The organism is Lutimonas vermicola, from assembly GCF_038433205.1.
In the GTDB taxonomy this organism is placed as follows: domain Bacteria; phylum Bacteroidota; class Bacteroidia; order Flavobacteriales; family Flavobacteriaceae; genus Lutimonas; species Lutimonas vermicola.
The window spans coordinates 1,095,760-1,211,102 of the sequence record NZ_JBCDNA010000001.1; the positions used below are offsets into that span (position 1 = coordinate 1,095,760).

The following is a 115,343-nucleotide window of genomic DNA, read 5'->3' on the forward strand; positions in this document are numbered from 1 at the left end:
TAATTTGCAAATCGTTATGATTTCTTCAAGACGCATACCGAATCGTTCAGGCGAGAGCCGTACCCCGATAAGAAAATCAGATCCGCATGCTGATCGAATCCCTTTTATAATTTCAAAGAGCAAACGAGAACGGTTCTCCAGGGACCCTCCATACGCATCCTTGCGTTTATTATGTGTTGAACTTAAAAACTGGCAGAGTATATAGCCATGTGCCCCGTGGATCTCCACTCCGTTATAGCCGCATAACTGAGCTCGTTTAGCCGAGGCAATAAAATCATCTCGGAGTTGATAAACTTCATCCAGCGTTAAAGCACGTGAATTAGACTTCTTATGATCTGAAGGCCCAACCGGATCACCCTCCACCAAGTCTCTTGGAGACCTTATTCCGGCATGGTGTAGCTGTATCACAGCAAGACTTCCTTCATTTTGAATAGCCTTGGCTAATCTGCTGTGGCCCTCAATATGGGTATCACTGTATATGCCAAGTTGCCCTGGAAATCCTTTTCCATTGGCCTGAACATGACTCGCACAGGTCATTGTAAGTCCGAAGCCCCCCTCTGCACGCATTGTTAACCAATGGAATTCCTCCTCAGACAAGGTACCATCCTCATGACTTTGGGTATTGGTCATCGGTGCAAGCATAAATCGGTTTTTCATGACTTCTCCACAACGAAAACCCACTTTGTCAAATAAATCCTTTTTCATAAATAATCAATTTAAATTCTTTGAATGTCTATCCGTTCAACTTCGTTGTAGTCCCATTTCTTGTTTTATCTATTTACTCATAAAGTTACAGATTGTAATCTTTCTTCAATCATGGTTATGATTCTTTTATTAGCATCTGTAGCTATTGTTTGATATACACTGTATTCTTCCAAAGTAAAATGACCCAGGACCAAGGCCCTGATTTCAGTTTTAAACAAGTTGTCCTTCTTAAAAGCTTTTGATATGACCTCATGCTTTTCCAATTCACTCAACCCGGAGAAATCAATCTTTCTTTTTTTGAGGTAATTTTCGAAAAATGCAACCAATAATTCATGCTGAAGCTTAATGATGGGCCGCAGGGTGAGATTTTGAAATCTCTCGGCCGGGCTTTTGTTTTCGATCGTACCAATTTTCCTGATCACCGGTCTTATGCTTGTTTTGTCTTTAATCATTTTAGTCATTTTAGTCATCATGCGCTGCATGATCAATCTTTATCAAGTTCTTTTAGCATCCATATGTTACAACCAGTGTGCCCTGATTCTCCCATAGGGTTCTTAAGCATATAAAACCCTTGTTTTTCATAGATGCTTACAGCCTTTGAAAACTCAGGCATGCTTTCGATATAGATGTTTGAATATCCGAATTCCCTGGCGGAATCAATACTTTTTTCCATTAAAATTTTTCCAAGGCCTTTTCCTCTTGATTCTTTTGGAAGGTAGAACTTAACCAATTCCGCAACATCCTCAGGAAGTCCCTTTGTGGGGTAAATTCCACAACAACCGAGCATATTTTTGTTTTCTTCGGCAACCCATAAAACAGCCTTTTTAATTTGAAATAATTCATACAGCTCATCAGTTGTTGGATCTGAGTAAACCGTACCGGCTATTGGGGCATTAAATTCCTCAAACACAGCTCTTATCATGCGCGCCAAAGCCGGATTATCTTCTTTTTGCACTTGCCTTATCGTCATCATTTTTATTTTTTGCAGCTCATGTTTAAAATCGTTTCGGTTAAGTTCAACATCAAAATTATATTTTTAAAACAGTTTGTACAGCGTATCATGGATTTTCCGGAACTGAATTTCCATGTTTTTCTGCTTTTTATTTCCCTGTAAAGTTCTGGATCTGACAATTTGCCCACAATTCCAAAATCAAATACATTCGCCATAAAGCAACTTGACCGATTCAAGTTTATAGGTTCAATTCTCCTCCATTTCCATGATTAAATTAGCAATTAGTGCAGTCCATCCCGTTTGATGAGAGGCTCCAAGGCCTTTGCCATTGTCACCATCAAAAAATTCATAAAAGAAGTGCTGGTTCTTAAAGTGTTTATCTTTTGAGAAAAGCTTGTTGGCGTCATCAGCGTGGTATTGAAATCTTCCTTCTGCATTGGGTTCAAAAAGCTTGATCAACCTCTTGGACAGTTCATTGGCAATTTGGTTTAAATTAATTTTGTTCCCCGATCCGGTTGGAAATTCATACAGGTATTGATCACCGTAAAAAGCATAATACTTGCGTAAAGACTGAATGATCATATAATTCAAGGGCATCCAAATAGGCCCGCGCCAGTTGGAATTACCACCAAACATATTCGAACGGCTTTCGCCAGGCTCATATTGAATCTCATGGTGTCCGTGGTGCTCAAATACAAAAGGGTGTTTTTCATGATACTTTGAGAGGGAGCGAATCCCGTAATCGGATAAAAACTCATTTTCATCCAGCAAGCGTTTGAGCACATGTTCTAATCTAAATCCCCGCATCAGCGAAAACAAATAATTCCCATCCTTATTGACCTCTTCAATTCGTGAAATAAGCGAAGCAAGATCAGGTCTTGTCCTCACGATTTCCTTCGCTCTAATTTTAAACTCCTTTAATTCTTCAAACAGATCCTTATGAAGGATCTCAACGGCAAATAACGGAATGATACCTACTAATGACCTGACCCTTAAACGATCGGTCACACCACTTGACATTTCGACAACATCGTAGTAAAAATTGTCAACATCGTCCCATAGTGAAATATCTCTTTTCCCTATGTGGTGCATGGCCCAGGCGATGTTTAAAAAATGCCTGAAGAACTTAGCTGCCGCCTCTTCATAGAAACTGTCGGTCTTTGACAATTCAAGTGACATACGCAGCATATTAAGGGTAAACATTGCCATCCAGCTGGTGGCGTCGGCCTGTTGCATTCTTTTGATACCCTGAGGCATGTGATTCCGATCGAAAACACCAATATTATCAAGGCCTAAAAACCCTCCTTCAAAAAGGTCTGTGCCGCTTTTGTCCTTTTGATTGACCCACCAGGTAAAATTAATAAGGAGTTTTTGAAAGGCTTTTTTCAAAAAATTGATATCCCCTTTGCCACTTTGCTTTTTATCTTTTTCATAGACGGTCCAAACAGCCCATGAATGAACCGGTGGATTTACATCACTAAAATTCCATTCGTATGCCGGAATCTGGCCATTGGGATGCATATAACTCTCACGTAACACAAGTAGTAACTGTTCTTTAGCAAAATAAGGATCGATTTCTACAAATGACGCCATGTGAAATGCAAGGTCCCAGGCCGCATACCAGGGGTATTCCCATTTGTCAGGCATTGATATGACATGTCTGTTGGTAAGGTGCTGCCAACTAAAATTTCTTGGATTATGACGATTTGGCTTTACTTCACCCGGTCCGCCAAAAAGCCATTTGAACACATCGTAATAATAGAATTGTTTTGTCCATAACAATCCTGAAAATGCACTTTTTACTATTGACTGGTGAGCTATCGGCAGGTCATTCTTGATATGGTCAGCGTAAAATTCTTCGCATTCGGTGATCCTCTGGGTAAATACAGTATCAAAATCAATCCATGGGTTTTTTAATTTCTTTTTACTGAGTCTCAGCCTTATGGTCCTTTCCTCACCTGCCTTTAATTTGAACTTATGCCAAATAGCCATCTTTGAGCCATTCTTTTTAGGATTTACACTCGATTTGCCATTCACCACATGGTCATTGATACCATCTTTTACATAATCGACCAGGTTTGGGACATTGTAAATTCTTTTATTATTTGTCTCGTTTTCGCAGAATAACTGCTTGCCGTTTTCATGGTATAAAAAATACCTCCCATTTCTAATATTTTTCGATTCAACACAGTCTTTGCTGATACTTTTCATGTTCGGGCGCGTAAACCTCTTGTTGTGCTTCCAAAAATTCCTGAACCAAAGATGAGGAAGCACATGTAAAACTGCAGTTTTGGAACCCCTGTTCACCACAGTGATTTTCATTAAAATATCATCAATACCGGCTTTTGCATATTCAATAAAACAATCAAAATAAGCACTGTTTTTAAAGGCATCTGTATCAAGTAACTCATATTCCGGTTCCTCGCGGCTACGCCTGTTGTTTTTAACCAGATCGCTATATGGAAATTCCATATGAGGATATTTATAGAGGTACTTGCAATAAGAGTGGGTTGGTGAAGATACCTGGTGAAAATACAGTTCTTTAACATCTTCTCCATGATTTCCCTGATTGTTGGTAAGGCCAAACAGGCGTTCTTTTAAAATAGCATCCTTGCCATTCCAAAATGCAGGCGCAAGACATAGTATTTCGCGAGAATCGCAAAAGCCAGCTATCCCCTCTTCTCCCCATCTATAGGCATTACTTCGTGCTTTTTCATGATCTACAAAATCCCAGGCATGGCCATGTTCACTATAATCTTCCCTAACCGTTCCCCATTGCCGTTCGGCCAAATACGGGCCCCATTTTTTCCAGTTTTTATAGGTCTCGGCAACTGCCAGGCGTTTTGCCTCAGATTTTTTTTGAGTCATCTAGGATTGGTTTAATCTAATAAACATGATGAAATTTTATGCTATAAATGAGCAAAACTAAATCTCATTCAATGTAAAAAACGCTAAAGATCATGGTTTTTTTGATAATTTGAAACTAAAAATAAGACTTATTGAATTAAAGAGATCGTATTATTCAGTCATCGAGCTTATTTTAGATAATTTAGAGGAGATAAAAGCTGTTTTTCGAATTCATTTCAAGGGCAAAACTGCCTCGAACTTATTAATCATTAAACATTTATACATTATTGTCATATAATTTTTCAGTTGTGCTTTTTAGGTCTGATTCAGGTAAAAACTGATCCGAAATGGTTAAAATGGAATACAGGTTATCCCGCAATTTGTCTAATTCAATTTCGCCGGGTTTGATTGAGGTCTGTAAAAGATGTAAGGCCATATCTGCAAGAAGGATTCGCTGTTTCTCCAGCCATTCATCATCACCTCTCCTGGCAGGGTGATCCAGGTAAGCATTCTCTACCTCATCGTGCAGTCGCCAACTTGCCTTTACTATATTTAATCGATCATCTTTGTTCATCACGCACAGCCTTATAAAATTTATACTTAAAGTTAGTTATCATTATTCCCACTCCGGAAATTGTGTCTTGTTCAAATCCAGTTTAGCTATAGTTTGCATATCCGATTTACTCAGTTCAAAGTCAAAAATATTTAAATTTTCAATCATATGTTCCTTTTGGGACGATCGGGGGATAGCAATAACACCTCTCTGGAAATGCCATCTTAGGATGACCTGAGCGTTGCTCTTGTTATGTTCTTTTCCAATATCAGCCAGGACCCTGTTCTTAAACATTTCATTACGGCCTGCTGCAAACGGAGACCAGGCCTCCATTTGAACATCAGACTTCTTCAAATAGTCATAAGAAACGTTTTATTGAAAGAAAACATGCGTTTCGATTTGATTGATTGCCGGTTTAATAATGGAAATTAATTATTATAAAGCTTATTAATACGGCTTTTATATGTTTGACCAATCGGTATTTTATGCTCATTTATTAAAATTCTATTTCCTTCTATGAATTTTATTTTATCAATAGCAATAATAAATGACTTGTGAACGCGCAAAAAATCAGCAGCATTTAATAAATCTTCATAGTGAGATATTTTTTCATGACTCACAATCATTTCATCTTTCAAAAACAGCTTGGTGTAATTTCCATAAGCTTCTATATATAACAAATCGTTCAAATCAATTTGATGGTGTTTTTTATCACCTTTTACAAAAAAGCGAGTAATGTTATCTGTTGAACCAACAACCTCTTTTACGATGGTTTTTGATGTCTGTGTTTCTGAAACTTTATTTACAGCTTTTACCAAACGATCAAAGCTAAAAGGCTTTAAGATATAATCAACAACGTTTAATTCAAAACCTTCCAGGGCGTGTTCTTTATAAGCCGTTGTAATAATGGTTTTTGGTGGATATGTGAGGGTTTTTAAAAAGTCCAAACCTCTTAATTTTGGCATGTTTATATCTAAAAACATAAAATCCACAGTGTTTTCATTCAAATACTGCATGGCTTCAATAGCATTATAACAATTCTTCTCTAATTGTAAATGAGGCAACATACTGCAAAATTCTTCAATAACTTCATGTGCCAAAGGCTCATCATCTATGATTATATATTTAAGCATGTTTAGAAATTTTTAACGTTGCTTTATAAATATTATTGGTTTTGTCAACAGTTAGTTCGTGTTTTTTCGGATAAATTAAAGCCAATCTACGTTTTAGATTTGTAAGCCCAATACCTTTGGCTTCACTTATTTCTTTCGGATCAAAATTATTCTCTATTTTAAAATAGATGAAATCTTTATCTTCATATAAATTGATATGAATATATGCATTTTCTGTAAGGGTTTCAATCCCATGCTTAACTGCATTTTCCAACAGAATGATGTACAAAAGTGGCGCTATGGATAAACTGGCATCTATTTCGTGTTTAAAAGTAATCTCTACGGCCTTTTTATAACGAATTTTATGTAGTTCTATATAGTTGTTTAAATAATCAATTTCATCTCCGAGCTTTACCATTTCTTTTTCACCTTCGTAAATGGTATAGCGCATCATATCAGATAATTTTAAAATAACATCTGGTGCTTGTTTTGAGTTTTTAATTGTTAGAGCATATAAATTATTCAGTGTATTAAAGAAAAAATGAGGGTTTATTTGTGATTTTAATAATGACAATTCTGTTTTAGATTTTTCGGCTTTTAAATTTTTTACCCATTTCCATTGTTCAAAAATCCAAATAAGAAATAATACCGGAATTGGTAAAAAGAAAATAATAAAATAGGAATCTACTTTAATTTTTAAATAGGCTTCTAAATCTCCTGAAAACAATCTTAAATAAAGAAAATATAAAAGCAGTGGACCATAAATAAGTGCAATTAACTTCCAATATTTTTTAATAAAAGTGGGAACTAACATATAGGTTAAACCAATCCAAAATCCCATTATAAGAATAAAGGTTATTGGGTTGTCAGGCAATTTCATTATTGAATCAATTACAAGAGTAATAATGAGCAGCAAAAGTAAACTAACTCCTTTAATTACAGTTTTCTTATTCTTTTTAGAATGATTGAAATAGTGAATTGGTAAAGCAATTACTAATCCCCAAAATATTGCATAAGGAATAATATTTAACATTCTACCCTCCGGAATTATTATTAAACCAACATATTCTAACAAATAGAAAATTGGAATTATAATTAGTCCAATAAAAAACGCCTTGTATTTTTTTAAAAATGAAATCATGCTTCAAAAGTAACATTGTTAAACAGTCTTGTCAAGAAAATTGATACACGCTATCATAATTAGTACAAACAACGTTCTTTTTTAGTTAAACCATAGTTTGTTTCATTTAAAGTTGTGTGTGAAGTGATTATTCCTTGATTCATCATCTATTATTTTTATAATTAGCCTTTGATATGTTATTTGCTTCATAATCAATTTAAATATATAATGATGAGAAAAATAATTGTTACAGCATTACTAACACTTTGTATTGGACTAATTTATGGGCAACGAATGGGAATGCAATCAGGACCCATAGAGCCAAAACCTATTGAGCTGAACGAAGTTCATAAAATGGTAAAAGACCTAGCGGACTCAATTGCTGTGAATTATATTATTGGAGAGAAAGCACCTATGCTAAAGAAAAATTTATTGAAAGAATTGAGAAAAGGAAATTTCGACCGTTTTAAAGAGAAAAATGCGCTTGCCAATCACCTTTCTGACCTTTTAGTAACTTGGAGCAATGACAAACATTTTAGAATTATGGCAGCAGAACCAGCCGGAAAACGCCTTATGATGCCTTCATCTTATGACCACATCGCTAAAGATAATTATTCTTTTAAAAAAATGGAACACCTAAATGGTAATATAGCTTACATAAAGTTCAACCGCTTTATTCCTCCATCATATTCAGGAGGTTTAATTACTTCTGCAATGCTTTTCGCTGCAAATTCGGATGCTGTCATTATTGACTTACGCAATAACATAGGTGGCTCTCCAGACACGGTTGCTATGTTGGCCGGTTTTTTTATGAAAGAGCCTATGTTATTAACTGTTAATTATACTCGTGCTACAGATACCAAACGAGAAGCTTGGTCGACTATAGCAGATGTGAGAATTAATTCAACTGACCCAAGTAATTTTATTATTCCTACAACTACTTTAGAAAGACTTAAAAACATCCCTCTTTATATTTTAACGGGTGATCACACGTTCTCAGCAGCAGAAATGTTTAGTTTTTCTTTACAAGGACATAAACGCGCTACAATAGTTGGAAAAAACACCTACGGAGGTGGACACGGAATCCGCCCGTTTGAAATGGCACAAGGGTTTACAGCTTTTATTCCTTTTACCCGTTATTATCATCCTGTTTCCAATGAATCTTGGGAGGTAGTAGGAGTTAAGCCAGACATTCCTTGTGATGCTGCTGATGCCAAAAGAGTTGCTCAAATTAGCATTTTAAAAGAGTTACAGAAAAAACCAAAACACGACTCTAAAATTCCTGATTATTTAAAAGAATTGGAAGCACAATCACCTAAATAAATGTATCAAATTGAGAATTAGAACAGTTCCTCCATAATTACTTTTATGACAAATGTTGAATGTAATATTACTGGTTTAAAAATTGCTTTAGAGCAAACATTAGATCCTATAGTTTTTAATAGAGCCCCTTCAGCAACAATAACTATTAAGTAAGAGTAATCATCGTAAAAAAAAGAATGCTATATCGTCAGATTAAAATAACCTTAAATACAACTAATGAAAAAAAGGAATATATTATTATTGATTATTCTCGTTTTAACAATAGGAGTTACTTGGATTATTGAACCCCTGTCATTCAACCCGTTCAGTCAAGTCGAAATTCCTGAAGTCCAAAGCGAAATTGATTTCAAATGTAAAGATTCTTCGTTGACTTTAAATGATGAATTGGAAAGTAAGGCGAATAAAATTATCAATGAACATATGGCTTCTAACCATTTTTTGGGAGTTACTACCGGCCTATATATAGATAATTGTGGAACTTATATGAGTGGAGCAGGTTTTACTAATAAAGCTGACCAAAAAGGAACAAATAGCAACATGCTGGGAAGGATAGCTTCTATTACTAAACCCATGACTGCAATTGCAATGATGCAACTGTACGAAAAAGGACTGATTGAGTTAGATACACCTATTCAAACATATTTAAAAGAATTTCCAAAAAAAGCTAAAGGCGATATCACTATAAGGCAATTGCTAAAACACTTCAGGGATTTCTCATTATGCATCAAAATGGGATGCACTTTCATTCACTCATTATCCAACATTAGTAAATACACTGGATGCATTTAAGGATAAAGAGCTATTCTTTGAACCGGGTACTCAATACATGTATTCTTCGTATGGATATACGGTCTTAGGCGCAATAATTGAAAAAGTATCCCAAATGAGTTATGGGGACTATATGAGAAAAAACATATGGGATAAAGCAGGAATGTTAAATACAAGTATAGAAGAATCTAAACAAAAATATAATAACAAATCACGACTGAATATTAAAGTAGGATCTACATATATAAAAAGTCCAAATACCGATTTAAGTATTATATATCCAGCAGGAGGTGTTCAATCCACTGTCAAAGATTTACTTAAATTCGGAGAGGCTGTTCTTAATCACAAGCTCATTGAAAGTACTACTTTAGAAATGATGATAAATGCAACTGATGACATGGCACCAGCAATAGGTGATGACCCTTATGGTTTTGGATGGGCTGTATATGATGATCCAAAATATGGGAAAATTATCCAGCATGGAGGAACTCAACCCGGAACAAGTTCTTTTTTCTCTATTTTTTTAGACCGAAAAATTGTATCCGTTGCATTGTCTAATAGTTTTGGAACGCGCCAAAATGCTTTTAATCTTTCCAGAGATATAGCAAATTTAAGTTTGGAAAAATAAAGTACTTAACAATGTTTAAAAATAATGACTCGATTTTGGTATTAACCAGAAGACTTCAAAAGTATACAGCGTGTAATCTTCCTGGAAAAACCCTCGCCCCCTTAACTCGAAACTATAGTTATAGAAAAGGTTAGGTGCAAATTGAACATTTAATTCAAAATAAATGAAATTGCTATTATCAATATTTGCAATACTCTATCTAGGGAATTTTAGCTATTGCCAAAAAGCCGATGTCGACAAATGGATTACTGATATTGATTTTTATCATAAAACACTAGAAGATAGTCATATTGATCTCTATCATTTGATTAGCAAAGAAGAATTTATATTAGAAATTCAAAAAATAAAAGAACAACTCCCTCAATTGAATCACTTTCAGGTGATTTTAGCGTTAATGAAATTGACACATAAAATAGGCGGAGGAAAAGGTGATGGTCATACTGCCATTCCTTTATGGCCAATGAAACTTCATAGGTATCCTATTACTTTATTTGATTTTGGTGATGTGTTAAGAGTAATAAAAGTTAAGAAAGAGTATGATTATCTACTTGGTAAAAAACTTATACGAATTGATGGAATGCCTATTTCAGAGATTTACAAAAAGGTATCCAAGCTCACTCCATTTACCGAAAACCGTCAATCTTCTATGGACAAGACATGTAATAGCCTAATTATCTCAGAAATTTTGTTTGGATTAGACATCGTGAAACAAAAAGATAAAGCCACTTTTACTTTTGCGGATGATGCAGGCAATTACGAATCAATTATTTTAGAAGCTCTGACTAAAGAAGAAAACGAAGAATCTGAATATAAAGAGATCGTTTTTCAATACCCAAATCTTACTCGACCAGAATCGTATAAGACAAAAAAACTGTGGTACACGTCATTAAGAGATTCTTTAACTGTTTATGTCAATTTTAAAGGATATCCAAACGAAGTGGAAATGAATAGCTTTACAGAAGACTTGTTGGAAAACATAAAGAAACATAACTTACAAAATGTAATAATTGATCTACGCGATAATTACGGAGGTAATTTTTTTATAGGGCTGATACTGGCAAGGAGGTTAAATGTTGCCGATTGCATCGACTGGAAATCTGGGGTTTATGTTCTGACTAATAGAGAAACCTATTCGGCTGCAATGGTTAACGCTTTACAATTTAGGCAGCTACTTAATGCTAAAATTGTAGGTGAACCTACTGGGGCTAATCCAAATGGTTATCAAGATTTAGGTCAATTTAATCTACCTAATTCTAATCTTATAATTACATATACTAAACGACTATTTCGCCTACAAGAAGTCAATACCGAAGGAGTTCAGCCCGATATCCTAATTATTCCAAAATGGGAAAAACATGAAAAAGGTGTAGATGAAGTACTCGAATGGGTAATTAAAGACATTGAAGAAAAGTAGCATCTAACAAAGAATAAAGACCATTAAAAATGCTTCTCTTTTTTTTAAAGGGACACATACTTCAAAATTAGCCGTGTTTAATTCTCTGGATAAGACAGTTGATAAACACTAACATAATTAGTCCAAACACCAACCTTTTACGGAGGAACGCGATTGATGCTATTTTTTTCTATGAATGGCATCATAAAAATACTGTATATCATATTAATTAGAATGCCCTAGCCCTTCACTTTATGTTTGTATCAAATTTAAACTAAAAATCATGAGCACCTTAAACAATAGAAACATCAGGATTAAACTAAATGCCTCTAACGGCAATGTGTGGAACAACAAAAGACGTTTCAGATAAACTATAAAACGAACAACAATATAAAATTAGATATTATGAAAATTTTAAAAATATTCTGTTTAGCCTTATTATGCTTAACAAATGTAATTGCCCAATCAAATGATGAAGCTCTTAATAATAAAATCAAATCTCTTGAAGAGAACTTTGAAAAGGTATTGAACGTTTCTAAAGCGGCTGGTTTTTCGGTTGCAATTGTTAAGGGCAATGATATCATTTATGCTAACGGATTTGGATTTAGTGACATTGAAAATAAAACTCCCGTAACCAGCAACACGATTTTTGCCATCGGCTCATCCACTAAAGCTTTTACGGCGTCTTTAATGGGACTATTACGAGACCAAGGAAAAATCGATTTTGAAACCTCTCCAAGAACATATATTCCTGAATTGAAATTCTTTAATTCTGAAATGAACACTCAAATAACCATCAAAGATTTAATGACCCATCGGACAGGACTTCCGCGCCATTCAGCAGCCTGGAAAATGTTTCCAACCGAATCACAAGATGAGTTTTTGGCTCGAATAGCCTATCAGGAACCTGTTTATGACCTAAGATCAAAATTTCGATACAACAACTTCATGTATTTTGTTCAAGGTGTTGTAGCGGAAAGACTTACAAGTAATAGTTGGGAATACAACATCAAAGAGAACCTGTTCAAACCCTTGCAAATGGAAAATTCCAGTGCCAAGATTGAAGGATTAAAAAACAACAAAGAAGCAGCTGTTGGTTATTATTTTGAAAATGGTATAACCACTGAAATTGACTACAAAGATATTGGGATGATGAATCCGGCCGGAGGAATTAACAGCTCGGCGAACGACATGTCTAAATGGATGATTGCATGGTTAAATAACGGACAATACAACGGGAAGCAAATACTACCGGCGGCATATGTTAAAGAGGCAATGAGTTCACAAATGGTGATATCAGGAAGATTGCCAAGAGACTCCAATCCTGGCAGCTTTATGGCTAATTATGGCTACGGTTGGTTCCTTTCATCTTACAAAGGACATTATCGTGCAGATCATGGAGGAAATATTGATGGGTTCACGGCTAATGTAGCATTTTATCCTGCAGATGATTTAGGCATTGTGGTATTGAGCAACCAGAACAGATCAGGTGTACCCCAGATCATCACAAATATTATTGCTGATCAATTTTTGGATATACCTCAAACTGATTGGATCGGAAAGTTGGAAAAGCTAATCGAAAAACAAATGAAGACTGAAGAAGTCAAACCAATCGTTACCGCAGCAACTGCCCATAGTTTATCTGAGTATAAAGGCTTGTACAGCCATAAAGGCTATGGAACTTATGAGGTTATTGTCAGGAATGATTCTTTGTTTGCCAATTTCCCCGCTTATACACAATGGTTGAATCCTATCCACCCCAATGTATTTGAAACCTTTTATGTGCTTGATGATCAGGTTGATCCTCAGAGCAAAGGTAAGAGCATCAAGTTTGTGACAAATTTCGAAGATAAAATTTCCGGCTCAGAAATTAAACTGGAAAGTACTTTAGATCCGATTGCCTTTGATCGAAGACCATTAGAGAGAAAATTAGCTTCAAAGAATCAGAAGCATTCCAAGGTGCATCCCAATCAATCAGACGGAATAGTCACAGCAAAAAGAAAATAACAACCCTAAAAACAAACAGCCATGAATACGTTGACTATAGAAAATCTAACAAAAACCTATCCTAATGGTGTAAAAGCTTTAAATGGGATCAACCTGAAAATCACCAACGGTATGTTTGGGTTATTGGGCGCCAATGGAGCAGGGAAATCCTCTTTGATGAGAACAATTGCTTCCTTACAAGAACCCAGTGAAGGAAGCATTATTTTTAACGAGGTTGATATAATTGCAAAACCTCAATACGTAAGGGAGAACCTGGGATATTTACCTCAGGAATTTGGGGTGTATCCCAAAATATCCGCCGAAAAATTATTGAATCATCTGGCAGTACTTAAAGGAATTTTAAACAAAAAGGATCGCAAAGAGCAGGTCTGTGCCTTATTACAACAGGTTAATTTATATCAGCACCGAAAAAAATCGGTGTATACTTTCTCAGGAGGAATGCGTCAGCGTTTTGGAATTGCACAAGCCCTATTGGCAAATCCACAAATTATAATTGTAGATGAACCAACTGCAGGGTTAGATCCTGAAGAGAGTAACCGATTTTTAAACTTATTAAGTGAGATAGGCGAAAATGTGATTGTCATTTTATCAACACACATTGTAGAAGATGTAAGAAACTTATGCCCTAAAATGGCCATACTTTCTGAAGGAGAAATTATTTCTCAAGGAAATCCCAAAAATCTGGTAGCAAATATCGAAGGGAAAATCTGGACCAAAATCATCCCTAAAGGAGATATTGATTTGTTTAAAAAGGCCTTCAACGTAATTTCTACAAAATTGGTTTCCGGAGAAACTCAGATTAGAGTGTTGTCAGACCATAAACCTGAATCTGGTTTTGATATGATCAACCCAAATTTAGAAGATTTTTATTTTACAACATTATTCAATCATAATTCCAAAGCCTAAATTATGTTTAAAAATTTATTACAATTCGAAGTTTTCTATCAGCTCAAGCAACGGGCCTTCCCAATATTTTCACTGCTATTTTTGGCATTAGGAGTATTTGTCGGCAGACAAGGGTACGTTCCACGAGGAATCAACTTTAACTCCGTATATCAAATATATTTTTACACCAGCCTTTTTACATTAGGCAGTGTGTTTATCATCATGTTTTTTGCCATTAGCGCAATGCTTAGAGATAAACAACACGATATGGAAGGATTAATTTACAGTTCTTCCATAACAAAGTCAGATTATTTCTGGAGTCGGTTTTTAGGGACATTTATATTTAGTGTACTGGCTTTTTCACCTTATCTATTGGGATATATATTGGGTAATCATTTTTCCGATTTAGATCCAGAGCGCATTGCAGAATTTCGATTAATGACCTACCTGCAACCATGGTTATATATTGTACTTCCAAACATTTTCATATGTGCTTCAATTATATTCTCTGTAAGTACATTAACTAAAAACAGCACAGCTACTTATGTAAGTGCGGTATTTGTTTATATGCTGTATTTTGTGAGTTCAATCTTTTTAAATTCACCATTGTTGGCACAAGCAGTTCCAGCTTCGCCTGAAAGTATGGCCATTGCTGCTATTGCAGATCCATTTGGAATTGCTGCATTTTTTGAGCAGACGCAATATTGGACCCCTTTTCAAAAAAACACACAATTATTATCATTTTCCGGACTGTTTTTGATCAATAGGGTTATTTGGATTGCTATTGCTTTGGGGCTATTATTGATTACCTATTCAGTCTTCTCATTTAGAAAGATTACTAAAAAAGCAAAAAAAGAATCAAAACAGCGAACTGAAAAGTTTCAACCATTAACATATCGTCCCAAAAAGAGTGTGCACAATTTTAATGCACAAGTATTAGCATTCTTTTCACTTTTAAAATTAGAATTAAAAAATATTTTTAAAAGCCTTCCATTTGTTGCTGTTTTATTAATGTGGTTGTTTATTGTGTTCTCAAAGTTGTATTCAACGGTAATTAGTGGTGGAGAATATGGCGTAAGTGTTTATCCTTTTACAAATCAACTAATAGACTTAATTGTTGATCCTCTGACCCTATTCAGCCTGATTTTGATCATTTTTTACAGTTCAGAAATCATATGGAAAGAGCGCAGTTTAAATTTCAACTTAATCGTAGATGCGACTCCGGTAAAAAACTGGGTGTTTTTTGTTTCGAAATTTACGGCATTGATTTTATTGCCAATGATATTAATTACTATTGGTGTCATGTTGTGCATGATTTTTCAAATTAGCTTAAACTACACAAACTTCGAATTTAATTTGTATGCTTCCTTATATTATCACTATGGGGTACAACTGATTGTGTTTTCTATGATTGCCTTATTTGTAAATAGTTTTGTGAAAAGCAAATATATGGGAATGGGGATTTTCGGGATGATTGTTTTTTTAAGTTTGAAATCCAATATGCTTGGATTGGAACATCCACTAACAAGTCTTGGATTCATTCCAAGAGTTCAATACAATAATATGGATGGATTTAATGGGCTTTCAAACCTATATGATCATCTAGCCTTGTATTGGTTGGCTTTTGGTTTCTTATTGGCCCTTATCTCTTTTAAGATTTGGAATAGAGGTACAACTACCAAGTTATCTGTAAAGTTAAAGCAATTGAAATATGGTTGGACACCTCTTCAGAAAGTAACTTTCGCAAGTTGTATCTTACTCTTTGTTGGCGCAGGAAGTTTGGTTTTTTATAATATAAATATCGTTTCTGTGTATGAAACCTCTAATGATCATCTTGATTTCAAAGAAAATTATGAACGAAAATTCAAGAAATATGAGCGCTTAGACCGACCATCTCGTATATCGGTAAAAACCGAAGTGGCCCTCTTTCCAAAAGAGAGACTATATACGGTTATTGCCAATGTAATTTTAAAAAATAATAGTGAGCAACCGCTGGCTGAAATTTTTATAACAGAAAGAGTTCCTCTGGAGAATGTCACTATGGAAAAGACTCGTTTACCGATCTACGATTCCATTTATGGAACGTATTTATTTAAATTTGATAAGCCTTTGCAACCCAATGATTCCGTAAGTTTTACGTATGAATTAAAAAAGGATTTAAAAGGCTATGAAGAAGATGTCTCAATTATAAGTAATGGCACTTATATCAATCGATTTAGTAGTTTTCAGCCAATTTTAGGTTATGCTGCAGGGCTAGAGATTTCAAATAAAACCAAGCGTAAAAAAAGAAATTTACCAAAACGTAAAGATGATAATAATTCAGATGCTCATATTGTATTAGAAGATTTTAAATTTGAAAAAGTGAGATTCGAAACTATTATCTCCACAGATAGTGATCAAATTGCCATTAGCTCTGGTAGTTTAATAAAAGAATGGTCTGAGAATAACAGAAACTATTTTCACTATAAGTCTACTGATAAAATTATGCCTGTAGCCGGTTATTTTTCTGCAAAATATAAAACAAAGAAAACGAATTACAAAGGAATTTCAATAGAGCAATATTATGTTGAAGAACACGATTTTAATATCGAAAAAATTGAAAATAGTATAAAGCAAACATTGGATTACTGTCAGGATAATTTTGGGACATATCAATTTGACCATGTTCGAATAGCAGAAGTTCCGGCTCATTGGCCATTTGGAGGTTTTGCTCACCCTGGAGTTATAAGTATGACGGAGGACAGAATGTATTTATCAGATGTCAGTGATGATGAGACTTTTGATTTAGTAGCAAAGAGAACCATACATGAAGTCGCACATCAGTGGTGGGGACATACATTGTCGGCAAAACCTGTTGCAGGTGGTTCATTGTTTATAGAAGGATTTGCAAAATATACAGAAGCCGTTGTTTTAGAAAAAATGTATGGGAAAAGGGCATTATACACATTGAGTGAGAATGCTCGGAGCAGGTATTTTACGGGAAGAACATTTGAGGGAGATACAGAACCTCCGGTTTATAAAGTATTTGGACAGAGTTATATTTCATACGGAAAAGCATTAACTGTAATGCTTGCCTTAAGAGATTTAATAGGTGAAGACAAAGTAAACAGAGCCCTAAAAACAATAACAGACAGACATCGTTCTGTCAATAAATTAGAGGCCAATTCAATTGAGTTATTGGACGAAATTTATAAAGTAACTACTCAAAAACAACAGGGCCTTGTTGATGATTGGTTTAAAAAAGTAATTACATATGATTTAGGAATTGAAGAAAGTTCCTATAAAAAATTGACAAATGGAACTTTTGAAATTACTTCAAAAATAAAGGCTAAACGCTTTGAAACATTGGAGAGTGGAGAGATCAAACAAATATCAATCAATGAACCCATTAGAATCGGAGTATTTACTGTACATCCTTCCACAGTAAAAGATGACAATACTATGTTGTATTATGAATCGAACACTATTGACCAAGAAGAAACAATCATTAGGATCATTGTAAAAGAGTTGCCGGCATATATCGCCATAGACCCCTATGGTACAAGATCAGATGAGAATTTAGTTGATAATATAAGAAGTCTGTAACATACTATAAACCTGGCCCACATATAGTCCAACAATGGGGTCAGGTTATTTTAATGATACCTTACATTGTATTAGTCCAGGACTTCAATCTACTGAGACAAATCTTAGGTCCATGTTTGCAAAGGCCCTTCCCCACTACCAGTATAAATCCATTTCCTTTTGAAGGACATATTTGCATTTCTGAAGCAATTTCCTCTTATACTGCCCTATTCCAAATGTTTCCAAACAGCTCCCTGTACATCTTAAAATCAACTGATCCCTTTTGACATCTTATCCTTAGCCGGGAGACACTAAATGGCGGCTACTTAAGTTTAAAGTTTCCTAAGATGCAGCCCGCTTCTTTATAAATTTCATTGTAACATAGACAATACATATTACAGCAATAAAAATAATAGATGATATGACTTCCAATTTGCTTAAACTGGTTAGTAACCAGGTGATCGAGGCAATACCTATAAAGGGAATGATCATACCACCAGGCACTTTAAACACCTTCTCATTGGTGTTTTTTTCTTTCAATCTTAATTTGATCATTGCTAAAACAACGACTAAATAAATAAGAAGTATGGCAGCACTTGCAAGTACGGCGAGTTGTTTAAAGCCACCGGATATCGAAAAAACAAAAATTAATCCCGAAAAGCAAATAATAGACCAGTACGGCGTGGCAAATTTTGGATGAAGTTTACCAAGGAACTTTGGAAACAGGCCATCGTTGGCACCGGCAAATAATATCCGCGGTGTATTCAATACATCCGAACTTACAGCGCCAAAACACGAAACTGCGGCGGCAAGCAGTAATATGGTACCACCCACTGGCCCAACAATTCTTTCGGCTACTGCTGCTAAGGGAGCATCCTTAAATAAATCCATATCGGCTCCTAAAATACCTTGAGTTACTGTTTGCAACAATAAATAAAGGATCAATACCAACCCTCCGCCAATCATGATACCAAAAGGGATGGTGCGTTTAGGGTTTTTGATCTCTCCACTTACCCCAAGTGCTGTTTCAAAACCGGCAAATGCAAAAAACAAAACAAGTGTGGCATTGCTAAAGGTATTGAGCGATGGTAAATGATCCCAGTGAAGGTTGCTTGAATTTATCAAGCTAAAGCCAAAGATGGCAATCGCAAATAACGGCAATAGTTTCATCAATGTGATTACTTTTATAAAAGCTACGCCTTCCCTGGCCCCGCGTACATTTGTCAAAACCAAAAAACCGATCAGTACAAAAAATAATAAGCCACGTATCCATGGATTTGAAAATACAGGAAAAACCACTGACAGAGAGTCGGCAATAATATTCATCAATGCGGCACTTCCTAAAATACTCCAGCCAAAAACTGCCAGCCATGTCACGGTAAAACCTGCAAAATCACCAAAGGCAGCCTCAACATAGGCATAACTTCCGCCGGTACTTGTAATTCGGGTGCCTATTTCGGCATAACAAAGCATAATGGCCGCCATCATGATACCGCAAAACAGATAGGCATAAATACTGAACGCTCCTAATTCAACACCAACAATAGCCGGCAGCACAAAAATACCTGCGCCTACCGTTAAGTTGACAATATTAAGTGACAAACCGGTGATACCGACTACACGTTTTAATCCTTCATCCTTATTTGTAACGGCCATGGTAGTTTTAGTTTAGCACTGTAAGATATAAAAGTTAAATAGAAAAGGTGATTATTTATCGATCAGTTGATTTTAATGCAGCCTTGCCTTGCGGTTTTCCAGGTTGATGAGGCAACAATTTTTAACATCAGAACTTTTAACGTTGTTCAGATAAAAAACCTGCTCCAATTTGAGAAACAAAACAACTTGTTTTGCCCCCTGATCTTTAGGTTTTATTTTTTTTACTCATCTTGTTCATCCTTTTCGTCGCCTTTAAGTGATTCTCAGGATTTAAACAATAATCCAGCAAATATTGTATGGCCTGCTCCTGGATCTCCTCATCAGTAGATTGCTTAATTGGTTCTTCAAGAACCGTTTTGGCCAAAGCTGAAAAGTATATCGTCAGAAGATCTTTATCATTTCCTGTCAGTAGAACTACTTCCTCGTCAAGAGAAAAAGTGTGTTCGGGAGTGCCTTCTATCCATTTGAACAGGTAGGTAAAGGTAGTTTTTCGAATCAGATCCTCCTCATCGATCGGATTGGTTAAAAGATAATTCGCGCATGAGAGTACTCTTTCTTCAGCATTTTTATAATCCTGTGCGGTCTTCAGGTTTTCAGGATTTAAGCCGAATAAATCCTGCGCATAACAACTAACTGAAGATAAAATAAAGCTAAAGAAAATGAGAAAATAATGTATTGATTTCATAGGGTAACTAAATTCTTTTAAATTGATTTTTGTTCTGTTTTATTAAGGTCAGTATGTTTATCGGTAGGGTTGTCAAGTAAATAAATATTTTTGGAATATTAGCTATGATCCTTTTTTTTAATCATTTTTTGTATAAAAATAATACCTGGAAGGGTGATCCTTTCGAATTCCTGTATTTTGAGAATTACAAAGAAAACAAAACTCAAACTGCCAGAGTTTCGATAATTTTAACTTTGTATTGTTCCATACTTATAATATTTTCTCCTAAAATTGTCTTACGTTGTTGCTATAAGAAGCCGGTTTACTGGTTACGATATGCGCTTTATATGATTGCTAAAAATACATAAAGCCCAATGATTACTGTTCTATTTCATGATGATCCGGTAATTTTCATTTACCATGGAAGCTTGAGCTGTTTCACTTCATTTTGATAGAAATTTTCCAACTTTTTAACAAGTTCCTTTGACATTGGTGTATCGGCACTTTCCACATTGCTTTTCAGCTGGGCAATAGTCGAATTACCGGGAATTACAGTTGAGACAGCATCATAGGCCAAACAAAATGATATGGCCGATTGTGACAGGCTTTGGTCATGGTCAATAATATGCCTTACTTTCTCTATCAAATTACTCCTTGTTATGATATCCATTTTTGACCAGCGTTTTCTAATATCATTAAAGCTGCTATCAGCATTGTATTTTCCTGAAAGCCAACCCGAATCAAGCGGGATTTTAACAATAATCCCTACACCCTCTTTTTGTGCGATATTAAAGGCTGAAGCCGCATCCTGATGAAGAATATTGAAAAATGCCTCAATAACACCACAGTTTGTTGTTTCCAGAAAAACTTTCATTTCCTGGTAGGTGTCCAAAGAAGCTCCGTAAGCCTTTATTTTACCCTCATCAAGCAAACGATCCAATACCTCATAATGCGGATTGTTAGTGCCATCAAGAATTTCAAAAGGAGGGTTGTGAAAAATCAGGGAATCTATATAATCTACCTGTAATCTTTTTAAACTGCCTTCTAAAGATTTTCGGATGTGGTTAGCGTTGTAGTTGGTTTCTCCTGTTTCGGTATGGCCAAATTTTGTATTAATTACAATCTTAGTCCTGTCAACATTTTTCAGGGCCTTTCCGAGTCTTAATTCACTGGATCCGAGCCCGTAATTTGGAGCCGTATCAAAAAAATTGATTCCTAATTCAATCGATGTACGGATCATGGCAAGAGCCTCTTTTTCTGACATACTTTTCCAACCGGAATCTTCTCCCAATTGCCAGCCACCAAGGCCAATTTCAGAAACAAATGGTGATTCCCCTGTGTATTTTCTATAGTTCATTTGCAGTTAAGGTGTTTTATTTTTGAAACGATTTGCTGAAAAGCAGTTTTAACATTGTGACATAAAACAATTAGTCTTTTTTAAACTGTATTGATCTTACATGAATTGTTCTTCCAAGGGGGCCTTCAAAAACAAAGCCTAAAGGAACCATTATTAATTGCATATCAGCTGTTTTGAATTGGTTTGTTTGAATTTCATAAATCTTCCATTGATCAGTTAGCTCAATCTGAACCCTGGATTCAGAACCATCGGGTGGATCATGTTTATCCTTCATCGTTATTTCAAATTGCTCCCCACCGATTTCACCTTTCATCTCTATAAAAATTTTCGTGTAATTTGAAAAGTCCATTTCATTTACCCTCCCGCCAAGGGCATTAATCTCAAAATATGGCGAACCCCAATCATATGTATTTTCAGGGTATTCTATGACAAAATAGTCTTCTTTGTATGAAAAATGATCTCGATATATGACCGATGCCGCATATTTTGGCTCAAACCCGGTAGGTATTTCACCATTAATTAAAATGCTTATTAAATCTGCATCTGCAAATGAGTATAAAATACCACTAAAGTCAAGTTTTGTTTGTTCATCAAAAGTGGTATTTGAACTTTTTATCATTTCAATCAACTTATTACCCATCAAAATTTGCTCTTCGTAAGTTTGAATTATGTTCGGTTCGTAATAGGCATGACCAAATATATTTTTTGTGCTATTATCCCGTAAAATCTCACGAAAACGAGGCGTAAATGAAGAAAGGTCATCATAAAAAAGCCATGGCCTTAAAAAAATATCCTGACCATTATCCCTGAATTTAGCAAGCCAGGCCGCATGATAAGCTCCCAGGCTTTCATTATACTTTTCTTCAATGCTTTTAATTTTGTCTGCAGTTGTATAATAAGCGCTTAGCAATAATGCCAGATCAGTGCCTTGAAGCTTGCCAAAATAAGTTGAATTTTTTAATGATTCAAATGCGCTTAAGTTAGACTTGAAATAGACGAAGTTTAAAACATTTTGAAAAGCCGTATTTATATAGGCAGTTTCTTCCAGACTAATTGCTTTTACATCGTCTAAAATGTAGTAACTAAAAATAGAATCACCCTTTTTCCCCATGTTTGACCGTGCCGTTGCCAACAGGTTTAAATCCCTTATATCCGATTGTACACCTCCGGCAATACTTTGCAATAAGCCTTCTAATTCTTGTTTTTGAATTCTTTCTTCATTCCAGTTGTTTATTTGCAGCGCAATTAAAATTCCTATAACTACTAACACAATTTCGCCAATGGCATATCGCATATATTTTACCGGTCTGTTATCGTCTGCCATTTTTTTTCGAATTTTTCTGAAGAATGGTATCATTCAATTATTGATTTTTTATTGTCTGATGCTGGTTGCGAATACAAAAGTAGCGTATTTAGGTACTGGTTTTAATATTAAATAGAGGCCATCACACAAGCATAAACTCCAGATTCAACTTGCTTTAGGAGGCTCCTTTTAGATTTTGTTTCAACTATGATTCATTTTTTCAATTTACTATATACTTCCAAATCGGTATAGACATTTCCAGTGAGAAGTTCTCCGTCACGTTCTATACCCTCAAATTTAAATCCAAGTCTTTTGGGTATATTTATACTTGGTGTATTCTCAACGGCACATTTTATTTGTACAGTTGTAAACCCCGGTTCCCCGAAAGCAAAATCACAAAGTTTCGCTACAGATTTTGTTACAATTCCCTCTTTCTGAAACTTTTGGGAAATCCAATACCCAATTTCTGTCTTTCTTATCGTTTTGTCTGAATCTTTGAATCCAATCAAACCAACAAATTCACCCTGTTTCCTTATCGTAAAAGTAATTTCAAACGGTTCTTCAGGAGCATTTACCATCGATGTGACAAAACTTTCAGTGTCTTCAATCTTTTGCGTAAAAGCTACAAATGGCAACCATTTCCCTAAATAGCTTCTCTGGTTGTCGATGGTATTAAAAATATCTAATGAATCCGATAATTTTAATTGCCTCAATTCTAAATCTGAATCTATTTTAATCGTCATTTTTTTTATTTTACATATAGCAGTTATCAGTTTTACAACGAAAAATATAGTTAATCAATTCCATTTAATTGCCGGTTATAATCTTCGGCATTGAATTGACCTTTAGATTCTTGTACCAATCCATTTTCATTAAAAGTCCATTCTTCAAAGCCACTGATTTTAACTTTATTGCCCGTTCCTCCGGGAGCATTATTTGTGCCGGTTAAGGTCCAGTAAAACCTTGTTGTATTTGATTTTGTCGTTAAACTATCCATCGAAACCATCATATCGGGAAATGCATCCATAAATCCTTTTGCAACCTGCGTAATTGCCTTGGTCCCCATTGCTGGTTCTCCATCATTAACTTTTAACATGCCGTCTGAGGCAAAAAATTCAGCAACTTTTTCGGGTTTTTGACTACTCCATGCACTTGAGTATTTATTTCCGAAGTCTGTTAGTTTATTTTGTTCCATATTCTTTTCTGTTTGATGATCCTTTTTTATTGAATTTGATATCGATTTTTCAGTGCTTTTTTTACAACTAATCGTTAGGCATATCAAGATGATGATCGCTAAATATTTTATTTTCATCGGTTAGTATTTTTATCATTTCAAGATAACATTTTTTTGAGTATGATTAACCCATGGGGCAATATACCCTGCTCCAATTTGTCCCGTTGTTTAAACCTGGTTTTAGTCGTTGGTATTTTTATTGAAATACATCCATGATGTCTGACAAAGAAAAAAACCTATCCGTCAATTTGACATTTTTTAGACGCAAATATGTCAAATTGTTCCTGGTTGCTTTGTTTTACATGCAAATTCACAGTAAAAATTCATAGAAAAACCCGTTTTAGCCATTTTGGTATTTTCTTTGCTAAAAAAAGATTGAAATCAATTTGAGATTTCAAATTTGAAATAATGTTTAATTTAAAATTTTGTAATTATGAGCAATTTAATTCATGTTCCTAAAAGCGGAAGTTTAGCAAACACTAGTTCAAACGTAAACTTCCAAAGTTGGTCAAATTGGTTAGATGACATCTTTAACAGAGACCTTCCATCTGTGTTTATGTCAAATTTTAATACCGGAATTACTTTACCAAAAGTGAATATTAAAGAAACTGCCGATGCATTTATGGTAGAAATGGCTGTCCCTGGTTTTAAGAAATCAGATTTTCACCTTGACCTCGACAATCAAGTATTATCTATATCAACAGAGATAAAGGATGAAAACGAATCTCAAGAAGAAAACTATACACGCAGGGAGTTCGGTTACTCCTCTTTCAGAAGAACCTTTTCTTTGCCAGAAAGTGTAAATGATGATAAGATTCATGCCAACTATAAAGATGGTATTTTAAGTATTCTTTTGCCAAAGAAAGAAGAGGCCAGGCAAAAGCCCGTCAGAACGATTAAAATTTCATGATGATTTAGTTAAATGATTAGACTGAAATTAAAGAAGGAGGCAGAAAAATATGCCTCCTTCTTTATTTCAATGCTTCTATAAGTGATATGATATTTGTTATGTCAGGACATGTAAACCAAAAGGTTTGTTCACATGAATAGATAAAACTTTGGCCCATTAATGGAAGTATTTAAAAATTGCCTACGCTTTCATCTTTCTGAATCACGCATCAATGTTCCGAATCTCAACACAAATCCTTCCAGAATCTTACTTATTAATGATTGAACTGGCCATCTCTACATATTCATCTTCCTGGTCTATGATTTTAATAAGACTATTATTTACTCTATAGTCTATTGGAAATGGGCGACACAAGGTAAAACCTGTTACTGATGTTTCAAATGTTACTCTTGGAGCATTCAGCTCAATTCCTGTATTGGGCAATGAAAACTGCATACTAAAATCATTACATCTGAATGTGCTCCCAGGTTCTTCACCAATAAAAACTGCATTTGTGTTAAATTTAAGCAAAGAAATCAAATGGCCGGTGGTTGAAAGGCATCCTCCATTGACTAAAACATACATTGTGCCCCTAAAATTATTTTTATTTGGCTGCATTACATTATAAAGGGGCTCAAAATCTTTGACTTCGGCATTGCGCTTGAAATATATAAAGTCTTTTTTGGTGAGATATGAAAATAGCTGAGCTGCAAAAATCGGATGGCCACCCTTATTACCCCTTAGGTCTAGTATCAGATGCTGGATATTGGCCTTTTTTAAATCGTTGAATATACTATCTAACTGTTTAAAATAATGATCCATATCCGGCATTGCAAAAGTTGGTATTTTCAGCACTGCAATGTTCATGTTATCCATATAATGAAAAGAAACCTGGCGATCATTTTTAATTTTGCCATATAGCGACTGTATATGTTTTAATCTGCATGAAGAGGCCGTTATGGAATCAACAGATGATCCCTTTCGGTATTTTATAATGAACTTCTCTGAATCATCAAGAAAATAGAAAAGAGCATTAAATCTTTTGTTTAGTTCATGATACTTTGTCGTTACGTTGCACCCTTCTGAAGGGATCATGAAAAATAACTTTTCAATTATTTCCTTAACAGCAAGGTTATTGATACTCAGGATCTCGGTCCCGGGCAATATCAGCTGTTTGCTTTCAAAATTCCCTGAAACAAGAAAGGCCTTGCCATTTTTAAAATACAATCGGAATGGAAAATAATGACCAAATTCATTCACTGAATCCTGATAGCTGTTAGGAAGCCTCACCCCTGTATGGCTGCATTTTACCGCATCTGTTAACTGTGACAAAATTAAATACGACTTTTCCAGGGTAACTTCCTCCCTGAGCTCGTCCTGTAACCTTTCAAGTATCAATTCCATGGAATCCTTTGGAGTAAAGGCATACAGTTGAGGATGCTGTTCTTTCAAACTTGAGTAAAGAAACAACAGGTCATTACGCACATCCTCCGCCCTGAATTTATTTTCTTTAGCTGTTTTAAATGCTGCCAACGGGTTGGCGGCCTGCATTTTTCTTTTCAGCTGAATAGTGTGCTTTTTACCATCAGGAAATATAAATTCCCCTGTAAGTTCGGTGAACAAGTCATTAAAATTACCTGTAAAGGGTGTTTGCTTATCAGGTATATAAAAGGTGAATTCATTATTCGTCAATTTAATGTCGGTTAATTTATCATTTTGAATAATATTACCACCGGACATCATCTTAATGTTGCCTTGGTTGTTGCCATCAAAACTGATCAGCACTTCAAAATCATTCATGAATACACCTTCCCATGTTCCTTCGAAATTCTCCTGGCCATAAGCCTCCGGCACAGGAAAAAGAAACGATGAAATAATAATCACATAACAGAACAAAAAAGAAGCATACTTTTTCATATGATTATATTTTTGGACGTAATACGATCTCATTAAGGCTGTTTAAATTGACTGCAAAGGTTCATATAAACGGATAAAGTTTAAAACAACGCCTCAGTTTGCAAAGTACATACCTTTCTTAAAGATACGAATTTTTGATGTTTCCATCCCAAAGCCGATGACACAAAAATCAATGATGTTAAACCAAAAAAGATATAAAAATGGATAAGGCTCTTGTGCTCATAAAAAAACAGAAAATTACTTCTGAATTTTCTGAAGTATCAAAAATAACTCAACCACCATTTTCCCTTGTGGCTGAGTTTATATAGACTAAATTTTCTGCAAAATGGATACAAAATAATAATTATGCCAATCCAGATTACATAGACAAACCAAAGATTAACTCCATAACCTACCAGCTGACTTTGACCTGAAACGAACCCGTCGAGAATCATGGCTTGCCAACCATATCCCGTTATCTCTGCCAGTATCATGGCAAAAAAATGAATAACATAAATATGAATGATGTAAAAGAAAAAAGGAACTTTTCCAAAAGTGCTGATAAAATCTGTTACCCGGCCCTTTACATTTTCAGAAACCCCAAGCAATAAAAAAGATGGGCCAATGGTCATAAGCAGATATGACAGGGATGGAGGATATTTTAATGGATCCAAAAACGAATATAATGTCTGTAATAAAGTTCCATAATCTTCCCAATGTTTTGGGTTGCCGTAAAGATTAATATATCTGACAATTACAAAAAGCAGGATAGCAGAAACACCTATTATTGCAAATAATTGCTGTCTTTTTTTTGCTTCTATGGTTTTATCATAAAATTTACCCATATAATATCCCAAAGACATGACTCCAATCCATGGCACTATAGGGTAAATAACCCTTATTTTAATACCGCCAAAAATGTTAAAATATGCCCTTTCATGAATTATAGACCATAATATGCTGTGATCAAAGGAAATATTGTCCAATAGATTATGACCAAAAATAAGTATCAAGCTAAACAAGAGGATATATTTCATGGGCAAATAAATTATACCAGCCAGAAAAATCATACTGATACCCAATGACCAAATCACAAGCAAACCAAATGAATTGAAATCTGCATTAAAACTCCAACCGAAAATCACAATGGTAAATTCAATAAACACTAACCATAGACCTCTTTTTAATAGAAAGGATGATAGTTCAAGCTTTGATTTCCGCCTTCCGATCAGATAGGCTGAAGTGCCTGCCAATAAACTAAAAGCAGGAGCGCAAAAGTGAGTAACCCACCTGGTGAAAAACAGGACAAAATTAGTTTTTTCCGGATCCGTGGGGTCGAATAAAAAGCTGCTGAAATGAAAATAATCCCTTGTATGATCCAGGGCCATAAAAATAATGACTAATCCTTTAAGTAAATCAAGGGATTTAATCCTTTGTGCTTTTATCTGACTCATCTGTAATGCTAATTGCTGCCAATAGTAGTTTAAGGTAGTAACTCTCCCTGACTGTCCATTTTATTTTAAATGTACTTTTCTTCCTTTAATTTAATGCTTATTCTATTGCGAAAACTATTCACGGCTTTTTTGTTCTAAACCAGGAATATCCAAGAAAGTATAATCCAGCGACTACTTATCCCATGCTATTTTTTTACATCGAATGAAAAAACATCAGGCCTCGAATAATGTCCGACGACATCAAACATACGTTTTGCTTTTATGATTTGATCTAGATCAATATCTGCATATAAAATACCTTCCTCTGCCTCAAGCGGGCCTGCTAAAAATTGTCCATTTGGGGCAATTATCGCACTATTACCCACATTAATCCATTCCCTTCCTTCAGGGTACAGTTTCTTAAACTCATATTCATCGGGAATATCATCCATTTTTAATGCCATACAAGTACTAATGACAAATAACCCGCCTTCGCGCGCTATATGCTGAACTGTCTGTATCCAGTTTGGGCTTTTGTCCCAGGTTGGAGCGGCCAGAATTTGAGTTCCCAATTCGTAAATTGCATTTCTTGCTAATGGCATAAAGTTTTCCCAACAAATCAATCCTGCGATTTTTCCTGCAGAAGTGTCATAAGAACACAAAGTACTGCCATCTCCTGCCTGGGACCATATGAGGCGTTCTCCTCCGGTTGGGATCAACTTCCTGTGTTTACCTAAAATATTGCCTTTATCATCAATAAAAAGTAAGCTATTGAATAAACTTGCATTGCTTGATTCAGAATTTCTCTCATGCATGCCGATCACGACATTTATATTTGCTTTTTTTGCAGCCTGACAAAGCTTTCCCGTGCTCAGATCCGGAACGGAAACAGCATTTTTGACAAGTTTTACATAAAGCTCATTTAAATCAGCGCCTTTACTGTTCGGAATAAGCCATACCCAATCAGGATATCCGGAGATAAAAGCCTCAGGAAAGACAATTAGGTTTGCTCCATTTTCTCCAGCTTCTAATATCGCCTCACAGGCTTTTTTAACAGTTTTTTCTTTATTCAGGAATATTGGTGAAAGTTGTGCGGATGCTACCTTTATATGATGAGTCATTTCAGTTATTATTAATTAGCCACGATAATGTAGAGGTGGAAGGTTGTGGTTTTGCAACTCCAATTTTCCGATGTTAAAATTTGCTCTTTACCAGGTCTAGAAACATTTTGTCCATAAAAGTTCGCATTTTCCACCCTTAGGGCTGCTCAGTTTTTCAGGATACAACATCTTATTTAGATTTCTTCAATCTCTTTTCTGCCTTTTTTTCTTTTGGGGTTTTAACAGGTTCCTTTTTAACGTTCTTTTTAGCGTCTTTTCCTTTTGCCATGATATTTTCTTTTAAATGTTAATTCGTTTAAATGTAAGCATAAATTTATTGAGGTTTTGTGCACATAACCTTTTACTCATTTTGAATTAAAAGATCCGGTGCACAAAACGATTATGCTTTAAGCAGAGGTAGTTTAACTTAGTATTTGATTGGCTCTGTGTTCTTGCAAAGGCATTGCAAAACGATGAACTGCTAAGTCTTGTAAACCCTTTTGTGTTTTATTCAGGTTTATGCACTTCCAGTTCAATTTCTATCATAAACTCTGGTACAGCCAATTCTTTGACGCCAAGCCAGGACCCTGCCGGAAAATGCTTGGTGTAAATTGAATTTCGGTAACCTGCGTTTTCTAAAAACAAGGGCATATTGGTAGTGAAAATATTTTCCACAACCACATCATTAAATGTACAGCCATAATGTTTTAATATTTTTTCTAAATCAGCATAACAATTTTTCATTTGCTCCCCCAAATCACCTACTGCGGTTGGATTCCCTTCGTCATCCATACTTACTGCTCCCGAAATTGTAATGTTATTCCCAATTTTTACAGCATGTGAATATCCGTATGCCTTTTCAACTTCAGGCCTAAGCAGGAAAAATTCAGGCTTTTCTGATGCTGCAATTATTTCTTCTTGAGGCTCTTTCTCCGATTCTTTTTCCTTTTGTTCACAACCTATAATTGTAAAATTCAGTGCAAAAAGTATCAAAATTAATGCGAGTTGATTATACTGCTTGGTTAGTTTTTTCATAATGATAGTTGCTTGGTTAATTTTTATTTTATTGAATCCTGTGTTTAATGAACAGGAAATATAAAAAATTATGCCTAAAAATCATCTGATGATCGTTAAAAAGTCTATATAAAAGTCTATATAAAAGTCAAAAAAAAACTTCAGTACCTAAATTGTTGTATTTCTCTTTTGTATTAATACTTATGAGTCATATAAAGACTGCTGGTTGTTTGTCTCATGTTGGTTTGATTTAAACGAGTTTCAATTCATAACGCTAAAATCATATTTTCTAATGCGTGGATTATTATCAATTATTTTTCTGTTTTTTATTACGTTATCGGGAATTGCATATGCCATGAATAAGCAAAGCAATTTTTACCTCACCTATGCAAAAGGGTTCCGTGCCGGAGGCTTAACCCCTATTTCTCCAGATCCTTCTCACCTCCCCCTGTATGCTTATAAACCTGAATACAGTAACAATCTGAAAGGTGGTATGAAAAACATGTTGCATGAAAATCGTTTAAAGATTAATGATTCTGTTTTTCACATAATTTCAACAGATGTACAGGTACCTACCTTGCTCCTTCCGGAGGCATTTATTGTTACTTATAATGCGGTGAATTAAAAAGTACAGGGCCTGAATTAGAACTATCGGCTGCCATTGCCAATAAATTTAAACTTGAATACAGTTTCGGTTATACGCATGCCACCTTCACCGATCTTGTCGTTCCGAACGAGGGTAAAGAGCTGGACTTAAGTGGAAACCATCAATTGTTTTCACCCGAGGCTACCTCAATGTTAGCTGCACAATACAGCTTTGGTTTGGGGAAAACTTCAGCTATACAATTTGTAGCCAGGGCTGAATGGCAATACCTGGGCCGTCAGTATTTTGACCTCGCCAACACAATTGAACAAAGCCCTTACAGCCTGTTGAATACCCGGTTTGGAGTAGTGGGAAAAAGTTTTGAAATTATGTTATGGGGAAGAAACCTTACAGATCAGGAGTAAATTTCTTATGCCTACAACTTTGGCGCAACGCGTTTAGGCGATCCAATGAATTGGGGTATCACCTTTAGGAAAAGCTTTTGACAAAATACAAAAGTCAGGAAATAACATATGTTACAATGCAGGATGACCATTGAAGCGGCTATCACTAAATTCGATCAACATGGAAAGGTTAAAACAACTTCTGCCTGCTTTAATTCCTGCGCTGATCATCGAGGTCATAGCTCCCCTTCCTGTCAGGCACTTTTCCTGTTTCTCTCTACATGTCTTAAAATCGCTTTTTTGAGTTCCTCATAGTTTGTCTGAATTAACCAATGTCCGGAATCCAATTCTATATACTCATAATCATTCTTCATATATTGATGACTGTTGTTGACAGCGTAAGGTCCTATGGCTATGTCTTTATTTCCCCAAATAAATAAAGTCGGGACGTTGATATCACCCAATATTTGATCTTTATCGGCCCGCTTTAATAGTTTAAAATTACTGCGGTAATAATTTATAGAGGCAGTAAGTTGTTTTGGATTTCGGAAAACAGTCAAATAATCATCTATTTCTTTTGAATCACAATGCTTCCATAATTTTCTAAAGATCTTAAAGTCATCCTTTCTAATCCCCATTTCGGGAAGATAAGGCAGTTGGAAGTTTTTTATATACTGACTCATTTTTTTCTGCTCTTTATCCATTACAATTGCTTTACCAAAAGCTTGTAAATGAGGTACGGATATTCCTGTCCAACTTAAAATGACATCTTGATAATCATGAACTACTTTCCATCCTATAGCCGCTCCCCAATCATGACCGACAAGATGAAATTTTGATTTATTAAAAAACTTGGAAATGCTTAAAACATCGGCGGCTAACTGATCTAATGCATAGTGCTTCTTGCCCTCGGGACAAGCACCTGCACTATATCCCCTGAGATTAGGCGCCACACAATAGAATCCGTTTTTTGAAACAGAAGACATCAATTTTTTCCACATATATGAGGTCTCAGGAAAGCCATGAAGAAAAATTATTAATTCACGCTCTTTATTGCCTTCAGTTCGGCAGTCGAATATAAGGTTGCCGCTTTTTACTTTAATAGTTTTTTGCATGCTTTTGAATTATAAGTACATCCCTGGAATTCAGCAATTTTAAATATGCCATATGCATTGTTGATCACAGTTATTTCCTGTAAACAGAAACGCCTTCCTTAATGGTCTCCAGTACAATAATCTCTTTTATTTCACTCTCCGGAACCTTAAAAGGATTTTTATCCAAAATAACCAAGTCTGCTAATTTCCCTGCTTCCAAAGTCCCTTTTTTATTTTCCTCAAAATGTTGAAAAGCAGACCAATCAGTTATCGCTTTGAGAGCTTCAAATACTGTTAATTTCTCATGCTCCCCAATGATTTGCCCCGAGCGTGATTTGCGTTCAACGGTAATACCGGCCATACGCATCAAATTCGGCAATGCCACAGGGGCATCAGTGTGAATCGTAATCTTTAAGCCTTTGTTCAAAGCTGTTCTTACAGGGCTGATTTTGTTGCCTAAACTATCTCCGATAATCTGTTTATGCCAATCTCCCCAGTAAAATGTATGCAAAGGAAATAAAGATGCTATTACATCTAAATCTTTGAATGAATCCAATTGATCTTCTCTTATATACTGTCCATGAACAAGTACATTTCTTCTGTCTTTATTACCGTATTTGCCGGCTACCGGCCTTATTGTTCTGATCATTTGATCCATAGCGGCATCTCCGTTGGCATGGGTTAAAATTTGCCAATTGTTTTTAAACCCTTTTTCATATATCGAAATAACCACACTATCGCCTGGAATCGCAGGATATCCGCTATACCCCTCTTGAGCACCATCGGGAAGGATTAAATAAGGTTGTGTTCTCCAAGCTGTCCTCCCCTGAGGAGAGCCATCAAGTGTTAATTTCATTCCCCCAATACGATAATGATTATTATAGGTTCTGCTATTCCATTTAGAACCCATGTACTTGTCAACAAACGTATAATCTACATAACTCACAACGTCTAATTTTAGTTTGTTAGCTTCAGCTGCGTTCACCAACATTTCATGATTTCCCATTGTTCTCCCGTCCTGGGCAGTGGTATAACCAAAAGAGAGTGCCATATGCTGGCCTGCATCAAAAAATTCGTCAGCTGCTTCTTTACTTGCCGGATTTAAAACCTGAAGCATATGCGGAATTGCGGCTAACTCTTCAAGTACTCCATTGGGCTCATTCCCCTTTTCCCTTCTTATAATACCACCTTCGGGATTTTTAGTGTCTGAATCAATCTTTAATACTTCTAAACCTTTGGTATTTACAACTGCGAAATGCCCCGAGATGTGAATAATCATTATCGGAAATTCTGTTGTCACAAGGTCCAAATCATGCTTTGTTGGGAAACGTTTTTCTTCTAAAACAGAATCATCAAATCCCAGTCCGAAAATCCAGCCTGTTAAGGCTCTGTTTTCAGGGGTATTCCATTTCTTTAAAATATTTATGAGCGAGGGAATGTCTTTTGCTCCCGCATCCGGCGGTGGCAATATCTGTGCCCCGATTGCTTGAGCTGAAAAAGAAGAAAAATGGGCATGACCATCAATAAATCCGGGCAATAAGACCTTGCCTTCCAGATCTTTGTATTCATGGCTTTCACCTGCCTCTGCTTTTGCTTCTGATAATGAGCCAACAAACGAAATTAATCCATCCTTCACAACAAGCGCCTCTGCATATTGCGGTAAATCACCGTTCATGGTAACGATATCTCCACCACTATAAACCATCACAGGAGCAGAACCATTATCTTTTTGTGTATCCTTACAGGATATGAGCACGATTGTTGCAAAAATAAATGACAATAAATTTAATGACTTCATAAATTAAGTTTTAATTGTTTCCTTGTCCCGGCAGGTGATGACAAACCGACCTTTGGGAAGTATTGTGCTCTCGTTTTGTCTTGCTTAAGCTTAACTGCTTTATTTATAATCATTGAACTCCTCCAACAAAACCCAGTACTTTTTTCGCTGCGAAAGCGCCTTTTCTCAGGGCTTTTTTAACATGACCCGACCTATGCCATTCCAATGTAAAAGCCGCCTGAAAAGCATCGCCGCAGCCCGTGGTATCAACTATTTCATCAACTTCAATCGCTTCTTGAAAACAGGACTCATTGCCATAGAAAGCGACACTTCCTTTTGAACCCAGTGTGGCTACAATCATTTTACCCGATTTCATGGCCAAAGCATTTAAGCCGTCCAGCATTTGATCATTTGCACTGATAAATGTGATATCGACATCATCAATCATTTGTTCAATAAAATCGAGGGTGAAGTAGTCGAGGAAATCAATGACAACCAATTGATCTTTTCGTCTTTTAAGCAGCTCCTGTAAATTAGGATCGCCGGCAGGCATGGCTATTATATCTGAACTTTCCAACAACCGCCAGTCATTTTCTGACAAACGGAAAACATCAAATGCTCCACCATTCCAACTATCTTCTTTAAAATACCGGTCGCCCTGCTGATTGATATACATCTTATTGGAAGCTGTGGCTGCATCGACCCGGTATAAATGTGTTCTCTGTATTCGACAATAATCAAGATACTGCTCAATGCATTCTCCATATTTGTCGTTACCCACAGCTCCAATGATCGATACATTACTTATTCCTGAAAGTTTGCACTGAGCAGCAAAATTCAGTGAGTTACCACCCACATAAACCTTGTCGAGTTCAGGATATATATCAACACAGCAAGAAGTCAGGGCTGTAATTTTCATTTTGGACAGTTGGTTAAAAAAAGGTCACTAAGTTAAATCAATTAGTTTTTCTCTCGTGAATCTCTTATTTCTTTTTTATTGATAAAATTTATTTTCATCCACCACAATTGTTGTCAATTCAACTGTATGTCCGTCTGGGTCTTTTGTGTAGATAGAATGAAAATAATAATGGTCTTTAATATTATATTCCAGATTCAAATCAGCATATTTTTTTTTTGCTTTTTCAAAATTCTCATTTGTCACATTGAATGCAAAGTGGTCTATTTTCACGTTTTTTGAGTTCAATTCAAGTTTCTTGTCTTCAGGGTTAGCAGGAAACAAAGCTACTCCTGATTTTCCGGAAAGCAAAAAAATTGGAAACTCTCCCCATTCAGGCAGTTGATATTTTTTTAGACCAAGAACATTCTGATACCATTCAGCAGATCTGTTCAAGTCATGAACCCGAATAGCAACGTGGTCTAAAAATTCAAGTGCTATTTCATTATTTTTCATATCATTTTTCAATTATGCCGAACGTTTTTAGTTTGAATATTAACACTATACGACTGTTGATTTAATTAGTTAATGGCTTTTCCAGATAGCTATCGGGATGAAACACAGTAATCTCGGCATGAGTAACTGCCCGGGATTATCTATGATTTTCGAGCCTGTATCCTTGCAGGCAAGTTTTATACCTTGCAGCAAACTGTTTTACATTTATGAAAGAATTAAGGATTTGTAGACCATAAAGATGCACTTTTAAGCATTGCCCTTCTTGGCAGATTTAATCCAGCAACTATTAATTCTGCAAAATCCTCAGGCTGTAAAACACGGTCTTGAGAATCTTTAGTTGCAATACCTAAATCAATCGACATATCAGATGCTATGGTACTTGGTGTTAATGTGCAAACTCTAATGTTATTCTTACGGACTTCTTTCATTAAGGATTCAGACATTCCAATAACGGCGAATTTTGACGCTGAATAGGCAGATGTGTTTGCATTTCCGTTTAATCCTGCTGTAGACGCGACATTAATAATGTCACCCTCATTCTGATTTATCAAATAGGGTAAAACTTCTTTTGTCACATAATACATACCCATAAGATTGGTTTGAATAATTTGACTCCATTGGCTAACTTCCATATCATTAAAAGTTCCAAAAGCCGCAATTCCTGCGTTGTTGACTAAAATATCAATCCCCCCGAGCTTTTTTACAATACTTTTAACACCACTTTTAACTTCCTCATGGTGACCTATATCAAACACTGAATAAACAGCCTTGATTCCAAACGCCTCCAATTCAGAAACTGTTTCTTTTAAAGTGGCTTTATTTCTACCTGTTATAGCTACGTCAATTCCTTCTTTTGCGAATGCAATAGCAGTCGCTTTTCCCAGTCCTCTGCTGCCTCCGGTAATGATTGCTTTTTTGTTTTTTAAATTGTTCATATTAGTTTTTGTTTAATTTTTTTACCTGTTTTGAGCCAATCATGATTAAGCCTAAAGATCTTGGATATGAGTAGTTACGTGTTTCAGAGACTAATTTAGCAAATACAAACCAAATAAAATCCCGATAGCTATCAGGATGGGTAAATTTTTATAAGCAGGTTCAAACCAGCTACTTATTTTACACCTTGTTTTATGCTTGGTTATTCTGCATTGAGTTACTCAAAATATTCGTTTATTTTGGAGTAGAAATATATTCCTCTGTTGATATAATCCCAGGGGCAAAAATTTCAGGGTTTAGACCCGGTGGGGTTTGTCCAAAATATAATTTATCAGAGATAAACTGTTTTCTTGTGTAAAGGAAGTAACAGCGCTCAAGAAAAGAGCAATTAGTAAATACTGTTTTATCTTCATTTTTCCCTTTTTATGTTTGTTAACTATTCAAATACGGCGCGTTTGTCATTTAACCACCTGCTTGTCAAGCCGCTCTTTAATTCATTACATATACTCATTTTAAAATTTGTCACTATCCCCCATAATGACCCATGTTTATTGTTTAACCAGTTACTAATAAACGGTCTGTTTCTCTAATCATCAATATACGATATTGGGCTTATACCAATATTTCCTGCCATATCTAAGGTCATAAACTTTATTTTATTATTGGGTGAAGCTTGATTAAATGGAACTCCGACTGCCGTGATTGTTTGAAAATCTGTTGATCCGTCCAATCCGTCAATTGAAGCATCCCCACATAAAAGGTTTGAAGATGGTATGATTTCGCTATTCATTTCTTCCGGTGTTTTCCAGTACAATTTACAACCAGCTTTGCCAGTGTAATCCCAAAACCCCAAGTGAATAGCATAAAGTGAGTCTTTTTCCAGGTATATTCCAATTCCTCTTTGTGTCCCCATGCTAAAATCACCATGATCCCAAACAATCAATTTATTGTTGACCATCAAGAAACCAGAATCGTCTGCATCCAGATAAAAATAATATGTTCCGCTTTTTTCTACCGTCTTCACCCAACCAATCCATTCGGCAGACCAGTAATCTTCATTGATTTCATCCCCGGGGTCAAACCCATTTGCAAAATCTATTTTAGCGTCTACCCTTTCCAGCGCCACATCACCTTGCCAATAAGAATAGTTTTCGGTTTCAGGACGATTTTTAGTGCCCTTGCCTTCATAAATGACCTTATTGTTTTTATTCCTGTAAAATCCTTTTAGGCCCTTGGTTCCATTCCACGTTTTTCCTCCATCGGAGGAATGAATGTATTGCGGGTTGGTTTTTGTGTTGAGCCCGGGTGCCACATCACGCACTTTAATACTATAACCCAAGGTGTTTTTTGCTTTGTCACCGGCAAGGGAAAGATCGGACCATGCTTCTGGAGCTGTATCGTCGTACATAACGAATGGCCCGCGAATTATGTCGTCTTTTCTAGCTCTGAAACAAGGGGGGCTTGGCATTTCATAAGGATGAAAACCCCATAATTTACATTTGTTTATTCCTCCTAATTTGTCCAGGTATTTTACTTGTGGGGGATAAATGTCCTGGGGAAAGGGCTCAATTAAAAACGGTCCTTCTTCTTCTGGAACAAAGTCTTTTCCCCCAATCCATGACTCAGGATTGTCCCATACAAAATGTGACGGAAATGACCAGATCACCTCTACTTTAGTTACCCAGTCATTACCTCCTTCTTCCCTTAGGTCATATAGGGCCTGACTGGCTATCCTGCCCAATGCTCCGTGATCAGAAGGAGTATCTAAAAAATCGGGGATCATTACACAATCGGGTTTGTATGTGGTATATAGCCTTTTTATATCTTCAGATAACGAGGCATAGGTATAAGGTACACTTTCCTTATAAGCCAGGCCATAACAATATTTTGGAGCGTCTACTGTATAGGGTGACTCATTCTTTTTGGTTATTGGGTTAAGGTATTGTAAATTTCTGTTTTCCCACATGGCAAAGGTTCCTCCATCCGGGTAGCCCAAGAAAATGAGATTGTTAACAGTATCAAGCCCTAATGAGGCCAGCCCGGGAGTACTTCTGTATGCCATTCGGTCGTATCCGCGGTCTATCATATCTATAATGCCATTCTTATCAAAGTCTTTGGCATCCGGGCTATTTCTCCAATCCGGATAGGTCCATTTGTTCGCATCTCCGGCTGTCGCAATAACAACAATCAAAGTATCTGTGGATTGAATCCTATCAAATATCCACCCGGATTTAAAATATATTTCATCATCCGGGTGAGCATGTATGAACATATAAACTTTACCATATACTTCAGTCATATTCAGACAAGAAATGATTGCCGATAAAACTATTAAATTGATGATTTTTCGAAAATCTTTAGTAGTTGCTGGCATAATATTTTTATAATTTAATTTCCAGAATGATTTTACTCATGAATTGGAACTTTTTTATCCTGATTAATTCTCATGTTGTTTAGATAAACAATAATCTAAAACCCTGTTGAATAATTTCCTTCTATGTTAAGTCAGACTGGCTATAACGTCTGGTTTAACTAATGGTTTGTCCCGATAGCTATCGGGATGAAGTACAACTTAATTGCATTGTTGAAGCACCTAATTTAACAAAAATGGATCGAACCAGAAGAATATCCGCAGGGTTTTCAGAGTACACACAGACCCAGATCATTAATTATACACTGTATTGTGCTTTTGTACTTTTTACATCTTTTTGTTTATGAAATGAATTGTGGTTTATCAATACCCAATTATTCTTTATCAAATCCATCAACAATGACTCCTCCCATAGATGCCGGAAAACCAAGTATTATTATTCTTTTAAATGCAATTATCGGTTCGTCTAAAATTGGCATTCTGTTAAGTGCAAATAGTACAATAAAAACGATAATAAGGGCAACTCCATAATCAATTATGATTCGAAAAATAAAATGGGATAATCTGTGCTTTATTTGTCCCTGAAATATTCCCTGAATAGAGTACAGACTTATAAATAATAACGATAAAAAAATAAGCACAATTACGTTAAGTGCAGGTAAGGTTTCACTGAGCCTCCAAGATTCTTCTGAGAATGCCACGGGAACAGTCAATGCAGACGATCCAACTATGACCTGAACAATGTCTTCTGTGTTGATATATTTTTTGAAAGATTTAGTCATTTTATTTATATAATTTACGCCTCTGTTTGTATTAAATATTTAATAGTTCCTGCATGAAGTACAAGGGTCTTGGCTATAATTTCGTTACTGAATGTTACGCAAGTATCATTGCGCCGTAACCATAAATTTAGCAAAAAGGCTTGAAATTCCGATTAGGAATTCAGCCGTAAGGAACTATAACCCTTGTGGCAGCCAGTTTTTATTTCCTCCATTTTATCTTTACAGCGGATATTTTTTCAAGTTCCAGTCTGACTTTTTCCAACCTTTTAAATCCGTTTTTTAAATAAAAATCCATTGGTGATCTGTAAATTTCTCCATTTTTTTTTCTGTCGCTGTTATGGTCAATTACCCAACCACTTAAATCAATTTCTTTTTCTTTTGCAATATTTAGAAGTCTTGTACCAAGTCCTTTCGAGTGAAGTTTTGAATCTATAATTATAACAAACCATTTTTCATTCTCTCGTATAAAGTCAAAATACCAACCTTTTATTTTTTTTTTTATTATTAATCATTAAAATATGAGATTGTCCCGTCAAGTTTTCAAGATAATTTTCAAAATCCTGCAGAGTTTTATAACTCAATTTTTCAGGGTATTCGTTATTCCAAAGATTAAGAACTTCTTCTTTGTTGGTTTTTGATAGTTCTTTCAGTTTTATAAATTCCACTTTTCAATTCTGGTTTGTTAAATTGGCTCTGTGATTGCATAAGATTAGTTGTGTGGTTTAATCAACTAATTTAGCAAATACAAACCGAACCTGCCAGCCGGCAGGCTGGTAGAAAATCCGCAAGACAGGAACACAGCGAACTGACGCCAGCAATTTTCGTAAATAGGCTTGCACTAGCAATTAATTTTATACGGTGTTACAATTGTTTTTCAAAGCCTTTCAGTCTTATCAGCGGCCATGCCACCGAGTATCAACCAAGTATTGCCAAATTTTTTCCATGTGTGAGTAATCTTAAATGTTTTTTTCTCTAAAACATTATTTTGCTCGTCTGTCAAAATTTGATCAAAGTCATAAAATACAATTACCACATCAGCAATAGAATTCACTGCTTTTCTATAAAGTTTAAAACTATATATCCGGCTTTTATCTTCGTGTAATTCTGGAATCCAGGATGCTATTTTACTTTTATCAGAAACTCCGTCACCAAAGCTTGGATACCCGGTAAAATCATTGTGCCAAAGATTTTTGTAAGCAATCGTGTCATTTTTCATTACATAATCCCAGTACAGCTCTTCCATTCGCCAGACTTCGTTTTCGAGATCCTCTTTTTTAATTTCAGGCAAAGTTGCTTGTGTATTTTCTGATTCCCTATTTTTTTTATTACAACTGGTTATTGTAACCGATAGGAATAGCGCAAATGTAACTGGAAGTATTAATTTATGTGATTTCATATAGTTTCTTCTTATATTTTGCCTACTCTAATCGGTTTTCAGCTTACCCGTTTGTTTCCTTAAATTATTGCCAACGATATTGGCTATGAGTAGTTGCCTGGATTAGTACTTAACTTTGCAAGTGCACAGCAAACTGACTCGAGCGGAGCTAACTGGCGCAGCAATTTTCAGAAGCAGGCGAGAACAAGATATTACTTACAGCCATTGTTGTGCTTTCGTTATTTGTTGGTTATATCTATCTAGTGTTCTTAATAGTTCATTACATTCCTTAAAAGCATTTGTAACCGATTTTACTCTTCCATTGGCAAAATTCTTTCTAATTGTATTTGCCAATTTTGGTTCTTGCAATAGCGCTTTTACCTCTTCATTTGAATAATCACTAATATTTTTCAAATTAGCTTTAGCTATCATAAATATTTCACGAGTGGATTCTCGATAAAGGTTTTCATCTTGAGTGAAAAGTTCATAAGTATAATAGATATCGACAATTTGTTTTCTGATGGCTTCATTTCTTATAATCTTGAGATGGCCATTACTTTTCATTTCATCAATAATTGATGTGCTAGGTGAAAAAATCTTGTAAGGGTTCCATTGGTATTTAAAGTATACTGACAACGAGTCTAATTTATAATCGTGTTGGTTTAAATATTCCATTATCGAATCTTTGGCATCTGACGCACGTAATGCTTCTTTATAGAGGTTGTGAAGACTAGTAGAATCCTTTTTTAGATTATTTGTTAAATCTGTGATATATCTTATCTCAAGATTTCTGTTATAGTTGTCTTGCTGCCAATTATTTATGGATAAGGCAATCAAAATTCCAAAAACTACTAATACGATTTCCCCAATGGCGTATAGCAGATATTTGCTGAACTTATTTTCAGTAAGCATATTTTGTCGAATTCTCCTAAAGAAGTTTATCATCGGTTATTGGTTGGTTTGAATGAAGCACAACGTGTTTGGATATGATTTTGTAGGATGTTTCAGTTACTAAATTAGCAAATTAATCACTGATAGAATATTCCCCAGGAATATTCTTAAGTCGGCCGTGAACAGGCAATTACTTGCAGCCATTGTTGTGCTTTCGTTATTCTTCTCATTCTACTTCAATTGTTCAAAGAATTTTATCCTAAAAAAAAATTACGGGTTAGATACCTCTAATAAATTTAACAATTCCTCATTCCCATTTAGCTTTCGTTTGTAAAGCCCAATTTTTAGATAAAGGTCAGAAGTTCGTCCAATTGCAGCAGTTAATAGAGCATTACTCTCGAGTAGTTTAGTTTCGTGTAAAAATGAAATGCATTTTGAAATCTCCTCTTGAGTAAGGTTTGGGTTACAATTTTCTATAATTGCGTTTCCACCTATTTGTTGATCAACTTCTGTCCAGATTTCACATGCTTCTCGAATTTTTTCCTGAACACCCATAGAAATATGACTTCTAACCAATTCTCGATATTCGGTATCTTTATACCAAACTTTCAAATACACATCAGTTTCATCATAATAAAGTCCAATTCTCTTACGAAGGTTTTCATTTGGGATAAGTTTTATATTTCCTGTGGAAATTAGTTCGTCATAAGTATCACGCACATTGCGATACCGCCATTGTTGAGTGGCTTGATAGACATCAATTAAAAATTGAGAATCCAAGACATCTGAATTATTGGATAAGGTATTTACGACATTTTTAGCATGTTCTTCTACTTTCGTGTAGTATGAAATCCTTTCCTTTAGCATTATTTTTTCATTTAACAGATCTTCCCTTAAGCGTTCATGAAAGCTTTCAGCCTCCATTTTTGCAATGCGATCCTGATTCCAGTTATTCACTTGCAATGCAATTAAAATCCCAATTACAACAAGTACAATTTCTCCTATTGCATATTTTAAATACTTACCTGTTTTGTTTTCCATAATCAGATTTTGGCGAATCCGCCTGAAGAATTTAATCATATCTTTTGCTTTTTAGACCTGTACACCGCCTGGTTCCTACGTGTCGAAGGCTGCCAAACCTGTTCTTTCCATTCGACCTTCTAAAGAATGTAATCATTCGCCATAGGTTTTAAGTTCATAGATTATCAAATTTTCAAGTTCTTCTGCCTTTGTAATTATTATACTACTTATATAATCAATATTCACCGAGGTATAAAATGAGATATGCTTTACGCTTTTATAGAATTCTGTATCCTCTGCAATGCTACTGAGATTGAAACGTACTTCCTTATTCAATATGGCATGATTAAGATTTTCTACATTAGAACCTTCAGGCATTCCATTGAGGTGGCCTATCGCTAGCCTTTCAGTTTCTTTTAAGCCAAGATTATAAGATGATATAATTTGCCAATAATCTTCAACTTGAGTTTGATAGTTAGCTAAGGCCTTTTTAAGACTTTCTGATTTAATATATGATAGTTTGCCTGAACTGACAATTTCATTATAAGTTGGAAACGATTGAGAATAATCAATTATCCAACCCACCCGGGTTATGGCTGTAATAAACATCGCAGAATCAGCTACTCTTTGTTCCTTGAGGGATTTAAGGACAAAATCTGCCCATTCTTTTCGCTGCCTTAGGCCGTTTTGTTGTTCTTTTAGTTTACTGATGTTTGCTACAATGTCTAACTTAAGATTACTCAACAAGACCTTGGTTTCTTTATGTTCAATACGGTCCTGATTCCAATTGTTGATTTGCAAGGCAATTAATATTCCTATAACAACTAGAATTATTTCGCCAAGCGCATAAATCAAATATTTACTGAATTTATTTTCAGTCAGCATTTTTTGCCTAATATTTCTAAAGAATTTTATCATTGGTTATTGGTTTGTCCCGATAGCTATTGTGATGAAGCATAACGGTTTGTGTATGAATCGAAGTGTTCAAAAAGACGCTAATTTTTCTGATAAACACAGAGCCGAATTTTTATGTTTTGTTTTTAACTTATCAATCCTAAAAGCCAAATTTAAAAATTTGGCAGTATTCCCAAATAAACACAAACCTTTTGGAAAGCACTTATTAGCTAAGTTTTAAACGCAATGTTATGGGCAGTTTTTGATTTACCATCCAAAAGCAACAATTTGATTATTTTCATTGAATTGCAGGTCAAAACATGGGGTTAATTCGACAACTTTTCCATCTTGCGATTCCAAAACAATATCGAAGCTCATATCCCCATATTCCAAAATATGTTTCAATCGATATCCCAAAAACTCTTTCTGCATGTCCTTAATCCACATTCTGAATCTTCGTTCTCTTTCTTTACTTGCCAAATGACTCGTGATGAAATCATCAATATTTTCATCGCTCTTCATAATAAGTTTTACAAATTGATTAATAATTTCAAGTTGTTTATTTACAATATCGCTGCCATCGTGTTTGATACTATTCATTTTAGGAACAACAGGAGTGTAATTTTCGCTAAAAAGAAGTTGCTCTATTTCCCATGCTACAATTTGAGTATCGTATCTTAATTCATTGGTCATATATATGATTACTGTGTCTTCTTCTGGCAGTTGCAGGAAATCGGCATAAAAAACACCATTTGAGCCATTGTGTGCAATAATTTTCGTATTTCTGTCACCATTCATTATTGTCCATCCATATGCATAGTGTGAATCTCCTGATTCATTTTCTTTTACATGGGGAAAAGTGAGTTGCTCAAATGATTTTTTGGAAATAATTTTATTTTCTTTTAAAGCAATATACCATTTATACAAATCAGAAGGATTGGAGAGTATTCCACCATTCCCCTTTAAATGCCATGATATTTGATTTGAATCTGCTTGCCATTTTAAAAGGTGGGTTCCCCAATCTTCCCCGCATTTATAACCGTGAGCAATTTGGGTTGTATCCCATCTTGGGAAAAGATAACCCGTATGTTCCATACCTGCTTCTTGAAAAAGATTTTTCTGCAAATAGGTTTCATAATCTGATTGGGAAATATTTTCAATTATCATAGCCAAAATACTGTAACCTACATTGGAATAACTATACTGTTTTCCTGGTTCAAAATCCAATGGTGAATTGTAAACTTGATTTAAAAACTCCTCCTTCGAAATGGGAACGAAATCCACTCCGTAATCAAGATTTCCAACTATGCCCGAAGAATGTGTTAGTAATTGATGAATAGTAATATTTTGTTTGTCCTTGGGCACATCTTCAAAAAATTTATAAATAGAATCGTTTACCGATAATTTTAATCCCTCTTGTAATTTTAGAATAGCAGTTGCTGTAAACTGTTTTGTTAATGAACCCGTTGTGAAAATGGTTTCTTCAGTTACAGGAAGTTTCTCAGTTTTGTTTCTTAGTCCAACTCCACCAGAGTAAAGTATATTTCCATCTTTGGCGACTAAAACGCTTGCTGAAAGTCCATTTATATTACACTCGTCAATATAGGATTCAAGCCTGTTTTCCAAAGAGTTTTCTGTGCCGATTGAGTTGGTTTTGTTTTTACAAGAAACACAAAGAGTTAGAATTATTACTATTATTGAAATGTATTTTTTCATTATCTGCTTATGCTGTTTTGCTTAAATTGTCCATAAATTGTTTTAGGTGATGCGATTCAAAATAAACTTTCAAATCACCTGTTATTCAGAAAAAATTGATCTCCCGTTGAATTATGGATAATTTGAACAATGCGATCGGCGGTTACGTTTAAGAATAGTGCGGTTTTAGTCCGAGGATTTTCAGCAGGAGAATCAGAGTGACCAAATAAGCACTAACTTTTTAATTTTAAGACGAAACTTAGCATTCTTTTTATCCATTATTGTAGGCAGAGCTTATATACTTCAATTAATTATCACAGTTCTCTTTTTCTATAGTATAAGCAGTACTTATTATTTTCCATTTTCCATCCTTTTCAAAGAGGGTAAAAACATCTATACCACAATGGGAAAATTCATCATCAATCCAAAATTTATAGGGTACCCATGCAGTGGCAATTCCGTTTTCTGCTGATATTTTAAAGCTCAATGCAACTTCTTTAATTTTAGGATAACCGGGCATTTTCTGCAAATCATCTTTTCTAAATCTCATGTCGATCTCAACAGGTTCTTTATTATTTCGTCTGCGCCAAATTTGTGCTTCGTCCATTGTAGTTTGTTTCATCAACAATGTGTCCTTGGTTTCCAAAGAACTAAAAAACTGATTAATCACATTTCTAATCTTTTGTTCATCAGTAATTTCTGAGCTTTGAGAATAGGCACTAAAAGTTAAAATCGATAGAAAGAGTATGAGGAAGTATGTTTTTTTCATTATTGATGTTTTGTGTTATTTCAATTAGTTTTGCGTACAACGGTTTCGTGTATGAGTAGTAGTGGATTTTCAACCACCAACGTATCAGATAATACTGCCCTTTGATTTACATTTTTATGATTCAAAATAGCACTGGACCCGCTATTGCTGATACACAATGTTAGCGGTAGTTTTATCATAATTAATCATCATAAGTTTTAAAATCCTCCAGGTGTTTTGCAGCTTCTTCCAAATCCATAATTAGAAAACCAAAACCAACACCAGGTTCTGTATTATCTTTTCCTATCTGAAAACATAAATATTTCCCATCGTCTGAAATTACTCCTTGATTGGCCTTGTATCCCTTATAGTCAGTGAAATAAGTTAATCTTTGCATTTCCCCCGACCCATCTAATTTCAATTTATACAGATCAAGCAATGGCCAGGCATTTTTCTCGGAGGGTCCGTGTTCGACAAGAGTGTGTAAACCGTCAGGGAATATTCCTTCAGGCTCATCGTAGCAGCAGGGAGAATTAGTGATAGTTCTGTATTCTCCGGTTTCACTATCTACCATATAAACATCAGTATTATTTCCATTGTTAATGGTATAAACAGCAAATGTTACTTTTATATCTTCTGGTGGAACAAGACTTTGTGTTTCAAGACTTGCATGACCCAGTGAAAATGGTAACTGCTTTGAATCAAAAATCGTCCTTTCGTTGGCTAACTTTGGTATCCCATCTTGATAAATTATTTCGGCCATTAATAACTTTGCCCTATTTTTCCCCAGCTCAGGTAACTGGCGATCTCTATGTGTCCAGGCTATTCTCATCCTGCTTCTGGAAACAGCCGGCCCTTCAGCACAGAGGGTATTTAAAGGAACAGGGGGTGTTGTACCACTTTTATCCATGACGTACAACCAGGTAAGGTCACGCGCTTTATCTCTTTCCTCATTGTCAGTAGGGTCAAAGAGCACCTTTGGACCGGAAAGTAAAATATCCCCATTTGATAAATACATTGCCCTGGTAAAACCGTAATGATTAAAATGTCTGGTTTTTGGACGGATTATTCCGGTTGCTAATTCCAATTCATATACTTCGCCCATTGGTTTGTCCAAAAATAGAATGAATCGGCCATCATGAGACCAATCCGGACGTTCTCCAAAACCGCTTGCAAGTTTTATATATGATGGTAAATTATCTATTGGACTAGCGTTAATTAGATCAGGTTCTGATTTTTCATGGCCTTGCCCAAATGCACTAACTGTTTGTAGTAGTATGCATAAAAGGAGTATTCGCAGGTATAGAATAGTCTTTTTTATTGTTGACATAAGGTCGAATTTTAAAATTGCTACGGATACAAGTTCGTCTGAAATTAACGCAAACGGTTTGGCCATGGTTTCTTTGCATAAAAATCCGTTAGGATTTTAAGCGGTAAACCGAAGATAGTAAAATTAAAAGCACTTTCCGAAATGAAAGTCTTAAGCAATGACTATAGCCCGTTTTGTAATTTCCTTATCATTCTATTTCCTGATCTATGAGCTTTAATATGTTTTCTATTTCCAGGTCCAGTGACTCATAGTTTTTAATGATATAGTCCACGCCCCTCGACATTCTAACCACCATGTTTTCAAATTCGGGGTCTTCTAAAAGTGCAACTGAATTTCTGTGAAAGCGGCTATCTGTGTGATAGTTTAAAAATTTTAATCTTATGGGTTCCAAATAAGTGTCGCCATAATTCATAATACGAACTTCATCTTCCTTAACATCTTGTACTTCTCCAAACCATTTGGATAAAATTATCCGAAGACTGTCATTCTTTATCAAATTAAGTTGTCCAGAACTTATAAGATTGTTGAGTGCTCCATTAGAAGGGTCATATGTCGAGTAAGCACCTAAACCAAGCGTTAAGTATTTTAGGTTTTCAGGATTTATATTGTCTTGGGGTACTTTGAATAAAATCAACACACTATCAGCCCTTTTTTTTAATCGTATGGCCTTTTCAATATTTCGATGAAGCTCTATACTATTATATGTGAATTCGGACTTCAATATTTTTAGGATAGCTTGTTCCTGAGTATTCAATTGACGCTGGGTATTCCAATTATTGATTTGAAGTGCAATCAGAATCCCAATTACAACAAGTATAATTTCTCCAATGGCATATTTAAAATACCTGCCTGCCTGCAAGGCAGGCTTTCCGGTTTTTCCTTCCGAAAGTAAGTTTAGTCTGATGTGTCTAAAAAACTTGATCATACCTTTTATTTTTTCAGCCCACGCACCGCCTGGCTCCTCACTATCAAAGGTCTGCCAGACCTTTGCTTTCCGTTCGGCCCTCTAAAGAATTTTATCATTGGTCATTGCTTGGTTATTATGAAGCACAATGTTTATGTATATCTAAAGTTGTGTGTTTGTGTGCGGGTATTTTCCGAAGGAAAATCAGAAGTCAGCAAATACGCAACTGACATTGGTTTAGCTAAAACCAGCAATTTTTTATATACGGTGTTGTAACACGTTAATTTGTCAGTTTAAATTTAATCTATTCTAATTATATCTTCACTTATTTTAGGGAATTTCGAAAATAACAGTAGGTCGTGTCCTGGTATAATGAATTTAATATCTTTTACTAAAGTTTTCATTCTTTCCATTGCTTTCACGTATGCATTGGCGTCAAAAGTCTCATTTTTAGGTGCAGACATAAGATTGTTCAGATTGTAGTATGTATAAACATTGTCAGAAGCAAGAATTATTTTATTCTCCCCATTATCCACCATTACATATTGCGACTCAAATGTGTGTCGAGAACCTGTATAAACTTTTATATTTGGAAGAATCTCTTTATCATCTCCATCGATAAGAAATAATTTACCTTCTAAATTTAGTTTTACAAGTTTAAGAACATCTCTTTCATTAAAATCTCCCCAACCATCTTTTTGCCAAGCGTCAGCGACAAAGTAATTATAATCTTTTTTTTGAATCCAAACGTTTGCGTTAGGGAACAAATCAACTCCATCCATATGGTCCCAATGGGGATGAGTTAAAATAATATCTGTAATATCCTCTGCTTTTAATCCTAATTCCGGAAGCATTAAATCTGGGCGCACATAATTTGTAACACTATAAGCTTTGGCTTGTTCAATGTCTTCTAAAAAACCAGCATCTACTAATATGTTTTTCCCGTTATTGTCTTTCAGTAACCAGTACATAAAAACCGCATCTATCTTTTCAGATTCCGGAGCGTCTAAAACTAATACTGATAATGGCAACGTGACACCAACATCCGCATACTTTATGGCGTATACCTCATAATTAGTATTTTGAGAAAAAACTGTAATGGTGTTAATCAAAATAACAAGAATAGGCAGGAATAATTTTTTCATCGTTTTGTATTTATATAATTATTAATAGAGAATTAGTTAATTTTTTTTTATTGGTTTGTCCGTTGGTCATAATGTGTTACAACGTTGTGTGCATGATTAGTTGCGAATGAGGTCACAAAGTGAATCAGTCACACTTTTTCAGCGTGATGACGCCGTAAACTTTGCAAGGCTTTTGCCGTAGCTCAATCAGGTTTACCTTATGATGAAAAACTATGTGTCGAATTTAAGCTAATTTCCTTTGGATTTTAACTCAGTTCTTTGTTGAATCCAGTTTATTACTTCTTTAATTAGGGGCATATTTCTCATCTTTTGTGATTTCCATATTGCCCGACAAATACCACTCTCCATTGTATCTAACCGCACCGAAATAAAAGTGATTGTAATCTGAATTGTTCAATTTTGTATGAATAAAAAAGGGAATATACTCCTCTCCTTTTGACGCAGCCTTATATAAAATCATAAAATTCAAATTACTCCAGTCTAAATCGTTGGCTTCATTCAGATTTACTATTTCCTGGAAGTTTTTTTCATAGCGTGGTATAACCATATGATCATATGCAGCTTCATATTCGGCCATTAATGAATCTCGAACTTGTTTATCACTGTTTTCAGGATCATTATTCTCCTGAAATTTCAAAACTACTTCCTTAGGTAACAAGAGAGATTTAAAACTGTCCCAGTCATTGTTTAAAATACTCGCTACTATTGAGTTTCCTAACACTTCTTTACTTTTGCTTTGAGCATATAACGGGTTATACAGTAAGACTAATGTTAGAAAGCAAGTTGTAAAAATGATTTTTCTGTATTTCATAATCTATTAATTTTTAAAATAATTTTGTCAAATTGGTTACAACGGTTAGTATATGAAAAGCACGCGATTTCGAAGCATTAAACTTTCGGTTAAGCACAAACTTTATAACGATCCAAAAGCCTTGATTTTACTTCTTCTCGCCTTATTTTTTTATATACATTTTAGCTGCTGGGTTTCTCGTTTTATTTACTTAGTGTATTTCATTAAATCCAATTCCATAAACAACAAATAGTCCTTAAATTTTGCTGGAATTTCCATTTCAGGATATGCTTCAATATCACGAAATCCAAAACTTCGATATAACGAATGAGCTGTTTCCATAAACTTTGGGCTGTCAAGTCGAACCTTCTTGTAACCAGCTTTCCTCGATTCCTCTATAAGTCCTTCCAGTATAGCCCGTCCAGCACCGATTCTCCTGAAATTTGGGTCAACAAACATCCGTTTTATTTCTCCGATTTCGGAATTGATGCTCTTTAGGCTTCCAAGTCCACAGATTTTACCTTCAAAAATAGCTATTAATAATTGTCCATGTGGCGGCTGAAATTTACTTATTTGTTGAATGTCTTTTTCAACCGCTTCTTTTGGATTATGAGGATGGACACAATAGAGTTCTTGCATTTTTTTGTTACCCCAAACCAAATAGTCAAACCATAATTTTTGAATACTCTCAATGTCGCCAGGAATTTGAGCATATCTTACTTCGACATTTGATTTTTTTGTCATTATTACTGTTTTTCGATTTTGTCTGTTCGCCTTGCAGCGAATTTGTTATATTGAATTCGCCAATATACTATATTAGAAAGAATCCTGTGATATGGATAAATTATAGTTTTTGTTTTCAATTGCAATTGCTCAGGTAATATATACTGCTCCGTCATTCGTTGGTATAGACCCACATGTTCAGAATTTGTGTTGGTGAATTATAAACAGATAAACTGGATGCTTGTTACTCCATATATGATTGATTGTGGAAAAACCCTATGGTAATTTGTTGATTTTACAAACCCGGACCAATAAATATTATGTTTAGTCTAAGATGGCATTAGAGATGGCTTTGCCTCACCGAGTTACAAGCTGTAGCCGGCAAAAAGTAATTCAAGAAATCTTCCAAAACACCGGCTCTCAAAAAGTTGTGAATTACTTGCCCATCAAACAATATATGATGGCTTTCTGTAAAGATTTTAAATTTAAATCATAATAAAACAAACTTTACACATTCCGGCACAACATCAATTCATCTTGAATTTACAGACGCTATGTATACGTTGATATGTATATAGGAGAGAAATATTAAGCATATTCACAGTTATAAAACTATTAAATTTATTTCAAGAAATTAACATAAATCCTGATTTTTATTTATTCTGGATAGGCATGATTCCGGGAATCAGACGAATATTTAAAATAAATTCAAAGCGACTTTTAAATAAGGTCAAACCTCACTCAATTCCTCTATCAATTCGCCACAACCTCCATTTTTAAGGTAGTTGGTATGATCACTTAGAGAATTAAACACGGTCTGGCTGATGTCTTTACATAAAAACTTGTTATCTGTAAGAAAACTAAAATCACCTACTATTTCTTTGGCCTCAGGATCCTTGGCTGCCGACCCTTTCTTATGTTCACGGCACCATGAAAGTGCATTCATCCAAATAGCAGCGCTTAAGGCTCCGCAGCCGCTCCCGCTAAGACCCAGGCCTCCGGCGAATCCTGCCACCATGACCATCTCCTTTTCTGTCGCCCCCATTCTTCGTGCCACTTCTGTAGCGCAACTCATCGTTTCTTCAAAATTATGGGGTTTCCCTTTTAAGCCCTTTCTGGCCTTTTCAACAGCTTTTGGGGCCCAATCTTCTGCCAACTGAAAACAATGTAAAAAACGTCCGCTCAATACATATCTTGCAAAACTCAGCTTATTCTTAAAATCACAATTAGTGATTTCTCTGCATTGCGTAGTGCCTTCATGCTTTTCAAAATCATCCAGAAGGAGTCTTGTAGCCTCTACAGATACCGAAATAGCCTGAGACAAATGGCTACAGGTTTTATAAGCCTCGGCTCCAACAGCTAAGGATGCCCCCCACAACATACCACACTGATAACCCTGCTGCATGATTCCTCCGGCCAATGGGTCGGCGGCGCGTTCCTCAATTTCAAGGGCATTGCCGAATTCACGGTTCAATAAATAAAAAAAAGTGCGAGAGCAAGTTCCTAATTTTCTGAAGACTTTTTTGGCGTCATTTGCCAAAACCTCTGATTCCTGTTTCCCGGGATTCATCTCAAATGATTTAAAATTTCAATTGAAATTATAAATCAAACAGTAATCTTGCAATGATTTTCATCAAGCGCGGCATTGATTCTGATTAGAATCAATCAAAGAATGTTACTTTACCTGTGGCAACATCATACATGGCCCCAACGATAAGAATTTCGCCATTTTTCTCCATCTCAGCCAGAACATCACTTCCTGCTCTGATTCCTTCAATAGAAAAATCTACATTTTTTTCAGCCACTTCATTCACAAAATCAAGATTTGCCGAAGTTCTCTCAGAGGCTTCAGAAGGATGCACAACAGCCTTAACAGCAGGTTTAATCTTATTGAGCATACCTGTCAGTTTACCTAATTCTGCTCCGTCACAGGCCCCTTTAACGGCACCGCAAGAGGTGTGGCCCAAGACCACAACTATCTTCGACCCTGCAAGTTTACAGGCAAATTCCATACTTCCCAGGATATCATCATTTATAAAATTTCCGGCAATCCTGATACTGAACAAATCACCTATACCCTGATCAAAAACCATTTCTGCAGGTATGCGTGAATCTATACAGCTCAAAATTGTGGCGAAAGGAAATTGTCCCTGCCTTGTATCCCTCACTTGCTCCAGCAGGTTCCTGTTGGCCCTTAAATTGTTTTGAAATCTAAGATTTCCTTCCTTTAAAAAAGCTATTGCCTTTTCAGGAGTCATTGATGCCTGGGTTTCTTTAGTATGTGCTTTCATAAGATTGGTTTATAAGATTAACTTGCTTTGCGTTTGTCGTTGAAAAATTTGAAAAAACTTTCCGGATTCACAACGACACCCCTTTCGGAAATCAATTTAATAGAAATATTTCTTTCCTCCGCTTTATGGATAAAATCATCCAGGATCTCAATGATATCATTGTCCAGATATTTGGTGTTGGTCACGTCGAGTTCTAAGGCTGAATCGTGCGGTAATCTATCCAATTCATTTAAAATGGCACCCTTGTTAAAGAAGGTTACCTCTTCTGCCAAGGTCATTTTTACTTTTCCATCATCCACATCTTCACCTTCCTTGTGGAGAAAATGAGAATTCTGGTAACTCTTAAAGAGAATTACAATGATGCCAACCAAAAGGCCTAATCCAATACCCACCAATAAGTCGGTAAAAATGATTCCCACCACTGTCACAATAAATGGAACAAACTGCTTCCAACCCAATTGATACATGGATTTAAACAAGCCCGGTTTTGCCAGTTTAAAACCTACAACCAATAAAATGGCTGCCAGAACAGACAATGGAATCATATTTAGCAAATTCGGGATCAAAATTACCGATATCAATAAAAATAAACCATGAATGATGGCAGACATCTTGGTTCTGCCTCCAGACTGAATATTTGCTGAACTTCTTACGATTACCTGTGTGATAGGCAATCCTCCGATCAAACCCGAAATGATGTTACCGGTTCCCTGAGCAAGGAGTTCTCTATTGGTAGGGGTTACATTCTTATGCGGATCGAGCTTATCTGTCGCTTCAACACACAACAGGGTTTCCAAACTGGCCACCAGGGCAATGGTAAAACCTACTACCCAAACCTCAGTATTGGCGATGGCCGCAAAATTAGGAAACCTAAATTGAGACAAAAATGACGAAAAGTCATCAGGTACAGGAACACTTACCAAATGTGTCGAAGAAATACTTAACGAATTGTTTGAACCCATCACGGCAAAAAATACAATTCCGACAATTACAGCCACTAACGGGCCTTGAATTATCTGAAATATTTTGGCTTTTTTAGCCAGTACATTCTCCCAAAGCAGCAAAATAGCAAGCCCTATGAGCCCGATCAGTGCTGAGCCGGGTTGAATAAAATCCAAAGATGTAAAGATTTCAGAAAAGGTGTTTTGCCCGTCTACCTGTAAAAAAGCAAAATCACCCTCAGGGTCTGCATCGTAACCTACAAAATGCGGAATCTGTTTTAAGATAATGATGATCCCGATACCGGTAAGCATCCCTTTTATGACTGATGAAGGAAAATAATAGCCGATTACACCTGCTCTTAAAAGCCCGAAGATCAGTTGAATAATTCCTCCCAAAACAACAGCTACCAAAAAATTTTCGAAACCGCCAAGTGTACCGATTGAAGTAAACACAATGGCTGCAAGACCTGCGGCCGGGCCACTCACACCGATTTTGGAACCACTCAAGGCTCCAACGACTATTCCTCCTATGATACCGGCTATCAAACCGGAAAAAAGTGGAGCCCCGCTTGCAAGGGCAATTCCGAGGCACAAGGGTAGGGCTACAAAAAATACGACAATACTTGCCGGAAAATCACTTTTCAAATTGCTAAAAAATCCTGTTTTTTCCATGTTGTTTGTGTTTTGACAGAACAAATATAACAATATTATTGATTATAATAGTGTTGCTATCTTTTATGTTAGTTAAAATATTAATCAATATTGTAATAGTATTAGCATTAATTACTTAACTTTGACTTTTAGTATCCGTTAAATCGTCTTTCAATGGCCGTAAATGTTAGCATTTCATTAAATCCCGGACTCTATATTAAAGATCCTCAGCAATCTGAATTGGGCAAACGTATCATCAAACACAGTATATTATTGATTGATGAAATCGGTTTTGAACAGTTCAATTTTAAGAAACTGGCTGAGGAAATGAAATCAACCGAGGCATCTATTTACAGATATTTTGAGAACAAGCACCTGCTTTTGACATATCTGGTCTCGTGGTACTGGGAATGGTTGAATTATATGATTCAGATCAAGACCTTCAACGTCGAAGATCCTAAAAAGAAACTGGAAATTATCATACATACCTTTGTTTTGATTAGTGAAGAGAACCCTGCTATTGATTATGTCAATGAATCTTCGCTCCACAACCTGGTCATCGCCGAAAGCACAAAAGTGTATCATACCAAGGGCGTTGATGAAGAAAACAACAAAGGGTTTTTTCTCAACTACAAAGAGATGGTTTCATCCGTGGCTGAGGTGATTCTTGAGATCAAACCGAACTTTCCATATCCACATGCCCTGGCCAGTAATTTATTTGAAATGACAAACACTCATTTTTATTTTGCAGATCACCTTCCAAGGCTTACGGATATTGATAATAAAGCAGGACAGAAGGAAGAAGTGGAGAAAATGCTGTTGTTTTTTATCTCCAAACTTCTGGATTAATTTTTTTAATAGCATACCGAACAATCCAATTAAACGAGAAACTTATTTTTTAACAATCTCAACCGAACAAATTAATGTTAACTTCATTTTAGTTCTAGTGTTCAAACCTTTCCTAAAACGGCGGTGATTGAATAAAAAATGTATAAGTTCGTCTTTGAATAGAAAATGGAGATCGTAATGGTTAAAGGGGATAAAACAAATTTTAAGGGCCGTCTGCATGTATAAAATAGTATCTTTACTGTATCGTGAGCATTTTACAATATGAAACTAATTGATCCCGCATTAACATACAACAGCAGTCAGAAGATTCTGGTTGCAGTCGACTGTACCATTTTTGGTTTCGATTCAAAAAACCTCAAATTGCTTTTGTTCAGGCGGAAAGTGGAACCTCTGAAGGGACGTTGGTCCTTGATCGGTGCCTTTTTACAAAATGATCTTTCGATAATTGATGGAGCCAAAAGCATTCTTTTCGAATCCACAGGGCTCAAAGATATCTACCTGGAACAACTAAAAACATATGGTGCGGTTGACAGGGATCCGGTTGAACGCGTGATTTCCGTTGGCTATTATTCCTTGATTAGGATAGATGATATAGATATCCTTTCAGTGGAAGATTATGATGCCAAATGGTTCAATATTGATGATATCCCAGAATTGATTCTTGATCACGGAACCATGGTCTCTGATGCAATAGCAGCACTGAGAATAAGAGCCAGGCACGAGCCCATCGGTTTTAATTTATTGCCCGATTACTTCACCCTCCCACAGCTTCAGGCTTTGTATGAAAGTATTTTCCAGTCAAAAAGAGACTCCCGGAATTTCAGAAAAAAGGTACTTTCGCTCAACATGCTTGAAAAAACTGACAAGAAAGATAAAAGCCAGTCTAAAAAAGGTGCATTTTTATATAAGTTCAAGAAAAATGCGAAATTGGTCAAAGACAGACGAGACTTTTTGTTTGATTTCTAAGTATTATTAAATGTATATTGTACATTTAATAAATATGATTAACTTTATCACGCCTTTGCATCATATTGTCAGCATCAACTCAGCTCCGGCTAACTCATTTCTATGCTGATAGTTGAATTTTAATGGCTTCCAAATTATATCGTATATGTTAAAGAAACAAGTAGCATCTTTTTTTCAAAAAGCTTTTGGAACAAAACCGATGATGGTCTTTTCCCCGGGAAGGTTAAATATTATAGGAGAACACACAGATTATAATGAGGGTTTTGTTTTTCCGGCAGCCATTGACAAAGGTATTTTTGCCGCTTTTGGCGACAGCAAAAATGAAAAATGTGTTGTACACGCCCTTGATATGGACGAAAGCTATGAATTCGACCTGAATCATATAAGCCCGTTGGAAAACGGCGGTTGGAAAAATTATGTGCTTGGGGTTGTTCAGGGGATTCTGGATGCCGGTAAAAAAGTAAAACCATTTTATCTGGTTTTAAGAGGGGATATTCCTGAAGGGGCCGGATTGTCATCTTCGGCGGCGTTGGAAAATGCCGTGGTTTACGGACTTAATGAAATCCAACAATTAGGATTGACCAAAACCGAAATGATTCTGATATCCCAAAAGGCAGAACATGAGTTTGTAGGTGTCAAGTGCGGTATCATGGATCAGTTTGCCAGTATGTTTGGCCAGAAAAACAAAGCCTTGCTTCTGGATTGCAGAAGTATCAGCGCCAAAGAATTCAGCATTGACCTTCAGGATTACCAGATTCTATTGATCAATACCAACGTAAAGCACAGCTTGGCAGACAGTGCCTATAACAACAGGCGCGAGGTTTGTGAAAAAGTTGCCGGTCTTTTGCGCATAAAAGCCTTGAGAGATGCTACTGCGGCAGAACTTTTTACAGTTTCAGATGTGCTGGATGAAGAAGAGTACCAAATGGCCCTTTATGTCATTGAAGAAAATCAACGAGTTCAGCAAGCCGGATTGGCAATGCAGGAAAATGACATCCCTGCTCTGGGCAGGTTGATTTATGCTTCTCATCATGGTTTGCAGCACCAGTATAAAGTGAGTTGTGAGGAACTCGATTTTTTGGTTGACCTTGCCAAAGGAGTTCCTGAAATCGCAGGATCCAGAATGATGGGTGGCGGGTTCGGAGGCTGCACAATTACGATCATTAAAAAAAATGCCGTTCAAGACTTTAAAGAAAAGGCCACTTTAGCTTATCGCAATAAGTTCGAAAGGGATTGTTCGGTATATGAAGTATCATTATCAGAAGGAACCCACCTTTTAGCCCCCGGCTAAATCCTTTATATTCAGCAAAATTGTTTAAGTTTATTCTCAATTAGACCTTAGTATCATGAACGCAAATTTTGAGCTACTCGATTATATCATTTTTATTGGCTATGCAGTACTGATCCTTGGGGTTGGTTTGTGGGTATCCAGAGACAAAAAAGGGCACGAAAAAAATGCTGAAGATTACTTTCTGGCGGGCAAGTCATTGCCCTGGTGGGCCATAGGCGCCTCTTTGATCGCGGCTAATATATCGGCTGAACAGTTTATAGGAATGTCTGGTTCGGGTTTTGCCCTTGGGCTGGCCATTGCTTCCTATGAATGGATGGCAGCGATTACCTTGATTATTGTTGGTAAATACTTTTTACCCATTTTTATTGAGAAGGGCCTGTATACCATCCCCGAATTTGTTGAACAAAGATATTCCACGAACCTAAAGACCATCTTGGCGGTTTTCTGGATCGCTTTATACGTTTTTGTAAATCTCGCTTCTGTGCTTTACCTGGGCTCTCTTGCCTTAGAAACCATCATGGGCATACCCATGATCTATGGTGTCATAGGCCTTGCCTTATTTGCCGCGGCTTATTCACTCTATGGCGGCTTATCAGCTGTGGCATGGACAGATGTGATCCAGGTTGTTTTTCTTGTACTTGGAGGATTGTTTACCACCTATCTCGCCTTAGACACGGTATCGGGAGGAGCAGGTCAATTGGAAGGATTGAAAATCATCTATGAAGCGGCTCCCGACCGGTTTGCCATGATACTGGATAAGTCCAATCCTGAATACGACAACCTTCCGGGAATTGGGGTGCTGGTTGGAGGCCTTTGGGTGGCCAATATATACTACTGGGGTTTCAACCAGTATATCATTCAAAGAACATTGGCGGCAAAATCATTAAAGGAATCCCAAAAAGGTATTTTACTCGCGGCATTTTTAAAACTCATCATTCCATTAATCGTTGTGATTCCCGGAATTGCAGCTTATGTGATGGTGAATGACCCCGACATACTGGCCGGATTAGGTGAAGCCGGACTTAAAAACCTTCCTTCGGCTGAACAGGCAGATAAGGCCTATCCCTGGTTGCTTCAATTTCTTCCTACAGGTTTAAAGGGAGTTGCTTTTGCGGCATTGGCTGCCGCTATTGTGTCATCCCTGGCCTCAATGTTGAATTCGACCTCAACGATTTTTACCATGGATATCTACAAACAATATATCAACAAGAACGCAAGCAATAAGGCCATGGTCAACACCGGAAGAATTTCGGCTGCAGTCGCTCTGATCATAGCATGTATTATGGCACCCTTATTAGGAGGGATAGACCAGGCTTTTCAATTTATTCAGGAATACACAGGCGTGGTGAGCCCAGGAATTTTAGCCGTATTCTTGCTGGGTCTATTCTGGAAAAAAACAACTAACAAAGCTGCTATCATTGGCGCTTTGGTCTCAATTCCAATCGCCATGTATTTTAAGGTAGCTCCTAAAGGATGGTCTGAGAGCCCTGTATTTCTTGACCTTCCCTGGATGGATCAGATGGCATACACCACAATCCTTACAGGTCTTGTCATTGTAATGATCAGCTTGTTCCAAAACAAAGGCAAGAATGACGAGAAAGCAATTCCTATCAGTAAGGCATTATTTAAAACGAGTCCGGTTTTTAACATAGGCGCATTTGCGATCATGATTATTTTGGTAATGCTCTATGCTCTTTTATGGAACTAAGTTTCAAGAGAAGAAAAAAAGGGCCATATAGCCTATGTCTTTCCTGATGAGTGTTTTCTCTTTAAGTACCAGGCCTTCTGCATCTTTAACCCTGCCTAACTCATCATTGATCTCAGCAGATGAAAAATAGACAAGCATGCCATCTGAAGAGGGTTTGTAAAAACTGAGATTTTGAACAAGCGATCCTCCGGCTCCCCTGGCTTGTGGATCTTTTGGGAATGGGAACCATCCCATAAGCGTGTCTCCAAATTGCTCCACACTGAGATCTTGATCCCTAATACAGTTTCATAAACCACTGTGCTCTTTTCATATCTGAAACCGGTATTTTAAACCAGCCAACCATATTAGTTTCCATGATTCTAAAAGATTATACGAATCTATCTATTTTCGGGCCTCAGCAAAAGCCTTAAAAAGGTCGAGAGATTTCTGTGACTGTTTTTTAAAGGCAGGTTCAGGATGACTTCACTTGAATACTTCATTGTTTTCGATATGTAATTGTCGACTAAAGTTACCAAAAAAAGGAAAACTCTAAATATCATGGGATCCACCTATAGGTAACAAATACAGGTTTTTACCTGCATTTTTAAAAGCCAGTTTAGCTTCATCATGATCAATGATGATATAACCGAACGTATCATAATGATATCCCATCACCTCATTACACTCAATAAAATCAGAAGCGATAACAGCGCTCTCAACTCCCATGGTAAAATTATCTCCTATAGGAAGTACTGCAAAATCTATCTTGCATTGCAGAGGGATGAGCTTCATATCCATGGTCAAGGCTGTATCTCCTGCTATATATACATTTCCTTCTTTCGTTTCAAGAACAAAGCCTCCGGGTTGTCCACCATAGCTTCCGTCAGGAAATGAGCTCGTATGAATGGCATTGGTATAGGTCACTCTTCCGAAATCGAATTGCCAGCTCCCTCCGTGATTCATTGGATGCCCTTCAATTCCTTTGGCTGCATAATGGTTTACAATCTCAAAATTCGATATAACCTTCGCCCCTGTGTTCTTTGCAATGGCATCCACATCAACGATATGGTCTTGATGTGCGTGTGTAATAAGAATATAATCTGCTTTAAGCGCATTGACATCAATGTCTTTTGCCAATTCGTTTGGGCTTATAAAAGGATCCACAACAATAGTTGTTTCACCAACTTCTATAGAAAGGGCAGCATGCCCCAAGTAAGTGATTTTCATAATAACCGGTTTAGAGACTAAATTTACTGAATTATAACCTTCAACACAATACAGATAAAAAATAAAACCGCGAAACAATCTCTGCTTCGCGGCCATTCACATAAAAGTTTCTAAAAACTATAGGTAATATACAAGGTGAAATTTCTTCCGGGCTCGTAAATTCGTCCACTCAGCAGGTCGGAGTTGCGATACGAAAAATTCAAATGCTCATAATAGTCAGTGTCAAAAATATTCAGCACGGCAGCACCCACCGAAAAACCTTTAAAGGGTTTAACTCCGGCACTAAGATCAAAAGTAGTAAAACCAGGGGTCACAGTTTCTCGAAAAGACGTTGATATCCTGTTTTGCTCTGCCACTAATCTCGATTTTAAATTGACCCAGTAATTTTCCTTGTCATAATTCAAACTCAAATGACCAGTCAAAGGAACAATCTGTGGCAAGGGTTCATCGAGTTCCTGATTCTGCCCATAGGTATAAGCCAGATCGGATAAAAAACTGATGTCTTCTGTGAAATGAACATTGAAATACAATTCAAACCCTGCTTGTTTCGCTTTGCCCACATTGATAAATCGTTTGGCGAATTTAGGCTCCAGCATGGGCATAAATTTTCTGGGCAGGCTTTCGTCTGCCACCGCCGTAATATAATCTGTTAAAAACGAATAAAAAATGGTGGCTCCCAAATCGATTTTTTCAAACTTTTGATTGACAGAGATTTCAAACTGGCTGTTTTTTTCCGGATTCAAATACGGGTTTCCCACATATTCATAAGGATCAGCATTGATGTTGAAATGGTTGATATAACGTTCAACAATTGCCGCAGTTCTTACCCCATGTCCAAATGACAACTGAAGCATGGTCTTGTTTAAACTGTACACATAAGATATATTACCGCTAAAGTTTGCTTCTTGCTGGTCGTCTATCTCGCCGCCGTATAGGTCGAGAAAGTCTTGTTCGGGATCATTGATGGCGGTACTGATAAAATCAGTACGTATACCGGCCGTAAAAACAGAACGATCCGAGGTTCTGATTTTTGATTCCGCAAAAAGGCCAACGTCATTAAGTTCAGAATCCTGCCATATTTTATCAACCTTGATGATGGGTTCGGGCAACATGTTGCCATTCACGATCTTGATGGTTCTTATCCTGTCACCTTCCCTTGCAATAATATTGGCATCAAGGCCCAGGAACAAACTTAAACGATCACCGGGGTTAAGGGTCATTTCGGCCTTACCACCCCAAGTGGTAACAAAAACATTTGATGACGCTCCTGTCATCATAAAATTTGGTCTTTCTTCATTCGTCATCAAATGATCCACGTTAGAATAAAAGCCTTTAAACATAATGCTGCTTATGGTATTACTGATATTCCTGATCTTATAATCCAAGCCCATCAAATAGCTATTGTCATAAGGTGAATCCATAGGTAATCCGGCGTGTTTGATATCCCTGCCAAAAGATTGTCTCCAGGTCAAACGAAACCTTTGTTCGTCTGTTGGGTTGATGCCCAGCTTAACCGAATAATCTGTGGATGTAAAAGATGAAGGTACTTCCTCTCCGTTCCCGTCTGTGTAATCATCATAATTTCTATAGGATCCGTTTAACTCTACATCGAACCGTTCTTTTTTAAACATGACAGCACCCCTTCCGGTAAAATTATTTCCATTGGTCTCGTATCCTGTTTCAACAGTGCCGCTTATTCCGTCTTTCTTCGATTCAGGTGTTTTTGAAACCATGTTGATAATCCCGCCAAAATTCTGTCCAAATCTTACCGTAAAAGGACCTTTTACGATCTCTATCCTTTCGATCTCCTCTGGAATCACATGAGTCGTAATGGGGTCCATGCGATTGGGGCATGCGTTTAGAATCTTCATCCCACCGTCATACTGAACATTTAATTGTTCATATTTAAAAGCCCTGAATACAGGTTCTGAGGCGTAGGCACCTCTCTTTTGTATACCAAATCCGGGTATGTCTTTAAACAGGTCACTGACGTTCCTGGGCTGGGTAACGGCCTTTACGTCATCGTAAACGATCCTGCTCTGGGCCAGGTTTCCCAGGGGATCTGCGGTTACAATAATGTTGTCCAGATCAAAAGCCTGCTCCTGCATGACTATTTGCATATGGTTTGAAAGAACCACGGTTTGAGGCCTGTATGACAGATGCGAAAGACTGGCTTCGCTTCCTTCCTTTGCCAGGATGACGAATTGCCCGTTTTGATCGGTTGATGTAAATCTTTCCTGGTCGATTAATTTTACAATGATATTTTCTATTACTTGTCCATGTTCATCTTCAATGATTCCATGGATTTCCAATTCCTGGGTATATCCCGCCAAGCCGCATAATAGCAGTGCCAGGCATAACATGCAATTTATTTTCATTATGATGTTAATTGTTTAAACAAATAGGTTTGTCTGTGAAGGGTTTCACAGGGTGAGGTCCATACAGGACCCACATACACGAACTAGTAATTAAACAATGGGGGGACGAAGCAGGGTTGAAGCAAACAACAGTTCCTTCAGGTTTTTCACAACATGAGGCCTTAATACAAGGGCTTCATAATTTGCGGGAAGTTCAGAGGAGATATCGTCAGTAAGACTGATGAATTTTTCAAAATCAACTACAGGGGGCATGGGGCTTTGATGCTCCTTGCCAAGATCTAGTTGTTTATCCAACTGATCTCCCAGGTAACACTTCCCGTTACACGCCATAATCGGTTTGTCTTTATTCTCGCAAAGTTCATTCACGATATAATCATAATTGATCAGATATTCCAATATGGGCAGGGCAGGTTGTACAAGGGCAAGCAAGTATAAATTTAGCAGAAAATGTGTTATGATAAGTTGCTTCATCATCAATTAAAAAACAAAAGTAGACTTATTTGTCTTTTATTCAACTGACAAATATCAGCTAAAGAATTAATCCAATTCCGAACAAAATTGCGAATAAAAAAGTACTCAAAGCCAGTTTTTTTAACTCGGGATCAAGCTCCTTCGGATCCTTATTGTTATACACGGTGTATGCATGTTTTAAAATAGGTATAAAAGCCAACACAAATAGGAACTGGAAGAAAGACCTAAAGTTTAAAACAGTGTATAAAAGGCTAAATAAAAACGAGGCCCCCAATAGGTAAAAGTGATAATATCTCGCAAACTCATTTCCTATTTTTACCACGATGGTGCGCTTCCCCGATTTTTCATCAGATTCACGGTCACGCATATTATTGAGGTTCAATACACCCACACTCAGCAGCCCGATTGCAATGGCCGGAAAAAAAACGCTGAATTCCAGTGATTTGCTATATAAAAAATACGTACCGCAAACACTGAGCAAACCAAAAAAAAGAAAAACAAATAAATCACCGTAACCACTGTAACCATAAGCGTGATCTCCTACAGTATATTTTACTGCTGCTATAACACTGCTGATACCCAAAACGATAAATACAACTGAATAAGAAATATAGGCCGTTCCAAAGGCTATAAAAATCAAACACAGCGCCAAAGCAATACTGATGGCTCCTGCGATTATAATTCCTTTTTTCATTGAATTAGGGCTGATGTCACCACTCTGTAGCGCACGTTCGGGCCCTACCCTGGTCTCATTGTCTGTGCCCTTTATACCATCACCATAATCATTTGCGAAATTTGAAATAACCTGAAAACCTATAGTTGTACAAAGCGCCAGTCCGCAAATCACCGGGTTAAAGACCCCCTTTGATGCGGCCATAAATGAACCTAGAATAATTCCTGATAATGACAAGGGTAAAGTACGCAGACGCGCTGCCTTGACCCAAATACTTACTTTTGACAAAATAGTTGATTTGTTTAATTACTGGTTCCCCTAATCCACTTTTCACCACTTAACTGAAGTGCTTCGCTTATCCCTACGGGCATTCCATATGACTTAGCTATAATAAAACAGTCTTTAAAACCAACCCGTTTCAAATCATCCCTGAGCATAACTGCTTCCTTATAGGTTGTGAATTTTCCTATAGAAAATTTGTTGAAACCATTTTCTTCAAATTCTTCCAATTGGGTGATATCATCTGAAATCAGATTAGAACTAAAGTTGGTATAAGCTCCGATTTGAATACTGTAAACAATACTCATATCGATCAAGGAGGTTTTTACGGAGTCAATCAGGACCACCTGCTTAGCCTTTCTCTGAATCTTATGAAGCGAATCTGTATCGATTAAACTCAGGTTGTTCTTGATCAGGTATTCCTGTTTATACTGCTTAGATTTTGGAAGGAAGGACCACAAGAAGAGGATCAGCATAACCAAAGCCGCAATTCCCAGAATGATTCTGTGCTTTTTTAGTATGGAGTTGTTTTCTTCTTCGTCCCTTAAAGCAGTAGACAAGGTTTTGATGGTACTATTGGCCTTGTCAATTTCCTCGTAAATATTTACTAAATTCTTATCTCTCACGAATGGCATATTCTATTTGTACTTATTATAGATCTTTGGCATCGGCTATCAGTTCTGCGATATCCATTACTGTTACACTATGTTCCTTTTCTTTGTTTTTGATTCCATCGGTCATCATTGTATTACAAAAAGGACAACCTGTTGCAATGAATTCAGGTGAGGTTTCCAGGGCATCTTCCGTTCTTTCCACAAAAATTTCCTTCTCACCCTGCTCAGCATCCTTAAACATTTGAGCACCTCCTGCCCCACAACACAATCCTTTTGACTTACATCGTTTCATTTCGACCAACTCAAGCTCCAGTTTCCTGATCAGGTCACGCGGCGCTTCATATATTCCATTCGCTCTCCCCAAATAACAGGGATCGTGAAACGTAATTCGTTTACCGGCATACTTTCCTCCTTCAATGCTTATGCGACCTTCATCTAACAGACTTTTTAAAAATTCTGTATGGTGCATCACCTCATAAGAACCTCCCAATTCAGGGTATTCATTTTTTAAGGTATTAAAACAATGCGGACAAGTTGTAACGATCTTTTTGATCTCATACGCATTTAATATTTCTATATTGGTGACCGCCTGCATTTGGAAAAGAAATTCATTCCCGGCTCTTTTTGCAGGATCACCTGTACAACTTTCTTCAGTACCCAGCACTGCAAAATCAACTTTTGCTTCTATCAGAATTTTTGCAAAGGCCTTGGTAATTTTCCTGGCCCTGTCATCAAAACTTCCAGCACAACCAACCCAAAACAAGACCTCGGGAGACTTTCCTTTAGCCATTTTTTCAGCCATTGTTGGTATTACCATACTAATTTAATTTAAATATTTTAAACATTTAAGTTTCGCTTCAACTTTATCTTTTTCGCAAGGCTATTCATCCTTCCAGTTCAGTCGATCCATTTGACTGTACTGCCAGGGTGCCCCGTTATTTTCAATATTGGTCATCATCATATTCAATTCTTGAGGAGCTGCCGATTTTTCCATGACCAAAAACCTTCTTAAATCAATAATAATGGATAAAGGATCAATACTTACCGGGCATTCTGTTACACAGGCATTACAACTGGTACAGGCCCAGATTTCGGCTTCCGAAATGGTATCCAGCAATGTTTTTCCATCACCTTCTTCCCTAAACGAAGCTTCCCCTTTTTTCTCAATAAATTTTCCAACTTCCTCCAAACGGTCTCTTGTTTTCATCATGATCGCACGAGGTGATAACTCTTTTCCCGTTTGATTTGCCGGGCATTCAGCCGTGCATCTTCCGCATTCTGTGCAGGTATAAGCATTCATCAATTGCACCCAATTCAAGTCGGTCACATCGCTGGCGCCAAATTTTTCAACGTTTTCTTCGCCATCCTCCGGCACAGCATAAGGATCAGCCTCAGGATCCATCATCAGTTTCACCTCCTTGGTTACCGAAGCTAAATTATCGAATTTCCCCTCTGGTTCGAGGTTTGCATAAAATGTGTTCGGAAAAGCAAGCAGTATATGAAGGTGTTTCGAATAGTATAAATAATTTAAAAAGATCAGGATTCCCGTAATATGCAACCACCAGGCACCTCGCTCTATATAAAAAAGTGTCATCTCGTTTTCTGGCAGCCAGGCTGCAATATACTGACTCACAGGAAAACTTCCCGCCTGCACATAATGTATGGCTCCCATTTGCTGCAAGGCATAATCAGCTGCATTCATAAGCAGGAACAAGCCCATGAGCACGATTTCAAAATACAAAATATTCAGCGCGTCATTCCTGGGCCAGCTCGTCATTTCTTTGCTCCAAAATCTCGGTATCTTCAGGATCATTCTTCTTATCCAGAAAATAATCACAGAAATCAGGACGAGAAAGGCAAGTATCTCAAAAGATCCTATTAAAAAATCATAAAGCCCCCCTGCAAACGCAAAAATTCTGTGCGTGCCAAACAAACCATCTATAACAATTTCCAGCACCTCAATATTAATGATCAAAAAACCGATATAAACTATAATGTGAAGTATCCCTGCTATAGGCCTTCTTACCATTTTTGATTGCCCAAGGGCAATTTTAGCCATATTGGACCAACGTTCTGCCTTGTGGTCATTTCGTTCTATATTTTTTCCAAGGCCAATGTTTCTGCTCAGTTTTTTTATATTCCACACAAAGAAACTTATCCCTGAAAAGAGCAATAAGGCAAATAAAATATTAGGTAAATAAGACATACTCAATTATCTATACAAGGCTTAAATGTCAAAGCATCAACTGCTTTTACAGCATTTAAAAGTAAAGATAATCAAAAAGGGAGGAAGACAAAATTATTACAAGTTATTAACTACTCTTTTACAGGCTCTTCATAGGACTTTTCCTTTCTTCCAAAAACCGATAAGTGAACGAATCTTTTGGGATGTTCCTTTACCTCTTTAAGCAATTCTTCCAGTTCTTTGGCAGAGTTGGTCAGGTTGTTGTACAAAGCTTCGTCCTGCATCAGTTTTCCGATGGTGCCCTTACCCGAATTGAGGCTGTCAATTATCACATTAAAATTCTCCAGTGAATGCCGTAATTCAGCAACTGTTGCCCCTAAATTGGCAGCTTGAATAGAATCTGAGATCATTGCAAAGTTGTTCATAGTCTTATTTGCACCAATCATGATACTGTCGATCTTGCCCCCTTGGGCGGTCATAGCGTCCAGGTTGCTTGCCGTACTTTTAAACGTTCGGAGCAAGGCATTCATACTGGCTAAAGACTCCTCTATATTTTTCTGGTTTTCCTCATTCATGAGATTGTTGATATTCTGCATCACAGAATCAGTATGCACCACAAAACTTTCAACTTTTGATTGCAACGGGGCGATTTGCTCATTGATCATACCCATAATACCCGCATCGACGATACCGATCAGCGTATCTCCAGCTACGGCCATTTCTCCTTCATCAATAGCAATATTGATCTTAAGAGACTTCCCACTTATAAAATCAGGACTATAGATCTGGGCAACGCTGTTGACAGAAAACTTTATATCATTGCTGAGAGTCAAATGAGCAACCAATATTCCTTTTTTTTCAGGATGAAAGGAAATTTCAGAAACGGTTCCAACCTTCAATCCATTGATGGTGATCGGGCTTTTTGGAGCCAGCCCCTGAACATTGGTGTATTCAGCATAAAAAGTTCGGGTTTTGTCATACAAGCTTCTGTTTTTCATAAAGTTGTATCCCCAAACAAAAAGGATAAGTATCAGAACGGCGATAATGCCGGTTTTCAATTCTCTTGATATGGTCAAAATAGTACTATTAGTTAAACAATATTACTCATTATTTACCAGGTGATCCCATACGAGGCGGTTTCTTTTGATCCTGTCACCTGCAAGAATCAGGATTCAAACGAATTCAAGTGCCATTTATTTTAAAGCGACTTGTTCATCGCTTCAGACATGTTAATTCTTTCCCCTCCCTTAAACGCAACAACAAAAGCAGTTTTATATCCTGCCTTTCTGGCTTCTGCCTGCAATTTCACGATTTGATCATAGTCAGAAGACTTACCATAATAATATTTGTATGATCCCCCTATCTTTCCGCGCTCAACTCCTTTTAATCCTTTGAAATTGTATGATTTTGTCTCAAGTTTCTTGTTTCCTGAGGCAATTTGGACCTTAAAGTCTATTCCGGGATAAACTTTAGATGAACTATCTACAATGGCCACAGGTGATTCCTCTATGACAAGATTTTCATCAAGATTCTTTTTATAGGCTTTGATGGCATTAAAGATCGATCCGGCAACCTTGTCTTGTCCGCTCTTGGAGTTTAAAAAAGCCCCTTCCTGAGCATTTGTGATAAAACCAGTTTCAATCAGCACACTGGGCATGTAGGTCTGGTGCAATACTACAAACCCTGCCTGCTTTACACCCCTGTCGTTTCTTTTGAGTACGTCCCTGAAATTGGTTTGAATATTACTTGCCAGATATAAACTCTGATCTAAAAACTCCTCCTGCATCAAGGTCATACCTATAACTGCTTCAGGTGAGTTAGGATCAAAGCCTTCATATTTCTCCTGGTAATTATCTTCAAGAAAGATAACCGAGTTTTCCTGCTTGGCTACTTCAAAATTCTGTTTGTTCGCATGCAGGCCCAATACATAGGTCTCTGTACCATCTACCTGGGTATGAAAGGCATTGCAGTGAATCGATACAAAAAGGTCTGCATCTGCCTCATTGGCAATTCGCCCTCTTTCTTTAAGATCGACAAAAACGTCTTTATCCCTTGTATATACCACCTTTACATCATCTATAGCTTCCAGTCTTTTTCCCAGTTTGAGCACGATACTCAGCGCTATATCTTTCTCAAGGTAGTTCTTGGCAGGTCTCCCGGGATCCTTTCCTCCATGACCAGCATCTAAAACTACTGTAAAATTATCCTGGGCATAGGTTTTTGTCTGAACTAAGATTAAAAAAAATCCACATATCAGCACTGTAAAAATTGCGGCATAGTTCCTGTTTTTTACTAAATCCATCATGGTTTTTATACTTCTAGTTTTTCCTTTATTAATTTATACCACTGAAAAAATATATGTAAGTTTGTATCTTTCAAAAAGTAACATTTTTTTACAAAAATACTATTTATAGCATTGTATACAAATTTAAGATACTTACTTTTCTTTTCCTTATTTTTTTGTTTTGTAAATCAAGTGGCCTTGGGGCAGGTAGAACAAAATAAGAACGGTGAAGAAAACAATATAAATAGAACTGATAGTTTACGTGTCTTAAACGGCAATAGCCCTGATTTAGCAGTTATCGATACAACTAAAACCGATAGTATACAAATCAATCCCGAATACCTTGAAGACAATATCATACACAAGTCAAAAGATTATATTTCCAACGATTTTATCAACCAGAGAGCCACGCTCTACGATGAGGCAGAACTTTATTATCAGAATATAGAGCTAAAGGCCGGAAAGATCATTATTGATTACAAGAATAGCCTGGCCATCGCCACCGGTATATTTGATACGGCAGGGGTATATGTACAAAGGCCTCAATTCGTGCAGGGCAACCAGGCATCAACGCAAGATTCCCTGATCTATAATTTTGAGAATAAGAAAGCTCTCATCTATAATTCACGAACGGAACAACAGGGAATGATTATAACGGGCGATGTGTCTAAAAAAGAAAACGACAGTACATTTTACATCAATAAAGCGCGTTTTACGACTTCTTTGAAGGAAAAACCAGATTATTATGTACAGACCAAAAATATAAAGATCGTACCCGACAGTAAGATTGTAGGGGGAATGAGCAATCTGGTGATTTCAGATGTACCCACCCCTTTGGTACTTCCATTTTTTTATTCTCCGCTAACAAGTGGGCGGGCCTCAGGATTTGTTATTCCCACCTGGGGTCAAAATAACAATCAGGGTTATTTTCTTCAAAATGGAGGATATTATTTTGCGGTAAACGACTATTTTGACCTGGGAATTTTAGGTGACATATATACCAATGGAAGCTGGGGGCTTAGGGCCGAATCGAATTACAACCTTCGCTATAAATTTACAGGTAATTTTAGTTTGAGATACGAAAACCTTATCAATAGCCAAAAAGGCTTTCCAGACTACAGCAAGAGAAATAATTTCTTTATTAGATGGTCTCACAGCCAGTCTGCAACCTCCAATCCGAATTCAAGGTTCTCTGCTTCGGTGAATTTTGGTAGCAGCAGCTTTTTCCAGGAATCGATCAACGAATCGAGCTCCCCTTATTATTTGACGAATACGTTTGCCTCGTCGGTTTCCTATTACAAAAAGTTTGTAGGAACGCCCTTCAATATGAATGCTTCGATGACGCATACCCAAAACACAAATACAGAATCCATCGATATGAACCTGCCTTCTCTGGTGCTGAATATGGATCGTATCTATCCTTTTGCACCCAAAGTCGGATCAAAAAAGAATCCGATTCAAAATATTGGGGTGACCTATAGCATGAACGCCCAAAACCGGATTTCTACCAACGATGAAGAATTCGGGACGGCTAAGATGTTTGATGAGGCTCAAACCGGAGTCAAACATGATATCTCGATGAGTACAAATGCCAAAGCCTTGAAATTTATAAGCCTTTCGCCTTCTATCGTATATAAAGATGTGTGGTATTTTAAAACCATCGACAGGTATTGGGATGAAAATATAAATGAAGTGGTCTCCGATACTGTAAACGGATTTGATTCATACCGGGAGTATTCGGGCGGGATATCGGCAACCACGACGGTTTATGGGATGGTCAACTTTAAGAAAGGAAGGATACAAGCCCTGAGGCATGTTATGAGACCTTCTGTTTCGTACAGTTACCGTCCTGATTTCAGTCAGTATTACGATGAATATCAGGCTAGTATAGATCCTGATGATATCAGGGAATATTCCCGCTTTCAAAATGGCCTGTATGGCGCGCCTACAAGAGGGCTTTCCAGTGCCATAGGCTTGTCTGTGAACAACACACTTGAAGCGAAGGTAGCAGCAAAAGAAGGTGAAGAAGATGAAGGAGATGATGAACCGCGAAAAGTAAAGATCCTAAATAACCTGAATTTTTCAACAAGTTACAATATTGCAGCAGACTCGTTGAACTGGAGTCCGTTGAGAATGACAGCCGGAACCCAAATGCTCAAAAACAAGCTGGGCATCAATTTAAACGCTTCGTTTGATCCTTATGCGCTAAACGCCAATGGAAGCAGGATCAATATATACAATATCAATAACGGAGGAAGTTTATTCAGGTTTACAGGTGCCAACCTAACGGCCAATTATTCCATATCGAGTAAAGATCTTAAGGAAGCCAAGAAATCATCAGGGGCAAAGGGTTCCGGTGGTAATACGAACCTCGACAGTTCTTCAAATATGTTTGGTGAAAGCCTGACCAATCGCAACCAGCAAATCAATACCGACGAAGAAAAAGTCAAAAAGGCCACCTTGTACAAAACCGAAATGCCATGGGACATGCGCGTTAGATATTCACTCACCTATAATAATTCAAGGGCTCAAAGCGATATCACCGCAAATTCGTTACAGGTATCAGGAAATATTGAATTCTCGCCAAAATGGAGGGTTGGGATTTCATCCGGTTACGATTTCGAAAATAGCGGGATCACTTATACACAACTTCGTTTTGAAAGGGATCTCGACAGCTGGCGCTTTAGTTTTAACTGGGTACCATTTGGAGACAGAGCCACCTATTACTTTTTTATCGGTATCAAATCAGGACCGCTCAGTGACCTGAAATACGATCAGCGCAAGGTTCCAGACAGAAGATTGTTTTGATGCACCACAAACGATATCATGTTTCTGTCAATAAATTGTAGTTTAACATAGATTTTAAAACCCAATGACTCATGAAAAAAATAATCGAAACCCCAAACGCTCCGGCACCTATAGGGCCTTATTCTCAGGCTGTTCTTTATGAGGATACCTTATACACTTCGGGGCAAATAGCCATTAATCCCCTAACCGGCGATCTTGTTTCAGGGGATATCACCAAAGAAACCGAACAGGTGATGAAAAACTTAGGTGCTGTTTTGGAGCAGGCCGGAATGAGCTACAAAAACGTACTCAAGACCACGATCTTTATAAAAGACATGAACGATTTTCAAAAAATAAATATGGTTTACGGATCCTATTTTGATGAAGCCACGGCACCTGCGCGTGAAACTGTTGAAGTCGCCCGACTGCCAAAAGACGTCAGCGTAGAGATCTCGGCACTCGCCCGTAAATAAACGGGAGGCCCTTAAAAGCCCTTATTTTGTCAGCTTGCTGGCATGAACAGCAGCCAAGGTCATGATGGGATGCCTAACAATCTTTCCCAGTGTAAGATTGTATTCCTGTAAAACCTCTACAATTTCATCCTGAAGGAAATGAGCGATGGAACCCACAAAATAAATAGGTACATCTTTACTTTCCTCAAACTGTAAAATTTGGTTTTCCACGAAGAAACGCAATCCGTCCTTAATGATCTTTTGGGCATAATCGCTTTCCTTGTTTTCGATCAGAAACCGGCCCACATTAGCCAAATAGGTATTGGGGTTGTCTCTTTTATATAAGTTCTCCTTGATCACATCAGGCCTTAAATCATACTGAGCTTCGAATTTTATAGCCAAATCTTCAGGCATCTTGCCATAGGCATGGTCTTTTATGATTTGTTTGCCATAATAGTTGCCACTGGCCGAATCCATCAGTATATATCCCAGAGACACTATCTTTTGATGAGTTTCCTTTCCGTCAAAGTAACTGCAATTAGAACCTGTGCCTAAAATACAAACCACACCGGGCGTATCTGTTTGAAGCGACTTTACCGCAGCAATAGTGTCTTCGTATATTTCAATATGGGCGTTGGTAAATATATCTTCAAAAATAGTTTTTAAAAACTGTACGGCATTTTGGGTTCCGCAACCGGCACCGTAAAAATAGATTTCCTTTACCTCATCCTTGATGTCCCTCAGTTCTTCTTTTGTGATGATTCGGTCATACAAAGTCTTCTTTGTGAACACAGCAGGATTTAATCCATCCGTATCAATTTTAAAATAAGTTTCTCCCTTTTCGTTAATCGCTATCCAATTTGTTTTGGTCGATCCGCTGTCGGCAACTAAAATCATGCTATAAAAAATTTGAATTCGTAAAATTAAAAAATACCGTTCAATAAAAACCGATATTTACTATAAATTATCTTAAAACTGAGCATTTATTACTAAATCGTTTTCGCGGTTTTATATTAAAAACGATCGAAGGGCAAGCTCGTAACTCTGTAGCCCAAATCCGGTTATAACACCTTTTGAATGGGGTGCTATAAATGATACATGCCTGTAGGGCTCTCGTTGATAGACGTTTGAAATGTGAACTTCTACTACAGGGGTTTCCACCGCTTTTATCGCGTCACCGATACCCACAGATGTATGTGTGTAAGCGGCCGCATTTAATATGATGCCATCATGTGAAAACCCGGTTTCATGAATCTTGTCAATAATTTCACCTTCTATATTCGACTGATAATAAGACAGTTCAACGTCCTCAAAACGATCCTTTAATTGATTGAAATAATCCTGAAAGGTTTTATTTCCATAAACTGTTGGTTCCCGCTTTCCAAGGAGGTTCAAATTAGGACCGTTGATAATGATGATTTTCATGAATTACCGGTTTTAGAACTTTGTTTGGTTATCTGTTCCGCTTGTTATGCACCGAAACAAAGAATAATTGATTCTTGTTCCCAAAAATAGCATAATTTTACACATCGTATAAGCAAATCGCATGAATATTGATCGAGAAAGCCACTTAACGCCATGACCTGGAAAGATGCCATTAAAGATTACCAATATTTTTTAAAGATCGAAAGGGGTCTTTCCCATAATTCGATTTCGGCCTACCGCAGGGATATTCTAAAACTCATGAATTTCCTTGAAGAACAGCATGTGGCCATATCGCCTGTAGAGATTGGTACCGACCTGATTGAAAGGTTTGTGTATACCAGTTCGAAAACAATTGCCCCGCGTTCACAGGCCAGAATGATTTCAGGCCTGAGGAATTTCTTTGATTACCTTATTTTTGAAGATTACCGAAAAGAAAATCCGACTGATTTACTGGAAACCCCAAAAATTGGCAGAAAACTACCCGATACACTATCCGAGAATGAAATCAATCAAATCATTTCCCAAATTGACCTGAGCAAGCCCCAAGGTGAGCGGAACAGAGCCATGATGGAAACTTTGTACAGCTGCGGACTCAGGGTAACCGAAATGATCGAATTAAAAATCTCTGACCTGTTTTTTGACGAAGGGTTTATCAGGGTCATTGGCAAAGGCAACAAACAGCGGTTTGTACCTATCAATTCATATATGATCAAACTCATTGAAACATATAAGGATCACGTTCGGGCAATGATAAAGGTGCAAAAGGGATATGAGGACACACTGTTTTTAAACAGGCGTGGAAAGCAACTCAGCCGGAATATGGTGTTTATGGTACTAAGGGATTTGACCTCAAAAGCAGGAATTGACAAAACCGTAAGCCCGCATACCCTGAGGCATTCCTTTGCTACTCATTTACTTGAGAATGGTGCCGATCTCAGGGCCATTCAACAGATGCTGGGCCATGAAAGCATTACCACTACCGAAATATACATGCATCTGGATAAAAGCCATTTAAAAATGGTTGTGGAGAAATTTCACCCCAGAAAATAATGCTACAATGCTGCAATGCTATAATGTAGGTTTCTTTTTGTCTTGCCCTGAAATTTCTTATCCTGAAACAAGTTTACATAAAAATTAAACAAAATTCAGTTCGATATATGCCATAAATTCTCACACCCGCATATTCAAGCATTGAAGCATTGCAGCATTGCAGCATTGAAGCATTAGACCTCGTACATCTTCTTTCTCAACTCTTTGATCGTATCGTTTTCAAGGTATTCATCAAAACTCATATATCTGTCTATCACTCCTTTTGGCGTGATCTCAACGATCCTGTTGGCAACTGTTTGCGCAAATTCGTGGTCATGAGTTGAAAAGATTACAGTGCCTTTGAAATTCTTAAGTGCATTGTTAAAGGCCTGAATGGATTCAAGATCAAGATGGTTTGTAGGTTCATCCACGAGCAGTACATTAGCTCTCTTCATCATCATTCGAGACAACATACACCTCACTTTTTCCCCACCTGAAAGAACATTGCTCTTTTTAAGGGCCTCATCACCACTAAAGATCATTTTACCAAGAAAACCCCTGATGTGAACCTCTTCTCTTTCCTCTTCTGTTTTAGCGTATTGCCTTAACCAGTCCACCAGGCTAAGGTCGTTCTTAAAGAATTCTGAATTCTCAAGGGGCAAATAGGCCTGAGAGGTAGTAACCCCCCATTTATAATCTCCTGAGTCGGGCTTATCCGACCCGGTAATGATCTCATAAAATGCAGTTGCGGCTCTCGAAGCTCTTGACAGTAAAACAACCTTGTCTCCTTTGGTCAGGTTCAGGTCAATTTTATCAAAAACCACTTCACCGTCAATGCTTTTCGACAGATTTTCAACATGGAGAATCTGATCCCCGGCTTCTCTTTCCTGCTCAAAAATAATCGCCGGATATCTTCTGCTTGAAGGCTTGATATCGGCTATATTCAGCTTTTCAATCATCTTCTTTCTGCTTGTTGCCTGTTTTGATTTGGCCACATTGGCAGAAAATCTCCTGATGAATTCTTCGAGTTCTTTCTTCTTTTCTTCTGCTTTTTTATTCTGTTGTGCCCTTTGCCTGGCGGCTAACTGACTCGACTCATACCAAAATGTATAATTACCTGAATACTGATTCATTTTACCAAAATCAATATCTGATATATGCGTACAAACCGCATCTAAAAAGTGACGGTCATGAGATACAACGATCACTGTATTGTCATAATTGGCCAAAAAGTTTTCAAGCCAGCCAATGGTTTCAAAATCAAGGTCATTGGTAGGTTCATCCATGATCAATACATCAGGCGACCCAAACAAAGCCTGCGCAATAAGCACCCTAACCTTTGATTTACCATCAAGGTCAGACATTAAAGTATAATGCATGTCTTCACTTATTCCCAAAGATGACAAGAGGTTCGCAGCTTCACTTTCGGCGGTCCAACCTCCCATTTCTTCAAATTCACCACCCAATTCACCGGCAAGAATCCCATCTTCATCAGAAAAATCGGGTTTTGCATACACTTCATCTAATTTTTTCTTCAATTCATACAAGGGTATATTACCCATCATCACCGTTTCTAATACCGGATATTCGTCAAACGCAAAGTGATCTTGCGAAAGTACCGACATTCTTTTCCCTTTTTCCAAACTTACAGTGCCCGAAGTCGGGTCAATATCACCTGAAAGTATTTTTAAAAAAGTAGATTTCCCGGCACCATTGGCACCTATGATACCATAGCAATTCCCTTGGGTAAATACCGTGTTTACATCATCGAATAGAATTCTCTTTCCGAATTGAACGGATAAGTTGGAAACAGTTAACATGTGTTTTTAATTTTTTTGCAAAACTAAGTAAAATAGTGCTATTTAACTACCAATCCACCCCATAATATTTTGGCCTTTAAAACTGATGAAAAAGAAAAAAAACACCTTGATATTTTTAACTTTTTACTGCTGAATTTTTAACATGGCATTAACAAGACACCCTGAGGTATATTAGTACATTTGTTATTATGTCTAAATCGCATTATTTGAAAAAAAATTACTTTTCGCAGCCTTTTACCTTATTTGTGCTGTTGGTTTTCGTATTTTCCTTTTCTGGTTGTAATGATTCAGAACAAACTGCATACACTTATTTTGGCGGTAAAATCAAGAACCCTAAAGACAAGTATGTTTACTTGAATAAAGGAAAGAAAATACTTGATTCGGCCAGGATAGATAACCACAATAAATTCTCTTTTAAACTTGACTCGTTGAAGTTGGGTCTGTATACGTTTAAACACGGAGCTGAATTTCAATACATCTATCTAGAACCAAAAGATAGCCTATTGCTATATCTGAATACCTGGGATTTTGATGAGTCATTGATTTTTAGCGGAAAAGGCAGTGCAAAGAATAATTACCTTATCAACCTATACCTTGAACAGGAACTTACCGAAAAGAATTTTAAGCAAAACTATAAATTAGACGAAGCGGCCTTTACGAAGGTTATCGATGAGGGTATCAAAAAACAACTGGAAGCTTATAATGAATTCCTTTCAACCGAAGAGGAGAAACCCTCCAAATTTTTCAATAAATTGGTGATGACAGGAATTTATGTGCCTTTCTATTTTTATAAGGAAAGATATGCCTATAATCATAAAAAAATCATGGGCTTAGATACGACTCCCGAACTAAGCAGTGATTTTTATGCCTACCGGGATCATGTAGAGCTCAACGATGAAGGTTTGATTGATTACGGATGGAACCTGGCCTTTATCAATAATTTTTTATACAACCTGGCCTACGATGAAAAAATGAAAGATCCTGAGAACAGGATCTTTGAACTCGAATTCATGAAAATTGTTGAAGACAGGATTAATGTTGATGAGTTAAAAAATTCATTGCTTGCAAAAGGTGTGTGGGGTTCCTTGTCGAACAAGCATCTGACAAAAGAAGAAAACGAAAAAGTATATACCTATTTTTTTGAGCATTGCACCGATGACAGCTATAAGTCTGAATTAAAGAAATCAATTGAGCAGAAAGAAAAACTTTCATGTGGTGAAGACCTTCCAAAACTTACGGCCTATAATATAGATCACAATGAGGTAGAGATCAACAGTCTTATTAAAAACTCAAACGCTGTTATCTATTTCTGGCCTTCCGATTTGGGACGTATGGAACTACTTAATGAAAAACTACAGTATTTGGAAAAGCATCATCCGGAAGTCGTTTTTATTGGTATCGAACGAAACAAAAGCGATGAAGAATGGAAAAAATTTCTAACCACAAAAAAATTACCCAAAGAGCATCAGTTCAAAATGGCAAAGAACTCTGAAACCTATTCCTGGTACGAAGGTGATATGGAAAGAACCATTATTGTGAATAATCAGGGGAAGGTTGAAAATGGTTATGTTTTTTTCCTTGACAGCAACCTTAACTATTATTTGAAAAGCATTAATAATCATTAATTTATAGGAAACTTCGTTAAATAAGTAGTATTTTTGCAAACTCTTAAACATAAAACACAGTATTTATTTGCAAACCAGAGCTTTACAAATAAATTGAGTTTTGCAAAAAAAATATATGTCGATATTTAAAACGCTTGGTTTAAGCCAGGCAATTGTTGATTCATTGACCGATTTAGGCTATGAACAACCCACAGAAATTCAAAAGATTGCTATTCCACAAATTCTGGGTTCAAAAAATGATTTGAAAGCTTTTGCCCAGACAGGAACCGGTAAAACAGCCGCCTTTAGTTTGCCTATACTTGAGCAAATTGATTCGGATAATAAAAATACCCAGGCGATTATTCTTTCTCCAACCAGAGAGCTGGCTATTCAGATCGCCAACAACATTAACGAATTTTCCACCAATTTAAAAAGCCTTAAAACTATTGCTGTTTATGGAGGTGCCAATATTGAGGAGCAGATCAGGCCTTTGAAAAGAGGTGTGCAAATCGTTGTAGGAACTCCTGGCCGAACCCTTGACCTTATTAAAAGAAGGGTCCTGAATCTTGAAAGCATTCAATGGTTGGTATTGGATGAAGCAGATGAAATGTTGAATATGGGCTTTAAAGAAGAATTGGATAATATCCTGGAAAAAACCCCTAAAAGTAAACAGACCCTTTTGTTTTCAGCAACTTTCCCTAAAGAAGTGGAAGCCATTGCCAGAAACTATATGAACAATCCTACTGAGGTCTCAGCCGGACAAAAAAATGTCGGGGCCGATAACGTAGAACATGAATTCTTCCAGGTATCTGAACGCAATCGCTATCCTGCTTTAAAAAGAATAGCTGACGTAAATCCTGATATCTATTCAATTGTATTTTGCCGAACGAGGAGAGAAACAAAAGAGGTTGCCGAGAAATTAATTGAAGACGGTTATAATGCAGATGCGTTGCACGGAGATCTTTCTCAGGCCCAACGTGACCTAGTGATGCAAAAGTTCAGAAATAAGAACCTGCAGATTCTTGTAGCGACAGATGTTGCAGCGAGAGGATTAGACGTTAATGATTTAACGCACGTCATCAATTATAAATTACCGGATCAAACAGAAAACTATACGCACAGGAGCGGAAGAACGGGAAGGGCCGGAAAAAAAGGAATATCTGTTGCTATCATTACCAGTAAGGAGCGCAACAAACTTAAACCCATAGAGAGAAAGATCAAGAAGAATTTTGTTCAGAAACAAGTTCCCAACGGAAAAGAAATCTGTGAAATCCAACTATTCAAATTAATCGACAAGATTCACGATATTGAAGTCAACGAAAAAGAGATCAAAGATTACCTTCCTGATATTTATGAGAAACTTCATGAACTGGATCGTGACGAACTGATCAAAAGATTTGTGTCTATTGAATTCAACTCCTTTCTTTCGTATTATCAGGATGCCAGGGATTTAAATAACAATGATGCTCCAGGAGGCGACAGAAAAAGACCGGGAGATGAATCTCTGGTCCGCTTTTACATCAATCAGGGGAAAATGGATGACCTCACTCCTGCCCGATTGATCGGGTTGATCAATGAATGCCTGAAGAAAAGGGATGTGGAGATTGGTCAGATAGAAATTCTTAAAAGTTTTTCATTCTTTGAAATAGATAAAGATTTCACCAAAGATGTTCTTGAGAAAATGAATGAGGCTCAATTTAACAATCGTTCAGTGATTGTTGAAGTTACAGCCAAACCAAAGGGAAGAAGCAACAAGAGGTCTTCAAAAGGATTTGGAAGAAAAAATACCAGCGAAAAGAGAAATGACGACTTCAAACCAAACAGAAAGAAACCTGTATCAGGAGGAAGGCGCCGAAGACGTTAACTTGTTTTTTTAATTGGTTTTACCCATTAAAAAAGGTTGAAAGTTTGATCAAATAATGATCTAACCTTCAACCTTTTTTTATTTTTTTCAATCAGGCAATCCAGCGTCCTGATGTTTTATTTACTTTTTTCTATTAACCTTTTTCAGGACAAAGGTTTTGATTGGAGAATGTTGTTTTTTGAAGAATTAACTTCGCTGAATCCCTGCCTTCATGCGGGTTCGATTTCATGCATTAATGTATTCATGCATTCAAGGATTGAAGCATTGCATCATTACCTCCTCGAGTAATTAGGTGCTTCTTTGGTTATGGTTACATTATGAGGATGGCTTTCGGATATACCGGAAGACGTGATTCTTACGAATTTAGCATTTTTATGTGCCTCAATATTAGCACTACCGCAATAGCCCATTCCTGCCCTTAAACCACCCATGAATTGATGCATGGTTTCGTATACTTCTCCTTTATAAGGTACACGTCCTACGATCCCTTCGGGAACGAGTTTTTTTACATCATCTTCGACATCCTGGAAATACCTGTCTTTTGATCCCATTTCCATTGCCTCGATGGAGCCCATTCCTCTGTATGACTTGAATTTTCTTCCTTCAAAAATAATGGTCTCCCCCGGTGATTCTTTGGTGCCGGCCAATAAAGATCCCAACATCACCGTATCTGCACCTGCTGCAATGGCTTTAGGTATATCTCCGGTATAACGTATTCCTCCATCAGCTATTACAGGAACCCCACTACCTTTGATCGCAGCGGCTACTTCCATCACTGCAGACAATTGTGGAAATCCAACTCCGGCGACGACCCTGGTCGTACAAATCGATCCCGGCCCTATACCAACCTTAACGGCATCTGCCCCTGCTTCAACCAAAAATTTTGCTGCGTCGCCTGTGGCGATATTACCAACGATAATATCAACATGAAGGTATTTAGCCTTAATATCTTTTAATACCTGTGCTACTCCCCTGCTATGGCCATGAGCTGTGTCGATGACCAAAGCATCAACACCTTCCTTGATCAAGGCCTTCGCCCTCTTCATTGAATCACCGGTCACTCCAATGGCTGCAGCTACACGGAGCCTTCCATATGAATCTTTATTCGCATTGGGATTTTCACTCACTTTGATGATATCACGATACGTGATCAATCCCACTAATTTTCCATTAGGGTTTACAACCGGAAGCTTTTCAATCTTGTGATCCTGAAGGATCATTTCAGCCTGTTTAAGGGATGTTCCTTCCTTCACTGTAATTAGATTCTCTGAAGTCATTACTTCAGCAATAGGCCGGTCGTTATTGTTTTCAAATCGCAAATCACGGTTCGTAATGATCCCAATAAGCTCCCCTGAATGATTCACCACCGGTATCCCGCCAATCTTATACTTGCGCATCAAAGATTTGGCATGAGCAACGTTCTTGTCTTTGGTAAGGGTAATCGGATCAATGATCATTCCTGATTCAGATCGCTTTACCTTTTTCACCTCGGCAGATTGCTTTTCAATGCTCATGTTTTTGTGCAAAATCCCAATCCCTCCTTCACGTGCCATGGCAATGGCCATTTCTGATTCTGTCACGGTATCCATGGCAGCCGAAATAATTGGCGAATTAATAATAATATTTTTGGTGAATTTGGTTTGAGTGTTTACTTCACGGGGTAAAACTTCTGAATAAGCAGGAACCAGCAATACGTCATCGTAGGTAAGTCCTTCAAGCAAAATTTTGGGAGTAGTCATAGAACGCAATTAGAATTTAATTGCGTGCAAATTTACGACTTTAAATTGGATAGAAAAAACATAAGGCTTGTTAAAGTAAACTCTTTGACTTTAACCCTCGGTTCTTTTGGGGAAAAGACAGCTCCAAATTATCAAAGCACTCATAAGCAACAGTGAAAACACCATGGCCATGCCAGAGAGCATGATCACGTATTTAAACCAAATAACGCCTTTCCAAAGTATATAGATACCTCCAAAAGTAAGTATCAGGGATACAAAAGGTTCAAACAACAAAAAAGATTTTAACTTGTATGGTACGTGGGTCATATACAACAAGGCTCCAAGAACAAAAAAGATCAAACTTAACGATAGAATATGGTTGTGGATCAAGGTTAAAACCTCCTGTTCAGATTTTTTAAAATGCATCTCATCTGCATCTTCATCCATCTCATTTCCCAGATAATTCTGCTCAATCCCACTGGCATTCATAGAGGTTGTTACCCTCACAAAATTGAATCCGGTAAAAAACCCAAGGTTTAAGACAAGCACAAAAAAGATTACAAATAATCTGAATTGCCTTGGCATGGAAGCTAATAAACCTTTTATTATCATACCCATATTTTATTGAGCTAATATTGACAGATTGGTTAAAAGATCATTTACAGCATTGGTCATAGATTGAGCCGAAATCGTAGCACCTGAAATTCCCATGATGTCAGATCCGTATTTCAACCTGGTCTTGGTACTGATACCGTCAAATTGTCTCAGCCAACGTTTGCTGCTAATTTCTCCTCCGTAATCTTCTCTGTAAGCAAGTATTTTGATTTTCTTAATGATCATATCCTTATCAAAAATGACGATAAAATCAAATTCATCTGCTTTGCTTGGGGCCTTTCCGAAATAAAAGTACCCAAGATCAGCCTCCTCCTGTGTGATCTTGTAGAAACCCTCAGGGTCAAAATTCACAGACATTTTATCCAATACCTCCTCACTTATCTCAACCCGCTCCATGTCATAAGAAGGGATGTCAAAGGTTATAAGGATTTCCTTATCAATCTTTTTGAGATAATTCTTCGGGATTTCCACAAAAGAATTCAAACAGGTCAGGACAAATATGTAGCTTAATAATTTCATAAGTATCGGCCATTCCTTCCAAAGAGAAAGAATGGCCAAAGATAGTATTTTTAGAACATTACACCGACACCGGCATTAAATTGATTATCAGGGTTAGTGCCCTGCACAGCATCATTAAACCATTGGTAATCTGCCTTTACCACAACCCCCGGAGCAATTTTAAAATCGAGCCCAAGGGTGATATTATTTCTGTCATAGGCATCGTTGATATCGAGATCCCCCGCTGTTTCAGCATGGGTATTATAGGCTTCATACCTGCTGAAGAGCGACAGCTGTTTCGTTGTGTTTTTATCGATAAGGGGTAAGAAGTTGTATCCAGCTTCCAAATAGAAGCCCTCAATTTTTGATCCCAGATCTTTTCCTGTTAAATTATTATATGCCTCCGTTCCAGATAAGTTTGTGTGGACATATTGCCCTCTCAGAGTCAGATCACGGTAAAGATAAGAGGCATTCAGCCCCAGCATCGAAACGCCCACTGTTGAATTCTCCACAGAAGGGTCATCAGACTGTGTCTCACCGAAATATCCTGCGACACCCAATTTCAAACCTAGTATTCCATAATAATCAAATTTGACTGACAGGTTTGGATTGTGAATCACAGATTCAGCTCCTTTTTGCCTTCCTTTGCGCAATCCGTCTATTCCCCTCAGGGTACCCTCTCCATCTTTGTAAGAGATAAATCCGTTAAATATATAGGCCTGGTACTTTAAAGAAAGGTCCTGTAAATTACCCGTGGCACCAACACCCAGCTCTCTCCAGGTTGTGGGCACAACATACTTGTCAAGACCCGGTCTTTCTGTTCCAAAGAAAACGGGTGGTTCATGATACTCGTTAACATAACCCATAGGAACAAGCATCAAACCTCCACGTAAATTGAATGCTGTACTAAAACTATAATTCACAAAGGCCTGCTCTACATATATTTCCTTGACATGTTCTATTTCAATTTCTGTTAAAAAACTGACTCTGTCACTAAAATTATATCCAAAAAGCATCACCAGCCTGTGCACATCAAGATTACCTGTTTTACCCCCGTCAGGCTCGTTATAATCTATTTGAACATATCCCCCTATTGTTAATTTACTTTGGTTATTGTACATCAATCTGTTGATGACTCTTAAGGAATCCTGAGCGGTATCCTGTTGAGAAAACATTACTGTAGTTAACATCACCACAGCAATAAATATTTTCCATTTCATAATAAATAATTTTGTAATTCTTATTTAGATTAATTATAAATTAGATATATCTAGAGCAAATGTAAATTGAAATTTTCAACTGACAATGGCTTATTTAGAATAATTTTAAATAACATGACAAATGTCATGTTATGGCGCCTTTAGAGCCCTTTTTAATCCAAAAAACTCTACTTTTAACAGGTGTCAGCTCGATCTAAAATCTTGGTGTTTTTACAATTTTCATGTTTAGCATATTTGATGATTTTTACAAATATTCTTGGATATGGATTTTTATTCATCTTCCAAATATGCGGATGTTTACTTTCGCTTTGGGCAGTCATGGTCATGAAGCTAGGCAAGTTTAATATCCAGCCTGAAGTAAAAATAAATGCTGCCTTAATAAGCGCCGGACCATATCGCCTGATCAGGAATCCCATGTATACAGGTTTGATGATTTTTTTTGGTGCCGGCATTTTTAATTCACCCAAGTTGATCAATGTCATGGTGTTTTCCTTGTTGGTAGCCGTTTTGCTCCTGAAAATACAAATGGAAGAAAAATTCATGACAAGTCACTTTGGCCAGGCCTATTTGCAATATAAAACCAAAACCTATCGCCTATTCCCTTTTTTATTTTAATGGTAAAACAATTAAATGCAATGGTTTAGGGATGAATATCTCATTGTAAAAAAATAATATTTTTTTTATCTGAATAATAATTTTTCAATGTTTACATTTACCTCTTAATTCAAAATTATTAACCATGAAAAAACTATGTAAAACCTTATTGTTGGGAGTTCTTTTTGTTGCGTTATCCGGAACATTAAGCGCACAGGAAACATCTCAAGAAAACCATGGGAATACCCTGAATGCCTTTGTGAAATTTGGTAATAATTCGAGTATCTCCGCACATTATGAATTCTCAATTACTCAAGACATTACTATTTCTCCTGAGGCCAGAATCTGGTTTAGTGGGGACAATGACCTGGCTATAGGTGCCAGGGGTGATTTTTACTTTGACAGACTGTTTAAGCTGGCTGAACCCTGGGATATCTGGGGTGGTGTTGATGTAGGTTTTGTCATATCAGGAGATGAAAATAAAGATGATTTAAACCTGAACCTCCATGCGGGGGCTGAATACAAGTTTAATGATACGTGGGGTATCATTTTAGAAATTGGAGGTGGTACTACTGCTGCCGGAGGTATCGGAGTAGGCATCCATTTCTAAGTATACTTAAAGCATATAATGCATACAGCTCTGTGAATATTCACAGAGCTGTTTTTATTTATTCTAGAATAAAATTCTTAAGTTTGAAGCTCAATCAAAAGCATGGTAAAATGCATATTTTAGGTATAGACATAGGCGGAAGTGGAATCAAGGGAGGTATTGTTGATACAACAACAGGCGAAATGATAACCGACAAATTCAGGCTAAAAACTCCCCGGCCTGCACTACCTATGGCAGTTGCAAAAACCGTGCATAAGATCGTTGATCATTTTAACTGGAAGGGTGAAGTCGGTGCTGGTTTTCCTACACCTCTTTTTCACGGCAAATGTCTCAGCGGAGGTAATCTCCATAAAGACTGGAAAGGAGTTCAGGCCGATGAGCTTTTTAAAAGCGTTACGGGTCTTGAGTTTACTGTCATTAATGATGCCGATGCTGCAGCTGAAGCCGAAATGCACTTTGGTGCCGGTAAGGGTGAAGAAGGTCTTGTTGTAGTGATTACGCTGGGTACCGGAATTGGATCCGGGTTGTTTTTTAACGGGGTATTGATCCCTAATTCAGAACTAGGACACGTAAGTTATAAAGGAGAGGCATTTGAAAAATATGCTGCAGATTCTATCAGGAAAAAAGAAGACCTAAGTTATGCTAAATGGGGCAAAAGACTCAATAAATACTTCCAGCACATAGAATTGATTCTTTCTCCTGATCTGTTTATCATTGGAGGTGGAGCCAGTAAGAAGCTGGATAAATTTAAGGATCAGATCAAGATCAGGGCCAGAATGATTCCTGCTCAAAATAAAAATGAGGCCGGAATAATAGGAGCAGCAGTTGGTGCTTTTGACGAAGTTGGCTGATTGTAATACTCTTTTAACCTCTGTACTTTCATTTCAACCCATTACCTTCATGGTCTCATTATACGCTACTTCAAATCTCAAGGGATGAATCCCCGTCGTGATTTTTTCCTTTGTAAAATATGAAAGTAATTTTTCAGTTGGCATATTGCCGGTCAATTCATCTTTTGCCATCGGGCAACCACCATATCCTTTGATCGCTCCGTCAAACCTAAAACATCCGGCCTTATAAGCCGCATCAACTTTCTCGTGCCAGCTATCCGGGTGCGTGTGCAAATGCGCTCCAAATTCAATATGAGGATACATGGGTATCAGGTGTTTAAACAGATAACTAATGGTCTCTCCATCAGCGACCCCAATGGTATCAGAAAGTGACAATATCCTCACGCCTAACCTTGCCAGAACATCGGTCCATTCTCCGACTATTTCTAGATTCCACGGATCCCCGTAAGGATTCCCAAAACCCATTGATAAATACGCAACAACCTCCTTATTGTTTTTTACGGCCAGGTTTATGATCTCTTCAAGAGCAAGCAGTGACTGAGCTACGGTCTTACCCGTATTTCTCATTTGAAAATTCTCTGAAATCGAAAAGGGAAAGCCCAGATAATCAATTTCATTATAGTGGCAGGCCGTCTCGGCACCTCGAACATTAGCAACTATTGCTAACAATTTTGAAGAAGTTGTTTGTAAATCAAGCATAGAGAGTACTTCTGCCGTATCCCTCATTTGAGGAATGGCCTTGGGAGACACAAAACTCCCAAAATCAATGGTATCAAACCCAACTTTCAGCAATGCATTGATATACCTCGCTTTATCCACAGTGGGTATAAAATGACTTTTGATCCCTTGCATGGCATCCCGTGGACATTCTATAATCTTGATCTTATTCATCAATCCAAATATAGATAATAATGAGACATTGAAACCGCTTGGTTTTGTTTTAATTTATATCCTGAGGGTCTCGGAGGTGAGGGTCTCGGAGGTGAGGCGATGGGAACTGAGGCGATGGGAAGTGAGGCGATGGGAAGTGAGGCGATGGGGAGTGAGGTGATGAGGAATGAGTGGGTGAGGAAAGAAAGTGCCACAAACGAAGGCCTCGGAAGTAAATACTTTTCTTCCGGGGCCTAATCAAATTCAATTACTTCATTACTCCCTAGCTGTCTGCTGCCATAAGGAACATTGGCTTCATTTCAAATCGGTTATAATGAGGTCTTAACCTGTCAATATTATAATATTTTTCTATGTTGACGATCTTTTTAGAAGTTGTCACAACATCCAAAGGCACATCGTCATAACGACCGTTTTTAAGCACTACCAATCTACCGTGGAATCCTCCAAGTATCAGATCCAGGGCAAGATTACCATAGGCCATAGGAACTATAGAATCAACTGCATCAGGATCACCTCCTCGTACAAGATAACCCAGTTTTTGATTGATAACATTTATGGTTTTGCCTTTGTTAAATGCGGCTGAATGACTTTTAATTTCTGAAGAGATGACATCACCAATACCACCGAGTTTGGCATGTCCAAACATATCTTTTTCAGAATTCTGGAACATCATTTCACCCCCTTTGTACATGGCCCCTTCAGAAACAAGCACCACAGAATATTTACTCGGATTGTTATTCCTGTCTTGTACCAAAAGTTCGGTAAGATGCTTGATATCAAATTGGTGTTCAGGAATCACACAGCGGTTTGCTGCTCCTGCCATGGCAGGCAGCATTGCGGTAAAACCGGCATAACGTCCAAAAACTTCCATGACCAGTATTCTCTCATGAGAACCTGCTGAAGTTCTTAAGTTATTCGTCATGGATATGGTCCTGGTCACGCATGTGCTGAATCCAATACAATAATCAGTACCCGGAACGTCATTATCCATGGTCTTGGGTATGGCTACTACTTTTACGCCTTCTTTATATAAACGAACCCCATAACTCAAGGTATCATCTCCTCCGATCGGGATAAGGTAATCTACCCCAAGCCACTCTAAATTCTTTATAATTTCAGGGGTTAGATCATTAAATTCATCTTTATAAGAATCCTGTAAATGCTCCGGAACCTGGTCTTTTGGCATTTTACTGGGTTTTGTGCGAGATGAATGCAAAAAGGTACCACCCGTTCTCCCTGCCTTATTGACGATGTCATTGGTGAGCACCATAAAACTTTTACTGTTGTCAGCCTTTTTATCACGCACCAATTCAGTGATACCAGCCCAACCCCTGCGTAATCCAATCACTCTAAAACCCTCCCGGTTAGCTCGGATGGTTATAGCGCGGATTGCAGGATTCAGTCCTGGTACATCACCTCCTCCTGTAAGAATAGCAATGATGCCTTTTATTTTTTTAGTATTAGCCATAAAGAATTATTTAGAAATTAATGAACATAATGAACCCGTGAAACTCACTTTTTTTGATACTGAATTTCAGATGCTTGCAAAGTAAAATACGAGGTCAGATTTTAACAAAGGTAAATTTATGAAAAGATTTTCCAAAAATAATAACAAATAGCAGGAAAATTGGATTCAAAACAAATGACGGATACCGGTGAATATGGATCAAAAAAAAAAGCTGTCTTTACAGACAGCTTTTTGATTTATAATTTATGTATTCCTTATAAAGAAGCAGAGTACTCCAAAAGATCAACGATCTTGGTTGAATATCCGTACTCATTATCATACCAGGATACAACTTTAACAAAAGTATCCGTCAAAGCGATTCCCGCCTTGGCATCAAATACAGAAGTACGTGTTTCTCCAACAAAATCCTGAGACACAACCAATTCTTCAGTATATCCTAAAACACCTTTCAATTCTCCTTCAGAGGCATCTTTCATGGCCTTGCAAACTTCTTCATAAGTAACGCTTTTACCTAAGTTCACGGTAAGATCCACTACAGATACGTCCATGGTTGGCACCCTGAATGCCATACCTGTAAGTTTTCCATTCAATGAAGGAATTACCTTCCCAACTGCTTTTGCAGCTCCTGTAGATGAAGGAATAATGTTATGAATTGCTGCTCTACCGCCTCTCCAGTCTTTTAATGAAGGGCCATCAACTGTTTTTTGAGTTGCAGTTGTAGCGTGAATCGTAGTCATCAAACCATCTGTAATTTCAAAATTGTCATGAAGAACCTTGGCAATCGGAGCTAAACAATTTGTTGTACAAGATGCATTTGAAAAAATACTCTCATCAGCCTTAAGCTCTTTGTGATTGACACCCATAACAAACATAGGTGCGTCAGCAGATGGCGCAGAAATGATTACTTTTTTCGCTCCTGCTTTTAAGTGCATTGCTGCTTTATCTTTGGTAGTAAACAATCCTGTCGCTTCGATTACGTACTCAGCACCGATTTCATCCCATTTTAAATCTTCAGGGTTACGTTCTGCACTAATTCGAACTTCGTTTCCATTCACAATCAATTTACCGTCTTTTACATCAACAGTTCCGTCAAATCGTCCGTGTACGGAATCATACTTTAACATATATGCCAAATAATCAACGTCTAATAGATCATTGATACCAACAACTTGTACATTTTCTCTCTGTGTAGCGATTCTGAAAGCTAGTCTTCCGATTCTTCCAAAACCGTTAATTCCGATTTTAATCATTTCGTAATTATTTTAAAATTAAATTTATTTATACTGACATAATATCAGATATTCTTAAAATTTCTTTGCTGATCTTGTGATGCTCCTTTACGGCATTCTCCAAATCAACTGCAACCATTTCATTATTTTGCACTCCAACCATTTTATTGCTCTGGCTATCCAATAAAAGTTCTATGGCTTTTACCCCCATTCTACTGGCAAGAACCCGGTCAAAACAACTTGGTGACCCACCGCGCTGCATGTGTCCTAAAACAGATACACGTACATCGTATTGAGGTAAATTCTTTTCAACGTAATCAGCCAACTCAAACACATTGGCACCCGTCTTATCACCTTCGGCAACCACTACAAGACTTGACGATTTACCCGAACGACGGCTTTTTTCCAAAGATTCTAGCAATCTTTCAAGACCCATATTCTCTTCGGGAATGAGTATCTCTTCGGCCCCTGCACCTATTCCGGTATTCAAAGCAATAAAACCTGAATCACGTCCCATTACTTCCACAAAAAACAAACGGTTGTGCGAACTTGCCGTATCCCTGATTTTATCAATCACCTCCATCGCCGTGTTCAGTGCTGTATCATAACCAAGGGTATAGTCTGTACCAAAAATATCATTATCAATTGTACCCGGAATTCCAATAACAGGAAAATTGAATTCCTGGCTAAAAATCATCCCTCCCGTAAAAGATCCGTCACCACCAATCACCACCAAGGCATCCACCTTGTGTTCTTTCAGGCTCTCATAGGCCTTTTTTCGGCCTTCAATAGTTCTGAATTCTTTAGATCTTGCAGACTTTAAAACCGTACCTCCTTTTTGGATGATATGATGCACGTCACGTGCAGACATAGGTACAATGTCACTTTCGATCATTCCTTGATACCCTCTGTAAACACCGACACATTCCAGTTTGTAATATGCACATGAACGCACAACCGATCTAATGGCGGCATTCATTCCTGGTGAATCTCCCCCTGAGGTCATCACGGCAACTTTTCTAATAAATTTCTTCATATTGATTTTAAAAACACACAAAAATAATAATAATAAATTGCATTCTGATGCGAATGTCAACTTTTAAACGAAATCGATTGCGAAAGTTATAAATTATCAAAACCGGTTAATTGCAAACATTGCTATAGGCTTATGAAGCAGTAAGGACTAAAATTCCCTTCCGGGAAACTCAGCCATAAAGGTTTCAAAACATCCTCTGTCTTGCAAGGTTACAAAACATTGTTTGCCGTCTTTACCACCAAAGGCAATATTCGTTGGTTTCTTTCCTTTTAAGGTGATCACTCTGATGATTTCAGCCTCGGGGTTCAGGACCACTACTTCCCCCGCGTCATATCGGCAAACGTACAAATTGCCCTTATTATCGCAGCGCATGCCATCCATACCGTAATCTTTGAAGGCGTAGAATTGTTTTTTTTGATGAAGCGCTCCCTGCTTGTCAATATCATACACCCAGATCTTTCGTTGTACAGACTCATTGACATAAAGTTTTTTGCCATCAGGTGATACCTCGATTCCATTGGTAGTGCCCATCATATCCTCCAAAAGCTCAAAACCTTCACCGGTCACCTTCCACAATTTTCCTGAACTCTCCTTCCAGTTTGGGTCACTGGCGTATAAGGTTCCATCCGGAGCAATGGCTAAATCATTTGGTTGATTCAATTCAGGATGATGCGCGTAGACATTCACCTCCTTGGAGCCCGGAGCAACAAACAGAACATTGTGATTGACATAATCTGCTATATACATGGTATCATCTCGATCAAACCGAATTCCGTTACCCACGCTTCCGTTGGGTAAGGTTAGATATAAAGAAGCTTTTCCCTGCATATCCACGATGCCAATAGTACCTTCATGTTCAAAATTAACAGCGTATAGATTTCCTTCACTGTCAACGGCTGGGCCTTCGATGCCTTGTGTAAAAAGGTTTTCGGCCGTGAAGTCAGTGCTTTTATCCGACGTTGAACACGATACCATCAAACAAATTATACCGGTAAAAAGCAGGGTAATCTTGATCTTATACATAAAAAATTCTTTTATTTATTTTGTTAGAAATGTAGCCAGCTGCAATAATTCTTTTGAAATTGCGAGCTCAACATCCAGGTTCAGTGCAGGGTCCTCTTTACTATTGATGAATTCTTCCAGTTCCTTTATTTGCATTGATGTCAGCCCGGTATCCTGAAGACCATCGAGAAGTAAAGTCGTTATCCCATAAACCCTTTTCGAATAGGGACGAATCCTGCTCACCAAAGGGGCCTGTGCCTCTATCAGTGACAATTGCCTGTCAACATCCTGCCACTTTTTTAAATCATTTATAATCAATTCTTTTGAACCAGAATCACCATGTGAAACATACTGATTCACGGCCTTTCTAAATGGCCTGACAGATACTGCATCTGCCGTGCAGGCATCGGCGAACAAAGTAAACGGCGCATAGCTCTTGTATTGGGTTCCTCCCGCATTTCGGGAGTATATTTTAAACGGTTCACTAATTTGGCTCAAAGTTCTCAATGCATGTGTATCCTGAAAATTGGCGATGTTTCTAAAAATATATTCTTTGGCACTCATATGTTGCACACCCGCCAATTCCAAAAAGCGACTCATCGAATTCAGCCTTATGTGCATGCTTTCAACATCCCGAACCTCCTTGTTTGACCAGAACCTCTCGGCTATGGCTGCTGTTCTGGGCCATATACGCGAATCTATCGTAAGCGCTGTCACCAACTCGCTCCACATGGTTGCCTCTCCGCCCAGTATTCTTTTCCGTTCCTCCTCTGAAAGAGGGACGGCAGGCATGGGATCTACCAAATAATGTTCTTCAACAGAGAGCAAAAGATCAATATAATAGCCATTCGACAATATGGTTCTATAACCGTTTTTTGCAGCATCCACAAGTGATTGTCCAGGCTCAACCCCTTCATTTATTCCTCGCCAAGAATGGATAAGCGCAGTTTTTGGCATATTTTCGGTCATGATCTCCTCCCAACCCATCAGCGATTTACCGTATTTGGCAAGGATCTTTCCAAGTTTAATATTGAAAAAAGTTTGTAATTCATGATTGTCTTTTAAGTGATTGTCTTTCATGAATTGCTGAATGCGCTGATTTTCACTCCAGTGCTTTCCTTCATTTTCATCGCCTCCGATATGAAAATAAGCATCCGGAAACAAGGGAGCCACTTCTTTGAACAAGTTGTCAAGAAAAACATAGGTTTTTTCATTGGTTGGATCCAGGGTCGGATCAAAAATCCCTGCGTATCGTTCCAAACTGTAAACCATACCCTTTTTACTTCCCAATTCAGGATAAGCCGTGAGAAAGGCTGTACCATGACCGGGAACATCAAATTCAGGAACTACCCTGATCCCCCGATCGTCAGCAAATCTTACGATATCCCTGATCTGTTCCTGGGTGTAATATTGCCCATCAGAAGCGAGTTGATAAAGTTCGGGAAGTGTTTTTGTTTCAACTCTAAATCCCTGATCATCACTTAAATGCCAATGAAAAACATTTAACTTTACAAGTGCCATGGCTTCAAGGTTACGCTTAACAACATCCACAGGCATAAAGTGCCTTGCGACATCCATCATTAATCCCCTCCAAACAAACCTGGGTTCATCTTTAATGTCTGCTCCTGAAAATACATAAGACCCCTCCTTGACTTTTATTAATTGCAACAAAGAAGAAAGCCCGTGCATGGCCCCCACATCTGTTTTCGAATGGATCTCAATTCCCTCTTTTGAAACGCTTAATGTATATGACTCGTCTATACCCATAACCAACTCCGCCTTTTCTTCAAAATAAATACGCAAAGAGGCAGGTGAAGCCTTGGAGTTTTTGGTATTTGGAAAACCTTTAACCACAAAAACCCCCGATTTATCAGTCATATAACGAATAAACCTGGTGGCTGCCTTAAAAATTCTGGAGGAGGCTGCTACTTCTCCATCTATAAAAACATTAAACTCAGGGGTGATCATAAAATCACTTGAATTCACTGAAATTTCCTGTGGCCAGGGCATCAATTGCAAGTCCTGATTTGCATGAGTCGGTGCTTGTCCCTGAACAGATCCAATGACAAAAAGTAAAAGAAAAATTAGTTTGTGGTTCATATATTTAGATTTGTGGTCCCCGAATGGAATCTGAATCAAAAAACCGCCAAAAGAGATTGATTTTCATCAAGCTCCTAAAGACGGTTTCAAAATTTATTCAAATAAAATTTTAAAAATGGTATCTCTTAAAAGCTTCGAAAGCAGCATAATCAGCCATTCCTAAGCTGTGATATTTTTTGGCTGTTTCCTTATTTCGGTCTTCGACACGCATCCAGAACTCTCTGGAATCATCTCCCTGGAACATTACTCCGTCCTTTTGAGATTGATGATAGAAAATAGCCTGTTTCTTTTTCAATACCTGATCAGGGCTCATGGGCACTGCCATTTCGATATCGTGAATATCCCATTCATGCCATGCACCTCTGTACAACCATACCCAACAGTCATCCATGTAAGTTTCTTTTTTAAGTTCAGCAAGTGAAAGGAACAATGCATCCAAACAAACCTTATGTGTTCCGTGTGGATCAGCAAGATCCCCGGCCGCATATATTTGATGTGGTTTCACCTTATTGATCATGTCACACATAATATCCACATCCTTTTTGCTCAGCTTATTCTTTTTCACACGGCCTGTTTCATAGAACGGCAAATCAAGGAAGTGCACCTGCTCATCAGGAATCCCTACATATCTGGTACCGGCCACAGATTCTTTTCTTCTAATCAGGCCCTTTAATTTTCTAACAGCCTCTGTATCAACATCATATCCTTTTTTAGACCTGAGATCCTTAATAATTTGTGCTGCCCTCGAATCCCCTCCGTTAAGATCGAGCGATACCTCGGCAAATTTTAAGGCTTCCTCGTCCGAGACAGCTATATTACCCGAAGTTTGATAGGCAACATGGACCTCATGCCCTTGCTCCACCAGTCTATCGAAAGTTCCTCCCATTGAAATCACGTCATCGTCAGGGTGCGGGCTAAAAATGATGACACGTTTCCTTGCAGGTGTGTTTCGTTCAGGACGATTTGTATCATCGGCATTCGGTTTTCCACCGGGCCATCCTGTAATGGTATGCTGTAACTTATTGAACATATTGATATTAAGCTGGTAGGCAGACCCCTGCTCAACAAGTAAACTGGACATCCCGTGGAAATTATAATCCTTATCTGTTAGTTTTAGAACTGACTTCTCCAATTTACTGCTCAGCCAGACCACTGCTTTGAGTGTCAATTCATCGGTCCATATGCAGTTCTTAACCAGCCAGGGCGTTCTTACCCTGGTCAGGTCACTGGATGCTCCTTCATCAAGTACAAAAGTTACATTATTATGTGTCTGCAAATAAGTTGCGGGAACTTCTGAAGTAATTTCTCCTTCAATGGTTTCCTTGATCACCGAAGCCTTGTTGATCCCCCAGGCAAGCAAAACTATGCGTTTTGCCTTTCTTATAGTTCCGATTCCCATGGTAATCGCCACTCTTGGAACATGTTCAATTCCTAAAAATGCAGTGGCTGCATCTATTCTTGTGATGTGATCAAGGGTGATATTTCTGGTCCCTGAATTAAAATGAGAACCTGGTTCGTTAAATCCGATATGACCGGTTCTACCAATTCCCAGAAGCTGAAAATCAAGCCCTCCTGCCTCTTTGATTTTCAATTCATAATCAATACAAAACTGATGAACTTCTTCAGGCTTTAATTCACCATCCGGAATATTTATATTTTCAGGCAGAATATCCACGTGATTGAACAAATGATCATGCATAAAATACCAGTAACTTTGCGTATTATCCTTTGCCATCGGATAGTATTCATCCAGGTTGAAGGTAATCACATTCTTAAAACTCAATCCTTCCTCCTCATGCATACGCACGAGTTCTTCATACACGTTTATAGGAGATGATCCCGTTGCCAAACCCAAAACACAGGGCTCATTAGCAGCCTGTTTACTTTTAATCAACTCGGCAATTTCTTCCGCTACTGCCAAAGAAGCGACGTCAGAATTATCGAAAACAGCATTGTGGATTTTTTCAAACCTCGTTTCTTCGAATTTTCCTGCTTCAGTGTACTGTAATTTGTTGTTCATAAGATTATGTTTTCTCTTGCTCAGTCGCCTCAGATCAATTTATCAACATTCTGTGACATACCTTTAGAAGATATAGTGAGCTGCAAAATTCACTCAAATATCTCCATCCCTGAAAAATATTCGACAGATGACAGAAAATCGACGATAAAAAATCAATTATTATAAAAGAAAACCAGAAGGTTAGGAAGTTTTCGGGGTACAGGGATCTTAATAACCCAGATTTCCCCTAATTACAATTAAAGTAAATAGCTTATCTTCATTGCCTTGCAAATCTAAAATTCAAACAATGAATAAAATTCTTTTATGGTCAATTATTGTTGCACTGGCAGGATTCCTTTTTGGATTTGACACGGTAGTTATTTCAGGAGCAGATCAGCAATTGCAAAATTTATGGGGTTCGTCAGATGTATTTCACGGATCGGTGGTTATGGCCATGGCCCTGTGGGGAACCGTGATCGGTGCCATGTTTGGAGGAATTCCAACCAACAGGATTGGAAGAAAAAACACTTTGATCTGGATCGGTATTTTGTACACAGTATCGGCTTTAGGATCGGCCCTGGTTAATGACCCTTATACGTTTGCCTTTTTTCGATTTATCGGAGGGCTTGGGGTTGGAGCTTCAACTGTGGCAGCGCCGGCTTACGTATCGGAGATCGCTCCCGCAAAAGACCGCGGACGCCTTGTTGGTTTTTATCAGTTCAATATTGTATTTGGAATTTTAATCGCCTTTTTCTCCAATTATTTACTGAGCAATATTGGAGAAAATTCCTGGAGATGGATGGTAGGCGTGGAAGCCATTCCCGCTTTTGTGTATACCCTTTTGGTGCTGACGGTTCCGAAAAGTCCAAGATGGCTGTTGCTAAATGGAAAAAGGGAAGAGGCTCGCAAAGTATTGACGCTGTTAAATCCCGGTGGGGATATTGAAAAAATCATGGCAGATATTGAGGAAAGCCAGAAGGACCACCATAGCAGCAATGAAAATATTTTTATGAAAAAATACCGTTACCCTTTGATCCTGGCCTTTCTGATCGCATTCTTTAACCAATTATCAGGTATTAATGCCTTTTTATACTATGCCCCAAGAATATTTCAGGAAGCGGGTTTGGGTGAAAGCACGGCACTTTTAAGTTCTATAGGAATAGGTGTTACAAATATGGTCTTTACCTTAATTGGTATCTCATTGATTGATAAATTGGGTCGAAAAAAGCTGATGTTAATTGGCTCGGTTGGATATATCATATCTCTGTCACTGGTAGCGATGGCCTTCTTTTTGGAGTGGGAAGGCATGTCAGTTCCCATATTTCTTTTTGTCTTTATCGCTTCGCATGCCATTGGCCAGGGGACGGTGATCTGGGTATTTATTTCCGAAATATTCCCGGATCAGTTAAGAGCTTCAGGGCAATCCTTTGGTACGAGTACACATTGGGTGTTAGCTGCCATTATTCCTTCGCTTGTGCCCTTCTTATTCGGAACTATCGGGGCAGGGACAGTTTTTGCCGTTTTTGCATTTATGATGGTGTTACAGCTGCTTTTTGTACTGTTTATGATGCCCGAAACAAAGGGTAGATCCTTGGAAGAACTGGAAAAAATCCTTACTAAAAATAAGTAAAAGATGATCCCTGTAATTATATGTTTTGGAGAAACGCTTTGGGATATATTCCCCGATAAAAAAGTAATTGGAGGAGCGCCTTTAAACGTTTCCTTAAGACTCCATTCTCTTGGAGCCCGGGCCAGTATAATCAGTCGAATTGGACAGGATCAGGATGGTGACAGGTTGATTGAATATTTAAAAGAGGAATCCTTTGATCATTCCATGATTCAAATTGACACCCAATACCCAACAGGAAATGTACTGGTGCATCTTGATGAAAACAATACTGCTACATACACCATTTCTCAACCGGTAGCCTGGGATCATATCTCGGTTCAGCCAGGTGACATCGAAAACATATCAAAATCAGATGCATTTATCTTTGGGAGCTTGTGTTGCAGAAACAACGTTTCAAAGAACACCTTATTCGAATATTTGTCTCACGCAAAGTTCAAGGTGTTTGACGCCAATTTAAGACCGCCGTTTTATACCATGGAATCCATTCTTGATCTTATGAAAATAGCAGATATGATCAAACTTAATGATGAAGAACTTGCAGAAGTCTCTGATTTCCTGCAAATTGAATCAAGATCCATTGAAGACCAGATCCGGGAACTTTCTGAACGAACGTCTACTTCCTTCATATGTATCACTTTAGGTGCAAAAGGAGCCATTTTTTATAAAAATGGAAGGTTTTTTAAAAATCCCGGCTACAAAGTTGTCGTAAAAGATACTGTCGGGGCCGGTGATTCGTTTTTAGCCAGTTTCGTCTATCAATTTGTTCTTGGTATTAGCCCTCAGAAGGCACTTGATTTTTCATGCGCCATGGGATCTTTAGTGGCGAGTAAAAATGGAGCTAACGCCTATGTATCCGAACAGGAAATCCAGCAAATTCAATCTTAATTCATCAATATTCTTATTACCGAAAACGTTTTCGGTAAAAAAATGAATGGTTTTATTAACATTTCATTAATGTTTCATAATATTTTATTTATCATTGCCAAGTTGACTAATTCGAAAATTCACAGAATCTTTCCCTGAATTTTAATAAATTCATTTTTTTCACATTGTTTTATTTCGAATTTCGTTGATGACTCAAATAATAACTAATTTAAAATAATTATGAAATTTAATTTACTCAAACAATTAATGTTTGCTTGTGTTTTCCTTTTTGCAGGAGTTGCATTTTCGCAAACCGTTAGTGGAACTGTAACGGGGGATGAAGGACCATTGCCCGGAGTGAACGTAATTGTCAAAGGAACCTCAAACGGTACTTCAACTGATTTTGACGGGAATTACACAATTGACAATGTAGATTCAGATGCAATTCTTGAATTTAGTTTCCTTGGTTTTGTGACCCAGGAGATTCCGGTTAATGGCCAGTCAGCCATTGATGTTATTCTGGCTGTTGATGCTCAGGCCTTAGACGAAGTCATTATCATTGGTTATGGGACCACGACAGTGAAAGATGCTACTGGAGCTGTTGCCTCAGTTAGCGCCGAAGATTTTAACGGTGGAGCCATAGCGTCTCCTGAACAATTGATTCAAGGTAAAGTTGCCGGGGTTCAAACAGTTTCATCAAGTGGTGAGCCTGGAGCCGGTATTTCTTTACGTATTCGGGGTACAACTTCTGTAACTTCGAACAATGACCCGCTTTATGTGGTTGATGGTGTGCCTCTTTCAGCAGGTAGTACATCGGCAGAAGGATCCGACATAGGTTTCGGGACAAGCCCATCAAGTAACCCATTGAGTTTCCTGAATCCAAATGATATAGAGAGCATGAGTGTATTGAAAGATGCATCTGCTACTGCTATTTATGGATCAAGAGGTGCAAACGGGGTGGTTATCATTACAACTAAAACCGGTAAAGGAAGACAAGGAGGATTGTTTGAATTTAATTCATCGGTTAGTTTTTCCTCACCGGCCAATAGTTATGACCTATTAAGTCCTTCTCAATTTCTTGATGCTGTTGAGCAGTTTGGAGGTGACCCTGTTGCTCAGGATTTTGGAGCGAGCACAGACTGGCAGGATGTTGTAACCAGAAGTTCCGTTTCAAACGACCAAAGTTTAGCGTATTCATATAATCACGCCACTGGTTCTGTAAGAGGTACCTTTGGATATCAGGATTTACAAGGTGTTATTGAAAATTCGGGCCTTAAAAGAATTTCTGCCCGTGTGAACGTGTTTCAACGTCTATTAGACGATAAATTGAATTTGAGTTTCCAGGGAACCTATTCAACAGTTGATGAACAACAAGCAGCCCTTAGTGGTAGTGCAGGTTTTCAAGGTGACCTTTTGGGAGCGTCTTATTCTGCAAACCCAACATGGCCAAACGATCCTGACTTCGACAGTGGAGGACAGATTAACCCGGCAAACATGTTAGCCTATACAGACAGTAATACAAATACCGATCGTTTTTTAATGAATTTCTCGGCTGATTATGCGATTTTACCTTCATTTGTTGCCAAGCTGACCTTAGGATATGATAAATCAACATCTACAAGGCATGCTGAAACTTCTGGTTTGGCAAGGAACTTAGGTGATAATGTATTTGGAAGTGGTCTGGGGTCTTTAAATGATCTGGATACAGAAAGTAAACTGATGGAATTTACCTTGACTTGGGATAAAGATTGGGACAACTCAAAACTGAATCTTTTAGCAGGTTATTCATTTCAGGATTTTAATCGTCAGGGTCGTAACGTAAACGGTAGAGGTTATGGCACAAATGACATGAGCCAAATGGCAAAGGATTTAAAATCATCAGCAGCGTCAATTGAAGCATTGATTTCAGGTTCGTATCAACAATATGGTTTTGCACCTAATAATGCTTTTATAAACAGGTTGTTTCCAACACCTACTACTGATCCGCTTGTTGGATTAGCTGACACAAGCGTAACTTCGGTAACGGGCGATACCTATGATTTTACTGATGAATTGCAATCTTTCTTTACAAGAGCCAATTATACCTTAATGGATAAATACTTATTCACTGCAACAGTGAGAGTAGATGGTTCTTCTAAATTTGGTGGAAATAATAAATATGGTGTATTCCCTTCAGCTGCTTTTGCCTGGAAGGTCAACGAAGAAGATTTTATCGGAGATAAGGTTTCTACTTTAAAAGCCAGATTAAGTTGGGGTATTACAGGTAATCAGGATGGTTTAGGTCATGGTAATTTTGTTCGTAGAGAACGTTTTGCAGGACCTAGCATTCAATCAAATACCAATGTAGACACACCTGGTACAGAGGTTATTGCTTTTGCCAACCCTGATTTAAAATGGGAGGAAACGACTTCCTATGGATTTGGTATTGATTTTGGTTTAAACGATAACAGGTTAACAACAAGTCTTGATTTGTACAGAAAAGAAACTAAAGATCTACTTCTAAGCGTAGAGGCTGCTCAACCTTCACCACAACCGTTTTTCTTCCGTAATTTAGATGGACAGGTTTTAAACGAAGGTATTGAATGGTCGATAAACTACGATTTCTTCCAAACGGATGATTTTACGTGGAATGTAGGATTTAATATCTCATACAACAACAACGAACTTCAAGGTTTCCCTGGTCAGATTCCAGCAGGAACGATTAGAGGTCAGGGATTATCAGGAGCATTTGCTCAAATCCTGGCTCAGGATCAACCCTTGTTTTCTTATTTCTTAAGAGAGTTTGAAGGTTTTGACGAAAATGGTCAGCCAATTGGTGATAACCAGTCTTTTGTTGGTAAATCTGCACTTGCGACTACAAACGCCGGATTGAACACGTCACTTACTTATAAAAACTGGGATTTGAATCTTTTCTTTGCCGGTCAATGGGGTGGATATGTTTATAACAATACGCAAAACGCTTTTTTCACTGCCGGATCTATTGCAAATGCACGTAACGTAACTCCTGATGTTCTTACTAGCGGAGAAGCTGGAAATGCAGAAGCTGCGGTTTCTACAAGATTTCTTGAAAAAGGTGACTTTGTAAGATTACAAAATGCAACACTTGGATACACATTCGATCTTAAAGAAGAAAGCAAAATCAACAATTTGAGACTTTACTTAACTGGTCAAAACCTGTTTTTAATCACTGATTATAAAGGTTTGGATCCTGAAATTAACACGACTCCCGGTGGGGGCGATCTTTTAAATGGTATTCCTACAGCGGGTATTGATTATACATCCTATCCAAGACCAAGGGTGGTTACCTTAGGATTAAATTTATCTTTTTAAAAAAATAATAGTCATGAAAATTATGTTTAATAAACAATTAATTAGAATAGGTTTCCTTTCTATCACAGCCGGTGTATTTTTGGTGGCATGTACAGATTTGGAAATCAAAGAAACTGACTCTATCATAAGTGATGGCGGCGGTGAAGGATTTAATGGTGTCGAAAATGTCGATGCGTCTATTACTAATGTCTATAATGCTTTAAGAGGACATTTGGAATCTCAGGATAACTTCTTTGCTTTACAGGAAGTATCTACTGACGAAATGTTAGTTCCTACTAGAGGTACTGACTGGGGTGATAATGGTATTTGGAGAACTTTGCACCAACATACCTGGACACCTTCACACCAATATGTTTTAACGGTATGGAACCAAATGAATCAAAATGCGTTTCTGGCTACAGAAATCATTGATTCAAGAAGTAATCCTTCCACAGAACAAAAAGCGGAGGCTCAATTTTTACGCGCTTATGCTATGTATCAGGTAATGGACCTTTATGGCCAGGTACCTTTTAGGGAGCCTGATGAAGGCCCTGAAATAGAGCCAACGGTGCTTTCTAGAGCCGAAGCCTTTGATTTTATTTTAGCTGATTTAAACGATGCTATTGCAGGTCTTCCCAGTTCAGCCCCTAATAATGCAAATACAAATACGGCAACTAAAGAGGCAGCTCAGTTCTTAAAAGCCCGGTTACTACTCAACAAATTTGTTTATGTGGGTGCAGCCGGACCGGAAACAGCAGATATGGATGAGGTCATAAGTCTTGTTGACGCGATTACAAATTCAGGCTATCAGCTTCAGGAAGGATATTTTGACATCTTTAAAGAAGACCAGGATACTGAAACCATATGGTGGATGGCTTCAGGTGTTGGAAACAGAATCTGGAATGGAATGCATTACAATCAGATTTCACCGGATAACACAGGAGGTGGATGGAATGGCTTTTCTACCTTGGCAGAATTTTATGACCTGTTTGAAGGGGATCCGAACTCAAATAATATAGGAGACGGACAAGAAGAAAGAAGAGGTTGGGTGCCGGATGAAACCAATGCTGATGAAACAAATTTAGGGATTGGCTATGGATTTCTTATAGGCCAACAATACAATGTGGATGGAGAACCACTTCAGGATCGTGCTAAAAACCCATTGATATTTACAAAAGAGCTTCCCGGATTGGTAGGTAATAATGAAAGAACCGGTATTAGAACAATCAAATACCATCCTGTAAACGGAGGTTTTACCGGTCATCAAATCATTTTTAGATATGCTGATGCTTATTTAATGAAGGCTGAAGCCATGGTTTGGAAAGGTGAAGATGCCTCAGCTATGGTGAACACTCTTAGGGATTTGAGAAAAGCACAGCCTCTTGCTAGTGTTGATGCTCAAGCCATCTTAGACGAAAGAGGAAGAGAACTATGGGTTGAATTCGTTAGAAGAACTGATATGATCCGTTTAGGTCAATTCGGCAGAGATTGGGAATTTAAAGATCCTACAGCTGTGAATGACAAAACCAAAGAACTATATCCTATTCCTTCGAATGCGATTTTATCAAACACTAATTTAGTGCAAAATCCTGGTTACTAATAAACTATAATTGAAGTGAATTAAAAAGGCTGCCAATGGCAGCCTTTTTTTATGGTTTTAATCCCGTTATATCTTTCCTGTTTTAAAAATAAAACCCTGATTATGCAAATTCTCAATCCTAATAGAAGGGTCCTTTTTAAAGTATTTCCTTAAATGAGAAATAAAAACATTCAAACTTTTCTTTGCGAAGAAATCATTCTGCCCCCACAGGCTGTGAAGAATTTCTTTATGAGAACAAAGTTCTCCCTGTTTTCGAACGAGTAAGTCCAATAATTTATTTTCACGCAGGGTCAATTTCTGAATGCTCCCATCTTTATAGACCACTTCGTGCCTTTCTGTATAAAACATATAATCACCGATAACATATTCATTAACTTTTTTCGTTCCATCCTGTGTCTTTGATCTATACAAGGTTTCTAACAGCGTATTTAGTCTTACTACCAGCTCCTCCTCATCGATTGGTTTTTTTAAATAATCAACTGCTCCTAAAGAAAAGCCCTTCAATACATCAACCTTCAGTGATCGTGAGGTAAGAAAAATAAAAGGTATTTCGGGAAAATCTTTTTTTAGATCTTTAGCCAGGGTAAAACCATCCATCTCGGGCATCATCACATCAAGTATGATAAGATCAAAAAAATCTTTTTGAATCATTTCCAAGGCAGCTTTTCCGTTTTTGACCCATACAATATCAAACTGCTTCATTTTCAAGTACTCTGATAATAAATACCCCAAGGATTCATCATCTTCTACCAATAATATGTTCCTGTTTTCAACCATCTTACAGCAAGGGAAGTTTTATGATAAATGTTGATCCTTCATTTAGTTTACTCTGTACCTCAATACTCCCTTTATGCAAATGTACAATCCTTTTCACATAATGTAAACCCAAACCATAACCCTTTACGGTATGGACGTCACCAACTGAAATCCGATAGTATTTGTCAAATATTTTATTTAGGTCCTGAGACCCTATACCGATTCCTTTATCAGCAACTTCAATAACAAGATACTTTCCTTCTGTAAAAGCTGAAAATGAAATATCTGCATGATCTTCGGAGTATTTGGATGCATTTTCAAGTAAACTGTTGATCGCATTTTCGATATGGTATGCGTCACCCAAAATCATCAACGAATCCCCTTGTATCCGACTATTAAATGTAAAATTGTTCAAGGCTGCCTGCTGCTTAAAATTTGCAGCAATATTCGATAATATGGGCTTGATATCCAGTTTCTCGTGCTTGACAAAGCCTTTCTTTTCCTCAATCACTCCTATTTCCAAGACCTTGTCTATCTGAGTTTTGAGTTTATCTACCTGGGCCCTGATCAGGCTGATCAATGGTTTTTGATCTTCATTACTTTTTTCTTCCAGTATCTTTGTCGCCACCCCTATTGCGAAAACCGGAGTCTTGAGCTCATGTGTTAAATTGTTGATGAAGTCATTCGTGGTGGTAATCAAGTTGTTCTGCAAATAAAAAGCCCTGTAGACCCAAAGAATTACCACAATGATCATGACGATAAAAATGATGCTGGGGATGGTCAGGCCATTTAATTGAGAGAGAAAATATCTGTTTACGTTTTGAAATTGCAATTCCAATACAACTCTGCTCTTCATGAGATCCGGCAGGTATCCTTCAAGGACAACAGGGTATTTAAGTAGTTTTTCATTGTCTGAAAACACCTTTTTTGATTGCATATACAGCGTTGAATCCTGACCGTACAGATTAAAACTAAAATCTATTTTAACTCCTTTTTGAAGTAATTTCTGTCTTAAGAAGTCGTCCATAAAATAGATGGAAGCATCCTGAAGACTATCTAAACTCAGCTTAAAATTAAGATCTTCTTTGGCTATGGCTGTTCCTACCAAATAGGTGAGTTCATTTCTTTGGAAAAGATCTTCCTTGATCTCCTTAACCGTCTCCCCTATCTTCTGGTTGAATTGAATTCCAGCCAGATTCAGTCCAATTTGGAAGTATTTATACTGAATAAAAGAAAGACCAATTATCGCAACAATAAATATTATGATATACAAGTGTTTTTTAGCCATTTTCCAGGTGAGAAAATATTTGTGCCCTTTTATTAATCTTTGATTAACCTTTTTAACTTTTGCTTAAACCTTTTAAACTCTTGTTAGGTGCAAAGTAAGGATTAATGGCCTAATTTAGCCGAAATTTCATAGATTATTTTGAGTCTTCTATAAAAATAAAGCCGGCAGTAGTTGGCTTTTTTTCATACTATTGCACAACTAAAAAATAGAATTGATCAGAATGCACACGGATCAATTAAATTAGAAAATACAATTTTGAATAACGTAATTTACAAGTTCTTAAACCATATTGTTTTCGACGGAAGGAAGTTTGTTTTTATCACTATAGCCTCCTTGGTTGTGTTGATATTATTCGGTTCCTGCAAACAGCGCACTGCTCCCCTATTTGTCTTGAAAAAAAATTCTGGTATTGATTTTAAAAATCAACTGGATCCAAGCCTGAAATTGAACATACTTACTTATATCTATTATTACAATGGCGCAGGCGTTGCCTCAGGAGATTTTAACAATGATGGTTTGATCGATCTTTATTTTACGGGAAATCAAATTGCTGACCGGCTTTACTTGAATGAAGGAGCACTAAAATTTAAAGATATAACGATTCCTGCCTCCATAAGAAATGACCAAGGCTGGACAACCGGGGTAAGCCTTGTCGATATCAACAATGATGGCCTTCTCGATATTTATATATGCAAAGTGGGGCAATTTGAGTCCATCACCGGAAAAAACCTGTTGTACATCAATCAAGGCCTTGATGAAAATTCCATTCCATATTTCTCAGAAGAAGCCGAAAAATATAATCTGGCCATTTCGAGTTTTGCAACTCAATCAAATTTCTTTGATTATGACCTCGATGGTGATCTCGACATGTATCTTCTCAATCATTCTGTATATCCAAACAGAACTTATGGAAAAGGAAGTTCACGCCAGCAAATTGATTCAGTTGCAGGAGACATGCTGTTTGAAAATCAGGAGGGCAAGTTTGTGGATGTCAGTCAAAATGCCGGAATTTACCAGGGAAGAATCGGGTATGGTTTGGGCCTGGGGGTGAGTGACCTCAATAATGACGGATATCCGGATATCTATGTGGGCAACGATTTTTTTGAAAACGATTATTTATACATCAACCAACAAGACGGAACCTTTAAGGAGGTCATTTCAGCTGATGAGCATTACGTAGGCCATACCAGTCATTTTTCTATGGGAAATGATATTGCAGACATAGACAATGATGGCTGGCCGGATATTATTTCACTCGATATGCTCCCTGAAGATTTAAAATCATATAAAACATCCGGAAGAGAATACAATAACGAGGTTTATGAGCAATATCTCAAAAATGGATACAGACCGCAATACATGCAAAATATGCTCTTGCGCAATAACCAGGGAGAATACTTCCAGGAAACAGCCTTTGCCTCGGGTATTTCGGCCACAGACTGGTCATGGTCACCTTTAATTGTCGATCTGGATAATGATGGTTATAAAGATGTATATATTACCAACGGAATTCTCGGGGCCACAAACGACATGGATTTTATTAATTTTATAGCCAACAGAAAAATTCAGGAACAGCTGGGAAAAGGTATGAAGGAAAAAGCACTCCGATTTTCCGACCAATTGCCAAGCCGCAAATTATCGAATTATTTTTTTAAAAATAACAGTAATCTCAGTTTTACCAATAATACCGCGAAGTGGTTTGAGGAGCTTCCTTCTTTTAGCAACGGAAGTATTTACGCTGATTTAGATAATGATGGCGATCAGGATCTTGTCGTGAACAACGTTAATTCCAAAGCATTCGTTTTAGAGAATAAATCGGATGAATCTTTAAATCGATTTATAAAAATAAAATTTAAAGGCCCTGAAAAAAATACCATGGGTATCGGAGCTAAAATAAAGCTCGTTTCAGACACTTTGTCTATTTATCTTGAAAACTATACCTCAAGAGGTTATTTGTCGGCTATAGCCCCTGAATTAACCATTGGGATAGGTGTCAGAAACGGTGTGGATTCTTTAATGGTTGTATGGCCGGGGGGGCGATTTCAGCATATTCAAAACATCAAAGCGGGATCAACTTTAGTTTTAGACCATCAATTGGCTTCAGAAAGCACCATAAGTGATGGGGTAAAAAAACCAACTTCACTGACCCCTTCCCACATATCCATGAACTTTCAACACCATGAATCACCTTCTTATGAATTTGGAAGAGAACCTTTGATTCCTTATTCAAAAGGAGCCGAGGGGCCAAAAATAGCTGTTGCTGATATCAATAGGGATGGTTTAACGGATGTGTATATCGGCGGAGGGAAAAAACAATCCGGCCAGCTGTTTCTTCAGGACAGGGATTCAATATTCTATGTCTCTGAGCAGGCTGATTTTGATCAGCACAAAGACAATGAAGAGACCGATAACCTGTTTTTTGATGCTGATAATGACGGGGACCCGGATCTTCTAGTCGTTTCCGGAGGAAATGAATATCTTCAAGGTCAGGGGTTACGGCCTCTGCTTTATTTGAACGAAGCCGGAACTTTTAAGCTGAGTGCCAACTTTCCGGCTATTGAAGTAAATGCCTCTGTGGTAAAAGCTGCAGATTTGGATCAGGATGGGGATCTGGATTTGCTTATTGGTTCAAACGCAGTACCTCGAAGGTTTGGTCGATCAGCCAAAAACTATGTGCTTTACAACGATGGCAAGGCTAATTTTATTGACCAAACTACCCTAAAAGCTTCGTCTTTTGAAGGAATCGGATTGATTGAAGATCTCGAAATTGTAGATCTTAACCATGACGATTTACCTGATGTAATTGCTGTTGGTCATTGGATGCCGATTCGTATTTTTTTAAATTCAGAAAAAGGACTGGTCCTTGATTCAGGCTGGAATTTGGAAAATACCTCCGGATTGTGGAACTCCGTTCGGGCTGCCGATTTTGACAAAGACGGTGACCTGGATTTTATAGCCGGGAATTGGGGGCTCAATACCAGACTCAAGGCAAGTGTCAAACATCCGATGCAACTCTATATTGCCGATTTCGACCAGAATGAAAAAGAAGAGGCCATTCTCACCTATTATCAGGAAGGCGTCGAAACCGTTTTTTCTTCAAAAGATGACCTTGCAAAACAGCTTCCATCCATTAACAAAAAGTATTTGTCTTATACTGATTTCGCCCAGGCATCCTTTAAGCAGCTATTTGATCATAAAATACTAAAGAAAGCCCTTAGGAAGGAAGTCAATGAGCTTTCGAGTTGCTACTTTGAAAATACGGGTAATGGTCAATTCCAAATGCATTCACTGCCCTTTTTAGCACAATTATCATCGGTAAAAACCATCTATATCAATGATTTTAACCAAGATGGATTTGCGGATGCCCTGATAGGTGGAAATGACCATGGTATCAGTACCCAACTCGGAAGATTAGATGCCGGGCACGGAATGATCCTCATCAACGACACTAAGGGGTCCTTTGAAACAGATCATGGTATTTGTCCAAATATATCAGGAAAGGCAAGAGACATTAAAGAGATAGAAATAAATGGCGAAAAATACCTGATCATTGCCTTAAATAATGCGTCACCTCTATTCTTAAAAATTAATAACTAAAAAAGAACATATTTCACATGAAAAAATTAACAGTGCTGTTTCTGATACTAACCCTCTATTTCTACTCATGCGAGACGGGGAACAAGCTGGATGATGTCGCGACAGACAATACTCCTGCCTTATTTACCCTGATGTCTCCTGAAAGATCCGGGTTTGATTTTATGAATGAAATTGTTAATCAAAAAGATTTCAATATATTCAAATATAGAAATTTCTATAACGGCGGAGGGGTAGCCATTGGAGATATCAATAACGATGGCCTGGCAGATATATATATGACAGCGAACATGGGCCCCAATAAATTGTTTTTAAACAAGGGAGATTTTCAGTTTGAAGACATCTCAGAAAAGGCAGGCATTAAAGGTAACAAACCCTGGTCAACAGGCGTAACTATGGCTGATATCAATGCAGATGGCTTGTTGGACATTTATGTGAGCAATGCGGGGAACATGGAAGGCAACAATCATGATAATGACCTGTATATCAATAACGGTGATCTTACATTTACCGAATCTGCTACCCAATATAATTTAGCTCATACGGGTTTCAGTACTCATGCCACCTTTTTTGACTATGATAAAGATGGTGATCTTGACGCTTATATTCTTAACAATAGCAATATTCCCGTGAGTTCCCTTGGTTATGCAGAACAAAGACAGGTCAGGGCACAAGACTGGCAGGGAGTGCCCGATATATTCAAAGGCGTTGGGGATATGTTGCTTGAGAATAAAAACGGAGTATTCACAGATGTCAGCGAAAAAGCAGGGATTTATGGAAGTCTTATCGGTTTTGGCCTTGGCGTCATGATCAGCGACGTAAATGATGATTTGTATCCCGATATTTATGTGTCAAATGATTTTTATGAGCGGGATTATTTATACCTCAACAATCAGGACGGCACTTTTACTGAAGACATTAAAAACTGGACATCCCACTTATGCCTCTCTGCTATGGGAGTAGACATGGCCGATATAAACAATGACGGCTTGGCTGATATTTTCATAACCGACATGCTTCCTGAAGGAGATCAACGCGTAAAATCAGTCATGGAGTTTGAAGGATACAATATTTTTAAACTCAAGCAGAGTAAAGATTTTCACCAACAATATATCCAAAATACACTACAGCTAAACAACGGTAACGGATCGTATTCTGAAATTGCCAATTACAGCGGAGTTTCTGCCACAGATTGGAGTTGGTCCGGTCTGTTATTTGATATGGACAATGATGGTTTTCGAGACATCTTTGTTACAAATGGTGTCAATCATGATCTCACAGATCTTGATTTTGTCGATTTTTTTGCCAATGAAATCATTCAAAACATGGCGCTTACAGGTAAAAAAGAAGCCATTGATTCAATCATCAATAAAATGCCCATCGCACCTCAGGCAAATTATGCCTATAGAAACAATCATGATATTACGTTTAGCAATGAAACCAAAAACTGGGGATTTGACCTTCCGAGTTTGTCAAATGGAGCTGCATATGGAGATCTTGACAACGATGGCGATTTAGATTTGGTGATCAACAATGTAAACATGAAATCATTTCTTTACAGGAACAATTCAGACAGCCTGAGCGATCATAATTATATCAAATTAAAATTTAATGGTGATCAGAAAAATCCTTTTGCAGTGGGTACCAAAGTAAAACTGTATCATCAGAATTCTGTCATTCTCCAGGAATTAATCCCATCGCGAGGCTTTCAATCATCTATGGATTATGTGATGACAATAGGTTTGGGAACTATCCAAACCCTGGATTCTCTTCGCGTGATCTGGCCAGATGATCAAACAGTGAAGTTAGAAAATGTCCAGACCAATCAATTTCTTACGTTCGATCAGCGTGATGCCAAAGAAAAATACCTTGCTGAGAACACAACAAAAATTTTAAAATTACTCAATGAAGTACCCAATGACAAGCTTGAGTCTCACAGAGAAAATAGCTATAATGATTTTGATTTTGAAGGCCTTATTTCGAGAAAAATTTCTCAGGAAGGGCCCGCAATGGCCATTGGAGATCTTGATGGAGACGGAAATGAGGATATCTTTATAGGGGGGGCGAAAAATCAACCCGGTTATATCTATCTTCACCAGGGAAACGGGCAGCTTGAAACTACTATACAAAAGGCTCTTGAACTGGATATTATCTATGAAGATACCGCCGCATCATTCTTTGATGCAGATGGTGATGGAGACCTGGACCTTATGACAGGGTCTGGAGGAAATCAGGTTGGAGAAGAGAAAAACTATAAGATCAGGTTATACCTCAACGATGGAAAAGGTTCCTTTACAAAATCCGGTACTAGCCTTTCTTCCAATTTTAAAAACATCTCGGTCATCAGTCCCAACGATTTTGACAATGATGGTGACATCGATGTATTCGTGGGTTCGAGAAGTGTTGTCGGTGTTTATGGCCTCGATCCAAACCATCTGTTTTTAGAGAATAACGGAGATGGTACTTTTTCTGATGCTACCGAAAGGCTGGCCTATGATTTAAAAAATGCAGGCATGGTTACGGATGCCATTTGGGCAGATATCAATAACGACCAGAAAATGGATTTGATTACTGTCTCCGATTGGGGGACTCCGCGTATTTATAAAAATAGTGGCAGGCGTTTATCTTTATTATCCAGTGACTTGGAAGAACTTCATGGCTGGTGGAATGTAGTAGAAAGTGCAGATTTGGACAACGACGGCGACATAGACCTTATTTTAGGAAATCAAGGATTAAATACGCTGTATAAAACTGAGGCTGATAAGCCCATGAAAATGTGGGTCAATGATTTCGACAATAACGGAACTTTTGAACAAATTGTAACAAGAAATATAGATGGTAAAGATTATCCTATTCACATGAAGAAGGAGCTCACCACCCAAATGGTTTCCCTCAAAAAGCAAAACTTAAAGGCATCGGAGTATGCAAGAAGAAGTATTGATGAATTATTCCCCAAAGAAGTTTTTGAAAAATCAATTATGAACAAAACAACCTTAGGTGAATCAATTATTGCCATTAACGAAGGAGGCGGAAAATTTAAGGTTAAAAATTTACCCAATTGGGTACAGTTGTCCTGTGTTTGCGGGATCACTTGTACTGACCTGAATAATGACGGAAATCTAGATTTGATACTTGGCGGTAATAATTTTGAATTTAAGCCACAATACTCAAGAATTGATGCAAACTACGGAAGTGTTTTACTTGGAAACGGAAAAATGGATTTCGAGTGGCAACAATACAATACCAGTGGCTTCTATATTAGGAATGAAATCAAACACATTGGACAGTTCAAAGATAAAAACAACAATATTTATATCATTACAGCAATAAACGATGATAAACCTAAGATTTATAAAATTGAAAAATAGACATCCTGTTGGCCTTTTGCTTTTTCTGTTGATACTTGGCTGCAGTAAAAAAGAAGGAGAGCTATTTAAAAATCCTCCTGCCGATCAAACAGGAATAGATTTTGTGAATACCATCACCGAAACGGACGATCTTAACATCCTGGATTACTTATACTTTTACAATGGAGGTGGCGTCGCCTTGGGAGACATCAATAATGATGGTTTAACAGATGTGTTTTTTACCGGAAACCAGGTTAAAAACCGCCTCTACCTCAACAAAGGAAATCTAAAATTTGAGGATATTACAGAAAAGGCCAATATTGCCGGAAACAGTACATGGAACACAGGAACAATCATGGGGGACGTGAATGGAGATGGCCTTTTAGACATCTATGTTTGTGCTGTTGTGGGACTAAATGGTTTCAATGGTTTTAATGAATTATATATCAATAACGGGGATCTTACATTTACCGAAAGTGCCGAAAAATTTGGTCTCGATTCAGAGTCCTACAGTTCATCAGCCGTTTTCCTGGATTTTGATTTAGACAACGACCTCGATATCTATATCTTGAATCACGCTGTCCATACCCAGGAGTCTTTTGGAAGATCCGATTTAAGGGAAAAAAGAAATTATCAAACCGGAGACAAGCTGATGCGAAATGACAACGGGGTGTTTACGGATGTAAGTGAAACTGCAGGTATATATGGCGGCGTTAACGGATATGGACTGGGTGTTGCCGTAGCCGATTTTAATCAGGATGGATATCCCGACATCTATGTGAGCAATGATTTTCACGAAGATGATTATTACTACCTCAATAACGGTGATGGAACATTTTCAGAAAAGCTCAAAGATTATTTTGGCCATACGACCCGGTTTTCCATGGGGAATGACGCGGCCGATATCAATCATGACGCCTGGCCTGATATTCTTTCACTGGATATGCTTCCTGAAGACGAAACCATTTTAAAATCATCAGACGGTGATGAAAGCCTGCAAATTCTTGATATCAGAGTAAAACAATACGGGTACCATTATCAGTTTACCAGAAATATGCTGCATATCAACCAGCCCAACAGCAATTATGTTGAAACTGCCTTGCTTAGCGGAGTAGCGGCGACAGACTGGAGTTGGAGTGGTTTATTTGCCGATTATGATCAGGATGGAGAGCAAGACCTGTTTATCTCAAATGGTATTCCAAAACGACCCAATAATCTTGATTTTATCAAATTTATATCCAGCGACCAGATCAAAAATAAAATTAACAATTCCCGACTTGTTGATCAGGAAGCCATTGATATGATGCCTTCGGGCAAAAGCCATAATTACATTTTTAAAGGTGGGGATGATATCATTTTTAAAGATAAATCCGGAGACTGGACCGTAAAAGATTCATTGATCTCAGGGGCCACAGCCATTGGAGATCTTGACAACGATGGTGATCTGGACATCGTGATCAACAACATTAATGACCCTGCTTCTTTATATATCAACAAGACCAATAACAAAGCCAATTATCTCAAAATAAAATTCGACTATATAGCGCCGAATACTATGGGTATAGGAACCAAGGTGTTGTCTTATCACCAGGGAAAGCTTCAGTACAAAGAATTGTATACCGGCAGAGGCTTCCAGTCATCTTCAGAACCCCTGATTCATTTTGGCTATCAAAACACCACCAAAATAGATTCAATTCGCGTGATATGGCCCGACCGTAGCACCCAATTACTGACTGATGTTCCTGTCAATCAAAGCCTTGTGCTTCAACCTCAAAATACAGTCCCCTTCGACTACGCCCAACTTCAGCCAAAAAACAAACTTCTATTTGCCAAAACAAAAAATAATTTAGGTATTTCTTATGAACATAAAGAAAATCGATTTAACGATTTTAACCGGCAGAAGTTAATTCCTTATAAGGTTTCCGATCGCGGACCGGCAACGGCTGTAGGTGATTTAAACAATGATCAGCTTTCGGATATTTTTATCGGAGGATCTAATGGAAACCCTTCAAAGGTCTATATACAGAAGGATTCTGTTTTTAGTGAACAAATTATACCCGACATTCTGAACGATTCGCTCAAA

General features: G+C 37.5%; 93 protein-coding genes and 1 pseudogene (2 of these 94 only partly in view). 29 read left to right on the forward strand and 65 right to left on the reverse strand.

What is annotated here, in order from left to right; translation table 11 throughout:
* The 8 genes from AABB81_RS04965 to AABB81_RS05000 form a co-directional block, all read right to left on the reverse strand.
* Positions 1-705 carry the 5' portion of an NADH:flavin oxidoreductase gene (locus AABB81_RS04965; RefSeq protein WP_342159036.1) on the reverse strand. 375 nt of this gene lie to the left of the window's left edge, so only the first 705 of its 1,080 coding nucleotides appear in the window; it begins with the start codon at positions 703-705; its stop codon lies beyond the left edge, outside the window.
* 77 nt (positions 706-782) lie between these two features.
* Positions 783-1,157, reverse strand: coding sequence for a glyoxalase (locus AABB81_RS04970; RefSeq protein WP_342159037.1), 375 nt, complete (start codon positions 1,155-1,157; stop codon positions 783-785).
* A gap of 32 nt (positions 1,158-1,189) precedes the next feature.
* Positions 1,190-1,678 (reverse strand): GNAT family N-acetyltransferase, encoded by a 489-nt coding sequence (locus tag AABB81_RS04975; protein WP_342159039.1) that lies wholly within the window; start codon positions 1,676-1,678, stop codon positions 1,190-1,192.
* A gap of 225 nt (positions 1,679-1,903) precedes the next feature.
* Positions 1,904-4,525, reverse strand: a complete 2,622-nt coding sequence (locus AABB81_RS04980) for an MGH1-like glycoside hydrolase domain-containing protein (RefSeq protein WP_342159040.1) — start codon at positions 4,523-4,525, stop codon at positions 1,904-1,906.
* A 256-nt stretch (positions 4,526-4,781) separates the two neighbouring features.
* Entirely contained in the window at positions 4,782-5,078 is a 297-nt protein-coding gene (locus AABB81_RS04985; protein ID WP_342159041.1) for a hypothetical protein, read from the reverse strand.
* A 42-nt stretch (positions 5,079-5,120) separates the two neighbouring features.
* Complete coding sequence (locus AABB81_RS04990; protein ID WP_342159043.1) at positions 5,121-5,411, reverse strand: aldo/keto reductase; 291 nt, start codon at positions 5,409-5,411, stop codon at positions 5,121-5,123.
* Positions 5,412-5,485: 74 nt separating this feature from the next.
* Complete coding sequence (locus tag AABB81_RS04995; RefSeq protein ID WP_342159044.1) at positions 5,486-6,190, reverse strand: LytR/AlgR family response regulator transcription factor; 705 nt, start codon at positions 6,188-6,190, stop codon at positions 5,486-5,488.
* Positions 6,183-7,310, reverse strand: coding sequence for a sensor histidine kinase (locus AABB81_RS05000; protein ID WP_342159045.1), 1,128 nt, complete (start codon positions 7,308-7,310; stop codon positions 6,183-6,185). Before AABB81_RS05000 ends, AABB81_RS04995 begins: the two co-directional genes overlap by 8 nt.
* A 210-nt stretch (positions 7,311-7,520) precedes the next feature.
* Between AABB81_RS05000 and AABB81_RS05005 the strand changes: the two genes are divergently transcribed.
* From AABB81_RS05005 to AABB81_RS05030, 6 genes and pseudogenes are all read left to right on the forward strand, one after another.
* A complete protein-coding gene (locus AABB81_RS05005; protein WP_342159046.1) occupies positions 7,521-8,612 on the forward strand; it encodes a S41 family peptidase in 1,092 nt (363 codons plus the stop codon).
* Positions 8,613-9,032: 420 nt separating this feature from the next.
* Positions 9,033-10,008 (forward strand): annotated as a pseudogene (locus AABB81_RS05010) (serine hydrolase domain-containing protein).
* A gap of 163 nt (positions 10,009-10,171) precedes the next feature.
* Positions 10,172-11,422: a S41 family peptidase gene (locus AABB81_RS05015; RefSeq protein ID WP_342159047.1), complete on the forward strand. Its 1,251-nt coding sequence runs from the start codon at positions 10,172-10,174 to the stop codon at positions 11,420-11,422.
* 384 nt (positions 11,423-11,806) lie between these two features.
* Positions 11,807-13,408 (forward strand): serine hydrolase, encoded by a 1,602-nt coding sequence (locus AABB81_RS05020; RefSeq protein ID WP_342159049.1) that lies wholly within the window; start codon positions 11,807-11,809, stop codon positions 13,406-13,408.
* Positions 13,409-13,429: 21 nt separating this feature from the next.
* Positions 13,430-14,314 (forward strand): ABC transporter ATP-binding protein, encoded by an 885-nt coding sequence (locus AABB81_RS05025; RefSeq protein ID WP_342159051.1) that lies wholly within the window; start codon positions 13,430-13,432, stop codon positions 14,312-14,314.
* Positions 14,315-14,317: 3 nt separating this feature from the next.
* Positions 14,318-17,878 carry an ABC transporter permease/M1 family aminopeptidase gene (locus AABB81_RS05030; protein ID WP_342159052.1) on the forward strand — a complete coding sequence of 1,187 codons (3,561 nt, stop codon included), beginning with the start codon at positions 14,318-14,320 and terminating at the stop codon, positions 17,876-17,878.
* A gap of 321 nt (positions 17,879-18,199) precedes the next feature.
* Here AABB81_RS05030 and AABB81_RS05035 read toward each other — a convergent pair whose 3' ends face one another.
* The 6 genes from AABB81_RS05035 to AABB81_RS05060 all read right to left on the reverse strand — a co-directional run bounded on the left by AABB81_RS05035 (position 18,200) and on the right by AABB81_RS05060 (position 24,149).
* Positions 18,200-19,513: an APC family permease gene (locus tag AABB81_RS05035; protein WP_342159053.1), complete on the reverse strand. Its 1,314-nt coding sequence runs from the start codon at positions 19,511-19,513 to the stop codon at positions 18,200-18,202.
* A 205-nt stretch (positions 19,514-19,718) separates the two neighbouring features.
* On the reverse strand, positions 19,719-20,198 hold the full coding sequence (locus tag AABB81_RS05040) for a hypothetical protein (protein ID WP_342159054.1): 480 nt from the start codon (positions 20,196-20,198) through the stop codon (positions 19,719-19,721).
* Between the two features lie 394 nt (positions 20,199-20,592).
* Positions 20,593-21,534: an aldo/keto reductase gene (locus AABB81_RS05045; protein ID WP_342159055.1), complete on the reverse strand. Its 942-nt coding sequence runs from the start codon at positions 21,532-21,534 to the stop codon at positions 20,593-20,595.
* A 70-nt stretch (positions 21,535-21,604) separates the two neighbouring features.
* Positions 21,605-22,858, reverse strand: coding sequence for a DUF6090 family protein (locus AABB81_RS05050; RefSeq protein WP_342159056.1), 1,254 nt, complete (start codon positions 22,856-22,858; stop codon positions 21,605-21,607).
* Between the two features lie 191 nt (positions 22,859-23,049).
* Positions 23,050-23,580, reverse strand: coding sequence for a GNAT family N-acetyltransferase (locus AABB81_RS05055; RefSeq protein WP_342159057.1), 531 nt, complete (start codon positions 23,578-23,580; stop codon positions 23,050-23,052).
* 50 nt (positions 23,581-23,630) lie between these two features.
* Positions 23,631-24,149, reverse strand: coding sequence for an ester cyclase (locus tag AABB81_RS05060; RefSeq protein ID WP_342159059.1), 519 nt, complete (start codon positions 24,147-24,149; stop codon positions 23,631-23,633).
* 355 nt (positions 24,150-24,504) lie between these two features.
* Between AABB81_RS05060 and AABB81_RS05065 the strand changes: the two genes are divergently transcribed.
* Entirely contained in the window at positions 24,505-24,981 is a 477-nt protein-coding gene (locus AABB81_RS05065) for an Hsp20/alpha crystallin family protein (RefSeq protein WP_342159060.1), read from the forward strand.
* A 246-nt stretch (positions 24,982-25,227) separates the two neighbouring features.
* Here AABB81_RS05065 and AABB81_RS05070 read toward each other — a convergent pair whose 3' ends face one another.
* The 4 genes from AABB81_RS05070 to AABB81_RS05085 form a co-directional block, all read right to left on the reverse strand.
* A complete protein-coding gene (locus AABB81_RS05070; RefSeq protein ID WP_342159061.1) occupies positions 25,228-26,877 on the reverse strand; it encodes a S41 family peptidase in 1,650 nt (549 codons plus the stop codon).
* 260 nt (positions 26,878-27,137) lie between these two features.
* Positions 27,138-28,310 carry an acetyltransferase domain-containing protein gene (locus AABB81_RS05075; RefSeq protein WP_342159062.1) on the reverse strand — a complete coding sequence of 391 codons (1,173 nt, stop codon included), beginning with the start codon at positions 28,308-28,310 and terminating at the stop codon, positions 27,138-27,140.
* Positions 28,311-28,495: 185 nt separating this feature from the next.
* On the reverse strand, positions 28,496-29,410 hold the full coding sequence (locus tag AABB81_RS05080) for a carbon-nitrogen hydrolase family protein (RefSeq protein ID WP_342159063.1): 915 nt from the start codon (positions 29,408-29,410) through the stop codon (positions 28,496-28,498).
* Between the two features lie 486 nt (positions 29,411-29,896).
* The gene (locus tag AABB81_RS05085; RefSeq protein WP_342159064.1) at positions 29,897-30,424 is read right to left on the reverse strand and encodes a RidA family protein; all 528 of its coding nucleotides are present in this window, start codon (positions 30,422-30,424) and stop codon (positions 29,897-29,899) included.
* A gap of 271 nt (positions 30,425-30,695) precedes the next feature.
* Between AABB81_RS05085 and AABB81_RS05090 the strand changes: the two genes are divergently transcribed.
* Positions 30,696-31,028: a TonB-dependent receptor domain-containing protein gene (locus tag AABB81_RS05090; RefSeq protein WP_342159066.1), complete on the forward strand. Its 333-nt coding sequence runs from the start codon at positions 30,696-30,698 to the stop codon at positions 31,026-31,028.
* Between the two features lie 35 nt (positions 31,029-31,063).
* Positions 31,064-31,411 carry a hypothetical protein gene (locus tag AABB81_RS05095; RefSeq protein WP_342159657.1) on the forward strand — a complete coding sequence of 116 codons (348 nt, stop codon included), beginning with the start codon at positions 31,064-31,066 and terminating at the stop codon, positions 31,409-31,411.
* 233 nt (positions 31,412-31,644) lie between these two features.
* On the opposite strand, the gene AABB81_RS05100 is transcribed toward AABB81_RS05095, so the two are convergent.
* From AABB81_RS05100 to AABB81_RS05200, 21 genes are all read right to left on the reverse strand, one after another.
* Positions 31,645-32,505 carry an alpha/beta hydrolase gene (locus tag AABB81_RS05100; RefSeq protein ID WP_342159067.1) on the reverse strand — a complete coding sequence of 287 codons (861 nt, stop codon included), beginning with the start codon at positions 32,503-32,505 and terminating at the stop codon, positions 31,645-31,647.
* A 70-nt stretch (positions 32,506-32,575) separates the two neighbouring features.
* The gene (locus AABB81_RS05105; protein ID WP_342159069.1) at positions 32,576-34,282 is read right to left on the reverse strand and encodes an amidohydrolase; all 1,707 of its coding nucleotides are present in this window, start codon (positions 34,280-34,282) and stop codon (positions 32,576-32,578) included.
* A 109-nt stretch (positions 34,283-34,391) separates the two neighbouring features.
* Entirely contained in the window at positions 34,392-35,180 is a 789-nt protein-coding gene (locus AABB81_RS05110; protein WP_342159071.1) for a PfkB family carbohydrate kinase, read from the reverse strand.
* A 75-nt stretch (positions 35,181-35,255) separates the two neighbouring features.
* Positions 35,256-35,672 (reverse strand): VOC family protein, encoded by a 417-nt coding sequence (locus tag AABB81_RS05115; RefSeq protein ID WP_342159072.1) that lies wholly within the window; start codon positions 35,670-35,672, stop codon positions 35,256-35,258.
* Positions 35,673-35,887: 215 nt separating this feature from the next.
* Positions 35,888-36,607, reverse strand: coding sequence for a 3-ketoacyl-ACP reductase (locus AABB81_RS05120; protein ID WP_342159073.1), 720 nt, complete (start codon positions 36,605-36,607; stop codon positions 35,888-35,890).
* A gap of 584 nt (positions 36,608-37,191) precedes the next feature.
* Positions 37,192-38,979 (reverse strand): PIG-L family deacetylase, encoded by a 1,788-nt coding sequence (locus AABB81_RS05125; protein ID WP_342159074.1) that lies wholly within the window; start codon positions 38,977-38,979, stop codon positions 37,192-37,194.
* Between the two features lie 371 nt (positions 38,980-39,350).
* Positions 39,351-39,758: a DUF2391 family protein gene (locus AABB81_RS05130; protein WP_342159075.1), complete on the reverse strand. Its 408-nt coding sequence runs from the start codon at positions 39,756-39,758 to the stop codon at positions 39,351-39,353.
* Positions 39,759-40,632: 874 nt separating this feature from the next.
* Positions 40,633-41,154 (reverse strand): nuclear transport factor 2 family protein, encoded by a 522-nt coding sequence (locus AABB81_RS05135; protein ID WP_342159076.1) that lies wholly within the window; start codon positions 41,152-41,154, stop codon positions 40,633-40,635.
* A 195-nt stretch (positions 41,155-41,349) separates the two neighbouring features.
* Positions 41,350-42,045, reverse strand: a complete 696-nt coding sequence (locus AABB81_RS05140) for a DUF6090 family protein (protein ID WP_342159077.1) — start codon at positions 42,043-42,045, stop codon at positions 41,350-41,352.
* 249 nt (positions 42,046-42,294) lie between these two features.
* Complete coding sequence (locus AABB81_RS05145) at positions 42,295-43,065, reverse strand: DUF6090 family protein (protein WP_342159078.1); 771 nt, start codon at positions 43,063-43,065, stop codon at positions 42,295-42,297.
* A gap of 132 nt (positions 43,066-43,197) precedes the next feature.
* Positions 43,198-43,962, reverse strand: coding sequence for a DUF6090 family protein (locus tag AABB81_RS05150; protein ID WP_342159080.1), 765 nt, complete (start codon positions 43,960-43,962; stop codon positions 43,198-43,200).
* A 243-nt stretch (positions 43,963-44,205) separates the two neighbouring features.
* A complete protein-coding gene (locus AABB81_RS05155) occupies positions 44,206-45,654 on the reverse strand; it encodes a serine hydrolase domain-containing protein (RefSeq protein WP_342159081.1) in 1,449 nt (482 codons plus the stop codon).
* A gap of 286 nt (positions 45,655-45,940) precedes the next feature.
* Positions 45,941-46,402 (reverse strand): nuclear transport factor 2 family protein, encoded by a 462-nt coding sequence (locus tag AABB81_RS05160; RefSeq protein WP_342159082.1) that lies wholly within the window; start codon positions 46,400-46,402, stop codon positions 45,941-45,943.
* A gap of 181 nt (positions 46,403-46,583) precedes the next feature.
* Positions 46,584-47,711, reverse strand: a complete 1,128-nt coding sequence (locus AABB81_RS05165) for a TolB-like translocation protein (RefSeq protein WP_342159083.1) — start codon at positions 47,709-47,711, stop codon at positions 46,584-46,586.
* Positions 47,712-47,898: 187 nt separating this feature from the next.
* Positions 47,899-48,636: a DUF6090 family protein gene (locus tag AABB81_RS05170; RefSeq protein WP_342159084.1), complete on the reverse strand. Its 738-nt coding sequence runs from the start codon at positions 48,634-48,636 to the stop codon at positions 47,899-47,901.
* A 278-nt stretch (positions 48,637-48,914) separates the two neighbouring features.
* The gene (locus AABB81_RS05175) at positions 48,915-49,760 is read right to left on the reverse strand and encodes an N-acyl homoserine lactonase family protein (protein ID WP_342159085.1); all 846 of its coding nucleotides are present in this window, start codon (positions 49,758-49,760) and stop codon (positions 48,915-48,917) included.
* Between the two features lie 283 nt (positions 49,761-50,043).
* Positions 50,044-50,571 carry a hypothetical protein gene (locus AABB81_RS05180; RefSeq protein WP_342159086.1) on the reverse strand — a complete coding sequence of 176 codons (528 nt, stop codon included), beginning with the start codon at positions 50,569-50,571 and terminating at the stop codon, positions 50,044-50,046.
* A 186-nt stretch (positions 50,572-50,757) separates the two neighbouring features.
* Positions 50,758-51,294: a GNAT family N-acetyltransferase gene (locus AABB81_RS05185; RefSeq protein WP_342159088.1), complete on the reverse strand. Its 537-nt coding sequence runs from the start codon at positions 51,292-51,294 to the stop codon at positions 50,758-50,760.
* Between the two features lie 709 nt (positions 51,295-52,003).
* Positions 52,004-52,843: a C-GCAxxG-C-C family (seleno)protein gene (locus AABB81_RS05190; protein ID WP_342159089.1), complete on the reverse strand. Its 840-nt coding sequence runs from the start codon at positions 52,841-52,843 to the stop codon at positions 52,004-52,006.
* A gap of 91 nt (positions 52,844-52,934) precedes the next feature.
* Positions 52,935-53,564, reverse strand: coding sequence for a carbonic anhydrase family protein (locus tag AABB81_RS05195; RefSeq protein ID WP_342159090.1), 630 nt, complete (start codon positions 53,562-53,564; stop codon positions 52,935-52,937).
* Positions 53,565-53,581: 17 nt separating this feature from the next.
* Positions 53,582-55,177 (reverse strand): SulP family inorganic anion transporter, encoded by a 1,596-nt coding sequence (locus AABB81_RS05200; RefSeq protein ID WP_342159092.1) that lies wholly within the window; start codon positions 55,175-55,177, stop codon positions 53,582-53,584.
* A gap of 153 nt (positions 55,178-55,330) precedes the next feature.
* On the opposite strand from AABB81_RS05200, the gene AABB81_RS05205 reads away from it, so the two are divergent.
* The 4 genes from AABB81_RS05205 to AABB81_RS05220 all read left to right on the forward strand — a co-directional run bounded on the left by AABB81_RS05205 (position 55,331) and on the right by AABB81_RS05220 (position 59,970).
* Complete coding sequence (locus tag AABB81_RS05205) at positions 55,331-56,005, forward strand: TetR/AcrR family transcriptional regulator (RefSeq protein ID WP_342159093.1); 675 nt, start codon at positions 55,331-55,333, stop codon at positions 56,003-56,005.
* A gap of 261 nt (positions 56,006-56,266) precedes the next feature.
* Positions 56,267-56,971 (forward strand): NUDIX hydrolase, encoded by a 705-nt coding sequence (locus tag AABB81_RS05210; RefSeq protein ID WP_342159094.1) that lies wholly within the window; start codon positions 56,267-56,269, stop codon positions 56,969-56,971.
* 145 nt (positions 56,972-57,116) lie between these two features.
* The gene (gene galK / locus AABB81_RS05215) at positions 57,117-58,262 is read left to right on the forward strand and encodes a galactokinase (protein WP_342159096.1); all 1,146 of its coding nucleotides are present in this window, start codon (positions 57,117-57,119) and stop codon (positions 58,260-58,262) included.
* Positions 58,263-58,317: 55 nt separating this feature from the next.
* Positions 58,318-59,970, forward strand: coding sequence for a sodium/sugar symporter (locus AABB81_RS05220; RefSeq protein ID WP_342159098.1), 1,653 nt, complete (start codon positions 58,318-58,320; stop codon positions 59,968-59,970).
* A 3-nt stretch (positions 59,971-59,973) separates the two neighbouring features.
* On the opposite strand, the gene AABB81_RS05225 is transcribed toward AABB81_RS05220, so the two are convergent.
* From AABB81_RS05225 to AABB81_RS05270, 10 genes are all read right to left on the reverse strand, one after another.
* Complete coding sequence (locus AABB81_RS05225) at positions 59,974-60,228, reverse strand: VOC family protein (RefSeq protein ID WP_342159099.1); 255 nt, start codon at positions 60,226-60,228, stop codon at positions 59,974-59,976.
* A 270-nt stretch (positions 60,229-60,498) separates the two neighbouring features.
* A complete protein-coding gene (locus AABB81_RS05230; protein WP_342159101.1) occupies positions 60,499-61,176 on the reverse strand; it encodes a metal-dependent hydrolase in 678 nt (225 codons plus the stop codon).
* A 110-nt stretch (positions 61,177-61,286) separates the two neighbouring features.
* Positions 61,287-63,554, reverse strand: coding sequence for a TonB-dependent receptor domain-containing protein (locus tag AABB81_RS05235; protein ID WP_342159102.1), 2,268 nt, complete (start codon positions 63,552-63,554; stop codon positions 61,287-61,289).
* 90 nt (positions 63,555-63,644) lie between these two features.
* Positions 63,645-64,028, reverse strand: a complete 384-nt coding sequence (locus AABB81_RS05240; RefSeq protein ID WP_342159103.1) for a hypothetical protein — start codon at positions 64,026-64,028, stop codon at positions 63,645-63,647.
* 55 nt (positions 64,029-64,083) lie between these two features.
* A complete protein-coding gene (locus tag AABB81_RS05245) occupies positions 64,084-64,986 on the reverse strand; it encodes a 1,4-dihydroxy-2-naphthoate polyprenyltransferase (RefSeq protein WP_342159104.1) in 903 nt (300 codons plus the stop codon).
* A 14-nt stretch (positions 64,987-65,000) separates the two neighbouring features.
* A complete protein-coding gene (locus tag AABB81_RS05250) occupies positions 65,001-65,603 on the reverse strand; it encodes an SPOR domain-containing protein (protein WP_342159106.1) in 603 nt (200 codons plus the stop codon).
* Between the two features lie 25 nt (positions 65,604-65,628).
* The gene (locus tag AABB81_RS05255; RefSeq protein ID WP_425287324.1) at positions 65,629-66,408 is read right to left on the reverse strand and encodes a (Fe-S)-binding protein; all 780 of its coding nucleotides are present in this window, start codon (positions 66,406-66,408) and stop codon (positions 65,629-65,631) included.
* 63 nt (positions 66,409-66,471) lie between these two features.
* Positions 66,472-67,797: a 4Fe-4S dicluster domain-containing protein gene (locus tag AABB81_RS05260; protein ID WP_342159107.1), complete on the reverse strand. Its 1,326-nt coding sequence runs from the start codon at positions 67,795-67,797 to the stop codon at positions 66,472-66,474.
* Positions 67,798-67,907: 110 nt separating this feature from the next.
* On the reverse strand, positions 67,908-68,852 hold the full coding sequence (locus AABB81_RS05265) for an MlaD family protein (RefSeq protein ID WP_342159108.1): 945 nt from the start codon (positions 68,850-68,852) through the stop codon (positions 67,908-67,910).
* A 122-nt stretch (positions 68,853-68,974) separates the two neighbouring features.
* Positions 68,975-70,081 carry an N-acetylmuramoyl-L-alanine amidase family protein gene (locus AABB81_RS05270; protein ID WP_342159109.1) on the reverse strand — a complete coding sequence of 369 codons (1,107 nt, stop codon included), beginning with the start codon at positions 70,079-70,081 and terminating at the stop codon, positions 68,975-68,977.
* Positions 70,082-70,252: 171 nt separating this feature from the next.
* On the opposite strand from AABB81_RS05270, the gene AABB81_RS05275 reads away from it, so the two are divergent.
* Both AABB81_RS05275 and AABB81_RS05280 read left to right on the forward strand, forming a co-directional pair.
* Complete coding sequence (locus AABB81_RS05275) at positions 70,253-72,868, forward strand: putative LPS assembly protein LptD (protein ID WP_342159110.1); 2,616 nt, start codon at positions 70,253-70,255, stop codon at positions 72,866-72,868.
* Between the two features lie 71 nt (positions 72,869-72,939).
* Positions 72,940-73,320 carry a RidA family protein gene (locus AABB81_RS05280; protein ID WP_342159111.1) on the forward strand — a complete coding sequence of 127 codons (381 nt, stop codon included), beginning with the start codon at positions 72,940-72,942 and terminating at the stop codon, positions 73,318-73,320.
* Between the two features lie 21 nt (positions 73,321-73,341).
* Here the strand turns inward: AABB81_RS05280 and AABB81_RS05285 are convergent, their stop codons facing one another.
* On the reverse strand, positions 73,342-74,196 hold the full coding sequence (locus AABB81_RS05285; RefSeq protein ID WP_342159112.1) for a BadF/BadG/BcrA/BcrD ATPase family protein: 855 nt from the start codon (positions 74,194-74,196) through the stop codon (positions 73,342-73,344).
* A gap of 111 nt (positions 74,197-74,307) precedes the next feature.
* On the reverse strand, positions 74,308-74,724 hold the full coding sequence (aroQ, locus tag AABB81_RS05290) for a type II 3-dehydroquinate dehydratase (RefSeq protein WP_342159113.1): 417 nt from the start codon (positions 74,722-74,724) through the stop codon (positions 74,308-74,310).
* Positions 74,725-74,877: 153 nt separating this feature from the next.
* On the opposite strand from aroQ, the gene xerD reads away from it, so the two are divergent.
* Entirely contained in the window at positions 74,878-75,774 is an 897-nt protein-coding gene (gene xerD / locus AABB81_RS05295; RefSeq protein WP_342159114.1) for a site-specific tyrosine recombinase XerD, read from the forward strand.
* Between the two features lie 173 nt (positions 75,775-75,947).
* Here xerD and AABB81_RS05300 read toward each other — a convergent pair whose 3' ends face one another.
* A complete protein-coding gene (locus AABB81_RS05300) occupies positions 75,948-77,573 on the reverse strand; it encodes an ABC-F family ATP-binding cassette domain-containing protein (protein WP_342159115.1) in 1,626 nt (541 codons plus the stop codon).
* Between the two features lie 206 nt (positions 77,574-77,779).
* Here AABB81_RS05300 and AABB81_RS05305 point away from each other — a divergent pair, with 206 nt between their 5' ends.
* Both AABB81_RS05305 and AABB81_RS05310 read left to right on the forward strand, forming a co-directional pair.
* Entirely contained in the window at positions 77,780-79,198 is a 1,419-nt protein-coding gene (locus tag AABB81_RS05305) for a DUF4369 domain-containing protein (protein ID WP_342159116.1), read from the forward strand.
* A 115-nt stretch (positions 79,199-79,313) separates the two neighbouring features.
* Complete coding sequence (locus AABB81_RS05310) at positions 79,314-81,041, forward strand: DEAD/DEAH box helicase (protein WP_342159117.1); 1,728 nt, start codon at positions 79,314-79,316, stop codon at positions 81,039-81,041.
* 272 nt (positions 81,042-81,313) lie between these two features.
* Here AABB81_RS05310 and guaB read toward each other — a convergent pair whose 3' ends face one another.
* From guaB to AABB81_RS05330, 4 genes are all read right to left on the reverse strand, one after another.
* Positions 81,314-82,780, reverse strand: a complete 1,467-nt coding sequence (gene guaB / locus AABB81_RS05315) for an IMP dehydrogenase (RefSeq protein ID WP_342159118.1) — start codon at positions 82,778-82,780, stop codon at positions 81,314-81,316.
* Between the two features lie 90 nt (positions 82,781-82,870).
* On the reverse strand, positions 82,871-83,371 hold the full coding sequence (locus AABB81_RS05320) for a hypothetical protein (RefSeq protein WP_342159119.1): 501 nt from the start codon (positions 83,369-83,371) through the stop codon (positions 82,871-82,873).
* Between the two features lie 9 nt (positions 83,372-83,380).
* Positions 83,381-83,893 carry an FMN-binding protein gene (locus AABB81_RS05325; protein WP_342159120.1) on the reverse strand — a complete coding sequence of 171 codons (513 nt, stop codon included), beginning with the start codon at positions 83,891-83,893 and terminating at the stop codon, positions 83,381-83,383.
* Positions 83,894-83,943: 50 nt separating this feature from the next.
* The gene (locus AABB81_RS05330) at positions 83,944-85,092 is read right to left on the reverse strand and encodes a hypothetical protein (RefSeq protein WP_342159121.1); all 1,149 of its coding nucleotides are present in this window, start codon (positions 85,090-85,092) and stop codon (positions 83,944-83,946) included.
* 237 nt (positions 85,093-85,329) lie between these two features.
* On the opposite strand from AABB81_RS05330, the gene AABB81_RS05335 reads away from it, so the two are divergent.
* The 3 genes from AABB81_RS05335 to ppgK all read left to right on the forward strand — a co-directional run bounded on the left by AABB81_RS05335 (position 85,330) and on the right by ppgK (position 87,147).
* Positions 85,330-85,707, forward strand: a complete 378-nt coding sequence (locus AABB81_RS05335; protein ID WP_342159122.1) for a methyltransferase family protein — start codon at positions 85,330-85,332, stop codon at positions 85,705-85,707.
* Positions 85,708-85,831: 124 nt separating this feature from the next.
* Entirely contained in the window at positions 85,832-86,296 is a 465-nt protein-coding gene (locus AABB81_RS05340; RefSeq protein ID WP_342159123.1) for a hypothetical protein, read from the forward strand.
* 83 nt (positions 86,297-86,379) lie between these two features.
* On the forward strand, positions 86,380-87,147 hold the full coding sequence (gene ppgK / locus AABB81_RS05345; RefSeq protein ID WP_342159124.1) for a polyphosphate--glucose phosphotransferase: 768 nt from the start codon (positions 86,380-86,382) through the stop codon (positions 87,145-87,147).
* A 33-nt stretch (positions 87,148-87,180) separates the two neighbouring features.
* On the opposite strand, the gene AABB81_RS05350 is transcribed toward ppgK, so the two are convergent.
* The gene (locus AABB81_RS05350; protein ID WP_342159125.1) at positions 87,181-88,038 is read right to left on the reverse strand and encodes a hydroxymethylglutaryl-CoA lyase; all 858 of its coding nucleotides are present in this window, start codon (positions 88,036-88,038) and stop codon (positions 87,181-87,183) included.
* Positions 88,039-88,137: 99 nt separating this feature from the next.
* Here AABB81_RS05350 and AABB81_RS05355 point away from each other — a divergent pair, with 99 nt between their 5' ends.
* Positions 88,138-88,275: a hypothetical protein gene (locus AABB81_RS05355; RefSeq protein ID WP_342159126.1), complete on the forward strand. Its 138-nt coding sequence runs from the start codon at positions 88,138-88,140 to the stop codon at positions 88,273-88,275.
* A gap of 25 nt (positions 88,276-88,300) precedes the next feature.
* Here AABB81_RS05355 and AABB81_RS05360 read toward each other — a convergent pair whose 3' ends face one another.
* The 6 genes from AABB81_RS05360 to nagB form a co-directional block, all read right to left on the reverse strand.
* Positions 88,301-89,506 carry a 6-phosphofructokinase gene (locus tag AABB81_RS05360; RefSeq protein WP_342159127.1) on the reverse strand — a complete coding sequence of 402 codons (1,206 nt, stop codon included), beginning with the start codon at positions 89,504-89,506 and terminating at the stop codon, positions 88,301-88,303.
* Between the two features lie 254 nt (positions 89,507-89,760).
* Positions 89,761-90,756 carry a type I glyceraldehyde-3-phosphate dehydrogenase gene (gene gap, locus AABB81_RS05365; RefSeq protein ID WP_342159128.1) on the reverse strand — a complete coding sequence of 332 codons (996 nt, stop codon included), beginning with the start codon at positions 90,754-90,756 and terminating at the stop codon, positions 89,761-89,763.
* A gap of 28 nt (positions 90,757-90,784) precedes the next feature.
* Positions 90,785-91,771: a 6-phosphofructokinase gene (gene pfkA / locus AABB81_RS05370; protein ID WP_342159130.1), complete on the reverse strand. Its 987-nt coding sequence runs from the start codon at positions 91,769-91,771 to the stop codon at positions 90,785-90,787.
* A gap of 147 nt (positions 91,772-91,918) precedes the next feature.
* Complete coding sequence (locus AABB81_RS05375) at positions 91,919-92,794, reverse strand: SMP-30/gluconolactonase/LRE family protein (protein ID WP_342159131.1); 876 nt, start codon at positions 92,792-92,794, stop codon at positions 91,919-91,921.
* Between the two features lie 15 nt (positions 92,795-92,809).
* Positions 92,810-94,873, reverse strand: coding sequence for a beta-N-acetylhexosaminidase (locus AABB81_RS05380; protein WP_342159132.1), 2,064 nt, complete (start codon positions 94,871-94,873; stop codon positions 92,810-92,812).
* Between the two features lie 109 nt (positions 94,874-94,982).
* Positions 94,983-96,893 carry a glucosamine-6-phosphate deaminase gene (nagB, locus tag AABB81_RS05385; RefSeq protein ID WP_342159133.1) on the reverse strand — a complete coding sequence of 637 codons (1,911 nt, stop codon included), beginning with the start codon at positions 96,891-96,893 and terminating at the stop codon, positions 94,983-94,985.
* A gap of 286 nt (positions 96,894-97,179) precedes the next feature.
* On the opposite strand from nagB, the gene AABB81_RS05390 reads away from it, so the two are divergent.
* The 4 genes from AABB81_RS05390 to AABB81_RS05405 all read left to right on the forward strand — a co-directional run bounded on the left by AABB81_RS05390 (position 97,180) and on the right by AABB81_RS05405 (position 104,275).
* Positions 97,180-98,502, forward strand: coding sequence for a sugar porter family MFS transporter (locus AABB81_RS05390; RefSeq protein WP_425287325.1), 1,323 nt, complete (start codon positions 97,180-97,182; stop codon positions 98,500-98,502).
* Positions 98,503-98,505: 3 nt separating this feature from the next.
* Positions 98,506-99,387 carry a carbohydrate kinase family protein gene (locus tag AABB81_RS05395; protein WP_342159134.1) on the forward strand — a complete coding sequence of 294 codons (882 nt, stop codon included), beginning with the start codon at positions 98,506-98,508 and terminating at the stop codon, positions 99,385-99,387.
* 219 nt (positions 99,388-99,606) lie between these two features.
* Positions 99,607-102,696 carry a SusC/RagA family TonB-linked outer membrane protein gene (locus AABB81_RS05400; RefSeq protein ID WP_342159135.1) on the forward strand — a complete coding sequence of 1,030 codons (3,090 nt, stop codon included), beginning with the start codon at positions 99,607-99,609 and terminating at the stop codon, positions 102,694-102,696.
* A gap of 13 nt (positions 102,697-102,709) precedes the next feature.
* Positions 102,710-104,275, forward strand: coding sequence for a RagB/SusD family nutrient uptake outer membrane protein (locus AABB81_RS05405; RefSeq protein WP_342159136.1), 1,566 nt, complete (start codon positions 102,710-102,712; stop codon positions 104,273-104,275).
* A 66-nt stretch (positions 104,276-104,341) separates the two neighbouring features.
* Here the strand turns inward: AABB81_RS05405 and AABB81_RS05410 are convergent, their stop codons facing one another.
* Both AABB81_RS05410 and AABB81_RS05415 read right to left on the reverse strand, forming a co-directional pair.
* A complete protein-coding gene (locus AABB81_RS05410; protein WP_342159138.1) occupies positions 104,342-105,052 on the reverse strand; it encodes a response regulator transcription factor in 711 nt (236 codons plus the stop codon).
* A gap of 1 nt (position 105,053) precedes the next feature.
* Positions 105,054-106,304 (reverse strand): sensor histidine kinase, encoded by a 1,251-nt coding sequence (locus AABB81_RS05415; protein ID WP_342159139.1) that lies wholly within the window; start codon positions 106,302-106,304, stop codon positions 105,054-105,056.
* 270 nt (positions 106,305-106,574) lie between these two features.
* Here AABB81_RS05415 and AABB81_RS05420 point away from each other — a divergent pair, with 270 nt between their 5' ends.
* The 3 genes in view from AABB81_RS05420 to AABB81_RS05430 are tightly spaced (at most 17 nt apart) and all read left to right on the forward strand, a layout consistent with a single transcriptional unit that may run on beyond the window.
* Positions 106,575-109,916: a VCBS repeat-containing protein gene (locus AABB81_RS05420; RefSeq protein WP_342159140.1), complete on the forward strand. Its 3,342-nt coding sequence runs from the start codon at positions 106,575-106,577 to the stop codon at positions 109,914-109,916.
* Positions 109,917-109,933: 17 nt separating this feature from the next.
* Positions 109,934-113,281 (forward strand): VCBS repeat-containing protein, encoded by a 3,348-nt coding sequence (locus AABB81_RS05425; protein ID WP_342159141.1) that lies wholly within the window; start codon positions 109,934-109,936, stop codon positions 113,279-113,281.
* Positions 113,247-115,343, forward strand: the 5' portion of a protein-coding gene (locus AABB81_RS05430) for a VCBS repeat-containing protein (RefSeq protein WP_425287326.1). It continues 1,182 nt past the right edge of the window; 2,097 of the gene's 3,279 nt are visible here — the first part of the coding sequence; it begins with the start codon at positions 113,247-113,249; its stop codon lies beyond the right edge, outside the window. The genes AABB81_RS05425 and AABB81_RS05430 overlap by 35 nt, the downstream gene beginning before the upstream one ends.

What these genes read in the sequence shown, in the direction of transcription:
- AABB81_RS05425 (WP_342159141.1), top strand. Translation starts at nt 109,934, where the DNA reads ATGAAAAAATTAACAGTGCTGTTTCTGATACTAACCCTCTATTTCTAC.
- AABB81_RS05030 (WP_342159052.1), top strand. Translation starts at nt 14,318, where the DNA reads ATGTTTAAAAATTTATTACAATTCGAAGTTTTCTATCAGCTCAAGCAA.
- AABB81_RS05200 (WP_342159092.1), bottom strand. Translation starts at nt 55,177, where the DNA reads ATGGAAAAAACAGGATTTTTTAGCAATTTGAAAAGTGATTTTCCGGCA.
- AABB81_RS05185 (WP_342159088.1), bottom strand. Translation starts at nt 51,294, where the DNA reads ATGACAAAAAAATCAAATGTCGAAGTAAGATATGCTCAAATTCCTGGC.
- AABB81_RS05005 (WP_342159046.1), top strand. Translation starts at nt 7,521, where the DNA reads ATGAGAAAAATAATTGTTACAGCATTACTAACACTTTGTATTGGACTA.
- AABB81_RS05375 (WP_342159131.1), bottom strand. Translation starts at nt 92,794, where the DNA reads ATGTATAAGATCAAGATTACCCTGCTTTTTACCGGTATAATTTGTTTG.
- AABB81_RS05330 (WP_342159121.1), bottom strand. Translation starts at nt 85,092, where the DNA reads ATGAAATGGAAAATATTTATTGCTGTGGTGATGTTAACTACAGTAATG.
- AABB81_RS05170 (WP_342159084.1), bottom strand. Translation starts at nt 48,636, where the DNA reads ATGATCAAGTTTTTTAGACACATCAGACTAAACTTACTTTCGGAAGGA.
- nagB (WP_342159133.1), bottom strand. Translation starts at nt 96,893, where the DNA reads ATGAACAACAAATTACAGTACACTGAAGCAGGAAAATTCGAAGAAACG.
- AABB81_RS05240 (WP_342159103.1), bottom strand. Translation starts at nt 64,028, where the DNA reads ATGATGAAGCAACTTATCATAACACATTTTCTGCTAAATTTATACTTG.
- AABB81_RS05355 (WP_342159126.1), top strand. Translation starts at nt 88,138, where the DNA reads ATGGGAACTGAGGCGATGGGAAGTGAGGCGATGGGAAGTGAGGCGATG.
- AABB81_RS05410 (WP_342159138.1), bottom strand. Translation starts at nt 105,052, where the DNA reads ATGGTTGAAAACAGGAACATATTATTGGTAGAAGATGATGAATCCTTG.
- AABB81_RS05230 (WP_342159101.1), bottom strand. Translation starts at nt 61,176, where the DNA reads ATGAAAATCACTTACTTGGGGCATGCTGCCCTTTCTATAGAAGTTGGT.
- AABB81_RS05000 (WP_342159045.1), bottom strand. Translation starts at nt 7,310, where the DNA reads ATGATTTCATTTTTAAAAAAATACAAGGCGTTTTTTATTGGACTAATT.
- AABB81_RS05350 (WP_342159125.1), bottom strand. Translation starts at nt 88,038, where the DNA reads ATGAATAAGATCAAGATTATAGAATGTCCACGGGATGCCATGCAAGGG.
- AABB81_RS05220 (WP_342159098.1), top strand. Translation starts at nt 58,318, where the DNA reads ATGAACGCAAATTTTGAGCTACTCGATTATATCATTTTTATTGGCTAT.
- AABB81_RS05335 (WP_342159122.1), top strand. Translation starts at nt 85,330, where the DNA reads ATGATTTTTACAAATATTCTTGGATATGGATTTTTATTCATCTTCCAA.
- guaB (WP_342159118.1), bottom strand. Translation starts at nt 82,780, where the DNA reads ATGACTACTCCCAAAATTTTGCTTGAAGGACTTACCTACGATGACGTA.
- AABB81_RS04970 (WP_342159037.1), bottom strand. Translation starts at nt 1,157, where the DNA reads ATGATTAAAGACAAAACAAGCATAAGACCGGTGATCAGGAAAATTGGT.
- AABB81_RS05125 (WP_342159074.1), bottom strand. Translation starts at nt 38,979, where the DNA reads ATGCCAGCAACTACTAAAGATTTTCGAAAAATCATCAATTTAATAGTT.
- AABB81_RS05180 (WP_342159086.1), bottom strand. Translation starts at nt 50,571, where the DNA reads ATGAAATACAGAAAAATCATTTTTACAACTTGCTTTCTAACATTAGTC.
- AABB81_RS05135 (WP_342159076.1), bottom strand. Translation starts at nt 41,154, where the DNA reads ATGAAATCACATAAATTAATACTTCCAGTTACATTTGCGCTATTCCTA.
- AABB81_RS05255 (WP_425287324.1), bottom strand. Translation starts at nt 66,408, where the DNA reads ATGGTAATACCAACAATGGCTGAAAAAATGGCTAAAGGAAAGTCTCCC.
- AABB81_RS05235 (WP_342159102.1), bottom strand. Translation starts at nt 63,554, where the DNA reads ATGAAAATAAATTGCATGTTATGCCTGGCACTGCTATTATGCGGCTTG.
- AABB81_RS05020 (WP_342159049.1), top strand. Translation starts at nt 11,807, where the DNA reads ATGAAAATTTTAAAAATATTCTGTTTAGCCTTATTATGCTTAACAAAT.
- AABB81_RS05280 (WP_342159111.1), top strand. Translation starts at nt 72,940, where the DNA reads ATGAAAAAAATAATCGAAACCCCAAACGCTCCGGCACCTATAGGGCCT.
- AABB81_RS05175 (WP_342159085.1), bottom strand. Translation starts at nt 49,760, where the DNA reads ATGAAAAAATTATTCCTGCCTATTCTTGTTATTTTGATTAACACCATT.
- AABB81_RS05120 (WP_342159073.1), bottom strand. Translation starts at nt 36,607, where the DNA reads ATGAACAATTTAAAAAACAAAAAAGCAATCATTACCGGAGGCAGCAGA.
- galK (WP_342159096.1), top strand. Translation starts at nt 57,117, where the DNA reads ATGTTAAAGAAACAAGTAGCATCTTTTTTTCAAAAAGCTTTTGGAACA.
- AABB81_RS05130 (WP_342159075.1), bottom strand. Translation starts at nt 39,758, where the DNA reads ATGACTAAATCTTTCAAAAAATATATCAACACAGAAGACATTGTTCAG.
- AABB81_RS05090 (WP_342159066.1), top strand. Translation starts at nt 30,696, where the DNA reads ATGCGTGGATTATTATCAATTATTTTTCTGTTTTTTATTACGTTATCG.
- AABB81_RS05150 (WP_342159080.1), bottom strand. Translation starts at nt 43,962, where the DNA reads ATGATAAAATTCTTTAGAAATATTAGGCAAAAAATGCTGACTGAAAAT.
- AABB81_RS05205 (WP_342159093.1), top strand. Translation starts at nt 55,331, where the DNA reads ATGGCCGTAAATGTTAGCATTTCATTAAATCCCGGACTCTATATTAAA.
- AABB81_RS05055 (WP_342159057.1), bottom strand. Translation starts at nt 23,580, where the DNA reads ATGACGATTAAAATAGATTCAGATTTAGAATTGAGGCAATTAAAATTA.
- AABB81_RS04995 (WP_342159044.1), bottom strand. Translation starts at nt 6,190, where the DNA reads ATGCTTAAATATATAATCATAGATGATGAGCCTTTGGCACATGAAGTT.
- AABB81_RS05390 (WP_425287325.1), top strand. Translation starts at nt 97,180, where the DNA reads ATGAATAAAATTCTTTTATGGTCAATTATTGTTGCACTGGCAGGATTC.
- AABB81_RS04980 (WP_342159040.1), bottom strand. Translation starts at nt 4,525, where the DNA reads ATGACTCAAAAAAAATCTGAGGCAAAACGCCTGGCAGTTGCCGAGACC.
- AABB81_RS05085 (WP_342159064.1), bottom strand. Translation starts at nt 30,424, where the DNA reads ATGAAAAAACTAACCAAGCAGTATAATCAACTCGCATTAATTTTGATA.
- AABB81_RS05400 (WP_342159135.1), top strand. Translation starts at nt 99,607, where the DNA reads ATGAAATTTAATTTACTCAAACAATTAATGTTTGCTTGTGTTTTCCTT.
- pfkA (WP_342159130.1), bottom strand. Translation starts at nt 91,771, where the DNA reads ATGAAGAAATTTATTAGAAAAGTTGCCGTGATGACCTCAGGGGGAGAT.
- AABB81_RS05045 (WP_342159055.1), bottom strand. Translation starts at nt 21,534, where the DNA reads ATGAACTATAGAAAATACACAGGGGAATCACCATTTGTTTCTGAAATT.
- AABB81_RS05145 (WP_342159078.1), bottom strand. Translation starts at nt 43,065, where the DNA reads ATGGAAAACAAAACAGGTAAGTATTTAAAATATGCAATAGGAGAAATT.
- AABB81_RS05395 (WP_342159134.1), top strand. Translation starts at nt 98,506, where the DNA reads ATGATCCCTGTAATTATATGTTTTGGAGAAACGCTTTGGGATATATTC.
- AABB81_RS05340 (WP_342159123.1), top strand. Translation starts at nt 85,832, where the DNA reads ATGAAAAAACTATGTAAAACCTTATTGTTGGGAGTTCTTTTTGTTGCG.
- AABB81_RS05190 (WP_342159089.1), bottom strand. Translation starts at nt 52,843, where the DNA reads ATGAATCCCGGGAAACAGGAATCAGAGGTTTTGGCAAATGACGCCAAA.
- AABB81_RS05380 (WP_342159132.1), bottom strand. Translation starts at nt 94,873, where the DNA reads ATGAACCACAAACTAATTTTTCTTTTACTTTTTGTCATTGGATCTGTT.
- xerD (WP_342159114.1), top strand. Translation starts at nt 74,878, where the DNA reads ATGACCTGGAAAGATGCCATTAAAGATTACCAATATTTTTTAAAGATC.
- AABB81_RS05110 (WP_342159071.1), bottom strand. Translation starts at nt 35,180, where the DNA reads ATGAAAATTACAGCCCTGACTTCTTGCTGTGTTGATATATATCCTGAA.
- AABB81_RS04975 (WP_342159039.1), bottom strand. Translation starts at nt 1,678, where the DNA reads ATGATGACGATAAGGCAAGTGCAAAAAGAAGATAATCCGGCTTTGGCG.
- AABB81_RS05105 (WP_342159069.1), bottom strand. Translation starts at nt 34,282, where the DNA reads ATGAAGTCATTAAATTTATTGTCATTTATTTTTGCAACAATCGTGCTC.
- AABB81_RS05195 (WP_342159090.1), bottom strand. Translation starts at nt 53,564, where the DNA reads ATGAAAGCACATACTAAAGAAACCCAGGCATCAATGACTCCTGAAAAG.
- gap (WP_342159128.1), bottom strand. Translation starts at nt 90,756, where the DNA reads ATGATTAAAATCGGAATTAACGGTTTTGGAAGAATCGGAAGACTAGCT.
- AABB81_RS05260 (WP_342159107.1), bottom strand. Translation starts at nt 67,797, where the DNA reads ATGTCTTATTTACCTAATATTTTATTTGCCTTATTGCTCTTTTCAGGG.
- AABB81_RS05040 (WP_342159054.1), bottom strand. Translation starts at nt 20,198, where the DNA reads ATGAAATCAATACATTATTTTCTCATTTTCTTTAGCTTTATTTTATCT.
- AABB81_RS05050 (WP_342159056.1), bottom strand. Translation starts at nt 22,858, where the DNA reads ATGGCAGACGATAACAGACCGGTAAAATATATGCGATATGCCATTGGC.
- AABB81_RS04985 (WP_342159041.1), bottom strand. Translation starts at nt 5,078, where the DNA reads ATGAACAAAGATGATCGATTAAATATAGTAAAGGCAAGTTGGCGACTG.
- AABB81_RS05140 (WP_342159077.1), bottom strand. Translation starts at nt 42,045, where the DNA reads ATGCTTACTGAAAATAAGTTCAGCAAATATCTGCTATACGCCATTGGG.
- aroQ (WP_342159113.1), bottom strand. Translation starts at nt 74,724, where the DNA reads ATGAAAATCATCATTATCAACGGTCCTAATTTGAACCTCCTTGGAAAG.
- AABB81_RS05310 (WP_342159117.1), top strand. Translation starts at nt 79,314, where the DNA reads ATGTCGATATTTAAAACGCTTGGTTTAAGCCAGGCAATTGTTGATTCA.
- AABB81_RS05325 (WP_342159120.1), bottom strand. Translation starts at nt 83,893, where the DNA reads ATGAAATTATTAAGCTACATATTTGTCCTGACCTGTTTGAATTCTTTT.
- AABB81_RS05155 (WP_342159081.1), bottom strand. Translation starts at nt 45,654, where the DNA reads ATGAAAAAATACATTTCAATAATAGTAATAATTCTAACTCTTTGTGTT.
- AABB81_RS05075 (WP_342159062.1), bottom strand. Translation starts at nt 28,310, where the DNA reads ATGAGTCAGATAAAAGCACAAAGGATTAAATCCCTTGATTTACTTAAA.
- AABB81_RS05080 (WP_342159063.1), bottom strand. Translation starts at nt 29,410, where the DNA reads ATGACTCATCATATAAAGGTAGCATCCGCACAACTTTCACCAATATTC.
- AABB81_RS05300 (WP_342159115.1), bottom strand. Translation starts at nt 77,573, where the DNA reads ATGTTAACTGTTTCCAACTTATCCGTTCAATTCGGAAAGAGAATTCTA.
- AABB81_RS05100 (WP_342159067.1), bottom strand. Translation starts at nt 32,505, where the DNA reads ATGCAAAAAACTATTAAAGTAAAAAGCGGCAACCTTATATTCGACTGC.
- AABB81_RS05025 (WP_342159051.1), top strand. Translation starts at nt 13,430, where the DNA reads ATGAATACGTTGACTATAGAAAATCTAACAAAAACCTATCCTAATGGT.
- AABB81_RS05270 (WP_342159109.1), bottom strand. Translation starts at nt 70,081, where the DNA reads ATGATGGATTTAGTAAAAAACAGGAACTATGCCGCAATTTTTACAGTG.
- AABB81_RS05405 (WP_342159136.1), top strand. Translation starts at nt 102,710, where the DNA reads ATGAAAATTATGTTTAATAAACAATTAATTAGAATAGGTTTCCTTTCT.
- AABB81_RS05015 (WP_342159047.1), top strand. Translation starts at nt 10,172, where the DNA reads ATGAAATTGCTATTATCAATATTTGCAATACTCTATCTAGGGAATTTT.
- AABB81_RS05060 (WP_342159059.1), bottom strand. Translation starts at nt 24,149, where the DNA reads ATGAAAATAAAATATTTAGCGATCATCATCTTGATATGCCTAACGATT.
- AABB81_RS05035 (WP_342159053.1), bottom strand. Translation starts at nt 19,513, where the DNA reads ATGGCCGTTACAAATAAGGATGAAGGATTAAAACGTGTAGTCGGTATC.
- AABB81_RS05320 (WP_342159119.1), bottom strand. Translation starts at nt 83,371, where the DNA reads ATGATAATAAAAGGTTTATTAGCTTCCATGCCAAGGCAATTCAGATTA.
- AABB81_RS05210 (WP_342159094.1), top strand. Translation starts at nt 56,267, where the DNA reads ATGAAACTAATTGATCCCGCATTAACATACAACAGCAGTCAGAAGATT.
- AABB81_RS05285 (WP_342159112.1), bottom strand. Translation starts at nt 74,196, where the DNA reads ATGATTTTAGTTGCCGACAGCGGATCGACCAAAACAAATTGGATAGCG.
- AABB81_RS05070 (WP_342159061.1), bottom strand. Translation starts at nt 26,877, where the DNA reads ATGAAAAAGTATGCTTCTTTTTTGTTCTGTTATGTGATTATTATTTCA.
- AABB81_RS05360 (WP_342159127.1), bottom strand. Translation starts at nt 89,506, where the DNA reads ATGGCTAATACTAAAAAAATAAAAGGCATCATTGCTATTCTTACAGGA.
- AABB81_RS05115 (WP_342159072.1), bottom strand. Translation starts at nt 35,672, where the DNA reads ATGAAAAATAATGAAATAGCACTTGAATTTTTAGACCACGTTGCTATT.
- AABB81_RS05160 (WP_342159082.1), bottom strand. Translation starts at nt 46,402, where the DNA reads ATGAAAAAAACATACTTCCTCATACTCTTTCTATCGATTTTAACTTTT.
- AABB81_RS05065 (WP_342159060.1), top strand. Translation starts at nt 24,505, where the DNA reads ATGAGCAATTTAATTCATGTTCCTAAAAGCGGAAGTTTAGCAAACACT.
- AABB81_RS05165 (WP_342159083.1), bottom strand. Translation starts at nt 47,711, where the DNA reads ATGTCAACAATAAAAAAGACTATTCTATACCTGCGAATACTCCTTTTA.